This window comes from Pedobacter sp. AC402 (genome assembly GCF_979252805.1).
The window spans coordinates 57,672-168,185 of record NZ_CEEDAI010000004.1; the positions used below are offsets into that span (position 1 = coordinate 57,672).

The following is a 110,514-nucleotide window of genomic DNA, read 5'->3' on the forward strand; positions in this document are numbered from 1 at the left end:
TTTTAGGAACATAGTGTTCTATAAAAGTTAGATAATTTAGAAATACTTTTTGGCCTTAAAAACCATATGGTTATACCATTCACCCATAAAGTATTTTTCATTCTCGATAACGAAGCCCATTTTTTGATATAGCTTCAATGCATTCGCATTATTTTGTTCTACCAGCAGGCCTATAGTATCGTAACCAAGTTTTTTGCCCCAATTTATACCAGCTTCGATCAGTAGTGTACCAATTCCTCTTCCCTGGGCGATAGGGTGAACACTAATGCTGTCAAGGTAAAACTCTCCATCTTGAGTTTCTGCATCCTGATCGAGGCTATTTGCACTGTAATGTTCTGCAATATATGCTAAAAAAGGTTTTCGAAGCTTTTCCAGATTTCCACCATCATAGGCATTTAATGAGCCGATGACTTTGCCATCCTCTTCATAAACCAAAATGTTTTCATAACTGTATTGGTTGTTTAACTGCTGAAAAAAGTGTTTAAAAATCTTATCGATAGTAGTCTGATCTTCTACATAAGTTAATTTTTTAGCCAACGTACCCATTGCCTGAATAATTAATGGCACCACTTGTTCAACATCGTGAGGACTGGCTGGTCTGATCATTAAATATCGCTTAGGTTAAAAGTTTCGGCTACACGGATTCCTTTTTCAGTTCTTTGCAGGGTGCAACATTCATTAATAGGATCATGTTCTAAATACAATATGTAATTATTGTTTACGGCTTCTTCTAAAAAAGCTTGTTTTTCTGTAAGGGTTTTTAAAGGAAACATGTCATAAGCCATAACATAGGGTAGGGGAAGGTGTACAACTGATGGCAAAAGGTCGGCCATATACACAATGGTTTTTCCCTTGTAATTGATTTTGGGTAACATCATGGCATCGGTATGCCCATAAGCAAAACTGATATTAATATCTTTTTGCCATTCGATATTTTCTTGCTCGGTTATAAATTTTAGCTGACCGCTTTCTTGAATTGGGAGGATATTTTCTTTTAGAAAAGAAGCTTTTTCTCTTGCGTTAGGTTCTACCGCCCACTGCCAATGTTTTTGGTTACTCCAATAAGTCGCATTTTTAAAGGAGGGCGTTAGTTTTTCATTTTCTCTTATCACTGCTCCGCCAACATGATCGAAATGTAGGTGTGTAAGAAAAACATCTGTAATATCAGTTTTTCCGAAGCCTAGTTGTGCTAGCGATTTCTCCAATGAGTCATTACCATGCAGATGGTAGTGACTGAAAAACTTTTCATCTTGTTTATTTCCTATTCCTGTATCAACCAAAATCAACTGGTTCCCTTCTTCGATCAATAAACAGCGCATGGCCCATGTACAAAGGTTATTGCTATCGGCCGGATTGGTTTTTTGCCAGATGGCCTTAGGTACAACGCCGAACATGGCACCGCCATCTAATTTAAAAAATCCTGTATTTATGGTGTGAAGTTTCATTAGTGTCAAAGTTTAGAAAAAATAATCTCTAAAAATACAAAACCCTTTAGGATTAGCTAAAGGGTTTTTGTAATAATATTGGTTTTATTTATGGTTTTAGCCTTATGCTTTCTACCTTTTAAACCTTATACCTCTATAAGTGGATCACTTCACCGTAAGCATCAGCAGCTGCCTCCATAATGGCTTCGCTCATGGTAGGGTGAGGGTGAACAGATTTAATCATTTCATGTCCGGTAGTTTCTAATTTACGGGCCACTACAATTTCAGCTATCATTTCGGTAACGTTTGTTCCGATCATGTGTGCGCCTAATAATTCTCCGTATTTAGCGTCGAAAATTAATTTTACGAAACCATCTTTAGCTCCGGCAGCACTTGCTTTACCTGAAGCTGAAAACGGAAATTTACCAATTTTTAGTTCGTAACCAGCTGCTTTTGCGGCTTTTTCGGTATAACCTACTGAAGCGATTTCTGGCGTGCAATAGGTACAACCCGGGATATTGTTATAATCCAATGGCTCAACGTGTTGACCAGCAATTTTTTCAACACAGATAATACCTTCTGCTGAAGCAACGTGAGCAAGCGCTTGTCCGCCAACTACGTCACCGATTGCATAGTAACCTTTAACCGATGTATTGTAAAACTCATCAGTAACAATTTTACCCTTTTCAGTTTTAATTCCGGTTTCTTCTAAACCAATGTTTTCGATATTGGCAACAATACCAGCTGCAGAAAGTACAATGTCAGCTTCGATGGTTTGCATACCTGAAGCCGTTTTAACAGAAACTTTACATCCTGCTCCGCTGGTATCAACTGCTTCAACACTTGCTGAAGTCATTACATCAATACCTACTTTTTTCAAGCTGCGCAATAATTGTTTAGAAACGTCTTCATCCTCAACAGGAACTACATTATCCATAAACTCTACGATGGTTACTTTGGTACCCATTGTAGCATAGAAATATGCAAACTCTACACCTATAGCACCAGAACCTACTACAACCATACTTTTTGGCAATTCAGGAAGTACCATGGCCTGGCGGTAACCGATAATTTTTTTACCATCTTGTTTCAGGTTTGGTAATTCTCTTGAACGTGCACCTGTAGCAATGATGATATTTTTTGCACTCAGTTCTTGTTGCGAACCATCTGCACCTTTAACTTCTAGTTTGTTTCCTGGCTTTACTTTACCAGTACCCATGATTACGTCAATTTTATTTTTTTTCATCAAAAACTGAACGCCTTTGCTCATGCCGTCTGCCACACCACGACTACGCTTTACCACAGCTGCAAAATCTGCAGTTGCACCAGCAGTAGTAATTCCGTAATCAGCTGCATGATTAATATATTCGAAAACCTGTGCGCTTTTTAAAAGTGCTTTAGTAGGGATACAGCCCCAGTTTAAACAAATACCACCTAATGATTCGCGCTCAACGATTGCAACTTTTAGTCCCAATTGAGAAGCTCTGATTGCAGCTACGTAACCACCTGGGCCGCTGCCTAAAACAATAACATCGTAATTCATCTGTTTTTTCTAGTTTATTTTTATCTCATAAAAAGCGCTTGAATAATGAATAGCATTATTTAAGTTTCATTCTATTTAAAGAGATTTATCTTTCATTTTTTTTATAAACCGTAATCTTCTGGTGAAGGAGTCTCTGTTGAACAGATTAGTCTCGTGTTTCTAGTTGCCTACATCCACATTACAAATGTTAGCGGAAGTTAATCCTCAAACAATCGCTCAAAACTAAAAAAAAAATGTCAATTGGCTAGACCTATATTAAGATAGCTGGTAAAATTTACAATAAGTGAATATTGGTTGAGCAAATTTACGTTTGGATGTTAATCATAATAAGGTGTGATTTTATGAAAAACATAATGAATATTCTTTTACAGGGTAAATTATGCTTGAGTTTTTGCTTAAAAGCTTATTGTTAATAGGCATTATTGGAAAAATACCAACATTAAGAGGAGTTTAATGTGTAAATTATAATCAACTGTGTGTTTCGTTATTAAAAATTTGGATTTTTTATCAATGTATTGATAAAGTGAAAGTTATAAAGGCGCTAATATGTGTTAAATGTTGAAAAGTTTTGCCGGACTTAATAATTATTTAACATTGAATGTTAAAATGTGTTAAATTTTATTGGGTACATTTGCGGCATAATATCCCTATTAGATTATTATTCAACAACAAAAAACATTTAAAAAACAAAGTATGAAGAAATCTTTACTTTTAAGATTAGTGCTTGTTATTGTTGCATTTGTAGGTCTTACCTTAAGTGTTAATGCACAGGTTAACCACATCGTCGATAACAGGAACAGTTAAAGATGCCAAAGGCGCTTTACCTGGTGCAAGTGTTAAAGCAACGCATACCCCAACTGGTACTGTTTATTCAGTATCTACAAACAGTGACGGCCGTTTTACAATTGGTGGTACTCGTGTAGGCGGACCATATTTAATTGAAATAAGCTTTGTTGGTTACAATCCACAAAAATTAAGTGATGTTTACCTAAAATTAGGTGAGCCTTATTTGTTGAATGTCGTTTTAACTGATAATAGCTCTACTTTATCCGAAGTTAAAGTTGTAGGTCAAAGTACTAACAGTATCATGAACTCAAGCAGAAATGGTACATCTACCGTTATTACAAAACAACAAATTCAAAACCTACCTACTATTACCCGTAGTGTTAACGATTTAACCCGTTTAACGCCACAAGCTAATGGTACTTCGATTGGTGGCGGTAACTACCGTTCAAATAATTTTACTGTAGATGGTGCCAATTTTAACAACCAGTTTGGTATTGGACAGAACATTCCTGCTGGTGGTTCTCCAATTTCGATTGATGCGTTGAAGAGCAGATTTCGATAACGTAACTCCTTTTGATGTTCGTCAAACAGGTTTTACAGGAGGTTCTGTAACTGCAGTTACACGCTCTGGTACGAATAATTTCACAGGTAATGCTTTTTACACGATGCGAGGTGAAGAGCAGCAAGGAAAAAGAATTGGTGAAGAATTTAGATTAAGTACGCTTCAAAAGCTAGATGAGAAAAATTACGGTGCCAGTTTTGGTGGTCCGATCATTAAAGATAAGTTGTTCTTCTTTGTGAATTATGAAAAAAAACATACCATTCAGCCAGGAACAAATAAAATTGCATCTACTTCACAACTTGCATTCGGTGGGAAAAATACACCTTCATATGTTGCTAAGCCCACTGAAGATTTTTTAAATACCGTTTCATCATATTTGAAATCTAAATATGGTTATGATGCTGGTCCTTATCAAGGATATTCTAATGTTAGTGATAACGAAAAAATGTTTGCTCGTTTAGATTGGAATATTTCGAAATCGCAACGTTTTAGTGTTCGTTACAATCAAGTTGAAAGTCAATCACCTTCGCCATTAAGTAATTCTACTACTGGTTCAGGTACGAGTTTTTCTACAGCAAATAATAGAACTGCAAGTACAGCATTATCATTTGCCAATTCAAATTACTACCAAGCAGCAAATTTATATTCTGCGGTAGCTGAGTTGACATCTTCTTTCGGTAGTAGATTTACAAATGTTGCTAGAGCCACATACTCTCATCAAAACGATCCTAGAAAATCAGATAGTAGTCCTTTTCCTTTGGTTGATATTTTGGATGGTCCTGCTGTAGCAACATCATTTGGTTATGAGCCGTTTACTTATGGAAACTTAAGGGATGTTAAAGGTTATACATATTCTGATGACTTAAGTATTGCCCTAGGTAAACATAACCTAAGTGTTGGTTTACAAGCAGAATTTAGTACAACCAAAAATGGTTTCCAACGTTTTGGAACAGGTTACTATGTATTTAATTCTTGGAATGATTTTGTAAATAATGCAAAACCATCTAACTATGCTGTAACTTATCCACTAACTGCGGATGGTTCTCAAGCTTATCCAAGCTTTAAATTCAATCAGTATTCAGCTTATTTGCAGGATGAATTTACCGTTTCTGATCGTTTGAAATTAACTGCTGGTTTACGTGTTGAACAAGCTAGCTATCCTGATGTTTCTGAAGTAAGAACACATCCATTAGTAGCTGGTTTAAGCTTTGCAGGTCAAAAAGTAGATACAGGTGTTTTACCTGAGAACAGAATTTCTTACTCACCAAGATTTGGTTTTAACTGGAATGTATTTGGTGATCGTTCATTCCAGGTACGTGGAGGTACAGGTATCTTTACGGGTCGTATACCATTTGTATGGATTGTTTCTCAATCGGGTGATGCAGGTTTATTACAATATACTCAAACATATTCTGGTCAGGCAAATACCCCGTCTTTCAACCCAAATATTGCACCGAATTTATTATCTGCTGCACCTGCCGCAGGTTCTTCAATTCCGAGTAGTATAAGTGTAATGTCACCAAATTTGAAATTACCACAAACTTGGAAATCAAGTATTGCATTTGATGTTAAATTACCTTGGGGTATTGTTGGTACTTTAGAAGGTATTTATGGCAGAGATTTAAATGTTGCTGTTGCTCAAAATATAAATTTAGTTAATCCAACAGCATTGAATATCAGTGGCTACGGTGATGCTAGATTGATGTTCCCTTCTGGGGGACAATTGCCAACAACTTCTGCCGGAGCATTTGCCAGACAAAATATTTCATTAACTTCTGGTGGAGCTGTTGCTACAACAGCCGCTACAACGAGTTCTTCTGGTTTTAACGTGATTCAAATGAGCAATGCAAAAGGCGGATACAATTGGCAAGCAACTGCTCAATTAACAAAGCAATTTCAAGGTGGTCTTAATGCCATGATTGCATATACACGTTCTGATCAACGTAATTACGGTGATGGTGGTGGCGATCAGTTGTTGAATTTGTGGTCAATCCCTGCTACTGCTGGCAATCCAAATAGCCCTAGTCTAAGTTATTCTCAAAATTTAAATCCAGACCGCATTATTGCCAATATTTCCTACAGGAAAGAGTATTTTGGAAATTTAGCGACATCTTTTTCATTATTTTATGAGGGAACTCAACAAGGAAGATTCTCTTATACGTATAGTACAGATTTTAATCGTGATGGTCAATCTGGAAACGACCTAATTTATATCCCTAAACAAGGAGAAATGCCTGCGTCTTCATTTGTTGCCATCCCTGCTGGGACAATAAACTACAAAGTTGCATATAGCGCTCAAGAACAGTCAGACATATTTGAAGCTTATATTCAACAGGATGAGTATTTAAGTAAACATAGAGGTGAATTTGCGCAACGTAATGCTGCAACTTCTCCGTGGAGAAATCAGTTTGATTTTAGGTTAACTCAGGAGGTTTTCAAAAACTTTGGCAAATCTAAAAACTCGTTTCAATTCACAGTAGATATCTTCAATGTAGGTAATTTACTGAACCGCAAATGGGGTAATGTAAACTTTGTAAATAGCTCATCTATTTTAGTTCCACAAAATGCCGGAGCAGTTAACAATACCACGAAGCCAACATTTAGATTAAATAATAGTCAAGGTGATATTACAAGAGAAACGTTTGGTACTTCTCAAACTATCTCTTCTACTTACTATATGCAATTTGGTGTTCGTTATAACTTTAACTAATACCTAACAAATTATATAATTTCAAAGCGCCGATCATCCGATCGGCGCTTTTTTGTTATTCAGCTGTTTGTAGCTTTTATAATCTCCAATACGTTATTGTTGTAAATCTAAATCAATATGAAAAACCTTATCTATTTAACAATCTTGTTTATATGCTTTACTTCTTGTGAAAAGCTTACGGTAAAAGAAGAAAAAACATTTTATGAAATTAATGTACCCAAGCCTGATGGGTACCTTACAAGCGCAATACGCGTTACACTCATGGTAGACGGCAAGGCAGATATTGTGCCAGGTGGCGATGTAGCATATAGAGGTACTTACAAAATCAAAGGTAAAAAGCTTACTGTTACTTCAGGAAAAGAATATGAATTTGAAATCACCTAGGAACAGAAATTAAGTATGGTGAACGGATTTTGAGGTTACAATAGTTTATCTATACTTATTATTTTTTACAAATCCCCGGTCATTAAAACCGGGGATCTTTTATTTATATCAACTTCTAAAGTATTCATTATTTCAGATTACTCAATATATTGTTTTTTTAACCTTCGCAGGTAGCCCTGCTACCATCACATTTTCTGGAACATTATGGGTAACGCAAGCTCCGGCTGCAATATATGCTCCTTTACCAATGGTTATCCCTGGAATTACAGTTGCACCCGCGCCAATAAAAGCACCTTCATTAATCATTACGTTACCGGCAATAGTAACACCCGGAGAAATGGTTACATAGTTTTCAAGTATGCAATCATGACTGATATTGGAGTTGGAATTTACAATGCAATGGTTGCCTATACGCACATTTGCATTAATTACACAACCAGGAGCAATACAGTTTCCATAGCCGATCTTAATTGATGAACTGATGTAATTGTGTTGATGGATGATATTAATAAACTGATATCCTTTATTTTCTAATTGCTCAATAATGATTTTCCTTTCATAATTACCAATTGCACCGATAAGAGTGATATTTGAAGAAGCAGGCTTGTTTTTTTAAAAAATAGGATAGGGAAATTATTGGTTTGGCCAGGTTTGGATGGTTAACAGCATCAGCAACATTGGTAATGTATCCCGCTAATTCGTACTCTTTACTGCTATTAAAATACTCACTCAGCTCTGCAGCATGTTTGCCTGCACCCAGAAGATACACTTTAATCATGTGGTTAAAATTTGAAATCGCATATACTAATAACAAACAAATTTAGATGATGTGCTGAAAAAATATTAAAATGTATCGATAAAAATATAATTGTGAACGATTTTTATACTTATTGGATAACATTTGTATAGAATATTTCACAATTATTAAAACCATTTTTAGCTGAATGTGATTCTTATAATAGATCTATCCATTAATTATAAATACGATATACAATGAGGCAGTTCGAAACAAACCCATGATCATGCTACTATAAAAGCATGGGCAGAAAAACACGATGGTGTGCCAGCAATTGTTGGTGATACCGCTAAACTGATAACGGTGGCGTTTTGAGAATACATTTTCCAAAACACAGCGAGAGTTCTTCTGATTTAAAGGAAACAGACTGGGATACTTTTTTAAAACCTTTGACGATCATAAACTGGATTTTTTGTACCAGGATAAAAAAGCGGATGGGGAAGATAGTACTTTCCACAAATTTGTAACACGTGACTAGTCAATAAAAAAAGGCTGCTGAAATTTACGCTCAGCAGCCTTATATAAATCATTATGTTGTTTCTTAATTATAAACAAAAGTTCCTTGGTCACTTTCTATGGTTACCTGTTTTTGGCTACCTTTTTCTACCCGACCGATAATCTTCGCGTCAATATTAAAGCTTTTTGAAATTTCTATAATGTTTTCTGCAATTTCTTGAGGAACATAAAGTTCCATTCGATGGCCCATATTAAATACTTTGTACATTTCCTTCCAGTCGGTACCAGATTGTTCCTGTATTAGCTTAAATAGTGGTGGAATAGGGAATAAGTTGTCTTTAATAACATGAATATCATCATTAATGAAATGTAATACCTTGGTTTGTGCGCCACCACTGCAATGTACAATTCCATTAATTTGATTTCGGTAACTGGCTAAAATCTGTTTAATTACCGGTGCATAAGTACGGGTTGGCGATAGTACCAATTTGCCTACAGTGGATTTGCCAAATCCTTCAATTTCGATTTCCTCTGTTAGCTGTTTTTTTCCTGAAAATACAAGATCAAATGGTACTGCGGGGTCAAAACTTTCAGGGTAGCTGTTGGCTACTGTTTTATCAAAAACATCATGCCGGGCAGAGGTTAAACCGTTCGATCCCATTCCGCCATTGTATTCAGTTTCGTATGTTGCCTGACCATAAGAAGCGAGGGCCACAATTACATCTCCAGGCTTAATGTTGTCGTTGCTAATAATGTCTTCACGTTTTAACCTGCAGGTTACTGTAGAATCAACAATTATTGTCCGCACTAAATCGCCCACATCGGCAGTTTCACCACCTGTAGAATATATGGAGATGCCTTGTTCTCTTAAGTCGGATAAAATTTCTTCAGTTCCGTTAATTACGGCAGCAATTACTTCACCAGGGATTAGGTTTTTGTTCCGTCCTATGGTTGAGGATAGTAAGATATTGTCAGTAGCACCCACACAGATTAAATCGTCGATGTTCATAATGATGGCATCTTGTGCAATGCCTTTCCATACCGAAATATCGCCGGTTTCTTTCCAGTAAACATAAGCTAAAGATGATTTGGTACCTGCACCATCAGCATGCATGATATTACAATATGCTTCATCAGCACCTAAAATATCGGGGATGATTTTGCAGAATGCTTTAGGGAAAATTCCTTTATCGATGTTTTTGATGGCATTGTGCACATCTTCTTTTGAGGCAGAAACGCCACGTTGATTGTACCTGTTATCACTCATGTTGGCGCAAAGATAAGGTTTTAACAGGAAGAACTAAAGCTAAATACTTAACGTTTTTTCAGGTAAAATGGTAAGGGTTTTTTGATATTTTACAGCTGAGTTTGTTTACCACGAAGGCACGAAGTGTGAATTTAGGATGGTGGGTTTTCTTTTTGAATGAATGTTTGTTGTAGACCTTTCGGTTAGATCCTGAAACAAGTTCAGGAGGACGATATGGAGGAGGATTCCTTTCTAAATGATTACAAAGCTGAGCTTATTAAGGTTGTTTTACCACGAAGGCATGAAGTGTGAATTTAGGATGGTTGGTTTTCTTTTTGAATGAATGTTTGTTGTAGACCTTTCGGTTAGACCCTGAAACAAGTTCAGGAGGACGATATGGAGAGAGATTCCTTTCTAAATGATTACAAAGCTGAGCTTAATAAGGTTGTTTCACCACGAAGGCACGAAGTGTGAATTAAGGATGGTGGATTTTTCTTTTTGAATGAATGTTTGTTGTAGACCTTTCGGTTAGATCCTGAAACGAGTTCAGGAGGACGATATGGAGGGAGATTGCTTTCTAAATGATTACAATTAAACGATTAACCAGTTTACAATTTTCAGGTTTTAAATGACCGGACAAATTGAGCCAATAAACCAACAAAAAGGGCGTAAAGTTAAACCTTACGCCCTATACCTTATACCTTACGGCTTAAAATCTATTTCATGAATAATAATTCTCTGAATTTTGGTAAAGGCCAAACGCTATCGTCAACAATTTGCTCTAATTTATCAGCATGGTAACGGATAATGTCGAAGTAAGATTTAACTTTCTCATCGTAAGCAATCGCTTTTTCGCGGGTATCTTCGATTTTGTTGGTTACTTTACGTTCTTCTAACATGGCATCGATATTGGTTTTCACAATTTCTAAATGCTGTGATAATTTTTTTACGATATCGATAGAAACTTTGCTATCTACACCAATTGCTTTTAATCCTTGTACGTTTTCGATTAAAGAGTTTTGGTAAGCAATTGCAGCTGGAATGATTGCAGTGTTAGCCACTTCACCCATAACACGTGCTTCGATCTGTAATTTTTTGTAGAAGTTTTCCAACATGATTTCATGGCGGGCATGAATTTCACGTGCACTGTAAATACCTGTTGTAGCAAATAACTCAGCAGATTTTTCAGTTAAATATGCATCTAAAGCTTTTGGAGTAGTTTTGATGTTTGATAAACCGCGTGTTGCAGCTTCATCTTCCCACTCCTGGCTGTAACCATTACCTTCAAAACGGATACCTTTAGATTCTTTGATGTATTTTTTGATCACTGTTAATAAAGCGATGTCTTTTTTGTCGCCTTTTTTGATCAATTTATCAACCTCAACTTTAAATTTAACCAATTGCTCAGCCATAATTGCGTTTAAGATCGTCATTGGGGCAGAAGAGTTTGCTGAAGATCCAACAGCTCTAAGCTCGAATTTATTACCTGTAAATGCGAATGGCGAAGTACGGTTACGGTCGGTATTATCCAATAAAATCTGAGGGATTTTAGGAATACCTAACCAAAGTGCGTTGTCTTCTTTAATTTTTTTGCTGATGCGTGAGTGCTCAATCTCGTCTAATACATCGTTCAATTGAGAACCTAAGAAGATTGAGATAATTGCAGGTGGCGCTTCGTTTGCTCCTAAACGGTGATCGTTGCTTACCGATGCAATACTTGCACGTAATAAATCGGCATGCTCGCTAACGGCTTTAATTGTGTTAACAAAGAAAGCAAGGAACATTAAGTTGTTTTTAGGCGTTTTCCCTGGTGCCAATAAGTTTTTACCAGTATCGGTAATTAGCGACCAGTTGTTGTGTTTACCTGATCCATTGATACCTGCATATGGTTTTTCGTGTAACAATACACGGAAATGGTGACGACGGGCAACTTTTTCCATCAAATCCATCAACAATTGATTGTGATCGATAGCCAAGTTGATTTCTTCATAAATCGGTGCACACTCAAATTGTGATGGTGCAACCTCATTGTGACGGGTTTTTAATGGAATACCTAATTTTAAGGCTTCGTTTTCGAAATCTACCATGTAGCTGAATACGCGCTCAGGGATAGAACCGAAATAATGATCTTCTAATTGCTGACCTTTAGCAGACATGTGTCCGAACAAAGCACGGCCTGTTAATAATAAATCGGGACGAGCATTAAATAATGACTCATCAACCAGGAAATATTCTTGTTCGATACCTAAAGAAGCATTTACTTTAGTAATGCTTTTATCGAAATATTGGCAAACATCAACAGCAGCTTTATCAAGCGCAGCTAATGCTTTTAATAAAGGTGCTTTATAATCCAAGGCTTCACCGGTATAGGATACAAATACAGTAGGGATACAAAGTGTTTTACCTGCTTTACTTTCCATGATAAAAGCTGGAGAAGAAGGATCCCAGGCAGTATAACCACGCGCTTCGAAAGTATTACGGATACCACCGTTAGGGAAACTTGATGCATCTGGTTCTTGTTGAACTAGTGCACTACCAGCGAATTTCTCGATAGCTCCATCGCCACTTGGTTCAAAAAATGAATCGTGTTTTTCTGCAGTTGTACCAGTTAATGGCTGGAACCAGTGCGTATAGTGCGTTGCGCCAGCGCTCATTGCCCACGCTTTCATAGCGGTTGCAATTTGGTTGGCATCGTCAGAATTAATTAACTCACCTTGGTTGATAGATGATATTAATTTTTCATACACGTCCTTAGATAAGAAATCTCTCATTTTTCTCTTATCAAATACATTAGCGCCAAAAAAGTCAGAAATTTTTGCTGATGGTGCTTTAACTTCTGGTGAAATTCTGTTTTGAGCCTCTTTTAATGCGATGGTTCTTAAGCTTTTCATTAATTTGTTATGTTTTTTGTCAAAAATAGTATATTTTATTAATTTTCGTAAAACAATCGTATTTTTTATGATAATTTTATTGAAAATGAAATAAAAAAATGTTTTTCAGATGAAAAATTTCATTTTTTGTAAAGAAAATAGATTTTTTAACGTTTTTATGGAATTGATGTTTTAGCTGCATCATGCTATAAAAACAAAAGCTATGTTCAACTCTTTAATTAACGTATACAAAACCGAGTGGCTCGATCTTGTATTTGCAAACCGCAACAAAAACTATGGTGCTTATCAATTAAGGTCTAAATCTTCATCGATCATGACCAGGGCATTATTCGCATCTGGAAGCCTGTTTATCTTGCTGTGTTTTTCGCCATTAATTTATGCTAAACTTTTTCCAAAAGAAATTATTGTAGATGTTCTTCCTCAGAACGGTGGTTGATTTGAAAAATGTGATCCATCAGATGAAACCAAAAACTCCTGAACCAGAGAAAAAGGTTGAGCCTGCTAAAGCGGATCTGGTAAAGGTTAAAACTATAGCGGTTCCATCACAAGTGGTGGTGGTTAACAAAACAGAGCTTCCGCCTCCGCCAACGGTTGATGATATTAAATTGGCAGTAATCGGTCCTAAAACACAGGATGGTGTTGTAGCGCCTAATGCTACCATTGCTGATGGTAAAGGAAGTGGCGATGGTACTGGAACAGCTAAAGAAGGTACTGGTGCGGGGGAAGATAAAGAGATTTATTTAGGAGCCGATGAATATCCGGAGTTTACTGGTGGTGCCAAAGCCTGGTCTAAATATATGGAGCGTAATTTAAGGTATCCTTACAAAGCGCAAGAGGAAAATGTTCAGGGTAAAGTGTTTGTGAGCTTTGTGGTAGAGAAAGATGGTTCTATTACGGATGTAACGGTAGTTAAAGGAATCGGTTTTGGATGTGATGAAGAAGCGATTAAAGTAATTAAAAAATCACCGCTATGGAAACCAGGGAAAAATAAAGGTACAGCAGTACGGGTGAGGTATAATATGGCCATCAATTTTCAGATTTCTAATTAAAATACCTCTCCATGAAAAAATCCTTTTTGATTTTGCTCTTTGCTTGTTTTACAAAGCTCAATTTGAGTGCGCAAGTTGTAAAACCTATTGATAGTGCGGAAATACACAGTACTAAACTTGCTCATGCAGATTTGAAAAACGGATGTGTTAAATTTTTAATCCGTGGGGGCATTGTATCTTCATATACCAAAGGCCAGGAAGTGTTTGAAAAGAAGTATGGTATTGCCTATTATAGTTATGGCTGCGTAATGCCTGTTAATATTTCTATCAATGATTATAACAAAGTGGTTGCTTCTTTTATGGACCTTAAATATGGAATTGAGTGGAGGAAAGAAGTGAGGAGTGATATTCAGGGGATTTAGAGGGTATGGAAGAGCTAGGAGAAAGTTCATGCTTGAGGGAAATCAATTTTATGATCTGTAGGATAGACTGAATCAAGTTCAGCAGGGCGACTTAAAGATTGGTATTAATCCTCAGGATGCCATTTCTTTTAAATTTAAAAAATGATTTTTCTATTAATGCTCTTATAGATAAATGTGAGGTTGGGTAAATTGAAACGGTTTGGGCAAAAGCTCAGGCCGTTTTTTGTTTTCGCGGCTCGCCACCCCGAACTTGTTTTATTAGTAATTTTTATAATTTCAAAGGTCTAATGGCCACTTCGTAGTTAGGATCTGATTAGAATGATAGATGCTGAATCAAGTTAAGCATGACGATTTTAATAAACAAACTGCTCGAAATGGTGAATCCTTGTAAATAAAAAAATGGATGATGGTTTTTAATTCCGTCATCCATTTACTTTATTTAAATTTTAGTGATTTATCCTTTGTTTTCAATCCACTTGCGTGCATTGACAAAGGCTTCCATCCATGGCGACACTTCATCTTTACGGCCTTGTGGGTAATTTGCCCAGTGCCATTGGAACAATGAACGCTCAATATGTGGCATCATTACCAAATGGCGGCCAGTTTCATCGCATAACATTGCGGTGTTGTAATCAGATCCGTTCGGGCTGGCCGGGTAACCTTCATATGCATATTTTGCTACGATTTTGTATTGATCTTCAGCATATGGTAATGAGAATCTTCCTTCTCCATGCGATACCCAAACACCTAAAGTGCTTCCGGCCAGTGTAGATAACATTACCGAATTGTTTTCTTGCAGGGTTAATGAAGTAAAAATACTTTCGTGTTTGCCGCTTTTGTTGTGCAGCATCTTAGGTTTTTCTTCGTGGTTTTTATTAATTAAGCCCAACTCTACAAATAACTGGCAACCGTTACAAACACCAACAGATAAGGTATCAGGGCGGGCAAAGAATTTCTCTAAAGCTACTCTTGCTTTTTCATTATATAAAAATGCACCAGCCCAACCTTTGGCAGATCCTAATACATCAGAGTTAGAAAAACCGCCAACAGCACCTATAAATTGAATATCTTCCAAAGTCTCTCTGCCTGTAATTAAATCGGTCATGTGTACATCTTTCACATCAAAACCGGCTAAATACATGGCATTTGCAAGTTCGCGTTCCGAATTACTTCCCTTTTCTCGGATAATTGCCGCTTTCGGGCGTGGTTTGGTTGTATCGATAACAGGTTTCTTGCCATCAAATTGTGATGGGAAATTGTACTTTAATACCTGATTTTTATAATTGTTGTAACGTTCTTTCGCTAAACCGTTGCCCGTTTGTTTACTGTCAAGCAAGTATGAAGTTTTGAACCAAACATCACGTAAATGATCAATATCAAAACTGAAATTATCTGTTGCATTTTTAACTTCCAGTTTAGCTGCAGAGTTTACTTCACCAATTTTATGGAAAACAACTCCTGCTTGTGTTAAAGTTTCTTCAGCCGAAGCATCAGCCTGGAAAACACTACCAATATTTTCAGCAAATAATACTTTAATGCTATCAGTTTCTGCCAATGAAGATAAATCGATCGAAGCCCCTAAATCACGATCTGCAAAACACATTTCCAACAGGGTTGTAATTAAACCACCGCTACCAATGTCGTGTCCAGCCTGAATTTTATCTGCTTTAATTAATTGTTGTAGGGTGTTAAATGCTGTTTTAAATTGATCAGCACCTTTAACATCTGGAGTTTCTGTACCAATTTTGTTTAAAATCTGTGCAAAAGATGAACCGCCTAATTTATAATTGTCGTTAGATAAGTTGATGTAATAAATTGATCCGCCGTTTTTTTGCAATACCGGTTCAACTACCTTAGTAATGTCATCACAATTGGCTCCTGCAGAAATAATTACGGTACCTGGCGCAATTACATCACCATCTTTATACTTCTGTTTCATCGATAATGAATCTTTTCCGGTTGGGATGTTGATTCCTAAATTGATAGCGAAATCAGAACAAGCTTTTACTGCTGCATATAAACGGGCATCTTCTCCTTCATTTTTGCAGGCCCACATCCAATTGGCAGAAAGTGAAACACTTTTTAAGCCATCTTTTAGCGGTGCCCAAACAATATTCGAAAGCGATTCTGCAATGGCATTGCGGCTACCGGCAGCAGGATCTATTAAGGCAGAAAGTGGTGCATGGCCAACTGAAGTGGCAATACCTTCTTTTCCTTGAAAATCTAACGCCATTACACCACAGTTGTTCAAAGGCAATTGTAATGGTCCTGCGGTTTGTTGTTTGGCAACGCGGCCACCCACACAGCGGTCTACTTTGTTGGTTAACCAATCTTTAGCTGCAACTGCTTCTAATTGAAGAACTTGCTCAAGGTAAGTATTTAATTCTGCTTGATTATATTTTATTGCATCGTACTTACGATCGATGGTTTGATCGTCCATTACGATTTTTGGTGAACTGCCAAACATCGCAGCCAGTTCAAAATCCATAGGCTTTAAACCTGTTGTTGCAGATTTAAATGTAAAACGATGATCACCAGTTACCTTACCTACGGTATACATAGGTGAACGTTCTCGATCGGCAATTTTTTGTAAAGTTTCGATATGGTCGTTGCCGATTACCAATCCCATTCTTTCCTGAGATTCGTTACCGATAATTTCTTTAGCCGAAAGGGTAGGATCGCCAACTGGCAATTTATCCAGGTCGATTAAACCACCTGTTTCTTCCACCAATTCTGATAAACAGTTTAAGTGGCCACCGAAGCTCCATGATCGTGGATAGAGATAATTGAATTGTGATCGCTTTCTACCATGCCACGCACCGCATTTGCTGCACGTTTTTGCATTTCAGGGTTTGAACGCTGAATCGCATTTAATTCGATGCCGCTTCCATGTTGGCCGGTATCTGCAGATGAAACAGCTGCACCACCCATTCCGATTCTGTAATTTTCTCCACCAAGAATAACGATGTTATCGCCTTCTTTTGGTTTAAGTTTTTGTGCCTGGCTGGCTTTACCGTAACCGATACCACCTGCAAGCATGATCACTTTATCGAAACCAAGTTTCCTGCTGTTTTCTTCGTGCTCGAAGGTCAAAACCGAACCAGTAATGAGGGGTTGGCCGAATTTATTTCCAAAATCTGTAGCACCGTTTGATGCTTTGATCAGGATATCCATCGGAGTTTGATATAACCATGCTCTTTCTTCAACACCTTTTTCCCATGGGCGGTTATCTTCCAAACGCGAAAGCGCGGTCATGTAAACTGCCGTTCCTGCTAAAGGCAACGAACCTTGTCCGCCTGCTAATCGGTCTCTTATTTCGCCACCCGAACCGGTTGCTGCGCCATTAAAAGGCTCTACTGTGGTTGGGAAATTATGGGTTTCTGCTTTTAATGAAATTACAGAGTCAAAATCACTTGTAGTATAATAATCAGGTAGATCGGCACGTTTAGGTGCAAATTGCTGCACTTTAGGGCCTTTAATAAAAGCTACGTTATCTTTATAAGCAGAAACAATATCGTTAGGGTTTTCTTCTGATGTTTTGCGGATTAATTTGAATAAAGAGGTAGGTTGTTCTACACCGTCGATTACAAATTTACCATTGAAAATTTTATGGCGGCAATGTTCTGAATTTACCTGAGAGAAGCCAAAAACCTCAGAATCGGTTAAAGGTCTTTCCAATTTTTGCGCCAGGGTATTTAGGTATTCAACTTCTTCATCACTTAAAGAAAGCCCTTCCTGTTTGTTGTAAGCGGCAATATCGGTAATTTCTAAAATCGGCTCTGGATTGATGTTTATGGTATAAACCTCTTGATCAAGCTTGCCGTATTTTTGAGAAAGCATTGGGTCGTATTCAGCAAAGTTTTCATCAACCTGCTTAAATTCTTCGATCCTGATGATGCCCTGCATGTCCATGTTTTGGGTAATCTCTACGGCGTTGGTACTCCAGGGAGTAATCATTGCTGCTCTTGGCCCAACGAAAAAGCCTGTTAGCGCTGTTTCTAGGGAGATTTTGGCACCGCCAAATAACCATTCAAGTTTAGTAATATCAGTGGTAGAAAGCGCTTTGTCTGTTTGTAAAACAAAAATCGCCTGCGATTGACTAAGGAAGAAATGAATCATGCTTTTTTTTTGAAGTTGCAAAAATAGCTTTTTTATATGAAAAAACTGGTGTGATTACAGGATTGAATGAGAGAATTTGAATGATTGAATGTCAAAATATAATGATCGAATTAGAGAATTATTAAATGAGAGAATGGCTGATGAGAGAATGATTGAATTTTGAATGAGAGAATGTTGAAATAATTATTGGTTAATTCAACTAGAGAATGCGCATTTTTGTTGAACGCAAACTCACTCATTTACTCATTCAAAATTCAATCATTATTTATGCTTCGCATCCACCACATTGCCATTATCTGTTCAGATTATGAAAAATCAAAAGATTTTTATGTGAATAAATTGGGTTTTACCGTTTTGGCAGAGGTTTACCGGGCTGAAAGAAAGTCGTATAAATTAGATCTTGCCGTTAATGGCGTATATCAGATCGAGTTGTTTTCTTTTGAAAACCCTCCTGCAAGGCCATCACGACCAGAAGCGCTGGGTTTGCGCCATCTGGCTTTTGAAGTTGATGACATTGAAAAGGAGATTGCACGTTTAAATGCGCAGGAATTGTAACCGAACCGATTCGAATTGATGAATTTACGGATAAACGCTTTACTTTTTTTGCCGATCCGGATGGATTACCTTTAGAATTGTATGAAAAATAGATGAGTATTTTCAAGTTCAAACAGTTCGAAGTCGACCAAACAGGTTGCGCCATGAAAATTAATACCGATGGTGTATTACTTGGTGCAACTGTTAACCATCCGGCTCCAAAAAACATACTCGATATTGGTACAGGCACTGGCGTAATCGCCTTAATGCTGGCGCAACGTTTTCCTGATGCAAATGTACATGCTGTAGAAATTGATGGACAGGCTGCGGAAACTGCCGGAAAAAATTTTGAGTTTTCAGCCTTCAGTAATCGTTTAACGGTTAGCCATATAGCCATTGAACAATTTGAGTGCAAACAGAAATTTGATCTTATCATTTCCAATCCGCCTTTTTTTGTAAATGATTTAAAAAACGAAGAGATTAGAAAAGGAATCGCCAGGCATGCTGATGAAGACTTTTTTGCCGTGTTAATTGAAAAAGCTGCTCATTTATTGAATGATACTGGCATGATTTGGTTGATTTTGCCTATAAAGCAGGCTAATGAAGTGATTGTTATGGCTGCTCAATATGGTTTATCGCTAACGGAAAGAGTTAATATTCATTCAGATAAAAATAAACCCACTTTTAGACAAATTATCTGTTTAAAAAAAGGAGAAATGATTTTAAATGAACGGGATTTTTATATTTATCAATCTTTAAAAGCACATACAGCTGAATATAAGCTTTTGCTAAAGGATTTTTTTCTCGCTTACTAAAGAAATAGTTCAATTTAATCATTTTCTGATATTATCCTCATAATCATTTGTAATTTAGGGCAAATTATCTCACCTGAATTAAAATGAAACGTACCCTAAATGTATTCTTGCTGTGCTTTATGGCACTGTCTGCTCTTGCTCAATCAAAAAAACAAAAAAAAGTTGATCCTTTAAAAGGCATTGATACTTTATTAAACCGCATATTAAAAGATCAGAAAGTGGCCGGTTTTGCGGTAGCGGTGGTAAAAGGGGATCAGGTAATTTATAGCAAAGGTTTCGGTTATCGCGATCTCGAAAATAAAAAACCGGTAACACCAAATACACTTTTCGCCATAGGCTCGAGTACGAAAGCATTTACCTCTTCACTTATTGGTTTATTGCAAAAAGAGGGGAAACTGGCTTATGATGGTATTGCAACTTCTTATTTGCCACAATTGAAATTTTATAACGACAATATGAACAACCAGATTACGGTGCGGGATATGATGTGCCACCGCACAGGTTTATCCCGTTACGATTTGTCGTGGTATATATTTAATACCGCTAACCGTGATAGCATCATCCAAAGGGTGCGTTACATGGAGCCAACTGCTGGTATCCGTGAAAAATGGCAATATAACAACTTTATGTTTTTGGCGCAGGGTATGATTGTTGAAAAGCTGACCGGAAAAACCTGGGAACAGAATATTAAAGAGAAATTTTTTGATCCTTTGGAAATGAGCCATTCCAATACTAATATTTTCGAATTCGAGAAAGATAGCGAAGCCTCCTTGCCTTATACTGTAAATAATAAAGGTGCTATAGAAAAGACTGATTATTTTAATATTGATGGAATGGGGCCAGCGGGAAGTATCAATAGCAGTGTAACTGACATGACGCATTGGCTAAAGGTTTGGATTAGCGGCGGTACTTATAATGGTAAAGAAATTTTACCTTCATCGTATATCGGGGAAGCAGCAAGTTCTCAAATGGTTAGGAGTGGAGGTTTGCCTTCAGATGATAAAGATATATACCTGGCTACTTATGGTTTTGGTTGGATGATCAACTCTTATCGTGGTCATTACATGGTAGAGCATGGTGGCAATATTAATGGATTTTCGGCTAGTGTATCCTTTTTTCCAACCGATGAATTAGGCATTGTGGTATTAACCAATCAAAATACTTCAAGCGTTCCGGAAATTGTATACAGCAGTATTGCCGACAGGGTTTTGGGGTTGAAAAATATTGATTGGAATGGTAGAGCCAACAAAGAAAAGGCAAAGGCTAAGGAGAGAGAGAAGGCAGTAAAGAAAACGGCAGAAAATGCCCGTGTTTTAAATACAAAACCTTCGCATCCACTTAAAGATTATGATGGTTTGTTTGATAATCCTGCCTATGGTGTAATTGATATAACTTTCAAAAATGATTCGCTTTTTGTTAGGATGGGGAAGGAGAAACTATTGTTAAGGCACTATCATTACGATGTTTTTAGTATTAGTGACATTGATAAGAACGGTAAGATTGACACTGCAGAAAGTGATTTGCGTTTTAATTTTAGCAGCGGACAGGATGGTAAAATTGAAAGTGTGAATATTCCGCTGGAAAGGGGAATGAAACCTATTGTGTTTGCGTACAAAACCAAAACAGTTGATTTAAATGCTAATGCCTTAATGAGTTATACAGGCAGTTATGGAGAAAAAGGCATGAGTAAAGTATATTTAAAAGGAAAAGTTTTATTTGTTTCGGTACCCGGGCAACCGGAGTATGAAACCATATCGATAGGAAACGACACTTTTAACTTTAAAAATTTAAAGGGATTTAGTCTCAAATTTGAAAAGAAAGAGGGGATGGAGAAGGCTTCATCAGTTTCTTTTATTCAGCCTAATGGAACGTTTAAGCAATTAAGATACGATTAAATAAACGCACTGAATGTTGAATAATCAACTAATCGCTTAGCTGGATTCAATTGAGGGATTAGAAATAGATAGGTTTAATCAATGATAATATCCTACAATTTAAAAAAGGAGCCTGATTTAAGTTTGCGTAAAATTTAGATTTATAAAAGTTAGCTTTCCGAATTTTATAACTCCAAATAAATAATTTTTAGCTCAGGTAAATGTGTGAAAGGTGCTGGGTGTTAACTTTACAAAATGAAAAAAATAGGATTAATTTCTGATACACATGGTTTTTTAGATGATGCGGTTTTTAAGCACTTCGATGGTGTAGATGAGATTTGGCATGCGGGCGATTTTGGCCCTGGTGTAGCAGCGCCCCTGGCTGCGTTTAAACCATTGCGTGGCGTGTTTGGAAACATAGATGATGCCTGTATTAGAAATGAATTTCCTGAACAAAATCGATTTAGTTGTGAATCTGTTGATATTTGGATGACGCATATTGGTGGTTACCCTGGCCGATACTCTTCTTTTGTAAAGCCAGAAATATACACTAACCCTCCAAAATTATTCATCACCGGGCATTCCCATATTTTAAAGGTGATGTTTGATGAAAAAATAAAATGTTTGCATATAAACCCTGGTGCAGCCGGAAAACAAGGCTGGCACAAAGTGAGAACCTTGATTAGATTTTGCATAACTGATGAAAATATTCATACCTTAGAAGTTATAGAGTTATCGGGTAGATAATGTAAAATATACACTAAGTATGGTTTGTGGCGTTAAAACACTAGGACAATTTATTATAGAAAAACAAGCAGATTTTCCATATGCAAAAGGTGAACTTTCGAGGTTACTGAGAGATATTGGCATAGCTGCAAAAATTGTAAACCGCGAAATTAACAAAGCCGGTTTAGTTGATATTCTTGGCGATATGGGAACCACCAATATTCAGGGTGAGGAACAAAAAAAACTTGATGTATATGCAGATGAGCAGTTTATTGCTGCCTTAACCAGTGGTGGCGAATGCTGTATTGTGGCTACCGAGGAGGAAGATGAAATTATCCATATTGAATCGCCTGTATCTCAAAACGCCAAATATATTGTGTGTATCGATCCGTTGGATGGCTCTTCCAACACAGATGTAAACGTTGCGGTAGGTACAATATTTTCAATTTACAGAAGGAAATCGGTTGAGGGCAGGGCCAGTATGGAAGATGTGCTTCAAAAAGGTACAGAACAGGTTGCCGCCGGGTATATAATTTATGGTTCATCTACCATGTTGGTGTATACAACTGGTAAAGGTGTTAACGGATTTACGCTCGATCCATCAATCGGGGAGTTTTGCCTTTCACATCCACAAATGAAAATACCTGAAACAGGGTATATGTATTCGGTAAACGAGGGTAATTACGTTCATTTTCCTGATGGGGTTAAAAAGTACATTAAATATTGTCAGGTAGAAGATGAAGCCACAAAACGTCCATATACATCACGCTATATCGGTTCAATGGTAGGCGATATCCATAGAAATTTAATAAAAGGCGGGATTTATATTTACCCAACCACTTCGCGTTCTCCAAATGGAAAATTAAGGTTATTATATGAGTGTAACCCGATGGCTTATATTATTGAGCAGGCTGGGGGAAAGGCGAGTACAGGTTTTGATCGTATACTGGATATCATTCCTACTGAATTGCACCAAAGGGTTCCGATTTTTATAGGCTCAAAAAAAATGGTCGAAAAAGCAGAGGAGATGATGATGCTTTATACGGCAAAATCAATTTCAGTTGATGCCAATGTAAACGCTAAACTCGAAGATTTAAATGTAATCGGTGGAGTTGATTAAAGTTGTGCTTTACTTCTTTCCACTTCAAAAAAGTTATCAATAGCTAAATTTTGCTTGTCTTGCGAGGCAAAAACCGCTAAACGGTCGCAACGTTCATTCTCAGGGTGGTCGTTGTGGCCTTTTATCCAAATAAACTTTACTTTGTGGAGTTTGTATAATTCAAGGAATCTTAACCAAAGATCTTTATTTTTTTTGTCTTTAAAATTTTTAATCACCCACCCGAACACCCATTTTTTTTCTACGGCATCTACCACATATTTCGAATCAGAATAAACGGTTACCTGTTGGTTTAGGCTTTTTAATGCTTCCAATCCTTTAATTACAGCAAGCAGTTCCATGCGGTTGTTTGTAGTCATCCTAAATCCGCCACTTAATTCTTTATAGTGCTGTCCTGCCCTTAAAATAGTGCCCCAACCTCCTGGTCCAGGGTTTCCGCTAGCTGCTCCGTCTGTATAAATTTCGATCATAAACGTTGTAAAGTTATGTTTTTAGCTTCAAAATAGCTTATTTTATCTGTTAGGGAAAAAATTTTTCAATTTCAAATAATTGAATGTTAAGGAATTAAAAATTTGTAGTAAAAACTTTGAAAAAAATATTTGCAAGAGATATTAAAAGTCGTACTTTTGTGACATCAAAAAACGGTGGCTGTAGCTCAGTTGGTTAGAGTATTGGTTTGTGGTGCCGAGGGTCGTGGGTTCGAGCCCCATCAGCCACCCGTAAATTTTAAAGCAGTTCTGAAAAGAGCTGCTTTTTTGTTTTTGGTGTAAATTCGGTTACATTTTTCACCTAAAAAAGGGCTATGGTTCGAGTTACGGATCAAGCGGTTCCACGATGTGCCGCATTTGCTTTGGGACCGGTATCCAAGAAAACGGATCCGGATAAAAGTTTACGAAAACTTAAACCGCTACAAAGGAAAGGAGCGCGAAGACTATGCTCAGCAGCTGGTGGCCAAATACAGGCTCTTATTAAATACCCTTAAATATAATCCGTTTGAAGAAGAGCTCGGACTCGTAACCGAAGTTGTGATCAAGGAAACGGTATCCGTGGATGAAAAGATCGCAGTTAGAGAAAAACAGATATCCGAAAACCAAAAGGGAAATACCAACATTACTACAGCGCTTGCAGATTACCTGCAGAGTAGGATTGAACGTACCGATAATACCAATTCGCATTCGACACACCGGGGCGTTATAAAATGGTTTACCAAATACCTGACTAATTACGATCCTTTGAATTTTAGCGTTTCGGATATAACCAGGCAGCACATTGCAGATGCTCTTCTTTACGCTAAGAAAAATAATTCATGGAACCCAACTACCTATAACAGCAATATAAACCTGATCATGACCGCATTCAATTGGTTTGAGATGGATGAATATATTTTAAAGAACCCGGCAAAAGGAAAAATACAAAAGGTCAAAGCAACAGTTGGCAGGCACATCTGGTACAAAAGAGATATCGCAGAGAAAATTAAAAAATTCATGATCAACCATGAGCAACGGATGATTTACAATGCGTGTGCCTTTACTTATCACCTATGCGTGAGAAGTCAGCAGGAACTATTGAAGTTAAAAGTTGAAGATATTGATTTCCGTTTAAAAAGAATCCGCTTTAGAAAAGAGGTTTCAAAGAATGGGATGGAAGCTTACCGGGATTTTTCCCCAGAATTTGAGAAGATTGCATTTTCCATGAAGCTGGATAAAAAGCTTCAGCACTTTTATATTTTGGCTCAGGTGGTGAGCCATCAGAAAAAATGGCCGGGAAAAATTCACTATCTATGCCTTACAAAAAAGTAAAGGACAATCCAAAGGTAAAGCTGAATGATGACTATACCATATATGGCTGGAAGCATACCAGAGTTATACATGGAATGATGAAAGGAACCGATGTTTACCAGATACAGCATTTGTGCCGGCACAGTAGTATTGAAGAAACACAAAAGTATATGCGGATTTTTGATATCAGTTTGAGAAACGTATACGAGCCTGAAGATCTTTGTTTCTAGACTGAATTTGTATCTATATAGGTATATAAATTCCGAATTTTGATGATGTATTCTACTTTACAACTTTACATTTTGAAATATATTTTGTAAAAAATTTCATGAATAACTTTTGAAACAGTATAATTGCATTAAACAATTGCTAAATTTGTTGCTCTCAATGTTAAACCCATTCACCCAAACCGTACTTAACCATGTCTAACTGGAATCAAAAATCAGTGGCAAGTATGGATGCTGCGACTTACCTATTAGATAATAATTTACATAATGAGAGCGTTCATTGCTCATATTACAGTTGTGTTCAATACGTTTTTCACGTCATGTACAGTTTTTGGAATATGCAGGTAAATGAGATTGATCATCAAAGTAAGAGCAACATTAATGGTGTTGGTACTCATGTATGGTTAAGGAATGAAATTTTTAAAAGCATTTACCAGCAAAACAAGGAGGACGCTAATCTGTTTAATACAAAGATGGGCGAACTTGTCAAAGTGCGAGTTAAAGCTGATTACAAATACAAAATTGTTAGTGATGAAGAAGCGAGGCAAGTGCAAGAGGAAGCGAGCTCTGTTTTAGATTTACTTAAAAACGTTTACAACATATGATTAGTCAGAAAGACTTTATTCAAAGCAGGTTGAGAAAACTTGCCGATTCATTTAAAACAATAAGAAGTGATTTTTTCTACGATAATCACACAGAGACTTTTTATGTGCAACTACTACCCAAAAGCCAGTTCAATAATAAAAAGGGCTTGATGGATTGTTCTGCTGATATCGTATTTGATTTTATTAATGCCTACCCAAATAATTCACTGGTATTTTTTACTGAAGGAAGCTTAGTTCAAACTGATGATTTGGAATTGATTCAGTCCAACATTATTTCGAAAGAGCCTTTGACTGATATAATGTCTTTCATTCAAAAGCCATTTGCTACTTATGAACTTGACTTACAAAAGCCACTCAAAGAATTTAATTCAGAAAATACATATGCATTAGCAGCATAACCATGTCGAACATAAAAAAATCACCATTTAAATTAGAGTCATTTACAGTTGTAAATTTTTCAATCGAGCGTCAACCTATTAAGCAGTCAGAAGGAGAAATTGATATTACTCCTTCAGGTGTTGTTGATAAGAACAAAAAAACATTTTCCCTTATTCTTGACGTAAAAGTTAAGGATAAAAATGAAAGCTTTGTGATAGATATGTTATGTATAGGTTTATTCAAATTTAAATCATCTATTGATCCACAAGAACTTTCCGGTTTTTTTCTGGTGAACGCTCCAGCAATCATTTTCCCATACGTAAGATCTTATATATCTGCTGTAAGTGCGTTGTCAGGATTAGAAGCTGTGAATCTGCCTGTGATGAATATGAGTGGACTAAAAGAGCAACTTTCGCAAAACATTAATACTTTGGAAGATTAGTTCTTATTTTTACCAATGACAATATCAATAAGCTTCTGAATATCATTTTCACTGAGTTTGCTACGATCGTTCAGATTTGTCAGCCATTTTCCATTACGGGTAAACAGCATGCCTTGGAAAAAATTATCTATGTAAATTTGATAACTTTCGACTGCACCATATGGTGCAAGCAATCTGACTTTGCCATATGAGGACTGAAACGAAATGTCTTTTTTGAGTATATCCAAAAATAACAAAAGCAATTTATTAAAAGATATATTGTATAGATTTTATTCCTTTTGTAAACTCACGACATAATAATGCACTAACATCATTCGATGGCATATGTGGGCATTTCGGCAAAAATGGCCAGCCGTTCCGCATTTAAACTGTCACCCCATTTCGCTTTAAAGTGACCACCTGTTTCGGAGCAAACTGGCCGTTCTGATCTTTTGATCAGCTTTTTTTCGCAACTGGCTTTCGGGAATAATTTTTCAATTTCTGCATAAATAAAGGCTCCTGGGAGCATATCTACTATTCGGGATGGACTACGGTCACTTCGCTGTTTTGAAGGGGGTATGGCGTTTTTTTTACGCGTTCCAGTACCTGCGAATGGATTTTGATCACTAGAAAGGTCTGAATTGAGGATAAATCCGGCAGTAAGATGAATTAAACCGAAAAGTCCTGAGGAAAATGGATTTGGATCCGAAGTGTATATTTGTTCAGAGGGAAAGGAACTTAGATGTGCATCATCCGGTAATCAAATTGGTGGCCAGTTAGGCCCGAAACATAGGGGTCACTTTCACCGAAATACCCCACAATCCCTAAGTCGGATAAGAAAGAACATACGTTAACGCTTTTTACCATTTGGTAAAGGTAATCATGTAAATTCAGTGCAATTTTGTGTTTATAAATTAAAAAACAATCATGAAGACAGCATTATTTACAGGTGCCAATAAAGGCATAGGATATAGTCTTTTCGTAAAGGCTGAGTTTATTGCTCGCTTTTTTTAATTAGAACTGATTACGCTATATACTATCTTTACATCATGGAAGCGATGATAAATCTTATCCTGCAATTTGGCGACCTGAACAAACAGCAGATCGAATTCTTACTAAGCAAGGCAGAAATGCTCGAATTAAAAAAGCACGAATACCTGTCGGAAGCCGGAAAGATTCCCCGTTATGTGGCGTTCGTGGTTGAAGGTGTGTTCCGCTTTTGTTATTATAACAACAAGAGTGAAGAGATCACCAATTATTTTGTAGACGAATGCAATTTTGTAGTTGACAACGAAAAGTTCGAATCGCAAATCGCAGCTTCTGAATATGTGCAGGCCGTTACCGACTGCAAAGTTCTTGTTTTTAATAAAAAAGAATTGGGATGAGATATCCAATACCATTGTGGGATGGGAAATGATGAAGGCAAAGATGGTCAAAAAATGCCTTACCCTGGCCATGGAGCGGCGCAGTCCACTAATATCAGAAGATGCCACTACCCGTTACCTAACTTTTATTAAAGCTTTTCCCAACATCATCAACCGCATCCCACTTTCTTACGTGGCCTCTTACCTGGGCGTCACCCAGCAATCATTAAGCAGAATACGCCGTAGTATTCATTAACTGCTTTTTTTACCATTTGGTAAATGTTCTTGTAGTGCTATTTTCAATATTTGCATAGTCATTAAATAATATAAAGATGAGCAAAAAAATTGTATTGATAACAGGAACAAATAGTGGTTTTGGCTGGCTTACCGCACACAGCGTAGCTGCCTTAGGACATCAAGTGTACGCTACGATGCGCGACACAAAAGGCCGTAATGCCGATAAAGCGGCTGCCCTTTCGGCCTTAGAGAACGTAACGGTTTTGGATGTTACCCTGACTGATGATGAAAGCGTGAAGCATGCCGTTGACCTTATTCTCGAGAAAGAAGGAACCATTGATGTGCTGGTAAACAATGCCGGTTATAGCATGAGCGGTGTAGCAGAGAGCTTTACCACGGCCGATGTGCATACTACATTTGATATTAATGTTTATGCCCCGTGGCGATTGATGAAACAGGTGCTGCCCGCTATGCGTACGCAGGCTGATGGACTGATTATTAACGTAACCAGCGGCTTTGGAAGGGTATCGTTTCCATTCGCCACTATATATGCAGCCTCCAAATTTGCGCTGGAGGGAATAAGCGAAGGCCTGCATTACGAGGTAAAGCGTTTAGGCATTGATGTGGTTGTTGTAGAGCCGGGTGCTTTCCCTACCGAAATGCAGCAAAAAAACAACCCTGCATCTGATCAGGGTGTATTTGAGGGATATGGCGCTATTGCTGATATTCCCAACAAAATGTTTGCCGCATTAGGAGGAGAAATGCACGCTAAGAATCCTAACCCGCAGGATGTTGCTGATGCCATTGTAAAACTTATTGGCACTTCAAAAGGTTCCAGGCCGTTACGCACAGTGGTTGATCCCATAACCGGTCAACACATTGAAGCTGCCAACAAAAGCATAGCCGAACAGTTTGCCAAAGGGCTAACAGTATTCGGAATGGGCGAACTATTGTAGTTTTAACAGCATTAACCGGAACGGCAGTGGCATAAAGCTACTGCCGTTTTTGTTTGTAGCTATTTCAGCATTGTAGGCAATACTTATAAAAAGCCTTCACCAAAACACCTTTCCAAAGCACAGCGCGGTATACGGGTAAAACCCTTTTGCTGATAAAATTCCAGCCTTCGCAGTATAGTCAGCACAGTTCCCCCTTCTGCAATGCTTGTTTACAATAATTTGATAACAAAATGGAAATTTCTTTCAAATTGAAAACTTAAGGCAGATTTTCACAGTTGTTATATAAACAATATTTATGAACATTGGAATAATTGCGCATCTTAAACATCCGATAAAAAAGCCCTTTATGGGAGGCCTGGAGGCTTTTACTTATGATATTACCCAACGATTGATTGCCAAAGGACATACCGTCACTTTATATGCCAGTGAGCTGTCAGACCCAGAATTGAACGTTCATGTTATTTTTAGCGATATGGATTACGATCGCGAAACATTCAGCAGATTTCGTTCGCACGAGTTAAGCGAAGATTTCATATCTACCCACCATGCCTATCTGGAGCTGATGCAGGATATCGATAGTAAAGATCATGACATTATATTCAATAATAGTTTAAACTACGTTCCCATAACCATGAGTACTATTATTAATACGCCCATGGTTACCGTTCTGCACACTCCGCCAATATTTGAGTTAAAAAGGGCAATGTCGCATGAGCGGAAGAGTGGCAAAATGCGCTACGTAAGTGTATCATATTCAAATGAAATAGCCTGGCGTCCATACTTAAATTATTGTGATGTAATTACTAATGGGGTTGATTTGCAGGCTTGGAAATATGTTGAGCAGCCTTTAGGTAAATATGTAATTTGGTTTGGACGGATTCATCCTGATAAAGGTACGCATATTGCTATTCAGGCGGCCAAAATAGCCGGTTACAAAATCAAAATAGCAGGAAGTATAGCAGATCACCACTATTATAATACTTACGTGTTGCCCTTACTGGATGAGGGGGTAGAACTTTTAAAAAACCGTTCTCATAAGGAGTTGAGTGATTTGGTTGGAAATGCGCTATGCGCGGTTATCACACCCTGTTGGGAAGAGCCTTTTGGTTTAGTAGTTGCTGAAAGCCTTGCCTGTGGAACGCCCATAGCAGGAATATCAAAAGGTGCATTGCCTTTTTTAGTCAATAACGAAACTGGAAGCCTGACCAGCAGTGCCGACCCTATTGAATTGGCTAAATGCATTGAAAATGCCGTAGGCTTAAATAGAAGAAAATGCAGGGAACATGCAGAAAGGTCTCTTAACATCGATCATATGGTAAATGCATATGAGCGTATTTTGATGGATACAATTGATCAGAAAAAGAATGTCCCAGCCATGTAATATTGCTTTTTATGTCCATCATCATGGTTCAGGTCACATCATGCGGACCCTTGCCATAGCAAAGGCATTATCCAACTGCATGGTAACTTTGTTAGGAAGCGACCTGGAAAATTATATGCACATAATTCCATCACATTATAAAGTGATACACTTACCTATGGATACCCCAAGTAGCAATGATTTATATGTGGGTAACAATCTTCCTGCAGGGTTGCATTATGCTCCATTGAATATTGAGGGGCAGCGAAAAAGGGTAAATATCATGACACATTTTTTTTCTACGGTTTTTCCGCTGCTTCTGGTAGTGGATGTTTCAGTGGAAATTGCTATGCTAGCCACGCTCTCAAGTGTTCCGTTCATTGTTGTAAAACAACATGGAGACCGGATAGATTTGCCTCATATCCATGCCTATAGCAATGCTGTAGGTGTACTTGCACCATATCCCAAAACGATGAGTGGGAACGACATTAAATGGATTATGGAAAAGACTTTTTTTGCCGGCGGCATATCGCGCTTTAAGGTACGGGAAGATGCCGCTGACCCAAGGGAAAAGCAAGTATCAATAGTTGTGGGCCAGGGTGGTACGAGCATCAGCATTCAGTTAATTGAGCATATCGCAAATTGCTGCCCAGATTGGTGCTTACAAGTACTCGGTGAGGTAAAAAACCCAAATAACACATATGAAAATATTTGTTACCACGGTAAAGTATCGCATCCCGACGGTATTATGGAAAAGTGCTGCATCGTTATTGGCAATGCCGGACATAACACGGTTATGGAGGTAGCTGCTTTAGGGAAAAGGTTTATCACAATTCCTGAGGATCGTCCATTTAATGAGCAAGTGGTAAAAGCCCGTGTACTGCATGAGCTGGATTAGCCAGAATAATACCCCCCCAGGATTTATACATTACGAGCTGGCGGGAAATTTTTGAAAATATGGTTACGGTAAAACCGGTTTGGAAAGGAATGATCTCAGATAAAGCCACCACACTTGCCGCTGAATACTTAAAAAGTATCTACAACACTGTTTTTAAAACATCAAGTGTGCTTTAGCGCATCCTCTATCTGCTCGCCTGTGGGATATTTTAAAATTTGCAATTTTCCATTTTCAAATTCAGTAAAGCCCATGGCACAAAATTTATCAAGCCAACCCTGCATTGGCCACATTCCCCATTTAACGTTAAAAAGACTGGCATTTTTTACTACATCGTTTAAATGATTTAAAGGTGGATCGTAGCTGGGATGATATTGATGATAAGCTGTAGCATTAATAGTATGGTGGTTAATTCCTGTGCTTTTGCAGAAAATGCAAAGTCAGTATCTTCGGCACCATAACCAACGAAATTTTCATCAAAACCACCAATTTTGGAGTAAACATTTTTTGAACAACCAAAATTTATAGACCAGAATAAATGGTACGGGTATTGATCAAGATTACCACGAATAGGATCAATGGTAGATACCTCATGCATTCGATCTAATAAATCAGGCCGGTCCATAGCAGACCTTGAAAGATATTCTTATCCTTCCCGATAGTAGCGAATCTTGCTCGGAAAATGAATTTTCATATACCTGAACAAAATTAGTGGAAGGGATACAGTCTGCATCCAAAAATATCATTTGATCATATACTGCTTTTGACGCAGAAAAGTTTCTTGCAGAAGCTAAAGGTATTGGTTCTTCAGAAGAATATTTATATTCTTTAATGGGAAAAGGGAATCCGCTAAACCATAAATTTCTTCATTCATATGAACAATTATAAGCTCACCAGGGAGTTTGATTCCATTACACAACCCATCAATCAGATTCAATATAGCAGTTTTGCGATTGCGCACAATGGTAAGAATGGAAATGTTCATAGTTTGCTAACCTTTTTTATTGTAAATAGTTTTAAAGCCAAAACAGAAACAGAATTTGTACGCTATTAAGGCTCGGTCGTTATCATGTTTGATTCCACAACCTTGAGAATTAATGAGAATCGAAAAATGCTTGATTATTAAATCCTTTCAATCTTCTTGCCCACATCCTTTCAGAAAGATTTTGCATAATAAATTATTCGTCCATCAAAAAGGCTTTGTAATTCAGGTGTTGTTCCAAATCAATTCTTAATTAAAATTATTTAAGTTTCACACTTGCATTAAGTAACGTTAATTTGATTGCATGTTTTTTCAGCTTTTGTATTGTTTTTTGCTGTGTATTTAATACGTAAATCGATTTATGTTTATTGAAAATTACTACATTAGTATTTAATAATTTAAAATACTAACCAGATAGAGGAGATGAAAAATACCGGTTTACCTTTTATATGCCTAATAATCCTGATTCAGTTGATTTATTGTAAACCTGTGTTTTCTCAAACAGGGAAGCTGCCCACTAAATGGACAGAGGAAGCAATGAAGGCATCAAATCCATTTCCTGATTATCCACGTCCACAGTTGGTACGCACAGAATGGAAATCTTTGAACGGCAAATGGGATTATATTGGTGGAAAGGATAAACCGCGGGCTTTAAATCCGCAAATACCAGCGTCATTTGCCTCAAAACATGAACAGATTCTTGTTCCTTATTGCCCAGAATCAGTTATCTCCGGTATTGAACGGAATCAGGAGATCAATATGTGGTACCGGAAACGTTTTGACATCCCGCAGAATTGGAAGGGGAAAAATGTTCGGATCAATTTCGAGGCGGTCGATCATGACGCGACTGTTTTTGTAAACGGAAAAAAGGCTGGTTCACATTCGGGTGGTTACGATTCCTTTTCATTTGATGTTACTTCATTTTTGAAAGCAGGAACAAATGAGGTGATTGTTGCGGCCCACGATTTAAATGACGGCAGGATGCCTTCAGGAAAAAACGGGCCAAGAGGTGATTATACCTTCAGCTCCGGGATTTGGCAGGGAGTTTGGCTCGAGCCGGTTGGTGCAAATTTTATTAAAAACATCAGGTTATTGCCAGATCTGGAGAATAGCAGGTTAAAAATAACCGTAGATGGAGGTTCCTCTCTCATCTCCGCTGTAGCACTTGATGGCAATAAGGTCGTATCAAAAGTAGAGGCAAGCGCTGCAAAGGAATTTTATCTTCCCATAACTTCTCCCAAACTTTGGAGCCCGGATTATCCTTTTTTATACGATCTGAAAATTACGCTTAAGGATTCCAAAGGAAAAATTGTTGATGAAGTTAGCAGCTACTTCGGAATGCGCGAAATCAGTTTGGGCAAGGTAGAAGGAGTAGTACGGCCGTTGCTGAACGGGAAATTTATTATGCAGGTTGGTCTTCTGGATCAGGGGTATTGGCCTGACGGGATTCTGACGGCACCGGGCGAGGATGCGCTGAAATCTGATATCGAATTTACAAAGAAAGCTGGCTTTAATCTCATCCGCAAACACATGAAAACGGAGCCCAAGCGCTTTTATTATTGGGCGGATAAGCTGGGGATGCTATTGTGGCAGGATATGCCGGCAATCTGGTACCAGAACGAAGATACGGCAAGGGTACGGCCTGCTTTCAGGCGTGAGCTAAAGGCCATCATGGACGATCATTATAATTCACCTTCAGTAATTACCTGGGTTCCATTTAATGAAAACTGGGGTGCTTTTGATGTACGGGAAATTACAGATTGGGTAAAAAAATATGATCCTTCAAGATTGGTGAATGGAAATTCTGGCTTTAACAACAATCCCGGTTATCAAAAGGCGGCCGGTGATCCGGGTAACGGAGATTTTGTAGACACACATATCTATGTAGGTCCTTACGAGGCTTCGATGCCTGATGGGAAAAGAGCAGCTTCTCTTGGTGAGTTTGGGGGGGTGGGCCTTTTTGTAAGGGATCATATGTGGCCTGTAGAAAATAATGCTTACGCTTATGAACCGACTGTTTCTGCGCTGACTGATAGGTATCTACTTTTACTGAGCCAGGTAGAGCAGCTGATGAAGTACAAAGGGCTCAGTGTTGCAGTTTACACCCAAACCACTGATGTGGAGCATGAAGTGAACGGGTTGTTGACCTATGACCGGGCTGTTGAAAAAATGGATGTTAAAAAGATAAGTGAAATCAATAAGGCGGTGATTGCTGAAGGGCTAAAAATAGGTAATCAACTTAAGAAAAAATAGCCTTGTAATGTTTGGTTTAATTATTTGTATTTGAAGATAATATGAAAACTCAAACCAGTAAAACAACCGATGGCGCAAATTAAGTTTTTAGCCTTATTTTGCGCCAACAGTTGATAGATTGATTATGGCAGTAGGGTATCTTTTATGTTCTCAATCAATCCTTTATCAGCACCAGTCATTTGCTGCTGCTGTGCATAACCTTTCACATCCGGAATACCCAAATCCGGAATGGGGGCACCAGGCTGTGCCGTAATTACATGAAACTCACCTTTTCCATCAATTGATGGCCCGCTTGCCCCATCGGCCTTGTGATGCTCCCGGATTTTCAATATTTGTTCATACAAAAGCATAGTCAAAACCAGGAACATGGTTTTCTCTTGGGAAAGTATTCGGAATAGGCAAATTTTCACCTACACCACCTAAATCTTCCAGTACAGCAAGCCATTGATTTTGGTGCATAGCGTCTCTGGTAATCAGAAAAGACAGCATATCTTTCATTCCTGAATCGTCGGTCAACTCATAGAGTCTGGTTGCTAAAACTCTTCCTGTTGATTCGGCCATCACATTAGCATACATATCTGCTGCAATATTTCCGCTTCCTACCACCCATGATCCGTTGAAAGGTACACCGTTGCTATCTACAGCCATTGCGGCTAAGCCTGAAGATAATACCTGCCTTGGATCCATACCGCCCAGGATGTTGCTAACAAGAGGATTTTCTCCCGCAATTTTATCTTTCAGCTCATTGGTAGCACCATCCAGATTCAATGCTACAGCGGTGCAGAGCATTTCGATGTGAGAGATTTCCTCTGTACCGGTATCTAAAAGCATGTCTCTGTATTTATTTGGTCCGCGGTTTCCCCATGCCTGAAACAGGTATTGCAGGCAAACCCTGATTTCTCCCTCAATGCCGCCGATAGCTTGCTGTAGTAATTTCGCAAATGCAGGATTGGGTTTATCTACCCTAACTTTGTACTGCAGGTTGTTGTCGTGATAAAACATAGATTTTAAAATTTAGTTATAATTATTTAGTGATTTTAACTTGTTTTACTGCTGCATTACATCATTTAACCGGTAACAAGTAGGCATTTTGGGGCATGGTACAATAAAATTATCCGCTTGCTTTTGATTAATTGCGTAAGCAACTAAAATTTAAACCCTATAAAAGCATGAAAAGTTGCCGGCGTAAATACCTGTTTTGCAAAGCGATCTACGTGTTTATGCTGAAAAAAACACTGGATGTTTCTTTGGTATTGATCATCAGAAATGGACTTAATCAATCTTAATTGTGTAGAATACCTGGTGCATGTGCTAACTACCTGATTTATATTCTTTTGAAAACAAAGTCGTATGGCTGTTGTCATATGAGAAAAGCACAAGTCATGAAAAATTATATTAAACTGTATTTGATTCCAATAACGGTATTGCTAACCAACTGCACTTCAGGGCAGAATAGTCCTGCTGATTCTCATCCCGGAAGCGGATCAGTAAAAGCTGGCCGTAATGATGGAGCAACAGAAAAGAAAGATACCAGCAAAACAGATTCGACTGGTAATGATAATAATAAGGTGCAATAAGAGCTATATCTATGATAAAGTATGTGGACGGTTAAGTTATTGCGTTCTGCTTAAATTCTACCGGAATAATACTGGTTGTTGCTAAAGCCTTTGCGATTCATTTTCTAATCCAGTTCTGCGGCTGTCGTTTGATTTAATTTTGGTATTTCCAAAACGATAGGAGAAATTTAATCTAATCTGCCGGGTTTCGCCCATATAGGTGGTGTGAAGTAGTAAATTATTAAGCTGGGCATCAGTAATAATTTTATTAGTCCTGAATATGTCAGAAGCTGCTAAGCTCAAAGTTGCTTTATCATGCATTAAACGTCTTTGCAGGCCAATGTCAAACTGCGAATTACCTCTTATATAGCTATTTAATCCGCTTATGCTTTTTGATTTAATTACGCCTGTAGCCTCTGCAGTAATGCGGGCAGGTAGTTTAAAGGTTTGTTGAACATTAATTGTACCCGCAAAACGGCTTCGGTTGTAATTTCCATAGGCTGTAGTTCCCACTTTATTTTCCAGCAGATAACCCATGCCCGTCAGGCTCATATTCCACCATTTTGCGAGGGTGAGCTGTTGTGTTACGGTTAAATTTAAATTGTTTTGAAATCCAATATTCCGGGGTATCATATCAATAATGTTCCGATCCGAAACTTCCGTAATGGTGCTGCTTATATCACTTGTATGCGTATAACTTGTAGAGATAGTTGTTTTTTTGTAGCTGTATTGGAGTGCTAAAGTATTCGCATACTGCGCTTTCAGGAACGGATTTCCTTTCCAATAAGAAAGCTCATCTATAGGGTATGCAAATGGGTTCAGGTTGTTGTAGGCAGGGCGGTCGATGCGACGGGCAAAACTTAGATTGTAGGTGCCTTCTTTTCCGGTTTTATAAGTTATTGCAGCTGTTGGAAAAATGTTAAGGTAATTTCTGACTACAGAAATTTCGGATAGGCCACTACCTTCGGTTGGCTGTAAGTCTCCTTTAGAATGGGTGTGTTCCAGTCTCACTCCGATATCGAAACTTAATTTATCATTCACAGGTGCCTCATATTTTAAGTATGCAGCATTTATCCGTTCATTGTAACTGAAAGTATTGGAGCGGTTAAAATCAATAGCTTTTACGTTGCTGTTAACATTGTACTGGTTAAAAACATTTTCAGCGTCTACGTCAGAAAATTTAGCACCTGTGAACATTTTTCCTTTACCAATTGGAAAGCTGTAATCAGCCTTAACCGCATAGAGTTTAATTTTCCGGCTATTGGAAATAAGGAAGTTATTGGAAGACAGAAATATTCCTTCAGGTGAATAATAGGCGTTAGTGCTCAGGTTATCTATAGCGGCATCAAAAACACCGTAATCTGCATCTATGTCCAAACTGGTTCGATTACGGCCTTTAAACCTGTAGTTTAAATTTGCATTATAACGGCTCGCCAATTGTTCGGGATAGCTGCTCTCACTGATAAGTTTTTGTAAAAGTGCCCCTGTAGTTTGATCAAATATATTTGTTGTCGGCGTAATCAGGCCGCCACCACTTGAAGAATTGGCCTTCAACAACACTCCGATTGTTTTATTGGTATCTATTGCGTAATCCAAACCCACGGTAGATCCAATATTATGTTTTTTATCAACGTCATGATTGGAGTTTAAATATATTTTTCCATTTGTTGTACGGTCATAGTCGTAGTCCATTGTATAATGGCCAAAATTATGGTTGTAACTACCAAACGCACTCAGTTTACCTTTTCTGTAATTAATGCTCAAATTGGTACTTTGCTTTAAGGTATTACCGTAGGCCACACCATTATTAATTCTACCGTTAAACCCTTCGGCAATTGATTTTTGAAGCACCAGGTTAACAATGCCACCCGTTCCTGCGGCATCGTACTCAGCCGAAGGGTTTTTAATAACTTCTATAGCTTTTAATTCAGCTGCAGACATTGATTTGAGCAGTTGCGCCAGCTCCTCAGCCTGAAGATACGTTTGTCTGCCATTGATCATTACCAAGGCACTACTTGCTCCGTTAAGCGTAATTGTATTATCCTGGTTTACGATTACTCCTGGTGTTTTTTTTAATGCTTCCAGGCCGTTTAAACCCTGAGCGGTTATGCTGTTTTCAATGTTGTAAATCATTTTCCGGCCTTCTATTTTAACAAGCGGCTTACTCCCTGAACTTTGAATAACAACATCTTTTAAACTACGGGTGGTAGTTCCAATCTTTATACTACCCAGATCCATGTTGCCTGATACTTTTAATCGGTCGCTTTGGTAAGCCAGTGTGCCCAAATAACTGATCGAAATCATATAAGTACCAGCCTTTACTGCAAAAGAGAATTCCCCATTCTTATCGGTAAAGGTTTGTTTAATTGCCTCACCATCAGTGCCATTTTTTAAAAATAAGGTTGCACCTGCTAAAACTTCATTGTTCGTATTCCTGATGATACCTTTTAACCTATAACCCGGAGTATTTTGTGCAAATGATTTCGAACAAAAACAGGTCAAGATGAAGAATAAATAACAGATATTTCTTAAATTGTTGTTTATTATAATGCCCAATTGGATCAAATTTTATTGTTAATTTCTTTAAACTGCCTTAACATTTCCATTGCCTGCTAAACTATACTTAGCCTTTTCCCTGTAAAAACAGCGTTAATTCTTATTTTGAACTGTATTGAGCAGTAATATATATGGCTTTGATTATTATTTCGCATCATAAGCAAAGGAGGCTTAGGCGAAATCGGTTAATTAGGTTAATGGTAAATGATTTTTGAAGGTAAACATTTTTGCAACCGCGTTTAAATTAAACTGTTCTTTTCTTTTTATATCACTTGGTGGCGTTAATGCTCATTTGAAATTGGTTGCGCTCTTAAACATTTAAAGTTGTGTAGATAGGAGATCGTTAAGCACAATTTATTTCTTATTATTAACGAAATATTATTCCATATGCCTGCTGAACAAGATATTTCGCTTTTATTTAACCTTATAAATAGCTTTGTACCGCTCACACAGCAAGATAAGGAACACTTGATTCCGCATTTAAGTTATAGAAATGTGAAAAAGGGAGATTACTGGTTAGCCGAGGGCGAAAAGGAACAGCAGGTTGGTTTTATCCTTGAAGGAAGTATGAGGCACTTTTATCTCCATGATGGAGAAGAAAAAACAACATACTTTTATTTCGAAAACAATCTGGTTAGCTCATATTTCAGTGCATTAACAGGAACTCCTTCAAAATTATCCATACAGGCCCTGTCTAACTGTCGCTTAGTATCTTTTCCATATAAAGTGCTGGTGCTTATGTATGAGCTATCGCCAAAATGGGAACGTTTTGGGAGAAAACTGGCAGAATATTTAGTAATCGGACTTGAAGAAAGGATGGTTGAGCTTTTGGTGCTTTCACCTGAAGAGCGGTATAACAGGCTTTTTAACAGCAATAAGAAAAAGATTCTTGAAAGAATGCCCCAACACCTCATTGCCAATTATCTTGGTATCACTCCGGTAAGCCTAAGTCGCATCCGAAAGCGAGCCGGTACAAAAAAGTAAATCCTGCGTATTTATTATCTTTTGTTAACGTTTCAGGCTTAAACTATTATTGAAATTTGAGGCTTAAACTAAAAGAAAATGAAAAAACTTATCAGGGCAGAAGCCATCGTACCATTTTTAATCATTTTACCCCTCATCTACGCTTTACCCATTCACTTTGCCTGGTGGATGTGGGTACTGCTATTTTTAGCTCCCGACATTAGCATGCTTGGCTATTTGTTCGGCAATAGGGTAGGAGCGCTTTCTTATAATCTTTTCCATCATCAACTTTTGGCTGCCGCTATAGCAGTTATTGGTTTCATTCTTCATCACAATTATATAGAACTGGCAGGGTTGATGCTTTTGGGGCATAGTAGTATTGATCGGGCGATGGGTTATGGCCTTAAGTTTTCAACCGGATTTAAATTTACACACCTCGGAAGTATGGGGGGTGGCGAGTTAACGAATAATGAGGCAGTTTAGCGCATGAAATACACACTTATAAAAGCAAATATTTACCAAGAAAAGCAATGGCGAAACTTCCAAAGGATATTTTCCAGACTCCAGAAGGCAACTGAAGCAAATAATGATTATTATCGCATTTAATTATCGAATAAAGTGCTAAGCACAAAAAACACAAATCCAATTTCTAGTTTATGGAAATTTTCGAGCCACCCTGTATTCTCACAGCCCGCATTGACGATAAAAGCAAGGTGTTTTTTGATGAAATGAGGTCACGTTATTTTCCTCCAGAGCGAAATTTGCTAAGTGTTCATCTTACGTTGTTCCATAAGCTCCCTGATACAATGCAGACACTACAGATAGTAGCAGATGTAGCTCAGCAGCCTTTCGAATGCTGGGTAACAGCTTTAAAGAGTATTGGTAATGGTGTGGCTTATTTTATAGAAAGCAATGAACTTTCACAACTCCACCGAAATTTAGAGAATCAATTCCATCCGCACTTAAGTGCCCAGGATCGGCAAACAATTAGGCCGCACATCACCGTACAAAATAAGGTGAAACCTGAAGCGGCAAAAGAACTATTACAGCTACTTCAGCCCAACTTTGAGCCATTTAAAATAACTGTACATGGCCTCGATCTCTGGCATTACCTCAATGGCCCCTGGAAACATTACAGGTATTTTAACTTTGAAGCTTTGTAGTTCATTTTATTACTTTGCTCCATTGCTAATGAGATGATAAAGAAATTAATCCTGATTTACTCGACTAGATTTGATGCCCTGATTGCAAGTATTCTATTGTATTTATCAATCCGCCTTTTATTTTGTTGTTGCAGCAATGTTGGGTAAAGGTTCAATAATATATTTACAATCATAATTGTTAAAGCAAATAAATACTGACCCTTAACTATTTTTACTATGGCAAAAGCCGTTACAAATGCAAAACCGATCAAATGACTGATTTCTGCAATAGTCATTTCATGGCGGAGGTTGGGTAATTCAGATGGCTGAATTTTTTTCTTCATGGATAGCTTTGGGTTAAAATATTTAAAGAAAGAATGTATAATGATCCATTTAAATATTCCTATGCCAATGTAACCGTTCATCCGCTCATTTTTGAGGAAATTGAGGTTAGTCAGGTTCTGATTATAATATGTTGATTTGATCAGGATTGCATGCACAACCATTCCTATAATCCATGAAATAACCGAGATGGAAAAGCTAAACGTGAGGTACTTTATCATTAATTTGTTGTTGAGCGAAATTTTTATAAAAATATAGGATTTATTGGCATTCTGTGATAAAAATATTTTCTTTCTTAAAGATTACTGGGCTTTTTTTTTGCGCTGCTAAACTTCTAAAAGGTGTTTAATGCCAAGAAAGATATAAATTTGAAGCATGGCCTACATTTTTTGTACTATTTTAAATAGTGGTATATTTCTGCCAATTATTATTTTCTCTGGAATGGCCTACGCTATCCTGGCAAAAAAACTTACCGTTCAGGCTGCGGTTACAGGTGGGATATTGGCCTGCCTTATTTATTTAGCTTCTGGTTATATTGGTGTTGCAATGATGACAGCTTTTTTTATTTCCGGTTCAGCTGCCACATCTTGGCAACGCATTAAAAAGCAGGCATTTTTGGTTGAAGAAGAAACAGACAAAGGTCGTACATCATCTCAGGTATTGGCCAATGCAGGCGTTTCAGCACTGGCTGCAGTAATTATCATGTTTTTTCCTGGGGTTGCGTAGTACAATGTTACTGGTAATTGCGGCCGCTTTTGCTTCTGCCACGGCAGATACATTATCGTCCGAACTGGGTATGCTTTATGGAAAACGTTTTTTTAATATAACAAACATTTAAAACAGACCGCTGCGGAATGGATGGGGTAATTAGTTTAGAAGGTACCTTAATTGGTGTTGCTGGCAGTTGTATTATTGCTACGCTTTACGGCTTAGGGTTTGGCTGGAATATCAATATTGCCTTTATCGTAATTGCTGGTACAATCGGTAACCTAACCGATTCTGTGTTGGGCGCTTTGTTGGAAAGAAAGGGAATAATGGGAAACGATATAGTCAATTTTTTAAGTACTTTGTCGGCAGGAGTTGCTGTAGGTCTTCTTCAGGTTTTATTTTAGCATAACTTATGGTTAATTATCTGCTGATCGTACAATCCCTTTAGTGAGTTTTGTAAGTCGGCTAATAAATATTAATTAAAGTTCCGGTTCCTATATTCAAGTGGTGTTAATCCGGTTTTCTGCTTAAATAGTCTGGTAAAATGTTGCTGATATTTGAAACCCAGTTCGTCAGAAACTTCACTAACCGATTTGCTTAATTCCATGAGTTTTTCTTTTCCTTCATCAATCAATTTTCGCTGAATGTAATCTGTAGCCGTATGGCCTGTTTCCTTTTTAATCAGGTCTCCAAAGTAATTGGCCGAAAGGTGCAATTGATCGGCACAATAGGCCACACTCGGAATGCCAGATGCAATTCCTTTATTTGAGCTTAAATAGTTGTCCAATACTTTCTCAAACCGTATCAGTATATCCTTGTTGATATGATTGCGGGTAATGAACTGTCGATCGTAAAAACGCATGCAGTAATTTAATAATAATTCAATATTCGAAACGATTAACGTGCGACTGTGCTGATCGATATTCTGGTTAATTTCGGCTGAAATTTTTTCCAGACATTCTATAATCGTTATCCTTTCTTTTTTGGATAGGTGGAGTGCTTCGCTTACCTCATAAAGAAAAAAGGAGTAGGATTTGATATTCTTTCCCAATTGAGTTCCTTTAATAAGGGTCGGGATGAAAAACCAAAGCATATCCCGACGGTTTCATTGCCACACCTTCACTATCTATTCCATAAACCTGGCCAGGAGATACAAAAACAAGCGTACCATCATCATAATCGTAAGGCTGGCATCCATAGGTTATGTTGCCACATTTAATATTTTTAAGAAACATGGCATATACGCCCATATAATTCCGGAAGTGGTTAATGCTGGCAATCTCATTAAAATTTATAACGCTCACCAGTGGATTCAGCGTATCTACCCCTATATAGACATTATATTGTTTAACCGTTTCAATGCGTGTTACCTGTTCCATATTCTGCTGTTTAAACAAATTTAGCAAAGGAATTTTACGCTGACAACCATTCAATCCCCAATCTGTAAAAATGGTAAATTAAACCGTATCCTGTATAAAGCATTTGCCCCTTACATCTGCGAACTTTGTTTCATTAAATTATATGGTTAAGAAAATAAGTTGTGGCTTGCATCATTAAATGAATCTTCCTAGCCCATTACTTCAAAAAGATTAAAGCACATAAAAATGAGAACAAACATAAAATTATTAACGTTTATACTTTGCATGGGTATCTTTATATTAATCACGTCATGTAATCAAGAACAAAACACTATGAAAACACAAACAGAAGATCTTATTTTTCCAAAAGGCGATAAATTAGAAAATGGGTATTTTACAGGAAATGCTTTTCTAAAGCCATTATTGGCGAAAGATAAAAACAATGATTTTGCGCTTGGAAGTGTAACTTTTGAGCCTGGAGCAAGAACAAACTGGCATACGCACCCTAAAGGGCAGGTATTGATTGTAATTGAGGGACAAGGGTTTTACCAGGAAAGAAACAAGCCGGCGCAACTGATAAGAAAAGGCGATGTGGTAAATATTCCTGAAAACGTAGAGCACTGGCATGGCGCAACTGCAGGTGCCAAAATGATCCATATTGCAATCAGCAATTATAAGGGTGAAGAAAACGTTACCTGGCTTAAACCGGTAAGCGAAGAAGAATATAAAGAAGCAAATAAATAACAACATTAGTATGAACAAATTAAAGTTTTTTAAATGGGCAATTTGTTTCATTCTAATTTTAGGTGAAAAAAACATGAACGCACAGACGAAGTTGGATACCAAAAACCTAACTCAAGAGCAAAGTAGCTTAGTTATCATTTCTGCACTTACCGCAACAGGAAACCTGGCTGCCCTTAAGCCAGCATTAAATACGGCACTCTATGCTGGGCTGAGTATCAACAAAATTAAAGAAGAATTGGTGCAATTGTATGCCTACTGTGGTTTCCCCAGGAGCCTAAATGCGATAAATACCTTGATGGCAGTGGTTGAGGAACGGAAAGCAAAAGGCATTACCGATAAGCAAGGTGAAGAAATCATCACTAAAACGGGTTCTGATGATAAATATGAACAGGGTAGAAAGGTACTCGAAAAACTAACAGGTGCAGTACAGGTTAAACCTGCTCCTGGTTTTGGAGAGTTTGCACCCCGGATTGATGCTTTTTTAAAAGAGCATCTGTTTGCTGATGTTTTCGAAAGTGATGTGCTATCCTACAAAGAAAGGGAACTTATTACAATATCGGCATTAGCTGCAATGTACGGTGTGGAGGCACAACTCCAGGCGCATATAAAAATGGGAATCGTTACCGGCGTAACGGAAACGCAGCTGAACCAAATTGCGGGGTTAATTGAAAAACATGTTAGCAAAGTACAGGCGAACACTCTTAATAACCTTCTAGGGCAACCATTGCTTCCACTAACAGCTGCTGATATGATGGTTCGCATTTCGGAAATAGAGATCTTTCCTCAACATTTGGAAGAATATAAAGCCATACTTAAAGAAGAATCGGCAGTTTCGGTGAATATAGAACCTGGGGTAATTGCGCTATTTGCAATGTACCAAAAGGAAAATCCGGCTCAGGTAAGAATAGTAGAAATTTATGCTGGTAAAGATGCGTATCAATCGCACCTTAAAACGCCGCATTTCCAGCATTATAAAACCTCAACGGTAAAAATGGTTAAATCTTTAAAGCTGGTAGATATGAACGATGTTGATACCCAGGCGATGGTAAAAATGTTTAAGAAATTAAATTAGTAGGTTAAGTTATTGCGCACGACAGTAGCGATCGTTGTAAGATTGCTTCGTCGGCTGAAAAAGCCTTCTCGCAATGACGATTTGGTGATAAGCTTTTAAACGATAAGCTCTTAAAACGCCCGTTAGAAACGAGCGTTATCATCAAAAAAAATTTATCATTTTGAGTTACGAAGCAATCTTAATGCGCATGCCAATGGCGCTCGTTTTAAGATTGCTTCGTCGGCTGAAAAAGCCTTCTCGCAATGACGATTTGGTGATCGGATTCATATATGTTTGCGCTCGTTTTAAGATTGCTTCGTCGGCTGAAAAAGCCTTCTCAGCAATGACGATTTGATGCCCGGATTCATATATGTTTGCGCTCTTTTCTAACGCCTACATAATAGCTTTAATCTAAATTGAGTGGTGTAGTTAACACCACCTCACGGGCTTGTAATAACGGCAAAATCTGTTCTACCACCAGCGTTTGAAAATGCGTTGAGCTGCGGTGCGCATCCAGAGCGTTTTTATCGGCATAACCTTCAAACAGAATTAACGTATTTGCATCGGTATGGCTTTGGTGTACATCATAAAACAAGTTTCCTTCTTCAGCAATACTTTGTTTCCTTACTTCAGTGAGTAAGTTAAGTACGTTTTGCAATTGTCCGTCTTTGATCTGCCAGGTGGCAAATACATGAATAGCTTCGTTTTTCATTTTTTATGCATTTACATTGTTTAAAATCACTACAATTTTTTCTCCTACTGCTTTGGCCGAAGCTGGGTTTTGGCCAGTTACCAGGTTGCCATCTGCAATACTATTATCGGCCCATGGTGCTGCGGTATGGAAAATTGCCCCCTGTGCAGTAAGTGCAGTTTGCAAATCGAAAGGAACATCTGCTTTTGCATAATGATCTTCCTCTTCGGTAGTAAATGAAGTTATATTTTTACCGTTTACTAAAAATGAACCATCGCTTAATTTTACATTAAGTAACGATACCGGGCCGTGGCACACCGCACCTACAACGGCATTTCGCTCGTAGGTTTCGGCAATAACCTTTTTAAGTAGTGGAGCTTCTGGCATATCAACCATAGGGGCTAAACCACCAGGAATAAAAATAGCATCGTAAATATTTGCATCTACTGCTGAAAGTTGTGTGGCCTGTTGCATATCTTCCCAACCTTTTCCGGTTAAAAAATTAAGGTTATCTGGATCAGAAGCCAAATTCAAGGCATCAAGATAGGGGGTTTCTCCTGTTAAACTGGCAAAATCGATCTGGTAACCTGCCTTTTCAAATTCAGCGTAAGGGTGTGCTATCTCTGGAAGAAATGTTCCTGTTCTTCTATTTTTTGGACCTATGGCATTGGCATTGGAAACAATGATTAAAATTTTCTTTTTCATGACTTTATCATTTAAAATGTTGGTTGTTTTTACATTTCAAATGTCTTCAATATCCTAATGCTGTACGAGGAGGCAAGTCACTAAAAAAGTGTGATCGTAATCACATTCCTGTTAGCTGTTTTTATTTGCCGAGTAAAGCCTGCTTAAAGTTTCGCGACTTACACCGAGGTATTCGGCGATATATTTTTTGGGTATCTGTTGGATTAAATGCGGATAAAGCTGTGCAAACTCCTCATACCGTTGCTGCGGATTGCCTGAGAGCAGCGAAATAATCCGTCGTTGCTGGGCTATATAACCATTGGTAAGTTTTGCCCTGAAAAAGTGTTCCATTTTATGCATTTCGGCCGCTAATGTTTCTCTGCCTTGTAAGGTGAGGCAGAGTATTTCGGCATCTTCCATACAGGTGATGTGAAGTGTGGCTTTTCGCTCCTTAAAATAGGCCTGGTAATCGGCCATCCACCAGTTTTCACCAGCAAATTGAACTATATGCTCCTTTCCATCACTGTCTAAATAAAACATTCTGAAAATGCCTGTTAAGATTAAGTACTCAAAATTGGCCTGGTCGCCATCCTGTATCAGGTACTGGTGTTTTTTTACTCTTTTTGTGGTAAAAAAAGTACGTATGTAAGCAAATTCTTCATCAGTTACTGCAACTATTTCTTCTATATGTTTCCTTAATTTTTCCATTTGCAATTCAGCGGATGAAAGTAGAAAAAATAAAGCCCTGTTCAAAACGGTCTGTTGCACCAATCAGGAAAAACAGTCCAATTGATTGTAACTGCCAATAGCAGGGATTTTCGAAATAATTTGTTTCTATTTATTGATTAACCTTTAACCAATGCTTAATCAAATCGTAAAACGTAATTAAACATATACCAATGCCATTGAGTTAAAGATGCTTTTATTCAGTCGTAATAATTTGCTTGCTTTATTTTATCTTTGCCGCTAATTTAATACCCCAGATTGTGATTAATGTAAATAACATCTCCGTTTCATTTGGCGGAACTACCCTTTTTAGCGACGTAACTTTTTCTATAAATGAGAATGATAAAATCGCGCTGATGGGAAAAAATGGTGCAGGTAAATCAACCATGTTAAAAATTATAGCAGATGTGGCCAAACCTACCACTGGTAGTGTAACCGGACCCAAAGACGCTGTAATTGCCTACTTGCCTCAGCATTTATTAACTCAGGACAAACTCACCGTTTTTGAGGAAACGATGAAAGCTTTTGAAGAAGTAAATAAAATGCAAAAAGAGCTTGATGAGTTGAATGAACAGCTTACCATCCGTACGGATTATGAAAGTGATGATTACATGAAACTCATTGAAAGGGTATCGGAGCTGAGCGAGACATTTTATTCGATAGAGGAAACCAATTACGACGCTGAAGTAGAGAAAGTATTAAAAGGCCTTGGTTTTGAACGTAAAGATTTTACGCGCCAAACTTCGGAGTTTTCGGGCGGCTGGCGTATGCGTATTGAACTGGCAAAAATTTTATTGAAGAAACCTGATCTTATTTTGCTCGATGAGCCCACCAACCACATGGATATTGAAAGCATTCAGTGGCTGGAAGATTTCCTGATTAACTCGGCAAAAGCAGTGATGGTTATTTCTCACGATCGTACTTTTGTGGATAACATTACCAACCGGACCATTGAGGTTACGATGGGTAGGATATACGATTATAAAGCAAAATATACGCACTACCTTCAATTGCGGGCCGATCGCCGCATACACCAATTAAAGGCTTACGAGGAGCAGCAACGTTTTATTGCCGATAATCAAGAATTTATTGATCGGTTTAGAGGCACTTATTCGAAAACCCTGCAGGTACAATCGCGTGTAAAAATGCTCGAGAAACTTGAGGTAATCGAAATCGATGAAGTGGATACATCTGCATTGCGCTTAAAGTTTCCACCTTCACCACGTTCGGGTCAATATCCGGTAATGGTAGAAGAGTTAACCAAAACCTATGGCGACCATGTTGTTTTCGAAAAAGCATCGATGGTGATCGAAAGGGGAGAGAAGGTGGCTTTTGTTGGTAAAAATGGCGAAGGTAAATCTACAATGATCAAAGCCATTATGGGTGAGATTGATTTTGAAGGAAGTTTAAAAGTTGGGCACAATGCCAAAATTGGATATTTTGCACAAAACCAGGCGGCCTTGCTTGATGAAAGCTTAACAGTATTCGAAACCATTGATCAGATTCCGTTAACGGATGGCACGATCAAAATAAAAAGATCTTTTGGGTGCTTTTATGTTCAGTGGCGATGATACCACGAAAAAGGTTAAGGTACTTTCTGGCGGAGAGAAAAACTCGCCTTGCCATGATTAAGTTGCTTTTAGAGCCTGTAAACGTGCTGATATTGGATGAGCCTTACCAACCATTTGGATATGAAAACGAAGGATATTATTAAAGATGCACTGAAAGATTTTGATGGTACTTTAATACTGGTATCCCACGACCGCGATTTCTTGGATGGATTGGCTGCTAAGGTATTTGAGTTTGGGAATAAGCGTGTGCGCGAACATTTTGAAGATATTAAAGGTTTCCTGGCCTATAAGAAAATGAACAGCTTGAAAGAAATTGAGCAAAGCTAAAATAATGTTATTAAGGTATTTCGGGTTCAGTTCGATAAGGGCTGAACCTTTTTTTTGCTTTTAATTTTCGGTTTCTGTCGGTAACACATTTTTCAGTAATGTTTTAAACCGTATTGCATTGGTTTGTTGAACTGTAATGGTAATGTGGCCGGTTTTACTGGTGTGTATATCGCTTATCCTGCCCGATTTTCCTTTATGGGTTCTGCGATAACTGTGCATTGATCGCCATCTTTTAAAACTGATTGATCTGCGTTACTCATATTAATTAAACTGAGGGATGATTGATGTAATAAAGCTATGAAATAATTTTGGTGGCAGGTAATGGAGTGTTATAATATTGTTTATGGGTTTTTGATTCCATCTTTTTTACCATTAAGGAATTAAGTAAATTAAGGGGCTTTTGTGGTAATAAATGCAGACTATGAACCATCGACCATAAACCATCACCCTTAAAGATTTAAGTAAATTAAGAGGCTTTTGTAGTATTAAATGCAGCTATGATCTATGGACAATTAACCATCAACCATCAACTATTGACCATCAACTGAAAACCATCAACTATTAACCATTAACAAAACTATTCATGAAGCACTAAAATAGCTTTCACTGATTTGTTCATTACCTGGTTAACCGTACTGCTGGTAAATAAGCGGTAAATGATGTTGTGGTGGTGTTTAACCAAACAAAGTATATCGGTATGGTTGCTTTTAATAAAATCCATAATGCCATTTGGCGCACTGTTGTGCATCATGTAATTAAATTCTATCTCGGTATCGGGAAGCAGTTCTCTGATTCTTTTTTCGCCGGTTTGTATGTGCGCTTCGTCTGATTTTTCTGCAACGTAAAGCACCTGCATTCTTTTTGTTCCCGATGCTTTTAACAGCTCACTTAATGCGGTTATATCTTTTGGAGATAAAACCGTTTCATAATCGGTGGCCAATGTAATGATGGGGAAATTTGTAAAACTACTTTCCAAAGGCACAATTAAGGTTGCTGGATTCTCATTTTTGTAACCGCCATACTGGCATTGCTGCCCACTATTCCGCTAATTCCTGTTGCCCCGGTTATACCCATCACCAGCAGTTCTACAGGGTTGTTCTCGGTATGTTTTGTAATTACTGTTTTTAAAAACCCCACGTCGCATTTGGTTTCCAGTTTAACATCGCCCAGGTTTTCTCTCTCACTGATGTTTTCTGCCCATTCTTTTAATGCTGCTTTTTTATTTGCGTAGTATGATTCGATAAAAATGGCATTGTAGGTGCTGTTATTTATGCCTTCGGTAGGGTGTATGGCATGAATGGCTATAACTTCCATTTTCAATGTTTTTGCCATTGCCAGCGCATAGGCCAGGGCATTGCCAGCGCTTCTTGAAAAATCTGTTGCTACAAGTATCTGCTTCATTTTTGGGAGAATATATAGAGATTGTAATACTGTTTTATATAAACAGGTGAAAAAGCATAAATAATAAAATAGATAATATAATTGATGCCGGTAAGGTGAGTATCCAGGCCAAACCAATGTTTTTCAGCGTATTGTTATTAAGGTTTTTTCTTCCTCCCGAGGCCACCATCGCACCCGCAATACCGCTTGAAAGTACATGTGTGGTACTTACAGGAAGGCCGAAGGCTGTGCTTAAGCCAATGGTAGAAGCTGCAACAATTTCGGAAGCAGCACCCTGGGCATAATTTAAATGTTCATTCCCTATTTTTTCACCAATGGTAACAGCTATGCGTTTCCAGCCAATCATTGTACCCAGGCCAAGTGAGATGGATATCATCAGTATAACCCAAAGCGGTGCAAATTCTACCAGTTTTGATAATTCAGAAACATTATCAGCAAGAATCTGATCGTCGTTTGCATTAATAATAAGTGTTTTATCTGCGCTCACCAGTTTTACTGAAGCAACTACATCTTCAATCTGCTTACGGAAAAGATAGGTATTTTTCTTATCAGTTTCGTTCTTTAAGGAAAGGTGAAATTTAGCTTTGTCTATTTTTGCAATCAAATTGCTGATGTTTAACTTATTGCCCTGGTTAAGCATTGCTGTTTTTTAAGCACCTGCTCGGTTTGGTTCAGTTGATACAAAACTTTAGTATTCGGGATATGGTGGTTTACAGCAAATTTAGCGGGTAAAAAAGCAATTAAAATCAGCATCAGTAAACCCACACCTTTTTGTCCGTCGTTACTGCCATGAAAAAAGCTTACCAGGGTACAGGTGGTGATGAGTAAACCCCTTATCAACAATGGTGGTCGATCGTTTTCGCCATGTGGAATGTGGAAAAGGGCATGGTATTTAATTACATGTTTTAAAAAATACATCAATAAAACTGCTAGTCCGAAGCCAATAATTGGTGATAATATTAACGACAATCCTATTTCTTCAGCCTTGCCCCAGTTTACACCGTTGCCCCCATAATACCAGGTAAAAGCCAAACCGGCACCAATCATGGCTCCGATCATGGTGTGTGAGCTTCTGCAGCACGGAATCCCTAAGTACCATGTACCCAGGTTCCAGGCAATTGAGGCGAGTAAAACAGCCAGTACCATCGCTGCGCCAACGCCAACAGGCAGGTTCATCAGCGCATCCAATGGTACAAGTTTTAAAATGCCCATGGCAACGGCTATTCCCCCGGTAAATACGCCCATAAAGTTCCAAAAGCCCGACCACGGAATGGCAATAACTGGTTTAAGTGCTTTAGTGTAAATTACTGTTGCCACTGCATTGGCCGTATCGTGAAAGCCATTTACAAACTCAAAACCCACAACAGCAAGCAGGCAAAGCATAAAAACAACAGTAAGGGGAGTACTTAAATCGGTGTTGCCTAAAAAGGGTATGATGGTGGAGAACGACGGCATAAAATCTGTTAGATTATTCATTCGGCAGATCACTTATCTGCTCAGTTCAAATAAATGAATTAGTAACTGATTTAAATCGTTCGGGATGTTAAATGATTGTTATCAAAAGGTTAAAGCGCTTGTTCATTGCCGACATAAATTTGCTGGATCCAAATGAAATTTATGAATGGATCCTTGCTGGAATTTCGGCTGTTTTAATCTATATAAATGGCAAAAGGCTGTTATCAGGATTTGGAATTTAGAGGAATAAGTAATGGTGATAGATTACCAATAATAAGCAGCAGAATTAATTTATCTTTAACAGTAATAGCTTTTAAAATAAAGCGTTAACTAAATAAATGTGAAAAAATGTTAAACCAAGCCAGCATTTAAAACCTTTTAAGGGTTACGCATGTTGATGCTCTTTACTACTTTGATATGATAAGAAAAGGCCGCGTACAAACTTTTAATAAGTTTGATGGAATAGGGACAATTATTGACGAAAATGATCAGGAAATTTCCTTTTCAGTCGAAAGCCTGATTGAATGGCCTAGAGCAAACGAGGAAGTTACATTCGACATTGCGCTAACTGCATTGGGCTTAATGGCTACAGATATTGTACCGCTTTACCAAAGAATCGTATTTGAAGAAAAAGCAGAGGTAATACCAGGAGATTTACCAAACTCTTTATTCGAAACTGCATTTATCGGGCCAGGAGGGAATTAACGAAACAAAAAGTTAAGTCGCTTCAAAATATTATCCTTAAAGTTCCTTTCTCCATTCAGTCGTAATCTGCTCTTCCACGCTTAATTTTCTCCTTAAGTTTAATACCCATTATATATTTATAAACATCCTGATGCTTTAAAGGCTTATTTATTTACTTTTGACGTCCCCGAATTTGATGGGATTTAACTGTACGGATATTTGACATGGCGACAACAACAAATGAACAGGTAGCGGTAAAAGCAACTTATTTTAGCATCATCGGCAATACCATGTTAGCCATAATAAAGGGTGCAGCCGGTATTTTTGGAAATTCTTACGCCTTAATTGCTGATGCCATCGAATCTACTGCCGATATTTTTTCTTCTTGTTTGGTACTGTTCGGCATTAAATATTCTAATCGCCCTGCGGATGAAAATCATCCCTATGGGCACGGTAGGGCCGAACCTTTAATTACATTTTTGGTAGTCGGTTTTTTAATTACCTCTGCAACAATTATTGCCTACGAAAGTATTCAGAACATTAAAACCCCGCATGGTCTGCCAAAGCCATTTACCTTATTTATTCTGGGCGCAATAATCATCTGGAAAGAGATTTCATTCAGGTTGGTAATGAAACGGAGTAAAGAAACCAACAGCTCATCATTAAAGGCCGACGCATGGCACCACAGGAGTGATGCCATTACTTCAGTGGCCGCTTTTATCGGTATTTCGATCGCCTTGTTTATGGGCAAGGGCTATGAAGCAGCAGATGATTGGTCGGCATTGTTTGCCGCTGGTTTTATTCTACATAACTGTTACCATATTTTCAGACCTGCGCTCGGCGAAATCATGGATGAGAACCTGTACGAAGATATTATTGCAGAAATTAGAAAAGTAGCTGCCACCGTACAGGGAATTGCAGGTACCGAAAAATGTTTTATCCGTAAATCGGGCATGAAATACCATGTAGATCTCCACGCACTTGTTGATGGTGAACTTTCGGTTAGAGCCGGTCACGAACTTGCACATAGATTACAAGATACTTTGCATAAAGTGATTCCAGAGCTTGGTAATATTTTAATTCACATTGAACCTTACGAGTAAGTGTAATTAAGGCGTGTTTTAGATTCGTAATTATTTGGCTGGGGAAGAGTAAGGGGAAGTAATCTTTTTAGGTTTCTAACACGGTCGTCATTCCCGCGCATGCGGGAATCGTAATGCGGTTGCAATTTTTGCCCTTGGCTCGGGCTTGCCTCGGTTCACCGCCACCGAGGGGGCTCTTACCTTTTTCTTGATAAAAAGGTAACCAAAAATCAAGGCTTGGAACTGATGTCGGATAAATTCGTTAAAGCTTTTTGGTCGTCAGCACAAGTTCCGCCGAAGGGGGCGGAAAGTGTGTGCTGCCTCAATGCAGCGATGGAAGGAAAGATAATGATAAAGCTTTAACGTTTTCTCCTTCCATCATTTCCTATGCCGGAAGCAGGGAGCATAGCGAGGTTCAAATAGCGAGGCGCAGATTAAGGCATCCGTAAATTGATTCTTTTCAAACTATGAGGGAACATATTCATCCGTCATCTCGACCGTAGTGGAGAGATCTTTGGATTTACTATCTATATAAATTCGTCATTGCGAGGCTGGGAAAGAGCGAGCCGAAGCAATCTTTTTAGTCGTGTTTCTAATACTGTCGTCATTCCCGCGCATGCGGGAATCGTAATGCTTTCGCTCCGCTCGGGCTTGCCTCGGTTACCGATATGAAATCGGTACAGGTCAGCCACCGAGGGGGCTCTTACTTTTGGCTTGGCCCAAAAGTAACAAACCTGAGCGCAGCGAAAGCATGACTACCTATAAAAACAACAAACACAAAGGCATAACTGAAAGGCTTGGAACTGATGTCGGATAAATTCGTTAAAGCTTTTTGGTCGTCAGCACAAGTTCCGCCGAAGGGGACGGAAAGTGTGTGCTGCCTCAATGCAACGATGGAAGGAATGGTAACGATAAAGCTTTAACGTTTTCTCCTTCCATCATTTCCTATGCCGGAAGCAAGGAGGAGATAGCAAAATTCAAATACCATGATGCAGGGAATGCGTTAAATCCGTCATTGCGAGGCAGGGAGAGAGCGAGCCGAAGCAATCTTTTTAGTAATGTTTCTAACACGGTAGTCATTACCGCACATGCAGAAACCAGGCAATTAGGCGTATTTGTTTTAGCAGCCAGAATTTTTAAATATATTTGGATATGGAAACCTCTGAAAAAACAAAAAACATTCACATTGGCCGTAAAATTAGCCGCATCCGCGAGTTACGTGGAATGAAGCAAGAAGCGCTTGCTACCGCATTGGGCATTAGCCAGCAGGCCATTAGCAAATTAGAGCAGAGCGAAGAAATTGAGGATACCACGCTCGAAAAAGTTGCAAATGCCTTAGGAGTTACTGCTGATGCCATTAAAAACTATCCTGATGAAACAGTTTTAAATATCATTTCTAATACGTTTACTAGTAATGACAATTCTACTATTAACGCTATAAATATTCAGCCAACCTTCAATCCTTTAGATAAATTAATGGAAGCATTAGAAGCTAACAAAGAACTTTACGAAAGGTTATTGGCAAGTGAGCGTGAAAAGGTAGAGTTATTGAAGAATAAATAGATTAATTAATTACTAAATTTTAAGTAGTGTTTCTAACACGGCCGTCATTCCCGCGCATGCGGGAATCTTAATGCTTTTGCTTCGCTTGGGCTTGCCTCGGTTCACCGCCACCGAGGGGCTCTTACCTTTTTTCTTGATAAAAAGGTAACCAAAAATCAAGGCTTGGAACTGATGTCGGATAAATTCGTTAAAGCTTTTTGGTCGTCAGCACAAGTTCCGCCGAAGGGGGCGGAAAGTGTGTGCTGCCTCAATGCAGCGATGGAAGGAAAGATAATGATAAAGCTTTAACGTTTTCTCCTTCCATCATTTCCTATGCCGGAAGCAGGGAGCATATAGCGAGGTTCAAATGGCGAGGTACAAATAGCATGATGCAGGGAATGCGTTAAATTCGTCATTGCGAGGCTGGGAAAGAGCGAGCCGAAGCAATCTTTCTAATAAGTTTTTAACACCGTCGTCATTCTCGCGCATGCGGGAATCGTAATGCGGTTGCTGTTTTTCGCTCCGCTCGGGCTTGCCTCGGTTACCGATATGAAATCGGTACAGGTCAGCCACCGAATGGCTCTTACCTTTTTCTTGATAAAAAGGTAACCAACCTGAGCGCAGCGAAAGCATGACTACCTATAAAAACAACAAACACAAAGTCATAACTGAAAGGCTTGGAACTGATGTCGGATAAATTCGTTAAAGCTTTTTGGTCGTCAGCACAAGTTCCGCCGAAGGGGGCGGAAAGTGTGTGCTGCCTCAATGCAACGATGGAAGGAAAGGTAATGATAAAGATTTAACGTTTTCTCCTTCCATCATTTCCTATGCCGGAAGCAGGGAGCATGTAGCGAGGTTCAAATAGCGAGGTACAAATAGCATGATGCAGGGAATGCGTTAAATTCGTCATTGCGAGGCTGGGGGAGAGCTGAGCCGAAGCAATCTTTCTAATAAGTTTTTAACACCGTCGTCATTCTCGCGTATGCGGGAATCGTAATGCGGTCGCTATGTTTTGCCTTCGCTCGGGCTTGCCTCGGTTACCGATATGAAATCGGTACAGGTCAGCCACCGAACGGCTTTTACTTTTGGCTTGGCCCAAAAGTAACAAACCTGAGCGCAGCGAAAGCATGACTACCTATAAAAACAACAAACACAAAGGCATAACTGAAAGGCTTGGAACTGATGTCGGATAAATTCGTTAAAGCTTTTGGTCGTCAGCACAAGTTCCGCCGAAGGGGGCGGAAAGTGTGTGCTGCCTCAATGCAACGATGGAAGGAAAAGGTAACGATAAAGCTTTAACGTTTTCTCCTTCCATCATTTCCTAAGCTGGCGCAAGATACCACTGTAGTTAAAGCACCATAGCCAACAATAGCAGATAAGTTACTTTTAGGTAGCGAGTCGGAGCTTTTAGGTAGCGAGTCGGAGCTTTTAGGTAGTGAGTCGGAGCTTTTAAGTAGTGAGTCGGAGCTTTTAGGTCAAACGATTAGGGTCAGAGGGCAAACGATTAGGGTCAGAGGGCAAACGATTGGGGTCAGAGGGCAAACGATTGGGGTCAGAGGGCAAACGATTAAGGTCGGAGGTCAAACGATTGAGGTCAAAGGGCAAACGATTAGGGTCAGAGGTCAAACGATTGGGGTCGGAGGGCAAACGATTAGGGTCGGAGGTCAAACGATTGGGGTCAGAGGGCAAACGATTAGGGTCAGAGGTCAAACGATTAGGGTCAGAGGGCAAACGATTAGGGTCATAGGTCAAACGATTGGGGTCAGAGGGCAAACGATTAAGGTCGGAGGTCAAACGATTGGGGTCAGAGGGCAAACGATTGGGGTCAGAGGTCAAACGATTAGGGTCAGAGGGCAAACGATTGAGGTCAGAGGGCAAACGATTGGGGTCAGAGGTCAAACGATTAGGGTGACGCAGTAGCTTGCATTTGGTCAAGCCGATAATTTTTAGCTATCTTATCCCCATTCTAACAAATATTTTTTCTTAAAGGTAAAACGGTTTATCCCTACCGGAATTATGAAAACAACATTCAAAACATTGTTGGCCTTTAGTGCCCTATTGGTTAATTTTCAGTTCGTAAATGCGGCTGATGTGGTGATCAAAATAAACAAACGATACCTTAATTTACCCGTCTCACAAAAACAGAACAGGGCAGATATGAAGTTTGAAATTGCGGGCAAGCAGGAACGTGTTTTTAAAATCAGACTGGCAAAGGAGGAAGCCGAATATTGGGTTTTCTGCGATGTAAGTGCGTTAAAAGGGAAAACAATCAAAATCAGTTACGACGGCGATGGCACAGGGTTGAATAAGATATATCAAAATGATGAAATTGAAGGGCAGAAAAACCTTTACAAAGAAAAGAACCGCCCTCAATTTCATTTTACCTCGAAAAGGGGATGGATAAATGATCCGAACGGACTTATTTTTTATGAAGGTGAATACCATCTTTTTTATCAGCATAATCCTTACGAAAGAGAATGGGAGAATATGTCGTGGGGCCATGCCGTTAGTAAAGATCTGATTCATTGGGAAGAGCTTCCAACCGCATTGAGTCCTGATGGTACTGGAACCATGTTTTCAGGGTCGACGGTAATTGATTACAACAATACCGCTGGTTTTAACAAAGGCAAAACCCCTGCCATGGTGGCTACTTATACTGCATTTACCAACGAAAAACAGGTTCAGTGTATGGCTTATAGCTTAGATAAGGGGCGCACTTGGACAAAATACAGCAAAAATCCAATTATCGATTCGAAAGCCAAATGGAACAGTAATGATACCAGAGATCCCAGGGTTTTCTGGTATGAACCGGGTAAACATTGGGTTTTGGTATTGAATGAAAGAGATGGCCATTCGATTTACAACGGTAAAAATTTAAAAGAATGGACTTTTGAAAGCCATATTACTGGTTTTTGGGAATGCCCTGATTTGTTTGAACTGCCTGTTGATGGTGATAAAAGTAAAAGCAAATGGGTAATTTACGGTGCTTCTAATACCTATATGATAGGTAACTTTGATGGTAAGAAGTTTACGCCAGAAACTGGCAAACATTATTATGTAACCGGAACCATTTATGCTGCTCAAACATTTACCAATATCCCAGAGCATGATGGACGCAGAATCCAGATTGGGTGGGGCAAGGTAACTCACCCCGATATGCCTTTTAATGGTATGATGCTTCTGCCAACAACACTTACACTTAAAGCCACCAAAAATGGTGTGCGTTTGTTTAGCGAGCCGGTAAAAGAAGCCGGTCAGCTTTTTGAAAATGTAGGCGAATGGAAAAACCTTAACACTACAGCGGCCACAGAGAATTTAAAACCATATAACAGTAACGACAGGATCCGGATTAAAACAAAACTTAAACTTTCTCATGCCACAAGTGCTGGTTTAAATCTTTTCGGGCAAAAAGTACTGGACTATGATATGAATTACAATTTGGTAAACGGCGTTTTCTATTCACCGGAGGATATGACCAGTATGGAAATTTCCGCTGATATTTATATCGATAAAACTTCAATTGAGGTATTTATTGATGGCGGAGCCTATTCGTATTCGATGGAACGGAAGCCAGATTCCAAAAACACCGAAGGCTTTCATTTTTTTGGTAATAATATCGAAGTTGAAGAATTGCAGGTGTATTCGGTAAAGTCGATTTGGTAATAAATTAGTTATAAACCATTTAAAAGAATCTTTCAGCGATCGTTTTCCAATCTTCAAGGGAATTTGCTCGCTTTAAATACTTAAATTGCTATTTAAATAAGGGTAATAATGAGAAACAGGTTTTTATTTCTTTTGGCTTGCACTGTTGTGCTGTCTTTTTCTGGTTTCGTATCAAATAAGCCTGCCTACCCGCAATTGGGTATTGTAGCTGGTTTGGCGCAGGATAGTTTGGCTTATTCTGCTGGTTTTAAATTAATCGGCGAATCAGTACCTAAAATACTGGCACCTGCATTAAGTGATGAGGAGTTTCGTGCAAACCTAAAAAAAATTAAAGCTGCAAAATGTAAGGTATTAAGCTGCAACCTGTTTTTTCCTGGCACCTTAAAAATTGCCGGGCCCAATGTAGATGAAGCAAAGGTGTTGGCTTATACCGAAACCGTACTCTCACGGGCCAATGAAGCTGGTGTAAAGTACATTGTTTTAGGAAGTTCGGGTGCGCGCAGCATTCCTGCGGGTTATGATATCGATAAAGCTAAATCAGATTTTGTGGCCTTATGCAAAAAACTTGGTCAGCTTGCCAAGAAAAACAACGTAACCATTCTACTCGAAAACTTAGAAACTACCGAAACAAACTTTATAACCTCATTAAAAGCGGCTGCAGAAATTGTAACTCAAGTAAATGAACCCAACTTCAGGTTAAATGTTGATATTTTTCACATGTTGCGCGAAGGAGAATCCCCCGACGAAATAATTGCAGCCGGCGCAGTTGTTGGTTTCTGTGAAATTGCTGAAAAAGAAAAACGCACTCTTCCTGGTGTAGCTGGTGATGATTTTAGGCCTTACTTAAGTGCCCTAAAGAAAATTAACTACAAAGGATTTATTTTTATCGAAGCAAGTAGCAGTAATCCTGCTGCTGAATATCCAATCGCTTTTAAATACCTTTCCAATCAGTTAGCCGCCGTATATTCAGAAAAATAATTATTAAAAGTCATTCTGCTAAACGGTTTGATTGCTTCTGATTATATTGTTGTAGCCAACAACCTTTATCAAATCGAAGTTTTGCTTTTGCTTCTGCTTATTTGCAGATAATAGCAACTATCGCTTTCTATCTAACAATTTTTCTTAATTGATAAAGGTTTGCCGTTGTTATGCAAACGTTTGTGCAGAGAAAATTTTAAATGGCAATTTGCTTATCATTATCTTGGATTTTCAATAACGTTTACCATCTTCAATATGATAAAAAGAAATGCATTAATACTTTTTTCCTGCCTGTTTACCCTTAATACTTTGGCGCAGCAACCAAAGGTAAAACCCAATATTGTTTACATCTTAGCTGATGATTTGGGTTATGGTGAATTGGGTAGCTATGGGCAGCAGAAAATAGAAACCCCTAATTTGGATGAACTGGCCAGGCATGGCAAGCGGTTTACACAGCATTATGCTTATCCGGTTTGTGCACCTTCGCGTTTTGGTTTAATGACGGGAATAAATTCGGGCAAAGCATTTATCCGCGGCAACCATGAGTGGGGAGCGCGTGGCGATGTTTGGAATTTTAAAGCCATGGAAGAAAATCCTTTTCTCGAAGGACAATATCCCATCCCTGACTCTACCATTACCATAGCTAAAGTATTAAAAACTGTAGGTTACAACACTGCATTGGTTGGTAAATGGGGGTTGGGCAGCCCAATGACGGCTGGAACACCGAACCGCCAGGGTTTTGATTACTTTTATGGTTTTATCTGCCAGCGACAGGATCATACCTACTATGGCGGGCATTTATGGGAAAACGAAACACGGGTTCCGCTTGATAATAAAATTGTTGATCCCGATGTTAAATTCCCCGCAGATCTTGATCCCCTTAACGAAAAAAACTACGAACAATACCAGCAGAACGATTATGCGCCGGATTTTTTAATTAAAGCAGCGCTAAACTTTATCGGACAGAATAAGCAAAAACCATTCTTTTTGTATTATGCTAGTCCATTGCCCCACGTATCCTTACAGGCACCAAAAAAACTGGTCGATTATTATCATCAGAAATTCGGTGATGAAAAACCATTTTTAGGTGGTTCCTATTTTCCTTGTCGTTACCCCCGCGCAACCTATGCAGCAATGATTACTTTACTCGATCAGCAGGTTGGGCAGTTGATTAAAAAACTTAAAGATGAAGGGGTATACAACAATACCATTATTATGTTCTGTGCAGATAATGGAACGGCCTTCAATGCAGGTGCCGATCCGGTGTTTTTTAACAGCAATGGCCCCTTTAAAGGAGAATATGGCTGGGGCAAAGGTTTTGTACGCGAGGGCGGTATCAGAGAGCCATTCATTGTATCCTGGCCCGGTAAGGTAAAAGAAGGATCAACCAGCGAACTCATTTCGTCGACCCTTGATATGATGCCTACTTTTTGCGAATTGTTAAATATAAAAGCACCATCAGAAATAGATGGATTAAGCATACTGCCAACCATTTTAGATAAAGGCAAACAGACCCAGCACAATTACCTGTACTTCGAGTTTCCTGAGTATGGCGGGCAACAGGCAATACGCATTGGCAATTGGAAAGGCGTTAGGCTAAATATGCTTAAAGGAAACGATAAATGGACTTTGTACGATCTTAAAACCGATTTGAAAGAGCAAAATGATGTTGCCGCAGATCATCCTGATGTGGTAAAACAAATGATGGCCATTTCGAAAAAAGAACACCATACACCATTGATAAAAAGATTTGAAATACCGGTTTTGGAGAAAGAAAAGCTATAGTTTTTATTGCTCATCTTTTATTTATATGGCTTGCAGTTGCCCAAGGTCATTTTTAAAGTAAATTCTTTCGTTTGCGCCTTGGTATGGAGGTAATATTTTAAATTTGGCCAATAAAAATTCTTGCTGAACATGACTTATGTAGAAAGATTAAATGCCCTGCGGCAGTTAATGGCCCAACAAAATATTGATGCTTATGTAATTACCGCCGCAGATCCGCACATTAGCGAATACCTGCCTGCACATTATAAAGCCATTCCATTTGCGAGTGGTTTTACCGGTTCTGCCGGAACACTTGTTATTACGCAAACTTTTGCTGGCCTTTGGACGGATTCAAGATATTTTACACAGGCAGAGAGCGAGCTAAATGGTACAGGTTATGAGTTGGTAAAGTTAAAAGTGCCTCACACACCCGAATATATAAGTTGGTTGCTCGAAGTTTTGCCAGATGGTGCCAAAGTAGCCTTTAACCACCAATTAATTACCCTTGCATTGGCACTGGAAATGGACCAACAGTTGCTTACTAAAGCAATTGAAGTGACGGATTTGGATTTCGTAAGCACCATTTGGACCGATAGGGTAGGGCTGCCACAAGAAAAAGCTTATTTAATTGGAGAGGAAGCCGCTGGCATGAGCATTTCTGCCAAGGTTGCTGAAGTTAGGGCTGTTTTGCAAACGAATAATACAACACACCATTTTATTTCTACTCTTGATGATATTGCCTGGTTATTTAATCTTCGTGGAACCGATGTAGCTTATAATCCGGTTGCTTTGAGTTTCGCTTTGCTTACACCTGATGAAGTGAAACTCTTTATCGATCAGCAAAAGTTATCTCAAACTGATATTGATGTTTTAAATAACCAGGGTGTAACAGTGTACCCTTATAATGATATTGAGAAAGCGTTGCAGGCGATACCTTTAGTGGCTTCAATTTTTATCGATCCTAAACGTACCTGTTACGGCCTTTATCTATGTTTGCCAAAAACGGTTCAGGTTATTTTTGGAATTAACCCCACTACGCATTTAAAAAGTATTAAAAACGATACTGAAATTAATCACATCCGTAAAGCGATGCTGCAGGATGGAGTAGCCCTTACCAAATTTTTTAAATGGCTTGAGGATGGGCTTGGTAAAGAGCGTATTACAGAGTGGTCTGCGGCAAAACAACTGGCAAAGTTTCGTGCCGAACAGCAATCATTCGTTGATTTAAGTTTTAATACCATTGCGGGTTACAATGCCAATGGCGCGCTTCCACATTATAGCGTAAATGCAGAAAGCGATCAGGAAATAGCTGGCGATGGTTTGTTTCTTGTTGATTCGGGAGGGCAGTACCGGTATGGCACAACTGATATTACCAGGGTAATGCCCATTGGTGAAGCTTCGCAACGCCAGGCCGATGATTATACTTTAGTGCTTAAAGGACTTATTGAAGGTGCTAAGCTTATTTTTCCGGAAGGTACAAAAGGGTATCAGATCGATGCCATTTGCAGGAAACCACTGTGGGAATATAGCATCAATTTTGGTCATGGAACGGGGCATGGCATAGGCTTTTTTCTTAATGTACATGAAGGTCCTCAGAATATTAGTCCTGCCAATGTAGATGTTGCCTTTAAGCCTGGTATGGTAACTTCAATAGAGCCTGGTATTTATCGGCCGGGCAAACATGGCGTACGGATTGAGAATCTTGTTTTATGTACTCAATACGGTGCTAGTGAATTCGGTAACTTTCTCTCCTTCGAAACCTTGACACTCTGTTTTATTGATACCACAATTTTAAATAAAGCACTTTTAGAACCGCATCAATTAACCTGGTTAAATCAATACAATCAAATGGTATTCGAAAAGCTTCAACCCTTTTTGGCAGTAGAGGAGGCCGCGTGGCTAAAGGTAAAATGTGAGCCGATTTAATTTGAATTTAAATATCGTCATTTCGATTGTAGCGGAGAAATCTTTGGATATGCTTGTAGCATCTTTAAAAGATTTCTCGGCTACGCTGTGCTTCGCTCGAAATGACGACCGAGGGGGATGACGGCATGAGGGTTAAACTACCCGTCTAATCGTCATTTCGACCGTAGTGGAGAAATCTTTGGACTTTGTTCAATAGCGCATCTTTAAAAGATTTCTCGGCTACGATGTGCTTCATTCGAAATGACGGCCAAGGGGGATATTTCGTCATTTCCAACCCGATAGCTATCGGGTTGATTGGAAATTTTAATGCTTTATAAAGCTTGTGTTGTAAGATCCCCGCCTGCGCGAGGATGACGGCAAGGAGTAAAATACCCGTTTCCATCGTCATTTCGACCGTAGTGGAGAAATCTTTGTACTTTGTCAATAGCATCTTTAAAAGATTTCTCGGCTACGCTGTGCTTCGCTCGAAATGACGACCGCGGGGATACTTCGTCATTCCCAACCCGATAGCTATCGGGTTGATTGGGAATCTTAATGGTTTATAATGTTGGTGTTTTAAGATCCCCGCCTGCGCGAGGATGACGGCACGGCGTAAATTAATGCAATCGTTATAATCCGCCATACACTTTACAACTTCCTATAAATACACCAATCCTTTACCGATTTTGCGCTATTTTTGAGATGACTATCCGCTTTATATTTTAAACTATATTTTTGAATATCCCTAAACCATTTTGCTCACTCAACATGACTATTAAATCAAAAAAAATATCATTAATTACTTTAAAGGCAATATTTTGCTGCGTTTTGGCTTTAGTAAACGTTAAGCTAAGCGTTGCTCAATCGCCATGGATTGCATTAAGTAAAAAGCCTTCAACATTAGGTCTCGAAAAGGGTTTTTCAACTTTTGATGCAGGAGCTTTTACGCTGAAACTGGTTAAGTCATCACAAACCGTGGCTGCTCTCCAACCTAAAATGATCAAAGATTTTGATTTCGTTCCGAGTGACAGTTTAAAGGTGCGTAGTGCAGATGGCTTATATCATTTAGGAGATATTAATTTAAAACTCCGCAGTACAGGAGAAGAAGTTTGGAAAAGCTACAGTACAGCGGCAAAAAGGAGTTCTGTTAAAAACATTCCAACAGGTAAAAATGGCTTTGCAGCAGCCGATCTTGCAGCAACATTACCAACTGATATCCCTTTGCAGATAAAGCGGATTTGGGAAATGCAGAACGGTAAACTGGTGCTTCGCTTCGAGCTGAAAAATAAAACCGACAAAAATGTAGAAATTGGTGCATTGGGAATTCCAATGATTTTTGATAACATTTTAGAGGGAAGAACACTGGAGCAAACCCACGCTAAAAATGTGTTTTACGATCCTTACATTGGTAAAGATGCAGGTTACCTTCAGGTAACCAGGTTAAGCGGGCATGCACCGTCTTTATTGGTGGTTCCGGTAGGGCAAACCCCATTCGAAGCTTACAATCCATTAAATGACGATAAAACACCAAGAGGAATTGCCTTTGAGGGTTTTTACGAATGGATGGTGTACAGTAAAGCCTATGCAGAAAACGAATGGAAAAATGCCGAACAATGGAACAGCCCAACATCGATCTGTTTTAAAGCCGGGCGAAACCCGTAATTATGCCCTTCAGTTTATACTTTCAGGTTCAGCTAAGGAAACTGAAAGTAAACTGATCGAAAATAAAAGACCTGTGGCCATTTCGGTTCCTGGTTATGTACTGCCGCGAGATGTAGATGCGAAATTGTTTATCAGTTATCCCAAAAAGATAAAATCAATACAGGTTCAGCCAGAAAATGCATTAAAAGTAAAAGTGCTGGGCACAACTAAAAATGGTTGGAAAAGTTATGCAGTTACAGGTAACACCTGGGGTAGGGCAAGGTTATCAATCACTTATGAGGATGGATTGGAACAGACCATAAATTATAAAGTGATTGAGCCAGAAAGTGATGTAATAGCCAGTTATGGTCATTTTTTAACAACTAAGCAATGGTTTAACCAGCCTGATCCCATTTTTAAAAGAAGCCCTTCTGCCATTACTTACGATGAGGAGAAACAACAGCAGGTTACACAAGATAATAGGGCTTGGATTGCAGGCTTGAGCGATGAGGGTGGGGCAGGCTCCTGGTTGGGCGCAATAATGAAACAGTTGGTTCATCCGGAAAAGGAAGAGGTTGATAAGTTAAAACAATTTGTTGATACCGTGATGTTTGGACGCATTCAGCTAAAGGATGGCCCTCAGAAGTATGGAGTTAAAAAGAGTTTATTTTATTATGCGCCAGATTCATTGCCGAAAGATACCTATGCGGCAAACATTAATTTCAAAACATGGTCTGCATGGCCAAAAAAGGAGGCCGATAATTTAGGCAGATCATATAACTACCCACATGTTGCCGCAGCACATTGGTTGATGTATCGGTTAGCACGGAATTATAAAGGACTTGTTGATGAGCAAAGCTGGAAACAGCACCTGATTGATGCGGCGGAAACCGGGATGGCCATGGTGAACATTGCGCCTTATTATGCGCAGTTCGGCCAGATGGAAGGCACCATTTTTTACCTCATCTTAACCGATCTTAAAAATGAAGGATTAACAGCAGAAGCAGGCAGGCTGGAAACCGAAATGAAAAAACGTGCCAACCATTGGCGGTCGCTGCAATATCCGTTTGGCAGTGAGATGCCTTGGGATTCTACAGGTCAAGAAGAAGTTTATGTATGGTCGGATTATTTTGGCTACCAGGATAAAGCAAATGTAACGCTTGATGCCATACTCGCTTATATGCCTGTGGTGCCACATTGGGCTTACAATGGCAACGCACGCCGCTACTGGGATTTTCTTTATGGTGGTAAACTTTCGCGTATTGAAAGGATGATTCATCATTATGGTTCAGCATTGAATGCCATTCCAGTTTTAATGGATTACCGAAAACATCCTAGCGATTTTTATCTATTGCGTACAGGTTACGGAGGTTTGTTAGGGTCGATTTCAAATATTACCAAAGAAGGTTTTGCACCAACTGCCTTTCATGCCTATCCATCAACCTTAAAAAACGATGGCATAACCGGCGATTATGGCTCTGGCTTTTTTGGCTATGCGGTTAATACTTCATCGTACATATTGCAGCATCCGGAGTTTGGTTGGCTGGCTTTTGGGGGAAACCTAAATAAAGCGGGAAACACAATCAGTGTTAAATTAACAACAGCAGCAAAATCGTCAGTGTATGTTGCACCTGCCGGACTTTGGATTACGCTTGATGCCGGAACGATTGAAGAGGTTAATTACAATACCACTAATGGAGAAATCGGTTTAAAACTAAGCAAGGCAAACGAGTACACGCCAGTTGCAATATTAAGATTATCTCAGCCAGCAAAAGTTAATGGTGTGGGTAATTATTCAGTTAAAAATAATAAAACCGGTAATAGGGGAGCATATGAATTGCCGTTAGCAAATGAACGCGTAACCAATATCATTCTACAGAAATAGCATCAATTTATAAACTTAGTAAGCCTCGTGAAATAAAATTTTACGAGGCTTTTTTTTGTTAATGTATTTTGATAATCAGATGGGTAAGTGTTTTAATGATGATTTGTATTTAATTGATCTGTTATTATAGTTTGAATTCCAATTGATTAAATTAACTATTCTATGATTTTTAATGGAATGGTGAGTAATTAGGTGATCGAAATGAAGCCTGATTGTAGGAGTATGATTACTTTAAATAAAAACCTTTAATTTTTTGTTTAACAATACGCTATTGATTTTGAAAGTAATATTGTCCATTAAATAATTAGATCGTTATCATTTTTTAACGAGGATGGAAGATTAGGAGTTGAATTTCATGGAGTGAATATCCTTCTAGTGGCGTCATTTCGAGAGAAGTGAAACGTAGTCGAGAAATTTAATTAATAGATATATTTCCCTATTTAACATCGGTGCTGCGCTTCAATCGAAAGCACGCATGAGTTTTTGCCACGGAAGCACAGATTAACACAATCAGGCGAATTTCCTTTCTGTGACTTCCGTGTTTCCGTGGCTAAAAATTAAAAAATTGATTCCTTGTCAAAAGAATTTACAAACTTTCCTTAATTACCCTAACCCCATAAATAGGCCCTGCGCTGTTTTTCACCTTAGGAAACAGCTTTACGGTAACTTTGCTTTTTCCTTTTGTTAATTCCGTAGGGATTTTATAAGAGATGTCGTAAAAACGGCTTTCCTTGTATTTGTTCAAATCTTCTGTGGCAACATTAACACCATCAACCAGTACATCAAAATTGCGGCCGCGATTATCCATACCCCAATATGATGCTATTATGGTATTCTGCATAGCTGGATCTACCTTCACATCGAACTGTAAAAAACCGTTTTCACCTGCTACACGCCATTTGCTGCCATGATCTTCACCCATATATTCTTTAGCTGCGGTCAAATTATGATCACGTTCAGGCTGCATTTCTCCAAACCTGAATACATCGGTGGTTTTATCTTCCAACTCTTTCCTTTTGCGCTTCTGCTCGTCGTATATCTTTTGCTGCACCGTCCATTTTTCAGGGGTAAATACATCCCAATATACACTGTAGTATTGGTTTTTGGTTTGATAGAAAGGAATAAGGGTTACATCCTGTGGCTGAGCAATTTTATTGGTTTCAAATTGTAATTCCTGTTTGTTCACTACGCTCAGCCATTCTTTAGGGTCGTTATTTGCGCTTACAAATACTGGTACACCTTTAACCGGATCGGGTTCTGTTGTGCCTAAAACACCCGCCAAAAGCACCGGACCATAAAACACCGCTCTACGGTCGGCATTATCAGGCATAGCCTCAGTATATAATTTTTCTGGGGTTACATAAGTAATTTTATCATTGTTTTTCCAGGTGCGGGTAATCACATAATAACCGGTTTCATCTGGCGTGATTTTTTGTAGCTGTCCATTTACCGAAATGGTAGTTTCTGTAGACCATTTAGGCTTCCTTACCCGGATGGAAAAATTAGATGCTTTGTTTAAACTGAGCGTTAAAGTAGTTTGGTCGCCTTGTGGTAATGCAGTTTGCTGAGTAATTTTCAAACCTTTTTCTTTCCAATCTAAAACTGAAGGAATAAAAAGATTCACATATAAACTTCCATCGCCACCTCTAAAATAAATGCTTTCGTTGTATTTTACATGGTTCTCCATGCCTGTGCCCACGCAGCAGGTAAAAGTGTTAAACTTATCGCTGTATTCTTTTTTACCACCCATGCGCAAAGGCACGAAATAGCAAGTCATGCCATCATCGTGGTTTTGCGAAGCAAGGATATGATTATAAAGTGCCTTTTCATAATAATCGAACAGCTCGGCCGAAGGGTTTTCGGCAAAAAGATGTCCGGTTAATTTTAGCATGTTGTAAGTATTGCAGGTTTCGGTAGTGTTTTCGGTAAGCTTATCATTCAGTTTATCGGGTTCACTCAAATACTCATAATTGCTGTTTCCACCTGTAACATAAGAGTGGTGATAAACGATCGTTTTCCAGAAGAAATCGGCTATTGTTTTATCATTTTTGTCGCCGGTAATTTCATGTCTTCTAGCACTGGCAATAATTTTCGGTATTTGTGTATTGGAATGTTTCCCTGGAAGGATATCGGTTTCTTTGGCTAAAGGATCAAGGATCCGTTTATCGTAAAACTTATAAGATAAATCGAGGTATTTCTTTTCCCCGGTGATAGCATATAGGTTAACCAGCGTTTCGGCCATGCCACCGTATTCGCAGAACAGCATTTTCTGCAATAGTTCTTCATTTAAGCCTCCAATGGTTGTTCCAGTCCAATCGGCCAGGGCAATACAGCTTGTTAAAGCTTTTTTATTGTTGGTATAAAGATAGGCATCCAGTAAACCTGCCATAATTTTATGAACGGTATACCAGGGTGCCCAACCCCCGTTAAGGTCGAAACCTCCGGTTTTAACATTGCCTTTTGCCAGCTCGCCCCATATTTTGTCTTCATTGGTAAATGCACCTAAATAGCCGTTTTTTCTGGCCTTTTGGCATTCTGCAAGTTCATCAACAATATAATTTGCTTTTTGTAAAAATACAGGGCTTTTGCTCGATGCATATTGCATGGAAACAGCCGAAAGGTAATGCCCAAGCGAATGCCCTGCTAATCCATCTCCTTCCCAGCCACCATAAATTTTGGCTTTTGGCGTTAAACCTGCATTTTTTCTGAAACCCGATAATAACCTATCAGGATCTATAATGGTTAAATAAGCTTCGTCGGCTTTCATTGCCGTTTTAAAAGTGCTTTCCAATAAATTTACTTCCGAAAGGTCGAAAGCATAAGCTTTAATTGGTGTGGTATTTTTAACCTTTATGCGTTTATCGTTAAAGTGTGGTACATAGTTTTGGGCATTTACATTCAGCGCAAAAAACAGTGCACAGCCAAGTAAGCTTTTACCAATGTTTGGGTTCATCGTATTAATGGTTTAGGGATGTTTTTACAGGAATAAAATTATGCAATTGGCAATAGCATAAAAACGCCATAATTTGCCGCTATTGTGCAGATTTTACCCATATTATTCGCTAACATAAAATTAATTGTGATTTTTGTACCATAATTTAACTTATAATTCGCAGATACAACCCATATTTTAGCCATTTGGCCAGATCTTTATCGAATGAAGATTGCTTTTGGGATATTTGCTTAACGCATAAAAAATATGTTCGAAAAGAAAGTTTATCTCCAAAGGAGAGCAGCACTAAAATCAACAATAACATCGGGTATTTTACTGTTTTTAGGTAATGAAGATAGTCCGATGAATTATAAAGACAATACTTATCATTTTAGGCAAGACAGTACCTTTTTATATTATTTCGGAATCAGTGAACCACTATTGGCGGCTATTATTGATTTGGATAATGACGAAACCATCCTGTTTGGAAACGAAATGGGTATTGATGATATCGTGTGGATGGGCCGACAAAAAACACTTGAGGAAAAAAGCCAGGATGCCGGACTTACAAAAGTACTTCCGTTAAATCAGCTTGATGTTTACCTCAAACAGTACCAGGAAAAGAAACGAACCGTTCAGTTTTTACCACCATACCGATCAGAGAATAAAATAAAACTTTCACACTGGTTTAATATTCCTGTTGATCAGCTTAAAGAGAAAGCATCTCCAGAATTTATTAAAGCGGTGGTAGCGCAGCGGTCGGTTAAATCAGCAGAAGAAATTGAAGAGTTGGATCGTGCTGCGGCAATATCTGCCGATATCCATTTAATGGTAATGCAACAGGCAAAACCCGGTATGTACGAGCGCGAACTTGCCGCAAAAATACAGGGCGCAGCATTGGCATCTGGAGGTAACCTGGCTTATCCTGTTATTTTAACCGTACGTGGCGAAATTCTGCACAACCATTATCATGGCAATCAATTGCAGGAAGGGCAGTTGGTTTTAAACGATTCTGGCGTAGAAACCGCTTTAGGTTATGCCGGCGATCTTACCCGTACTTTTCCGGTAGGGAAAAAATTCAGTGCTGAGCAGAAAGACATTTATGATATTGTACTTAATGCCTATACCCATGCTAAAAATTTATTGGCACCCGGTGTAAGGTATTTGGATGTGCATTTGGCATCGTGTAAAATGCTGGCGCAAGGATTAAAGGATGTGGGTTTAATGAAAGGAAACGTAGACGATGCTGTACAAGCAGGCGCGCATGCCATGTTTTTTCAATGTGGAACTGGCCACATGATGGGAATGGACGTGCATGATATGGAAGATTTGGGCGAGCAATATGTAGGCTATACGGATGAACTGACTAAAAATACCACACAATTTGGATTAAAATCGTTAAGGTTGGGTAAAGCACTGGAAGCGGGTTATGTATTAACAGTTGAACCTGGTGTTTATATTATTCCAGAGTTGATAGACCGTTGGAAAGCCGCCAATCAGTTTACAGAATTTATAAATTACGATAAATTAGAACAGTTCAGAAATTTTAGTGGAATCAGGGTTGAAGACGACTTCCTGGTGACGGCGAACGGAAGCAGAATGCTGGGCAAACATTTGGCGTTAACCACTGAAGAAATCGAATCGATTAGGGGTGAAGCATTTTAACGTGAACACAATGTTATGCAGAATTTATTTGTGCCAACAATTAGGCCCTGAAATAAAACAATATTATAACCAGTAAAATAAATGAAAAAACTAACCTCCCTAACCGTACTCTTTTTAGCATTTACTACAATGCTTTTCGCACAGGCTCCTAAAAAGGTTTATACTTTGGCCGATACCTTAAGGGGAAGCCTAAACGCCGAGCGTACGTGGTGGGATGTGCAACGTTATGAACTTGCTGTTAAGCCCGATTATAATGATAAAAGCATTACCGGCTCAAACAAAATTGTTTACAAAGTTGTAGGCAATAACAATGGCCGTACGCGGATGCAAATCGATCTTCAGGAGCCATTGATTATCGATAGTGTGCGCTATAATGCTGGTTCTAAGTTAAAGTTTGAGCATGTTGGTAGTGTTTGGTATATACATGTACCGGCACAGAAGTTATCGGCTTTAAACAGTGTCAACATATTTTACCATGGCAAGGTACACCAGGCAAAAAGAGCACCCTGGGATGGTGGTTTCATTTTTACTACCGATTCACTTTCGCGCCCTTGGATGACGGTGGCCTGCCAGGGTTTAGGTGCTTCAGTTTGGTATCCAAATAAAGATCATCAAAGCGATGAACCTAATTTGGGTGCTTCGTTAACCATGACGGTGCCTGATAGCCTGGTTGCTATTGGAAATGGCCGGTTGGTGTTTAAAAAAAGATAACCGTAATGGTACCACCACTTATCAATACAATGTTAAAAACCCGATCAGCAATTATTGCATCATTCCATACATTGGTAAGTACGTTAATTTTAAAGAAAAATATGCCGGTGAAAAAGGTGCACTGGATGTAAATTATTGGGTGCTCGATTACAATTACGCAAAGGCGAAAACCTATATGCCCGATCAGGTACATAAGATGATGAAGAGCATGGAACATTGGTTTGGCCCTTATCCATTTTATGAAGATGGTTACCAGCTGATTGACGCTTCGCATACCGGAATGGAACATCAATCGGCAGTTTCTTACGGCAATGGATACAAGTTTGGTTATAGGGGCAGAGACATGTCTGGCGATGGATGGGGATTGAAATGGGATTTTATCATCATTCACGAAAGCGGGCACGAGTGGTTTGGCAATAACATTACCACTAACGATTTGGCCGATATGTGGGTACACGAAGGTTTTACCAATTACAGCGAAACCCTATTTGTTGATTATATTTTTGGCAATAAAGCTGGTAACGAATACAATTTTGGCATCAGAAAAGGGATCAGGAACGATACACCCATTATTCCCGCTTATGGGGTTAATGCACAGGGCAGTGGCGATATGTACCCAAAAGGTGGCAATATGCTACACGCCATCAGGCATAGTTTAAACAACGATGAACTGTTTAGGGCAATATTGCGTGGCTTAAACAAAACCTTTTACCATCAAACCGTAACTACCAGGCAAATTGAAAATTACATTTCTAAAAAGGCTGGTTTCGATTTTTCGAAAGTTTTTGATCAATACCTTCGTACGGTACAAGTGCCTGCATTCGAATATTATTTAAAAGGTGGTAAAGCTTTTTATCGGTACCGCGATTGTGTAAAAGGTTTCAACCTGCCTTTAAGTTTAAAAAAAGATGGCATTAAAACACTTAAAATTTTTCCTTCGCAAAACTGGCAGCAGGTAGCATTGGCCAAAGGGCAGGCTGCTTTGTTTACTAAGCAGGATATAGAATTTATGTATTACTTGCAGGTGAAGAATACCCAATAATTATCTTAAATAGTTTGTTGGGCAAATAAAATTTCCCTAAGGGTCGTTATTTCGAGCCTACATCGTCCTCGTTTGTAACGAGGATGTACGAGTAAAGCGATTTTATCGCTCTTGATGGAATTATTTTCGCATTGTAAATGCGTACCTCAGAAATCCTCGTTACAAACGAGGACTATTTTAGCTTTAACCACAGATTTACACAGAGAGCAGTTTTTGCCACAGAAACTCTATCGTCCTCGTTTGTAACGAGGATGTACGAGTGAAGCGATTTTATCGCTCTTGAAGGAATTATTTTCGCATTGCAAATGCGTACCTCAGAAATCCTCGTTACAAACGAGGACTATTTAAGCTTTAACTACAGATTTACACAGAGATCAGTTTTTGCCACGGAAAGACAGAAAGCACGGAGAATTTATAGATGATCATCCCTTAGTTGTGTTATTTACATCGTCCTCGTTTGTAACGAGGATGTACGAGTGAAGCGATTTTATCGCTCTTGAAGGAATTATTTTCGCATTGCAAATGCGTACCTCAAAAATCCTCGTTACAAACGAGGACTATTTAAGCTCAACATGACATATCTAATGTAGAATTGTTTTTAATGATACAACCTCTTCTTTCTCATAGGATACCTTTTTTTGTATCTCATTACTTTACAAAATATTAGGTTTTCTTCCATCCATTTCTGTATTATTCAAATGGCATATTTATAACCATTATCGGTTAAAATCCAACAATACAACCTTTCTCCGATCAAGTACCTTTGGATATAGTGAAGTTTATGATTTAAAACTAATGCTTTGGGTTTAAATCATCTTGTTCCAATTTACAAATCATATATATTAAAACATAACATCAGAATGAGTATTAAATGGACTGGGGTTTTCCCTGCTGTAACCACAAAATTTACGGCAAACGATGAATTGGATTTTCCGGCTTTTGATTTAAATATCGAAGCACAATTAGAAGCAGGAGCCGAGGGAATTATTTTAGGTGGATCACTTGGAGAAGCCAGTGTATTAACCGACGAAGAAAAGTTTGGTTTGTTATCGCATACCTTAACCGTGGTAAACGGCCGGGTTCCGGTGCTGTTGAATATTGCCGAATCTACCACCAAAAAAGCAATTGAAGTAGCTAAAAAGGCTGAATCGCTTGGTGCGCAAGGCTTAATGTTATTGCCACCAATGCGTTATAATGCTGCGCCTGATGAAACTTTGGCCTTTTTTGGTGCCATTGCAGAAAGTACCAGCCTGCCGATTATGATTTACAACAATCCGGTTGATTATAAAATTGAAGTAACGCTGGATATGTTTGAGGCTTTAACCAAATACGATAACATCCAGGCCATTAAAGAATCAACCCGTGACGTTTCAAATGTAACCCGATTGATTAACCGCTTTGGTGATCGTTTTAAAATCTTTACCGGGGTAGATCCATTGGCAATGGAAAGTATTGTAATGGGCGCACATGGTTGGGTAGCTGGTTTGGTTGATGCTTTCCCTAGAGAAACAGTAGCCATTTTCAGGTTGATTAAAGAAAACCGCATTGCAGAAGCTTTAACCATTTACCGTTGGTTTTTACCTGTGCTGGAGCTTGATATCCACGCCAAACTGGTGCAGTACATTAAACTGGCAGAAGTGGCAACCGGGTTAGGTACTGAAGCCGTACGCGCACCACGTTTACCAATAAGCGGAGCAGAAAGAGAAAAAGTGTTGAAAATTATTAACGATGCATTAGCTGTTCGTCCACAATTACCTGCAGGTAGCTGGGGCAAATAGTTTAAATACCAAATATGAACGGAAAAAATATTGTAGCCAGTACTTATGTAGAAGTTAATGAAAAAAGCCTTAAAGCTGTTAATCCCGCAACGGGGTTAACGCTTAATGGTGAATTTTTTAAAGCGAATGAAAGCCTTGTTCATGATGCGCTAACAGCTGCAACAGCAGCTTTCCAAAGCTATAGAAGTTTAAATAAGGACCTTAAAGCCGCTTTTTTAAATGCCATTGCCGATGAAATTGCCAGTTTAGGTGATATCCTGGTAAACCGTGCAGTTGATGAAAGCGGTTTACCTTTAGGGCGTTTACAAGGAGAATTGGGCAGAACCACAGGTCAGTTAAGGTTGTTCGCCAATCTGGTAGCAGAAGGTTCGTGGGTAGATGCCATAATTGATACCGCATTGCCTGAAAGGCAACCCTTGCCCCGCCCTGATATCAGGCGCATGCTCATCCCAATCGGGCCTGTTGTGGTTTTCGGTGCAAGTAATTTCCCATTGGCTTTTTCAGTAGCAGGTGGCGATACTGCATCAGCACTCGCATCTGGTTGCTCTGTAGTGGTAAAAGCACACCCCGCACATTACGGAACCAGTGCGCTGGTAGGTGGTGCCATTATTAAAGCTGCCGAAAAAACAGGCATGCCAAAAGGCGTTTTCTCAATGTTGTACGATGATGGTTATACTATCGGAGCAAGTTTAGTTCAACATCCGCAAACCAAAGCCGTAACATTTACAGGTTCGTTTAAAGGCGGTATGGCACTGATCAATCTTGCGCAGCAACGCGAACAGCCTATCCCGGTTTTTGCCGAAATGGGCAGTATTAACCCTGTAGTTCTTCTTCCAAAGGCCCTCGAAAATCAATCAGCAGAGCTGGCTAAAAAATATGCTGCATCAATTACCTTAGGCGCAGGCCAGTTTTGTACCAACCCTGGTTTATTGCTTGCCGTTCAATCGCCGGGTTTAGAAAACTTTAAAACGGTTTTAAAAGAAAGTATTTCCACAGTTCCATCTGCTACAATGCTTACCGAAGGTATTGCACAAAATTATGGCAAACTATCTGCCGAGGTGGTTAGCGAAGGTGGGGTTGAACTTTTATCGGCTTCAACAGTTAAAAATAACGACCTTAAAAATCAGTCGGAAGCCAGAATTGCACAAGTAAGTGCAGCCGATTTTATTAAAAACCCAAAACTCCGCGAAGAAATTTTCGGTCCATATTCATTATTGGTAGTTGCGCAGGATATTACAGAATTAGAAGCTGCAATTGAGGTACTGGAAGGACAGCTTACCGTAACCCTGATGGCCGATAAGCAAGAGCTTCAGCAATACCAAACCTTGGTAAATAAACTCACCGATAAAACAGGAAGAATAATTTTAAATGGTGTACCTACAGGTGTGGAGGTTTGTGCAGCCATGCAACATGGCGGACCATTCCCGGCTACCAACGACAGTCGTTTTACTTCGGTAGGTGCTACAGCGATAAACCGTTTTGCCCGTCCGTTGGCTTACCAGGATTGGGAACAAGAGTTATTGCCTGATGAATTGAAAGATGGAAATCCTTTGGGGATTTTTAGAATGGTGAACCAAAAATTAACGAAATCTCATGAGTAAAACTTTTTTTTGTGTAGATGCACATACCTGTGGAAATCCGGTTAGATTGGTAGCTGGTGGGGGTCCTCAGCTTGTAGGCGCGAATATGAGCGAAAAACGCCAGCACTTTTTACGTGAATTCGACTGGATCAGAACAGGTTTAATGTTCGAACCACGTGGGCACGATATGATGTCGGGCAGTATCCTTTATCCGCCACATGATCCTGCCAATGATGTTGCCGTATTGTTTATCGAAACCAGTGGTTGCCTGCCCATGTGCGGTCACGGTACAATCGGTACCATTACCATTGCCATTGAAGAAGGATTGATCCAACCTAAAATCCCGGGGGTAATAAGAATGGAAGCACCGGCCGGATTGGTGTTAATCGAATACAAACAGGAAGGAAAAAAAGTTAAATCTGTTAAACTCAAAAATGTAGCTTCGTACCTCGCCGCAGAAAACCTTCAGGTAGAATGCCCTGATTTGGGTACCCTTACCTTTGATGTGGCCTATGGTGGTAACTTTTACGCCATTGTAGATCCTCAGGAGAATTTTCCGGGATTGGAGAACTATACCGCTTCACAACTTATAACCTGGAGCCAAACCATCAGAAAACTCATTAACGAACTATATACTTTTGTACATCCGCAGGATGCAACGATAAATGGTTGTAGCCATGTATTGTGGACCGGGAAAACAATCGATCCTACATCAACGGCCAGAAATGCTGTTTTTTATGGTGATAAAGCCATAGATCGATCGCCATGCGGCACCGGAACTTCGGCGCGTTTGGCCCAATGGTACGCTAAAGGAAAACTTAAACAAGGGGAGGATTTTATCCACGAAAGTTTTATTGGTAGTAAGTTTATAGGCAGGGTAGAAGAGGTGGTAGATTTAAATGGCATAAAAGCAATAATACCAAGTGTAGAGGGCTGGGCAAAAATTTATGGATACAATACCATTAAAATTGATGCTGAGGATGATCCTTATGCTTATGGATTTCAGGTGATTTAGTAATAATAAAAAGAATGACGAAAGTATTAATTATAGGCGGCGGAATTGTAGGCTTAACTTCAGCATATTATTTGCAGAAAAAGGGCTACGAGATAACCATTTTAGATAAGGGAGAAATTACCGATAACTGTTCTTTCGGTAATGCAGGGATGATTGTGCCAAGTCATTTTGTGCCATTGGCCGCTCCAGGTATGATTAAACAGGGTATTAGATGGATGTTTAACAGCAAAAGTCCGTTTTATGTGCGCCCATCGTTAAACGGGAATCTCATTAACTGGGGATTAAAGTTTATGAAACACGCCACGGCAAAGCATGTAAGTCAATCGGCAGAACCCTTGCGCGATCTTTCATTGTTGAGCAAAAAGTTGTATGAAGGTTTGGCTAAAGAACCCGATTTTAACTTCGAACTCACCAATAAAGGCATTCTTGCATTTTATAAAACCGAAAAGGCAGGCGAAGAAGAAGCACATTTGGCCGAAAAAGCAATTGAACTCGGTTTGGATATGGCTGTGCTCACCGCAGATGAATGTAGCGCTTTACAACCTGATTTAAAATTAGATGTGTTGGGTGCAGTACATTACCGTTGTGATGCACACCTTTACCCCACCAAGTTGATGAATGCCCTGTTGAAGTATTTAATTGATAACGGTGTGAACATTGAACGTGGAAAAGAGGTTGATAAAATTGAAACTTCGGGCAACCGCATTACTAAGGTTTTTACCGGTAACCAGGCCTGGGAGGCCGATCAGTATGTAATTGCTACAGGATCGTGGTCGCCGGCGGTAGCTAAAATGGCCGATCTTAATATCTCATTAATGCCAGGTAAAGGATATTCCTTTATGGAAGCAGAACCTCAAAACCGTTTAACAATCCCTGCATTATTATGTGAAGCCAGGGTAGCCATTACGCCAATGAACGGGCAGATCAGGTATGGTGGGACAATGGAATTGGATAAAATTAATAACAGAATTAATATGCAAAGGGTTAAAGGTATTGTAGAATCTGTACCTAAATATTTCCCTGACTTAAAACCTGCAATTCCTGCCGAAAAAGATATCTGGTATGGCTTCCGTCCGTCATCACCAGATGGATTACCTTATATTGGCAGAAGTGAAAAACGGGAAAATTTAATTGTAGCCACCGGGCATGGTATGATGGGATTGAGTTTAGGGCCTGCTACAGGTTTATTGGTAAGTCAGATTGTTGCTGGTATGGATACCGATCTAAAATTGGAGCCATATGCCGTAGTTCGGTAACGGGCTTTGGTTGTTTCAGCTTGTATGTAGTCATTCCCAGAGAAGTCAAGTTTTAAAAACTTGACTTCTCTTTTTTTTGCGATTTAGTTTTGTAAACAAATAGAACTTATGTAGTTTAATTGCCTTAAATCCGCATTAAGATTCCCGCATGCGCGGGAATGACGGCCGTGTTAAAAAACTTGCTAAAAGGATTGCTTCTGATCGCTCTTCTATGTTACTGCTTCTAAGGTTTGTACGCAGTCGTCATTGCGAAGCCAATTTTTCATTGGATGAAGCGATCTTTTATACTCAGCAATTGCTTCCTATCTCGCAATGCCGATATTATTTAGCACACTTAGCGTTTTATACTTTCATCCCCAGAGAAGTCAAATTTTATCGGCTTAACTTAATGATATTGAGACGCAAAGACCAAAAAATTAGAAATAACCCTAATTGATGTCTATTGATTTATTTGTTTCTCTCCATTTGTTAACGACTATATTTCCAATAACGATGAATAGAATTAAAATGAAAAGGTCGGCAATGAAATATTTAGTTGAAAAACCAAAATCAGATTTAATAGAAGGGTTAGAAAATTTTCCTCCAGAGTAGAGATAAAAATTAAAGGGAAAACCAATTTTAGTAAAACCGTCGGGATGCTGCATTGTCCTGATAAGAAATAGCAGTAAACAATGCAAAAATCAGCAACATAATTATTGTGGGAATTAGTTTTAGCTTCATGTTAATTTAAATTTAGCTTTCCATTTCGATATGCATTTATTAGCAGGTTAATCTGATCTCCTACCACTGTAGTAGAAGTTAAATCCGTATTATACTTGCTTCCACCAGAAAACATAATATTTGTGCTATCTTTTGTATTTTGTTTAGCATGTGTCCAATATTGTCTTGAATCAGATCTTAATGTACTTTGATCATCTACATGTAACAACGATAATGTATGTCCAAGTTCATGTGGAATGGTATTGTTATCTAACCCTTGAATGATATTGTTTATATAGAAAACGTTCAAACTTCCTGTACTTCCACCAATATTATGCGCAAAGCCATACAAATTTTTCATTTCACCAATGTTATCCATTATTTGTATTAGGTGCTCTTTGTTCATTTTTTGATCAGGATTTCTAACTATTCTATACTTCATAAAAAAGAAACGTTCACTGTTTTCTTTATCGGTGAAAATAATGTTTTGTAATCAAAGGCATCTAAACCGCTATTTATAATTCGATTATGGTTATTGAATTTACTGATTGGAAATTAATATACGTTTGGTAACTGATCTGATAAGACCTCTTTAATTGTGTTTCCATTACTGAAGCCAGCCTAAATAAATTTGTTACCTTATCTTTTGTCCTATCAAGGATAGCAACCTTAAGTTTTAGCCTCCAGAGAAGTCAAGTTTTAAAAACTTGACTTCTCTTTTTTGCGATTTATTTTTGTAAAAAATAGAACTTACCTAGTTTATTTGCCTTAAAGCCTTACATCCGCATTAAGATTCCCGCATGCGCGGGAATGACGGCCGTGTTAAAAAACTTGCTCAAAGGATTGCTTCTGATCGCTCTTCCATTTTACTGCTCCTATGGTTTGTGGGCGGCCGTCATTGCGAAGCCAATTTTTCATTGGATGAAGCAATCTTTTATAATTGGCAATTACTTCCTATCTCACAATGCCGATATTATATAGCACACTTAGCGTTTTATACTTTCAGTTCCAGAGAAGTCAAGTTTTAAAAACTTGACTTCTCTATTTTGCGATTTAGTTTTGTAAACATGTAGAACTTATGTAGTTCAATTGCCTTAAAGCCTTACATCCGCATTAAGATTCCCGCATGCGCGGGAATGACGGCCGTGTTAAACGATTTGCTAAAAAGATTGCTTCTGATCGCTCTTCTATTTTACTGCTCCTAATGTTTGAGGGCGGTCGTCATTGCGAAGCCAATTTTTCATTGGATGAAGCAATCTTTTATATTCAGCAATTACTTCTTACAGCAATGCCGATATTATTTAGCACATTTAGCGTTTTATACTTTCAGCCCCAGAAAAGTCAAGTTTTTAAAACTTGACTTCTCTATTTTTGCGATTTATTTTTGTAAACAAATAAAACTTATGTAGTTTAATTGCCTTAAAGCCTTACATCAGCATTAAGATTCACGCATGCGCGGGAATGACGGCAGTGTTATAAAACTTGCTAAAAGGATTGCTTCTGATCGCTCTTATTTAATGCTCCTAAGGTTTGTGGGCGGTCGTCATTGCGAAGCCAATTTTTCATTGGATGAAGCAATCTTTTATATTCAGCAATCAGTTCTTCATTTCGTAACCTCTGTGCCGCCCAATGACGATTTTTTATCAGAATCAGTTAATTTACTTTGAAACCTTCCTGCTGTTGGCAGCGACTAATCAAAGTTACTTTGAAACCTCCCTGCCGTGGGCAGCGGTAAATCAAAGTTACTTTGAAACCTTCCTGCCGTGGGCAGCGGCAAATCAAAGTTACTTTGAAACCTTCCTGCCGTGGGCAGCGGCAAAACAAAGTAAAATCTTACATTTTTACCTTAAAGTATCATTCCCAAAAAAACAATTTATGAATAACTGGGTGTTTGCCATTCCTTTAATCAGTTATAATTGTGTTGAAACCATCGCTATACGTTGTAAACTAGGTTTTTAGTAGCCTTCTTGCTTTAAATTGAGGATAAAATCCGTCATATATTATCAAATTGTAGCAGGATTTTAACCTTATCTTTCTTTTATTGGTTTTTTAGGGTTAATATCCTTACATTCAATTCGTAATCAACAAACCAACCTAACTAAACTAAATCATGAAAGTATTACCATTTACCATGCTTGTTCCCGATGACAAGAGTGTGATATCGGAACATATTGAACTGCCTTATTTTTATCAGTACCTGCACCGCCACGATGAATGGCAGATCACTTACATAGAAAAGGGGAGGGCACATTAATCGCCGGTAACGATATGCACGCCTTCCGATCGGGAGATGTTTTCGTAATTGGTGCAAAGCTTCCTCATTTATTTAAAAGTAACCCCGAGTATTTTTCTGCAGATAACCACAAAACCATTAAAGCCTGTTCAGTTTACTTCAATCCCAATGGTATTCTGGCTGCACTCTTTAACCTTCCTGAAATGAAAATGGCCAGTGCTTTTTTGGCGAAGAACAAACACGGCTTCAAAATTTCAAACGGTTTTACCAAAGATATCATCGCTAAAATTTTTAATGTGCACCATGCATCCGGTGTAGATGTACTGTTTAATTTTTTAAAATTGGTTAATGGCCTTCAAGATTTAAACGAGAATGTAGAATCGCTTTGCTCAGATATGTACTCATCTAACGTAACCGAAAATGAAGGGATGCGCTTGAGTAAAATCATCAATTTTATTACCGAAAATTACAACAACCAAATTTCTTTAGAGGATGTTGCAAATGCTGCTTTTATGACTCCACAAGCCTTTTGCCGATATTTTAAGAAACATACTGGGCATACTTTCGTTTCGTTTTTAAATGAAGTAAGAATTAACGATGCCTGTAAAAGTCTGATTTCCGGAAGTAAAAAGCCGATTGCATATCTGGTGTAGCGTACAAAGCAGGTTTTCAAACAGCATCACCAATTTCAACCGGGTATTTAAAAGCATTATCGGCGAATCACCACGGGCATATATCGATACTTACAACAGCGTAAGCAGGGTAAGTTACGTGGGCGCCTAAGTCACAATTTTAATTTTATAACTAAAATAGCAAGCCGTTTTTTCAAATGGAGGCAACTCACTATTCGCCAAAATTTAACCGATCTCAAATGCAAAACAAGTCCCGTTTTTTTGCCCTTTTGTTAACCATAAGCCTATTATCAAGCACCCTTGCAATTGCCCAGCTGCCAATGCAACCCTTCACGAACAAACCAGCGAAATGGGTACGCTCATTTTGGGTTACCAGAAGGACGTAGATGCCATTAACGATTTTTATTATCCATACGCTACGGGTGGCTTTTATGCCTATCCAATGACAACCTTTAAAAGCCCGGAACAACGGAAAAGACTCCAGGATATTAATAACGACTATTTACAAAAGTTAAAGGCAGCCCAGTTTGATACATTTAGTATTTATGGCAAGGTAGATTACATTTTGCTTAAAAAGGAGATCGAATCATCAGTTTGGTTACTCAATAAAGAAGAAACAGATTATAATGCACTGGCTAAGTATTTTACCTTTGCCGATTCCATTTATGCCCTCGAAAAACTAAGGCGCAGAGGAACCTATAAAGAAGGATCATTACTGGCTGCACAGATGAGTGAAACAGCAAAGCAAATTGATACGCTGAGTTTAAGTTTTAAAAAAGTGAGCAAGCTTAAGCCAGATCAACTTAAAATGGCTGCGGCAGTAACATTCAGTTTAAAACAACGCTTAAAAGGGTTTTATCAGTTTTATATGGATTACGAACCTGGTTTTACCTGGTGGGCACCCAAACCATACGAAAAGCTCGACCTTGCCTTAAACAACTACGCCAGGTTATTTGCTGATGGGCGTGATTCCATTCCGGCTGTAAAAACAGATAAACCTGAAATAAAAGGCACACCGATAGGCCGCCAAGAACTGATGCGTCAGTTAAATGCCGAACTGATTCCTTATACCCCTGAACAACTGATTCAGCTTGCCGAAAAGGAGTTTAAGTATTGTGATGAAGAACTCTTAAAGGCATCAACCGCAATGGGCTATGGGAAAGACTGGAAAAAAGCGCAGGAAAAAATCAAAAACAGTTATGTTCCGCTAGGTAAACAAGCTGAGCTGATTGTGAAACTGCAGGATGATGCTTTAACCTTTATAAAAGCCAACGACCTCATAAGTATTCCTGCTTTGGCAGAAGAAACCTGGGGTATGGTAATGATGTCGGCCGAACGCCAGCTGGTGAATCCATTTTTTACCGGAGGTCGCGAAATCAGTATTTCTTACCCCACCAACGGTATGGGAGAAGATGATAAACTGATGAGTATGCGGGGAAACAATCCTTATTTTTCGAGAGGAACCGTACAGCACGAGTTATTGCCAGGGCACCATTATCAATATTTTATCAATAACCGCTATAAAAGCTACCGTGAATCGTTTAAAACTCCATTTAGTGTAGAGGGATGGCCTTTATATTGGGAGCTTTTGCTTTACGATAAAGGTTTTGCCAAAACACCCGAAGAAAAAATGGGAATGCTGTTCTGGAGGATGCACCGCTGCGCCAGGATTCTGTTTTCGTTAAACTTTCACCTTGGCAAATGGACCCCGCAAGAATGTGTAGATTTCTTGGTAAACCGTGTCGGACACGAACGTGCCAATGCCGAAGGAGAGGTACGAAGATCTTTTAAAGGCGATTATAGCCCCTTATACCAGGTAGCCTACCTTACAGGTGGTTTGCAGCTTTTTGCACTCAAAAAAGAAATGGTTGATAGTGGTAAAATGAGCTTTAAAGCCTTTCATGATGCCGTGATCAAAGAAAATTTAATCCCTGTAGAAATGATCAGAGCGAACATTAACCAACCAGCCTTTAACCCGCGACTTTACCACCACCTGGCATTTTTACGATCAACTTAAATAAACCAACCCAGATACAAACAAACCAACAACAAACCAACCAGATGAAAAACCAGGAAACCACCCAGTTTAAACCCTCACTTAAATTGATGGATGCAACCATGCTTGTAGCCGGCAGTATGATCGGATCGGGTATTTTTATAGTAAGTGCAGATATTACCCGTAACGTTGGTAGCTCAGGCTGGCTTCTGGTAGTTTGGCTTATAACAGGTTTTATGACGCTTACCGCCGCGCTAAGTTATGGCGAATTAAGTGCCATGTTCCCTAAAGCAGGCGGGCAATACATTTATTTAAAAGAAGCATACAATCCGCTCATTAGCTTTTTATACGGATGGAGTTTTTTTACAGTGATTCAAACAGCAACAATAGCAGCTGTAGGCGTAGCTTTTGCCAAATTTACAGCCTACCTGGTGCCGGCATTAAATGAAGATCTTGTTGCAATTGATTTAGGTTTTTTTACCGTTTCTCCGGCACAATTATTAGCAATAGCAGTAATTATATTGCTTACCTACATCAACAACAGGGGGGTAAATGGAGGTAAATTAATTCAAACCACCTTTACAGTTGCCAAATTGCTGAGTTTATTCGGTTTAATTATGTTCGGGCTTTTCTTTCTTGATAAAGGAATCTGGAAAAGCAACTGGGAAAACATGTGGTCTTTAGGTCCCTTATCAGTTAATGGCAGTATTGGTTCTTATACCACGTTGGCAGCTTTCGGAGCCATTGCTGCGGCAATGGTAGGTTCTATTTTCAGTAGCGATTCATGGCACAATGTAACCTTTATCGCCGGGGAAATTAAAAATCCGGCACGCAACATCGGGTTAAGTTTAGCATTGGGAACAATTATAGTAACTTTACTTTACATCCTAACCAATGTAATGTATACCGGCGTACTTTCGCTGCACGATATAGCTTACGCCGATAAAGATCGTGTTGCGGTTTCTGCAGCCAACCATATTTTTGGCACAGCAGGCACCATTATCATTGCGCTGATGATTATGGTTTCTACCTTCGGCTGTAACAATGGCTTAATTATGGCCGGTGCAAGGGTGTATTATTCCATGGCTAAGGATGGCCTGTTCTTTAAAAAAGTAGGCACATTAAATAAAAACGCTGTTCCGGGTTTTGGCCTGTGGATTCAGTGTGTTTTCGCCTCTTTGTGGTGCATTAGCGGTAAATACGGCGATCTGCTGGATATGATTTCTTTTGTGGTTGTGATGTTTTATATGCTTACCATATTTGGAATTTTTATCCTCCGTAAAAAACGGCCAGATGCCGAAAGGCCCTACAAAGCATTCGGATACCCTGTGCTGCCAATAATCTATATTGTTATGGGTTTAGCCTTTTGTACCCTGCTGATTATTTTTAAACCTAAGTTTACCTGGCCGGGCCTGATTATTACCTTAATCGGTATTCCTGTTTATTACCTGATAAAAGGAAGCATTGCACGGCAGGATTCGAAAGTTAAAGCCGGTATCAGCGGTTAAAATATTAATGTTATCCATCAATATCTAAAAGGAATCTGCAAAAGCGTAGCACTATATTTACTGTAAAAATCCATCATAATGATTCATCCCATCGTTAGAAAATCGTTTGTTTTCTTACTCTCGAGCTTAGCCTTTCTTCAGGCCAAAGCACAGCAGCAAACATTACGCCCCTATGCACCGGGTGCAGCCGAAGTAGTCAATGCTTATCAGCAATCAAATAAATTAGATACGGCACTGCGCAACATTCCAACCAATAACGATATTATCCCATTTTGGAAAAAAGATGGAACAGCCTTCTGGTATAAAAAGAACCTGCCAAACCGCACCTGGGAGTACAATTATGTAGATGCAGCAACAGGAAAAAGGAAAATGGCATTCGATCACGATAAACTGGCGCAAAGCATCGAAAAAACAACCGGTAAAAAACAAAATCCATTAAAACTTCAGTTCACTGAGCTCTATTTTGGCGATGATGTTAACAAGGCCACGATTAAAATGCAGGATAAATGGTATCAGCTGAATTTAAATAATTACACCTTAACCGATACAAAAGATACCAGTATTTACCGTTACAATGCGAAAAGACCTTTACAGCAAAGGCGCTCGCGTTGGCAAAGAAACCGCGAAGCAAGGAAATCGCCAGATGGTAAAAGTGAGATAATGATCCGTGGTGGCAATCTATTTGTGGTTGATCTGGCTACAAAAGTCGAAACGCAACTCAGCACTGATGGCAATGCCGATAAACCTTATGGCGAATATGCATGGGCACCTGATGGTAAAAATATTGTAGCTTATAAAATCGATCCTAAAGAAATCAAAAAAGTACATTACATCTTAAGTTCTGTTCCGGGTACCACCCGTGGCGAATTAAAATCGAGAGAATATGCACAACCGGGTGATGACTTTACGGCTTATCAACCCTATGTATTTAATGTAGCAAGCAAAAAATCAACTAAGGTAGATGCAGATCCGATTGATTTTTTTGGCGCACCAGAGTTGCACTGGCGTAATGGCAACAGCAGGTATTACAGTTACGAAAAAGTAGATCGCGGCCACCAGCGTTTCAGGGTTATCGAAGTAGATGTATTAACAGGGAAAACCAAAAATATTATCGACGAGAAAACAAAAACTTTTATTTATGAAAGCCGCATTTATACCCGTTACCTGCCTAAAACCAACGAAATGTTATACACCAGTGAGCAGGATGGCTGGCAACACCTTTACCTGGTAAATACCCTTAGTGGTAAGCAATCGTTAATTACCAAAGGAAATTATGTAGTAAGGGATATAGATAGTATAGATGTGGCAAAACGCCAGGTTTGGTTTAAAGCAAGTGGTGTCAACACAGGTGAAGATCCTTATTTTATCCATTATTACCGTATTGGTTTTGATGGGAAGGGTTTGGTAAATCTTACACCAGAAAAAGGAAACCATAGCCTGAGTTTTTCTCCTGACCGTAAATATTATTTAGATACCTATTCGCAGGTTAATGTGCCTCCGGTTACCGAATTAAGGTTAACTGCCACTACCAAAAAAGTAATTGAAATAGAACATGGGCAAAAGGATATTTACCTGGCAACAGGGGTTAAACTGCCCGAAGTTTTTGTAGCCAAAGCAAGGGATGGCGTAACTGATATCTGGGGCGTTGTGTGTTTCCCTTCAAAAATGGATATGAACAAAACTTATCCCGTTATCGAAAATATTTATGCCGGACCACAAGATAGCTTTGTACCTAAAAACTTTTTGCCGGCAAGCGAAATGCAAAGCATGGCCGAACTCGGCTTTATCGTGGTGCAAATAGATGGAATGGGTACGGCCAACCGATCAAAAGCTTTTCATGATGTATGTTGGAAAAATTTAGCCGATGCCGGATTGCCCGATCGGATACTATGGATGAAAGCGATGGCAAAAAAATATCCAAATGCAGATATTACCCGTGTTGGAGTTTATGGTACATCTGCAGGCGGACAAAACTCTACCGGAGCCTTGTTGTTTCACCCTGAGTTTTATAAAGCCGCCGTTTCTGCCTGTGGTTGTCACGATAACCGCATAGATAAACAATGGTGGAACGAACAATGGATGGGTTACCCCGTGGGGCCGCACTATGGAGAACAATCAAACATAACCAATGCAGCGAAATTGCAGGGTGATCTATTCCTGATTGTTGGCGAAGCTGATGAAAACGTACCGCCAGAATCTACCTACCGCCTGGCAGATGCATTGATTAAAGCCAATAAGGATTTCGATATCTTGAGTATTCCTGGCATGGGCCATAGCGATGGCGGAGTATACGGGCGTAGGCGAAAACGCGATTTCTTTGTGAAACATTTATTAAATGCCGAACCACCAAACCCTAATGTTTCAAAATAAACTGCCAACTGAAAGCTTTGTAACCGCAAATTGAAAACCGCATAGTGAGAACTGCGAACTAAAAACTGCAAAGGTTTATAAAATCATGAAGAAACTTGGTCAAACAATCATGTATGCAGTAAGTAATTGGCCATTTAAGCCATTAAAATACTTTTTGTTGTTCAGTATACAAATTGTAGCCAATTGCTTTCTCTTCGCACAAGATTATCGCCAACCAAGTAATGGCAATCCAATTATACCGGGTTATTTTGCAGATCCTACGGTAAAAAAATTTGGAGATACCTATTATATTTATGCCACAACCGATGGCAATGGCGGCGGTTTTGGTCCGTCGCAGGTATGGATATCTAAAGATTTTGTGAACTGGCAATTACAGGATATGAACTGGCCCACAACCCATCACTATTGGGCACCAGATGTTACACAAGGTAACGATGGCCGGTATTACCTCTACTACTGCCAGCCGGTAGAAATTTTTGGTGCTTCTTCCAAAACACCTGTTGGTCCGTGGGTTTCGCTATTACCAAAAGGTAAGCCCATTGTTCCCAATTTTTTAGTGCCTAACGTAATTACGCTCGATGGGCAGACTTTTAAAGATGATGATGGCAAATATTATATGTATTGGGGCACATGGGGCATCTATCCCAATCATGGGTGTGGTGTAGGGCTGCTAAATCCCGACATGAAATCGTTTAGTAAACTTGCTCAAATACCCAATACTGTAGCAAAAGATTTTTTTGAAGCACCCTTTATGTTTAAAAGGAAAGGGATTTATTATTTAACCTATTCTTCTGGCTATTGCGAAGATGGTTCTTACCGCGTTCAGTATGTAATGAGCAAAACCGGGCCTATGGGGCCGTTTCTATTTGGAGAAAATAATCCTATACTTTCTACCAGTGCAGATGGTACTGTGCATGGCCCGGGGCACGAATCTGTTTTGCAGCAAGGTGATGATTTTTACATGGTTTACCACCGCCATAATAACCCACATGCAGGAGGCGGATACCACAGGCAAATTGCAGCAGATAAAATGGAATTTGATGAAGCGGGCAACATTAAAGCACTTGTACCTGGCCATACTGGAGTTGGTTTTTTAAGTAAAAATGTGAATCCGCATCCAAACCTGGCATTGGGCGCAAAAGTAAAAGGCTCTTCATTTTATAGTGATGATTTTAAAGTAGCTTATGCAGTTGATGATAACAATGGTACACTTTGGAAAGCCAAAAACAATATTGGTCCCGCTACATTGGAAATAGACCTCGGAAGTGTAAAATCGGTTAAAAGTATTCATACACAATTTGAATATGCAACCTGGTATTACCAGTATCAGATTGATTACTCCATTGATCATAAAACATGGCAGAGTTATGCCGATAGAAGTAAAAACACCCGGCACGGCAGTCCGATGGTTGATTTTAAGTCGGTAAAAGCCCGTTACATCAAATTAAAAATATTAGAAACCGAATACCCAGGTTTAAATAAAGCACTGTGGAACATTAAAATTTTCGATAACGACGATTACAAACCTGCCGCTGTTACTGTTGTTAAAAAGCCTGAGGATTTAAATCGCTACCATCCACAAGGTTTATTGGTTGATGTAGATGCAAATAACTTTAAAACTGGAGAAACTGTTTACCAATGGCAAAATAAGGGAAAGTTAAAAGGCAGTTTTTCAGCTTTGCTTCGCAATCCGGTAACCGCCATTATGGCGGGTAAAAAAGCGGTTTTATTTGAATCTAAGTCCGGAATGAAATCAAGCTTTGTTGCACCACCGTCATTAAAAGGAAACAGTAGTTTTAGTGTGGCCATGTGGGTATACAACCCTGATATTGCTCCTGAAGAACCTGTTTTAGCCTGGACAGCCCGAGGTGGGGTAGATCTTACAAATGCTGCAATAGGCTATGGCTCACATCCAAAGTGGGGGGCTGCTTCACATTGGGGCTGGCCAGATATGAAGTACAATAACCTGCCTCCATCGGGCAAATGGCACCATATTGCACTCACCTTTGATGGTACAATGGAACGTTTGTTTGTAGATGGAAAGTTAGACCACGAAGAAAGAAAAATGCTCTTTATCGATCGGTTAAGTAATTTTTTCCTTGGGGTAAATGAAGATAATAGTGCTGGTTTTTCTGGAGCACTGGCCAATTTGAAGTTGTATGATATACCTTTGGGTGCAGGAGAGATAGCGCGCATGGCCAAAGCAGAAACCAATAGCCATGCTGCCGTTTATTTAAATGCTGCAAGGCTAGAAGATGGACCTATAACCGGTTGGAAAAATGAAGGATATGCACTTGGTAACTTAATAAGCAATGGCACAAAGTCGGTTGTAGGGGTTACAGAAGGTTTAATGAGTGTTACTTTGCAAAAAGATAATCAACTACAGTTTGATCGAAGCAGCACATTACCCCTCAATTTTTCTAAGCCATTCTCATTTGTGCTGCAAACCTTTGCAAATCGAACAGGCCATATTTATTTAAACTTAGGCCAAAACTCCGGTATGATAAAACTCATCGGGCAAGAAAAATGGAGCAATGTAACGGGTGTTTATGACGGAAAATCTTTCAAACTTTACATAGACGGATCTGCTCAGAAGAAAATCAACCTTATTAAAAATCCAAATAACCAATGCTACATTAAAGCCGAAGGAACTGATATTGCAATAGGCGGTTTTTATGTATACGAATACGCATTTGCGCCCCTGGAGGTAAAAAAGCAATATGATGATTGGAGCTTAAATTTTAACCACCGTAGCAAAGCCAGCTTTAGTGAGCAGCCTCAGGCCGTTTCGCCTACAATGATCAGTATGGCAGCTGCACCTGTTACATTACCTGGCAGCCGGATTCAATACCAGTTTACCGAAAACCAAAGTAAACGTAAAAGTAGCTGGTTAAATGAAACCGACTATATCGATTATGAGGTTGCCAAGGATGGCAAATATAGCTATACCCTGCAGGCCAGAGATCATTTAGGTAACGTGAGCGAAAGCACGCTTTCGGGGCAGGTGAGTACCGATATTAATTTGTTCGAGATCAATAAAGATGAATCGGTATTAGCTTATGATTTTAAAAATAAAACAATTTCATCAACCTTTTGGGATGGACTGATGGGTGAGGTTGATCAGGCCGTAAAAGAAAATGAAACCATTAAAATTTCCTCTACCAAAACCTTTTGGGATGGAGCTAAACCAATGGGGCCGTTTTTGTTCAAAAATGTTCAGGGTAATTTTATTGCTGAAGTAAAAATTGAAGACATGATCGGCCTGAAAGAAAAAAAGGCAAATGGACCCAATGATGTTGGGTTAATGGTTAAATTAGATAAGGATAATACCTTAATCCAAAATAGCGTAATGTTGGGTTGGAATATCGGTAATATAACTACGAATTTAAATCAAAATGGCCGCAAACAGGAAAACAATGCATCAGGCTTTAACTTTTTTCCATATTTACAGATCCAAAGAAAAGGAAATGTGTTTTACCTTCGGGCAAGCAATGATGGTAAAAACTGGAAAGAATTACCGGGTAGCCCCATTAATTGGCATGGTATAAATAATGGTACCGTTCAGGTTGGCCTTTACCAGGCTACTTATGGAGAAAATAGTGGTTATGGTACGTTTAGTAATTTTAGCGTGATAAAGCAGAAATAAGGAATACATTGTAAATTTTACCTTATTTTTTTTCTATTTTTCGCTTCTAATCATATATCCCATTTATCATCATGTTGCGAAAAACTAAATTTACCTGTCTGTTTTTTCTGATTTTATTGTCAAACGTATTTGCTGCAAATGCTGCTAAGTTAGATTTCTACCAGATTAAAATTTACAATTTAAAAACCGATGCACAAGAGCAAACTGTAGATAATTATTTACAAAATGCCTACTTGCCTGCCTTGCACCGAGCCGGAATAGCAAAAGTAGGGGTGTTTAAACCAGTTATAACTGATCCTGCTGCGGTTACAGAAAAGCTGATTTATGTATTTATTCCTTTAAAATCATTTAATGGGATTTTAGATCTTGATAAAAAACTTGCCAAAGATCAGCAGTTTGCCACTGATGGTAAAACTTATCTGGATGCCGCCTATTCCGATGTTCCTTACGAAAGGTTAGAATCAATCATTTTAAAAGCTTTTGAAAACGCACCTAATTTTATGTTGCCAAAGCTAAAATCTCCGATGAAAGAGCGGGTATATGAATTAAGAAGTTACGAAGCCCCAACTGAAAAATACTTTCAGAATAAAGTCCAGATGTTTAATAAGGGAGATGAAATAGGACTGTTTAAACGACTTAATTTTAATGCAGTATTTTATGGCGAAGTATTGTCTGGCAGCCACATGCCAAATCTGATGTACTTAACCACTTTCGAAAATAAAGCAGATAGAGATGCCCATTGGAAAGCTTTCTCAGCCGATGATTATTGGAAAAAACTGTCTGCAATGCCAGAGTACCAACACAATGTGTCAAAAAACGATACGAAATTTGTTTACCCAACCGATTATTCTGATATATAGCCAAAACTTTATCATCAGCGGAAAAGTTCCTCTTTCACAACCATAAGTAAAAATCTTTAACGGTAAAGTTGAGTAGCCTAACAATCTCTATACTTAAATACCGTTAAAGATTTCTCTTCATTCGTTTTTTGGCAGCTTGTTCAGTTTCATTCATTGATTTTTTTTAAAAAGCATTTTCTGAATTTTGTATATCAATTTGTCAGATATGTGGAAGGCTTTTTTTTCTTTGTTTTTACTGCTCATCCTATCGTTCGAACGTTTAAAGGCACAGCAGGGATGTTTAATCGGTACTACAACCGGAGGTACATTTTACATCGATACTTTTTTAGGTTACTATCAAGTTAGCGGACGCCAATATCAAACCTCAGCACCAGCGTGCCCAAGAGTTCAGTTACTAAGCAGAGTGGGATCGTGTCAGTTTGTACTGTTTGGACCAGAACATGATTTGTATACCTATACTTTTGTTACCGCAACATCGTCGCCTATTGCTTGTCCGCTTACCGAATACATATTATTGTTTTCGGGCTTTTATGGTGCATACAGGTTAAGAAAATATAAAATTGATATGGCAGCACAGCGTTACGATTAATTAATAAAATCAAAACAGCAAGGTAATTAGCTGCTTCAACAAGCAGGTATTAAAAAACCTCCTTGTTGTTTTTGCCCAATAGCACCAACTGATTAACAGCATCTTCAAACTTGCTAAAATCAAGCGGCTTGGGTAAGAATTTACAGTTTTCAGCAAAAACATCAATGGCATCATTAGTCGCATCCCCTAAAATAACCACGAACTCGAAACTGTTTTTTAACATCCGGGCCACATCAATTCCTGATAAATCCATCTGGATATCTAAAAAAAGAAAATCTACTTTTCCATAGCTCCAAAAAGCGGCCATTGCATCTACCAAATCTGTAAAACTGGCTTTTAATTCGAGGTTATTTATTTTAGAAATAAACTGCTCTAATAACGGCTTGCTCATTCGGCTATCATCTATAACTACACAGCTATAGGACTGGGGTACTGAAAGTTTCATTAATAGTTGTTTTGTTAAACTTATGCAAAATGCTTGCCACTTGAATAAACTTCGGCGTTTTAATAGCGTTAAATTGCCTGGCTAGGCCTTTTGGTTAATTTTATACTATACAAAGGCTTAAAGTATTTGCTTGCTTCTCTTCTAAATTTTCTAATATGTAGGAGTTAAACCTAGCTGATTGCATTGTTTGAGCGTTATTTCCACATTTTAACTACATCTTATAGCTTAAATCGAGTATAGCCTTAACTTAAACTGTGTTAAAATTTTTACATAGGGTTGGTACAATATGCCGCTCGCTGATGTATTGGATACAGTATACAGCAGGACATTTAATGGGGATAGATCGTCATTTCGACCGCAGGTGGAGAAATCTTTGAACATGGTTTAGTAGGCTAACGCTCGTTTCAACGAGCGTTGAATAACAAATCGTTTACAACGATATAATCGTAGAGCTATTTATGCACTTTTGAGAAACGAGCGCAAGCATATTTTTTTACGCTAATAATCTACTATAGATCGTCATTTCGACCGCAGGTGGAGAAATCTTTGAACATGGTTTTGTAGGCTAACCCTCGTTTCAACGAGCGTTGAATAACAAATCGTTTACAACGATATAATCATAGAGCTATTTATGCACTTTTGAGAAACGAGCGCAAGCATATTTTTTGCGGTAATAATCTACTATAGATCGTCATTTCGACCGTAGTGGAGAAATCTTTGAACATAGTTTAGTAGGCTAACGCTCAATTCTTACGATCAGACAAAAAACATACCCTTTTCTGGTAAAAAATTAGATAGGCAAACGATTGCGCGGTTTTTGTCATTACAAATAAACCATTTCCATTCAGGTGTTTGTTAACTTTATCCTACAGCAGCTAAATTAGTTGCTCAACTGAAAACACATAACCAAATTTTAACTGTAAATGACCCTATATCCCTTTTACAAACGCTTGAATACTATAAATCCCTCTAAACTTGTTTTGATTTTTGTATTTTTTCTAAATGCCGCTCCATTGTTTGTTTCGGCTCAGAAAACTAAGCAGGAAGCTCAAAAAAATACAACAGTACTCGGTGCAAAAAAGATCAATACCACAACAGTAGAGCTGTTGCTTTCAGATAACCAGCGTTTAACGTTAGATTTTTACGGAGAAAATATTTTTCGCCTATTTCAAGACCCCGAGGGTGGCTTTATCCGCGATCCTGAAGCAAAGCCCGAAGCAAAAATTTTGGTCGAAAAACCACGTAAACCCGTTTCAAAACTTGTTATTAAGGATGAAAACAATCAGCTGTTTATAACTACGGCGAAGATTACTGTGCTTATTGATAAAAATACTTTACTGATTAAAATTATTAACCTGGCAACACAAACTGTGGCGGTAGAAGAACTGAGTCCAATCCAATTTGAAAAAGGACAGGTTACGCTTAGCTTGAAAGAAAATCCGGAGGAATATTTTTATGGAGGCGGCGTACAAAACGGACGTTTTTCGCATAAAGGTAAAGCGATTGCTATCGAAAATCAAAACAGTTGGACAGATGGGGGAGTTGCTTCCCCAACACCTTATTACTGGTCTACCAATGGATACGCTGTAATGTGGCATACTTTCAGCAAAGGGAATTACAACTTTGGCGCAAAAGAAAAAGGATTGGTAAAATTAGTTCATAACATGGATTATCTTGATGCCTTTTTTATGGTAAGCGATGGCGCTGCAGATTTATTGAACGACTTTTACCAGCTTACAGGAAACCCGATTTTACTTCCCAAATTCGGGTTTTACCAAGGACATTTAAATGCATATAACCGCGATTTTTGGAAAGAAGATGAAAAAGGAACCTTATTTGAGGACGGCAAACGGTATAAAGAAAGCCAAAAAGATAATGGAGGAATAAAAGAATCGCTTAATGGCGAAAAAAATAACTACCAGTTCTCCGCCCGTGCAGTAATTGATCGCTATAAAAAAAATGATATGCCATTGGGTTGGGTATTGCCAAATGATGGTTACGGTGCTGGTTATGGCCAAACAGAAACATTAGATGGTAACATTCAGAATTTAAAAAGCTTCGGCGATTACGCACGTAAAAACGGAGTAGAAATTGGACTTTGGACACAATCTGACCTTCATCCAAAATCAGAAATAAGTCCATTATTACAACGAGATATCATTAAAGAAGCCAGAGATGCAGGCGTTAGGGTTTTAAAAACAGATGTAGCCTGGGTTGGAGCAGGTTATTCATTCGGATTAAACGGTGTGGCAGATGTTGCGCAGATCATGCCTTATTATGGCAATAGCAGCAGGCCGTTCATTATATCATTAGATGGATGGGCCGGTACACAACGCTATGCAGGCGTTTGGTCTGGCGACCAAACGGGTGGGGTTTGGGAATACATCCGTTTTCATATTCCTACTTATATCGGCTCTGGCTTATCAGGTCAGCCAAATATTACTTCCGATATGGATGGCATTTTTGGTGGTAAAAATCCAACCATTAATACGCGCGATTTTCAATGGAAAACCTTTACCCCCATGGAATTAAACATGGATGGATGGGGTGCCAACGAAAAATATCCTCATGCACTGGGCGAACCTGTTGCATCCATCAACCGCAATTATTTAAAATTAAAATCAGAACTCATTCCCTATACCTATAGCATTGCCAGAGAAGCTGTTACCGGCCTTCCAATGATCAGGGCTATGTTTTTGGCGTATCCCAATACCTTTACAAAAGGCATTTCTACCCAGTACCAATACCTTTATGGTCCATCTTTCTTAGTTGCGCCGATTTACCAGGCAACCAAATCAGATGATCTTGGAAATGATATCCGCAATGGAATTTACCTGCCAGAGGGAATTTGGATCGATTATTTTACGGGTGAAAAATATACAGGAAATTGTATTTTGAACAGTTTTGCAGCCCATTTATGGAAACTCCCTGTTTTTGTTAAAAATGGTGCAATAATTCCGATGGCAAATGCAAATAACAACGTTTCTGAAATTAATAAGGCAAAAAGAACCTATGAGCTGTATCCTTTTGGTAAAACTGAATTTTCAGAATATGATGATGATGGTGCAACAGAAGCCTATAAATTAGGTAAAGGTGCATCAACTTTAATCACATCAGAATTAGGTGAAAAGAATAATGTTACAGTGACTATACAACCCACAAAAGGTGATTTTGAAGGATTTGTTAAGGAAAAAACAACCGAATTTGTTGTAAACCTGACCGAAAAACCAAAAAGGCTGACTGCAAAAATTGGAAACAATAAAATCAAATTAGCCGAAGTAAGCTCAAAAGATGAATTTTTGAAGCAAACAAATGTATATTTTTATGATGCAGCACCAAATTTAAACCGTTTTGCTACAAAAGGAAGCGAGTTCGAAAAAGTTGCCATTGTTAAAAATCCTCAATTATTGTTAAAACTTCAGTCTACCGATATAACAATTAACCCTGTTACATTATATATTGATGGCTTTAAGTTCGAACCAACAGATAAACAACGAGTTGGTTTAGGGAAATTGATTGCTCCAATAAATGCTGCTGTAAACGAGAAAAACAGGGAAGCCTACTCGTTAAGCCCAAGCTGGTCTACAGTAAACAATGCCGATTTTTATGAAATCGATTTTAATGGTATGAATTATACCACCATTCGGGATACAGTGCTATTGTTTGATGGATTATCGCCAGAAACAGCGTATACGTTTAAATTGCGTGCCGTAAATAAAGATGGTTACTCAGATTGGACCGAATTTAAAGCAAGCACCAAATCAAATCCTTTACAATTTGCCATTCAGGGTATTGTTGCCGAAACTACAGCAGAAAATCAGGGCGGTTCGGAAATTGATAAACTTTTTGATTTTGATGAAGGCAACATTTGGCATACCAAATGGGGTGCAAAGGCTGTTCCTTTTGATATGATAATCGACTTGAAATCAGTAAATCAGCTCGATAAATTTCAATACCTTCCGCGTTCAGGAAGAGGTAATGGAATATTGTTGAAAGGAAAAGTTTATTATAGCAACAATAAAGAAAACTGGATAGAGGCAGGTGCATTTGAGTGGGCAAACAATGGAGATGTGAAAATATTTAATTTTAGCACACACCCAACCGCACGTTACATTAAAATTGTTGTGGCAGATGGTGTAGGTGGTTTTGGATCGGGGCGCGAACTGTATGTATTTAAAGTTCCAGGTACTGAAAGTTATCTTCCGGGAGATATTAACAACGACCGTTTAATTGACCGAAATGACTTAAACTCTTATACCAATTATACCGGGTTAAAAAAGGGTGATGCTGATTTTGAAGGTTACATTAGCAATGGCGACATTAATAAAAACAATTTGATTGATGCTTACGATATCTCAGTTGTGGCAACTCAGCTTGATGTCGGTATAAGAAATGCCAAAATTGATAAAGTAGCGGGTAAATTAGAAATCAGTACTGCAAAACAGGCTTACAATAAAGATGAAATTATCGAAGTTAAAGTAAAAGGCATAAACCTTAAATCAGTAAATGCATTAAGTTTTGCATTGCCATATTCTGAGCAGGATTATGATTTTATAGGTGTACAAAATCTAAATGTTAAACAAATGGAAAACCTAACAAATGATCGCCTGCATACCAATGGTGGCAAGGTTTTATACCCAACTTTTGTAAACATCGGTAATAAGGATGCTTTAAATGGATCAGCAGATTTATTTACAATAAAATTAAAGGCAAAACGTAAGCTACAATTCGGATTAAAGCTTAGTGAAGGCATTTTAGTAGATAAAAACCTCAATTCTGTTAAGTTTTAATGCATAATTTATTGGTTGGAGGAGACTAAAACAGAATTAAGTACAGAAATACCTTTCGAACAATGTGAATAGAAGGAGTAGAACCAATCGTTTCTGCTCCTTTTTATGTAACAGCGATAATTGATTACAAAAACTTTGCTCTGTACCTTACTGTCTGCAAAAATTAAACGATGATTGATCACTATTTAGCCTGAAATTCATGCTACTCAGAATGATGACTGAATTATTCCAGAATCCATATCATTTAAATTCTCAAGCTAAAGAATTGTTGGTTAACAGTCAACAAATTGATTTTAATAAGGCTCCGAAAAATAAATTAAAACGTCGGCATCAAGGTTTTTTTAGCTGGCAAACCTCAATTTGCATGTTAATTCACTTATAAAAGTGTAATCTGAGCACAAAACACACTTAAATCCTTCGTTTAAATCCGAAATGCACTACTTCAGGGCTCAAAACACAAAATTGAGAATTCAAATCTGAAGATCAACTTCATTATAACTTCATAAATATGCATTTATTTCGCTTTCGAATTAAATCATTGCGTAACCAAAATTTATTGAAGTCAAATTGTATTCCGCGTTGCGGTAATATACTTTTTTCATCAAAAAATCGGTTGCCAACCGAAACTAATTAGAGAAAAAATAAATCAGATTTAACCATTCAACAAAAAAAAATGAAAAGAGTTGTCATATGCTTAGGCTTGTGTACTTTGCTTTACGTAACGGGTTGTACCTCGAAAAAAGAAGAGAAAGAAGAAGTAGCTACTTATGCGGTAACCACGCCGCTAAGAATGGATACTTCGTTTACCAAGGAATATGTTTCGCAGATTAAATCTGTCCGGAACATAGAAGTTAGGGCCCAGGAAAAGGGTACCTTCAGAATATTTATGTAGATGAAGGCCAGCATGTAAAAGCAGGTCAGATTTTATTTAAAATTATGCCTAAAGCAGCTCAATCAGAATTGTTAAAGGCACAAGCTGAAACCAAATCGGCAGAAATTGAACTGGAAAACACCAGGATGCTGTCTGATAAAAACATTGTTTCGAAAAACGAACTGGCTATGGCCAAAGCAAAACTGCAATCTGCAAATGCAGAAACCTCGCTGGCAAAATTCCATTTATCAAATACCGAAATCAGGGCACCATTTGATGGTACTATTGATCGTATTCCATTAAAGTTAGGGAGCTTGGTAGATGAAGGCGCATTGTTAACCAGCTTATCCGATAATAGTCAGGTTTTTGCATATTTCAACGTATCAGAGCCAGAATATTTAAATTATCAGCGTGCGGCAAAAGCAAAGGGGCAGCAAGAAGTTAGTTTATTATTGGCCAACAACGAATTGTTAAAATCGAAAGGTAAAGTTGAAGTAATTGAAAGTGAATTCGACAACGAAACCGGAAACATTGCTTTCAGGGCCAGATTTAATAATTCGGATAATCTATTAAGAAACGGCGAAACCGGTAAAATCCAAATGGTTGTTCCACTAAAAAATGCTTTGGTGATTCCGCAGAAAGCAACCTACGATATTCAAGACAAAACCTATGTGTTTGTGGTTGATAAAAACAACAAAGTACACTCTAAGGTAATTAGCGTTGCTGGCGAACTTCCTGATTTGTACATCATAGGAGATGGCATAACATCGGAAGATAAAATCTTGCTCGAAGGTGTGCAGAAGGTTAAAGACGATGATAAAATTGCCTTCAAATTCCAGCAGCCTCAGGAAGTGATGAAACAATTGAGATTGAAAACAGAATAATCTAAACCCTCCATACTTATTTTATGTTTAGTAAATTCATACAAAGGCCCGTCCTTTCTATAGTAATATCGCTTATCATTGTGTTTCTTGGTGTGTTGGCCATTAGCTACCTCCCGGTTACACAATTCCCCTCTATTTCTCCGCCTAAGGTTAACATAACGGCAGAGTATCCTGGGGCAAACAATGAGTTACTGATTAAATCAGTTGTTATTCCGCTCGAGCGTGCACTTAACGGTGTACCGGGCATGAAATATATTGCATCAGATGCAGGTAATGATGGTGAAGCCTCTATCCAGGTGGTATTTAACCTCGGTACCGATCCTAATCAGGCTTCACTTAACGTTCAAAACAGGGTAGCAGCAGTTACCAATAAACTCCCGCCTTTAGTGGTTCGTGAAGGGGTAAAAATTACCCGTGAAGAGTCGAACATGTTAATGTATATTAACTTGTACAGTAAAGACCCTAAAATGAACCAGAATTTCTTATATAATTATGCAGATATCAATTTGCTTGCAGAGTTAAAGAGGGTTGATGGTGTAGGTTTTGCAGATATTTTGGGCGATAGGGATTATGCAATGCGGATTTGGCTAAAACCCGACCGTATGCAGGCTTATAAAATTTCAGTTGATGAGGTGATGAAAGCGCTTGATGAGCGAAGTTTAGAAGCCTCGCCAGGCAAAACCGGTGAGAGTTCTGGTAAACGTTCACAGGCTTTCGAATATGTGTTAAAATATTCAGGTCGTTTTAGCACTAAAGAAGGTTATGAAAACATTATCCTGAGGGCAAATGCCAATGGCGAAATGCTGAGGTTAAAAGATGTGGCCGATGTAGATTTTAGTGCTTCAGCTTACAATTTATACTCTACATTAAATGGTAAAGCATCTGCTGCAATTGTTTTAAAACAATCTTATGGTAGTAATGCAAGTCAGGTAATTAAGGATGTAAAGGCTAAAATGGCCGAAATCAAGGCGAGCTCTTTCCCTAAAGGTTTAGATTACGAAGTAAGTTACGATGTATCTAAGTTCCTCGATGCCTCAATAGAAAAAGTAATCCATACGCTGGTAGAAGCTTTTATTTTAGTGGGCCTAGTGGTGTTTTTATTCCTGGGCGACTGGCGATCTACACTTATTCCAGCTATCGCCGTTCCAGTTTCGCTTATCGGAACCTTTGTGTTTATGCAGTTTTTTGGCATTACACTTAACTTAATCACGCTGTTTGCATTGGTATTGGCCATTGGCGTGGTGGTAGATGATGCGATTGTGGTAATTGAAGCGGTGCATGCCAAGATGGAACATGATCGGAAACTTTCGGTTTTAAGGGCTACACAAGAAGCGATGAAAGAAATTGGTGGGGCCATTATCGCCATTACCTTTCTTATGGCATCGGTGTTTATTCCGGTAGCTTTTATGTCGGGGCCGGTGGGTATTTTTTACCGCCAGTTTTCCATTACCATGGCAACGGCCATTATCCTTTCGGGTATTGTAGCATTAACACTTACGCCGGCTTTATGTGCCATTATGTTGAAAAACAATCATGGTTCCAATAAAAAGAAAACAATTATCGATCGTTTATTAGATGGTTTTAACAATGGCTTTGCTAAACTTTCGGGTAAATACGAATTAGTATTGACCAAAGTGGTGAGCCGTAAAATTTTAACCTTTGGAATATTGATTGCTTTCTGTTTGGGTGTTTGGGGCTTAAGCGGAAGTGTACCTTCAGGTTTTATACCGAACGAAGATCAGGGTATGGTGTATGCCATTATTCAAACGCCTCCTGGATCTACATTGGAGCGTACCGACCAGATTGCTGAGAAATTGCAGAAAATGTGTGAAGACATTGATGGTGTAAAATCTGTTTCATCTTTGGCCGGTTATGAAATTCTTACCGAAGGAACAGGATCTAACTCAGGTACCTGTTTAATTAACCTGAAAGATTGGAGCGAACGTAAACATTCGGCAGTAGAAATTATCGAAGAACTGGAGGAAAAATCGAAATCCATTCCAGGTGCTACAATCGAGTTTTTCCAGCCACCAGCAGTTCCCGGATATGGTGCCGCAGGAGGTTTTGAGCTACGTTTATTAGATAAAGCAGGAAGTGGCGATTACAAAAAAATGGAAACTGTTGCCAATGATTTTGTAAAAGAACTCAATAAACGCAAAGAGTTATCATCTGTATTTACTTTCTATAGTGCAAGTTTCCCTCAGTATATGCTGGATGTAGACAATGATATTGCACAACAAAAAGGCGTAAGTATCGATAACGCGATGAACACCCTGTCTACCTTTGTAGGTAGTAATTACGAAACCAGTTTTATTAAATACGATCACCAGTATAAAGTAATCGTTCAGGCATTGCCTCAATATCGCGCTTTACCAGAGGATATTTTAAAGCTCTCGGTTAAAAACGACCGCGATGAGATGGTTCCATTTTCGGCCTTTATTAAAATGCGTAAAGTGTATGGTTTATCGGAAATCACCAGGCACAATATGTACAATGCCTCAGAAATTAGTGGTCAATCTGCTCCAGGTTACAGTTCAGGAGAAGCCATTAGTGCCATTACAGAGGTAGCTAAGAAATCGTTGCCAAGAGGTTTCGGTATAGATTGGGCAGGTATTTCTAAAGATGAAGTATCAAGGGGTAATGAAGCAATTTACATCTTCCTGATCTGTTTAGGTTTCGTGTACCTTGTACTTGCAGCACAATACGAAAGTTTTATTCTGCCACTTTCTGTTATCCTTTCCTTACCAGCAGGTATTTTCGGTGCATTTTTGTTTTTGAAATTATTAGGATTAGAAAACAACATTTATGCGCAGGTAGCCATGGTGATGTTAATTGGTTTGCTCGGGAAGAACGCGGTACTGATTGTGGAGTTTGCTGCACAACGGCATGCCCAGGGTGCAACGGTGTTAAAGGCGGCAATGGAAGGTGCCAGTGTGCGTTTCCGTCCAATTTTAATGACCTCTTTTGCCTTTATTGCTGGTTTAATTCCATTGATGATTGCTTCCGGACCAGGTAAAATCGGTAACCGTACCATCGGATCGGCAGCTGCAGGCGGTATGCTTTTTGGAACCATTTTCGGGGTAATTGTAATCCCTGGATTGTATTACATTTTCGGATCAATAGCAGCAAAACACAAGCTGATCAAAATTGAAGAAGAACATCCATTAACTGAAGAAATTGAAGATAATGTTTAAGAAAAATATTTATAAAGGCCTTGGCTTGGTGTTGTTATGCGCCACATATACAGCATGCAAATTGCCAGAAGTGGCCCAACGCGCCGAAAATAAGGCTGTACCTGTTACCTTTAACGGTTCGCAGGATACGGTAAGCACAGCAGGCATAAAATGGCGTCAGTTTTTTACTGATCCTAACCTGATCAACCTGATCGATACCGCACTTAAAAATAACCAGGAGCTGAATATTACGCTTCAGGATATTGAAATTGCGAAAAATGAAATCAAAGCCAGAAAAGGAGAACTTTTGCCAAGTGTAACTTATGGGGTAGGCGCAGGATTGGATAAAGTTGGCCGTTACACCAGCTCTGGTGCCGGCGATGCCTCTACAGAGATTACGCCTGGTAAAGAAGTACCCGAGGTATTGCCCGATTATCATTTTGGTTTACAGGCCAATTGGGAAGCCGACATCTGGCATAAATTGCGCAATGCAAAAAAGGGTGCAGTAAACCATTATCTGGCAACTGTTGAAGGCAAAAATTTTGTGATTACCAATTTAATCGCCGAAGTAGCAAATTCTTATTATGAGTTATTGGCTGCCGATAACCAGTTGGAAACTGTGAAAAAGAACATTGAGCTACAGAAGAACGCTTTGGAACTGATGAAAATTCAAAAACAGGCCAGTAGGGTAAATGAGCTTGCTGTGCGTAAATTTGAGGCTGAAGTATTAAGTTCAAAAAGTTTAGAGTTCGATATTCTCCAGAATATTACCGAAACAGAGAATAAAATTAATTTCCTGTTAGGTCGTTTTCCTCAGCCGATTATTAGAGATAAATCGAGCTTTACAGATCTTGTTCCAGCAACGGTGCAGGCAGGATTACCATCGCAGCTATTGGCCAACCGTCCTGATATTAAGCAGGCAGAATTCGAACTTGCAGCAGCCAAATTAGATGTGAAAGTTGCTAAAGCACAGTTCTATCCATCGTTGGGTATTTCGGCAGCAATTGGTTACCAGGCCTTTAATCCTTCCTATTTGTTGAGAACGCCAGAATCTTTAATTTATTCATTAGCCGGAGATTTAGCCGGACCACTGATTAACAGAAATGCAATAAAAGCAGAATATTCTACGGCAAATGCAAAACAGTTACAGGCGGTATATGAATACGAAAAAAGCATTCTGAATGGCTACATAGAAGTTGCAAACCAAATGTCGAAAATTAATAACCTGCAAAAAAGCTACGATTTAAAGTCTAAACAAGTATTAGCCCTTACCCAATCGATTGATATTTCTAATGATTTATTCAAATCGGCAAGAGCTGATTATTTTGAAGTACTAATGACCCAACGCGATGCTTTACAATCGAAGTTAGAGCTTATCGAAACCAAAAAACAACAATTAAATGCTGTTGTAGATATCTATCATGCTTTAGGTGGCGGATGGAACTAAGCTCTTTATAATTGCATATTCGTAATATCCTTATATTTCAATCAGGCTGCTCACTTCGGGCAGCCTTTTTTGTTTTATAAATTGTCATTCCCAACCCGATAGCTATCGGGTTGATTGAGAATCTTAATGTTTTATATTACTTGAGTTGTAAGATCCCCGCCTGCGCGAGGATGACGGTATGGCGTAACGTACTAGTAGAATCGTCATTTCGACCGTAGTGGAGAAATCTTTGGATTTAATTTTTAGCTTCTTTTAAAGATTTCTCGGCTACCCTGCGCTTTGCTCGAAATGACGACCGGATAAATAAATCGTCATTCCCAACCCGAAAGCTATCGGGTCGATTCGGAATCTTAATGCTTATATATTACTTGAGTTGTAAGATCCCCGCCTGCGCGAGGATGACGGCATGGCGTAACGTACTCGTCGAATCGTCATTCCCAACCCGATTGGGAATCTTAATACTTTGTATTACTTGAGTTGTAAGATTCGCGGCTGCGCGTGGATGACGGTATGGGATAAACTAATCGTAGAATCGTCATTTCGACCGTAGCGGAGAAATCTTTGTACTTGATTGTTAGTCACTTTAAAGGATTTCTCGGCTACGCTGCGCTTTGCTCGAAATGACGACCCGATAAATAATCGTCATTCCCAACCCGATTGGGAATCTTAATGCTTTGTATTACTTGAGTTGTAAGATCCCTGCCTGCGCGAGGATGACGGTATGTTCATCCGGCCATTTTTGCATTATTCATTTATTTATCATAAAATTTATTTTGCAAACAATGACCTCCACTTAAGGTTGATTTAGTATACACATTTATCAAAATATCTAAAATAAAATGGGAAACAAAACATTTAAATTTGGAAACTTAGAAGTTAACCGTTTGGGTTATGGCGCAATGCAATTAACCGGTAATGGCGTTTTTGGCGAAGTAGAAAATCGTGAAAATGCAATAACTGTTTTGAGGGAAGCTGTTGCAAACGGTGTTAATTTTATTGATACAGCAGAAGCCTACGGACCAAAATATAACGAATCGCTAATTGCCGAAGCTTTATCCCCTTTTCAGAAAGACCTATTTATTGCAACCAAGGGTGGTTTCGATCGGCCGGGACCGAACAATTGGGTTCCTAACGGTAATCCAGAAAAAATAAGACAGGATATTGAAGGTAGTTTACAGCGTTTAAAAGTAGAATCGATTGATTTATGGCAACTGCACCGCATTGATCCTAATGTAAACGTAGCCGAAACACTTGCCCCGGTTGTAGAAGCTGTACAAGAAGGAAAAATCAAATATGTGGGCTTATCAGAAGTAACCATCGAACAGATTAAACAGGTACAGGATATTCTGCCAATCGTTTCCGTTCAAAATTTATATAATCTGGCCAACAGACAATGGGAAAGTGTGCTTGATTTTACTGCTGAACACGGTTTAGCTTTTATTCCCTGGTTTCCATTGGCTTCTGGTCCGCATAAACTGGAAGATAAAATTAAAGCCATTGCCGAAAAACATAAGGCTACAACAGCGCAGATTGCACTTGCCTGGTTATTGAAAAGATCATCAAATATTCTATTGATTCCAGGCACAAAATCAGTAGAACATTTAAAAGAGAATTTAAAAGCTATTGAGATCGATTTAACAGATGAAGAATTTGACAGTTTAGCACAATAGTTTGGTTTATTAAACCACAGATGGATACAGATAAGCACCGAGGTTTATTTGTGTCCATTTTTTTTGGTTTTAGCATTTCGCTATTAACTTTTTTTATCCAATTATTTTGCCCCGGTTAAACAGCCTCACAATTCAGTTTATCGCTGAATGCCTACCTTTTACTATCAATTGCGACCGTATCAGCATTGTTTGTGTGCCTGCCAGTATCGTTTGCGCCTCTGTCAGTATCAATTGCGGAAGTATTAGCATTGTTTGCGCCTCTGTCAGTATCAATTGCGGAAGTATCAGCATCGATTGCGTGTCTGCCAGTATCGATTGCGTGTCTGCCAGTATCAATTGCGGAAGTATCAGTATTGATTGCGCCTCTATCAGCATCGTTTGCGTGTCTGCCAGTATCGATCGCGACCTTTACAGTATCAATTGCATCTCTGCCAGCATTAACAGCAAAAAATGTATTTAAAAAGTTATTAAAATTATCACTTTATAAGTTGATATTTAAACATGAAAAAAGTATTCCTATTTACTGCTATTTTATTTTCAATTGTTTTTCAAAAAGCCATGGCGCAAACTGAACCCGAAAATGTACCGGCCGTTTTAAATCATATTGCCGTTTACGTAACCGATTTAAATAAAGCAACCACCTTTTACCAAAGTGTTTTTAACCTTAAAATAATTCCAGAGCCATTTAAAGATAACCGCCATACCTGGTTTACATTGGGGCCTGCCGGACAATTGCACTTAATACAAGGCGCAAAAGGGACTGAGGTTTTACGATAAAAATGCACATTTATGCTTTAGTGTTCCATCAGTTGATCAATTTGTGAAAAAACTCGATGCTAAAAACATCCGTTTTGAAGATTGGGCTGGCAAAGAAAAAGGAATCACTTTAAGGGTGGATGGAGTGAAAACAGGTTTATTTTAAAGATCCCCGATGGACATTGGCTCGAAGTAAATGATGCAAAGTAAATTTTTTACTACGTGTTAACTTTATTTTTGCTTACCACCTATATTTAAGGCAGATCTATCTTGCTTATGAAATTCAATTTGAAATATGCGCTCGTTGCATTTTTAATCGCCGGAAAATTTGCTCCTGCACACGCCCAAAATCAAAAAAGTGAAGCCGATTTTAAGGCCGTTATGGAAAAATATAGTGCTGTTGGTGCTTCAGTTGCTATAGTTAAAGCAGGCAAGATAATTTATACCCATTCATTCGGTCTTAAGGATTTAGAAAATATAACACCTTTTGAGTGATCAGGATATATTCAGAATTGCATCGATCTCTAAATCATTTTCGGCAACTTCCATTATGCAACTGGTAGAAGCAGGTAAAATTAACCTGGATGATGATTTTGGCGATCTTGTCGGTTTTAAAATCCGCAATCCAAAGTTTCCTGATCAGAAGATTACATTGAAAATGGCCTTGTCTCATACCTCGAGTTTAAACGATTCGCAGGGTTATTTAAATCTCGACCTGATTAATCCCGATAAAAATCCAAACTGGGCCAAATGTTATAATGATTACCAGCCAGGCTCCAAATTCGATTATTGCAATCTTAATTTTAATCTTATAGGTACAATTATCGAAAAAAAATCGGGAGAGCGTTTTGATAATTATGTAAAAAATCATGTATTAAAACCCCTCGGACTATATGCAGGCTATTGTGTTGACTCTTTAGACAGTACCCGGTTTGTTAACCTGTATGAATACCACGCAGACACTAAAACGTACACACCATCGCCAACAGCTTATGCACCAAGACGAACAGAAATTGCAAACTATGTTATGGGTTACACAACTCCGGTTTTTTCGCCAACCGGAGGAATGAAGATTTCGGCCACCGATCTTGCCAAATACATGATCATGCATATGAACTATGGTACAGCCAATGGCGTTAAAATTATAAGTAAAAAAAGTGCAAAAAAAATGCAGACAGCACTTACGCCCGAAGAAGGTTATGGCTTTGCAATCAGAACTGCAGATAACTTGATTCCCGGTGTGAAATTAAAAGGTCATACAGGATCTGCGTATGGTTTATATAGCACAATGTTTTTCAATCCGAAAGAAAAGTTCGGTTTCATTATCATCACCAACGGTATAAATGCAACATATACTGATGGGCTTCCCGATTTTAGCAGGGAAGCCATTAATGCTTTATATCAGGATTTTATAAAATAACTCCCTGTTAAAGCAAATTGGATAATCCATTTTTATGTGTAAAAGCAGTTAAAACTCTAATCGCTGCTTTGGGGTTGCTTTACATCAGCACCTTTCTCTTTACGGTTAAATGTATTAGAAATAGGGGGTAAGTCGATCAAATGAGTACAATCAGTAATTGTTTGGCTTTTGAGATTAACGCTGTTTTGACTTTCATTTTATCTTTAAACTCATATAAATTATTATTGGTTAACAAATCTTTGATAGGTGCTTCCTGATTTAACTTTTTCCATGCTTAAATAATTTTTCAGTATAGAAAATTCCATGCTTTGAATTGCTTTAACAACCGATTTAAGCTTATCTCCCGTTACGCCTAATCTGGCAGCCCAATAGTTGCGATCCTGTTCATCAGCAATCTCAATAAATTCTTTACGGGCATTCATCGAATTAATTTGATATTCCATTTCTATGATATTTTGGTTAGTATTATGATAGAAACGGATACTCCTTTCAATTTGGTTTTGGTGTTTTGTCAGCCGATATTCAAATAAATTATATCAAGAGATCTTTCGCATAAATGTTAGTTAAATAAGGTTAATATTTATCTCATAATGCAAAGGCAAAACTGCCTCTAAAATCGATTTAGAACTGTCGTTTTTTAACACTACAAGTATTTCTGAAAAAGTGTAACGTATTTCTTACAAAACATTAGGATTTGTGAAAAAGCATATTTATTATTGTAATGTAATATAATTTTTACAATGGTAAATTATTTTCTATCCAAACCAGCTGATGACTTTTCGCGTCGAAAATTTTATCAAGATAATCGCTTTGTATTATTCATCTGGGTACTGATTACACTCATATTTGTAATTGATTCATGGGCAACTCATCGGTATAACAATTACCTTATTTTTGAGAATACTTTTCAGAAACCTGATTCATGAAAGATCGTTTTATGGCTTTTACCCGGAGCTGCACGATGATGCGAACCATTATGGCCCTATTTTTAGTGTGCTTATAGCCCCATTTGCCTTAATGCACAACTGGATCGGGTTATTATTCTGGAATCTTTTTAACTGCTTTTTACTACTTTAAAGCCATTCAAACTTTGCCTTTAAGTGAAGATAAAAAGGTGATGATTGGCTACATTGCCGTGCCTTGTTTAATCGAATCCATGCTCAATCAGCGATTTAATGCCGGAGCCGGGGCTTTAATTGATTTTTAAGTTATACTCAAATCAATAAAGATGAGAAGGAATCTGGTCTGCACTCTGTATTGTGCTAGGTACGTTTATT

General features: G+C 38.7%; 93 protein-coding genes, 1 tRNA gene and 3 pseudogenes. 67 read left to right on the forward strand and 30 right to left on the reverse strand.

Annotation, left to right across the window (positions count from 1 at the left end; translation table 11 throughout):
- Nucleotides 1-36 precede the first annotated feature (36 nt).
- The 3 genes from AC0IWE_RS03180 to lpdA all read right to left on the reverse strand — a co-directional run bounded on the left by AC0IWE_RS03180 (nt 37) and on the right by lpdA (nt 2,967).
- Nucleotides 37-606, reverse strand: a complete 570-nt coding sequence (locus tag AC0IWE_RS03180) for a GNAT family N-acetyltransferase (RefSeq protein ID WP_471791888.1) — start codon at nt 604-606, stop codon at nt 37-39.
- Nucleotides 606-1,445: an MBL fold metallo-hydrolase gene (locus AC0IWE_RS03185; protein WP_471791889.1), complete on the reverse strand. Its 840-nt coding sequence runs from the start codon at nt 1,443-1,445 to the stop codon at nt 606-608. The genes AC0IWE_RS03180 and AC0IWE_RS03185 overlap by 1 nt, the downstream gene beginning before the upstream one ends.
- A gap of 133 nt (nt 1,446-1,578) precedes the next feature.
- Nucleotides 1,579-2,967: a dihydrolipoyl dehydrogenase gene (lpdA, locus tag AC0IWE_RS03190; RefSeq protein WP_055910700.1), complete on the reverse strand. Its 1,389-nt coding sequence runs from the start codon at nt 2,965-2,967 to the stop codon at nt 1,579-1,581.
- A 763-nt stretch (nt 2,968-3,730) separates the two neighbouring features.
- On the opposite strand from lpdA, the gene AC0IWE_RS03195 reads away from it, so the two are divergent.
- The 3 genes from AC0IWE_RS03195 (at nt 3,731) to AC0IWE_RS03205 (ending at nt 7,409) form a co-directional block, all read left to right on the forward strand.
- Nucleotides 3,731-4,315 (forward strand): carboxypeptidase-like regulatory domain-containing protein, encoded by a 585-nt coding sequence (locus tag AC0IWE_RS03195; RefSeq protein ID WP_471791890.1) that lies wholly within the window; start codon nt 3,731-3,733, stop codon nt 4,313-4,315.
- Between the two features lie 103 nt (nt 4,316-4,418).
- Nucleotides 4,419-7,025, forward strand: coding sequence for an outer membrane beta-barrel protein (locus tag AC0IWE_RS03200; RefSeq protein ID WP_471791891.1), 2,607 nt, complete (start codon nt 4,419-4,421; stop codon nt 7,023-7,025).
- A 117-nt stretch (nt 7,026-7,142) separates the two neighbouring features.
- Nucleotides 7,143-7,409: a hypothetical protein gene (locus AC0IWE_RS03205; protein ID WP_471791892.1), complete on the forward strand. Its 267-nt coding sequence runs from the start codon at nt 7,143-7,145 to the stop codon at nt 7,407-7,409.
- Nucleotides 7,410-7,550: 141 nt separating this feature from the next.
- Here AC0IWE_RS03205 and AC0IWE_RS03210 read toward each other — a convergent pair whose 3' ends face one another.
- From AC0IWE_RS03210 to AC0IWE_RS03225, 4 genes are all read right to left on the reverse strand, one after another.
- Nucleotides 7,551-7,997, reverse strand: a complete 447-nt coding sequence (locus AC0IWE_RS03210) for a NeuD/PglB/VioB family sugar acetyltransferase (protein WP_471791978.1) — start codon at nt 7,995-7,997, stop codon at nt 7,551-7,553.
- The gene (locus AC0IWE_RS03215; RefSeq protein ID WP_471791893.1) at nt 7,972-8,187 is read right to left on the reverse strand and encodes a hypothetical protein; all 216 of its coding nucleotides are present in this window, start codon (nt 8,185-8,187) and stop codon (nt 7,972-7,974) included. The genes AC0IWE_RS03210 and AC0IWE_RS03215 overlap by 26 nt, the downstream gene beginning before the upstream one ends.
- 559 nt (nt 8,188-8,746) lie before the next feature.
- A complete protein-coding gene (locus AC0IWE_RS03220; protein WP_471791894.1) occupies nt 8,747-9,928 on the reverse strand; it encodes an AIR synthase-related protein in 1,182 nt (393 codons plus the stop codon).
- Nucleotides 9,929-10,623: 695 nt separating this feature from the next.
- The gene (locus AC0IWE_RS03225) at nt 10,624-12,798 is read right to left on the reverse strand and encodes a glutamine synthetase III family protein (RefSeq protein ID WP_471791895.1); all 2,175 of its coding nucleotides are present in this window, start codon (nt 12,796-12,798) and stop codon (nt 10,624-10,626) included.
- A 202-nt stretch (nt 12,799-13,000) separates the two neighbouring features.
- Between AC0IWE_RS03225 and AC0IWE_RS03230 the strand changes: the two genes are divergently transcribed.
- The 3 genes from AC0IWE_RS03230 to AC0IWE_RS03240 all read left to right on the forward strand — a co-directional run bounded on the left by AC0IWE_RS03230 (nt 13,001) and on the right by AC0IWE_RS03240 (nt 14,209).
- Nucleotides 13,001-13,234, forward strand: coding sequence for a hypothetical protein (locus AC0IWE_RS03230; protein WP_471791896.1), 234 nt, complete (start codon nt 13,001-13,003; stop codon nt 13,232-13,234).
- Between the two features lie 22 nt (nt 13,235-13,256).
- Nucleotides 13,257-13,847 (forward strand): energy transducer TonB, encoded by a 591-nt coding sequence (locus AC0IWE_RS03235; protein ID WP_471791897.1) that lies wholly within the window; start codon nt 13,257-13,259, stop codon nt 13,845-13,847.
- A gap of 62 nt (nt 13,848-13,909) precedes the next feature.
- Nucleotides 13,910-14,209 carry an FEKKY domain-containing protein gene (locus AC0IWE_RS03240; RefSeq protein ID WP_471791898.1) on the forward strand — a complete coding sequence of 100 codons (300 nt, stop codon included), beginning with the start codon at nt 13,910-13,912 and terminating at the stop codon, nt 14,207-14,209.
- A 454-nt stretch (nt 14,210-14,663) separates the two neighbouring features.
- Here AC0IWE_RS03240 and purL read toward each other — a convergent pair.
- Nucleotides 14,664-18,328 (reverse strand): annotated as a pseudogene (purL, locus tag AC0IWE_RS03245) (phosphoribosylformylglycinamidine synthase).
- A gap of 267 nt (nt 18,329-18,595) precedes the next feature.
- On the opposite strand from purL, the gene gloA2 reads away from it, so the two are divergent.
- The 5 genes from gloA2 to fbp all read left to right on the forward strand — a co-directional run bounded on the left by gloA2 (nt 18,596) and on the right by fbp (nt 23,397).
- On the forward strand, nt 18,596-18,883 hold the full coding sequence (gene gloA2 / locus AC0IWE_RS03250) for an SMU1112c/YaeR family gloxylase I-like metalloprotein (RefSeq protein WP_471791899.1): 288 nt from the start codon (nt 18,596-18,598) through the stop codon (nt 18,881-18,883).
- Nucleotides 18,884-18,975: 92 nt separating this feature from the next.
- On the forward strand, nt 18,976-19,677 hold the full coding sequence (locus AC0IWE_RS03255) for a tRNA1(Val) (adenine(37)-N6)-methyltransferase (RefSeq protein WP_471791900.1): 702 nt from the start codon (nt 18,976-18,978) through the stop codon (nt 19,675-19,677).
- A gap of 83 nt (nt 19,678-19,760) precedes the next feature.
- On the forward strand, nt 19,761-21,572 hold the full coding sequence (locus tag AC0IWE_RS03260; protein WP_471791901.1) for a serine hydrolase: 1,812 nt from the start codon (nt 19,761-19,763) through the stop codon (nt 21,570-21,572).
- A gap of 234 nt (nt 21,573-21,806) precedes the next feature.
- Nucleotides 21,807-22,298 (forward strand): metallophosphoesterase family protein, encoded by a 492-nt coding sequence (locus AC0IWE_RS03265; protein ID WP_471791902.1) that lies wholly within the window; start codon nt 21,807-21,809, stop codon nt 22,296-22,298.
- A gap of 19 nt (nt 22,299-22,317) precedes the next feature.
- A complete protein-coding gene (gene fbp, locus AC0IWE_RS03270; protein WP_055910652.1) occupies nt 22,318-23,397 on the forward strand; it encodes a class 1 fructose-bisphosphatase in 1,080 nt (359 codons plus the stop codon).
- On the opposite strand, the gene rnhA is transcribed toward fbp, so the two are convergent.
- Nucleotides 23,394-23,864 carry a ribonuclease HI gene (gene rnhA, locus AC0IWE_RS03275; protein WP_471791903.1) on the reverse strand — a complete coding sequence of 157 codons (471 nt, stop codon included), beginning with the start codon at nt 23,862-23,864 and terminating at the stop codon, nt 23,394-23,396. The genes fbp and rnhA overlap by 4 nt on opposite strands.
- Before the next feature lie 174 nt (nt 23,865-24,038).
- Between rnhA and AC0IWE_RS03280 the strand changes: the two genes are divergently transcribed.
- From AC0IWE_RS03280 to AC0IWE_RS03305, 6 genes are all read left to right on the forward strand, one after another.
- Nucleotides 24,039-24,112 (forward strand) — tRNA-His (locus AC0IWE_RS03280).
- Between the two features lie 118 nt (nt 24,113-24,230).
- Nucleotides 24,231-25,193 (forward strand): hypothetical protein, encoded by a 963-nt coding sequence (locus AC0IWE_RS03285; RefSeq protein ID WP_471791904.1) that lies wholly within the window; start codon nt 24,231-24,233, stop codon nt 25,191-25,193.
- Entirely contained in the window at nt 25,175-25,402 is a 228-nt protein-coding gene (locus tag AC0IWE_RS03290; RefSeq protein WP_471791905.1) for a hypothetical protein, read from the forward strand. The genes AC0IWE_RS03285 and AC0IWE_RS03290 overlap by 19 nt, the downstream gene beginning before the upstream one ends.
- A 191-nt stretch (nt 25,403-25,593) precedes the next feature.
- Nucleotides 25,594-26,004: a hypothetical protein gene (locus tag AC0IWE_RS03295; protein WP_471791906.1), complete on the forward strand. Its 411-nt coding sequence runs from the start codon at nt 25,594-25,596 to the stop codon at nt 26,002-26,004.
- The gene (locus AC0IWE_RS03300) at nt 26,001-26,402 is read left to right on the forward strand and encodes a hypothetical protein (protein WP_471791907.1); all 402 of its coding nucleotides are present in this window, start codon (nt 26,001-26,003) and stop codon (nt 26,400-26,402) included. The genes AC0IWE_RS03295 and AC0IWE_RS03300 overlap by 4 nt, the downstream gene beginning before the upstream one ends.
- A 2-nt stretch (nt 26,403-26,404) precedes the next feature.
- The gene (locus tag AC0IWE_RS03305; protein ID WP_471791908.1) at nt 26,405-26,824 is read left to right on the forward strand and encodes a protein-export chaperone SecB; all 420 of its coding nucleotides are present in this window, start codon (nt 26,405-26,407) and stop codon (nt 26,822-26,824) included.
- A 310-nt stretch (nt 26,825-27,134) separates the two neighbouring features.
- On the opposite strand, the gene AC0IWE_RS03310 is transcribed toward AC0IWE_RS03305, so the two are convergent.
- Entirely contained in the window at nt 27,135-27,332 is a 198-nt protein-coding gene (locus AC0IWE_RS03310; RefSeq protein ID WP_471791909.1) for a hypothetical protein, read from the reverse strand.
- A gap of 520 nt (nt 27,333-27,852) precedes the next feature.
- Here AC0IWE_RS03310 and AC0IWE_RS03315 point away from each other — a divergent pair.
- The 5 genes from AC0IWE_RS03315 (at nt 27,853) to AC0IWE_RS03335 (ending at nt 31,618) form a co-directional block, all read left to right on the forward strand.
- Entirely contained in the window at nt 27,853-28,188 is a 336-nt protein-coding gene (locus AC0IWE_RS03315; RefSeq protein WP_471791910.1) for a Crp/Fnr family transcriptional regulator, read from the forward strand.
- A gap of 28 nt (nt 28,189-28,216) precedes the next feature.
- Nucleotides 28,217-28,423, forward strand: a complete 207-nt coding sequence (locus AC0IWE_RS03320; RefSeq protein WP_471791911.1) for a hypothetical protein — start codon at nt 28,217-28,219, stop codon at nt 28,421-28,423.
- Nucleotides 28,424-28,499: 76 nt separating this feature from the next.
- Entirely contained in the window at nt 28,500-29,360 is an 861-nt protein-coding gene (locus AC0IWE_RS03325) for an SDR family oxidoreductase (protein ID WP_471791912.1), read from the forward strand.
- A gap of 295 nt (nt 29,361-29,655) precedes the next feature.
- Entirely contained in the window at nt 29,656-30,741 is a 1,086-nt protein-coding gene (locus AC0IWE_RS03330) for a glycosyltransferase (protein ID WP_471791913.1), read from the forward strand.
- A gap of 79 nt (nt 30,742-30,820) precedes the next feature.
- A complete protein-coding gene (locus AC0IWE_RS03335) occupies nt 30,821-31,618 on the forward strand; it encodes a glycosyltransferase (RefSeq protein WP_471791914.1) in 798 nt (265 codons plus the stop codon).
- Nucleotides 31,619-31,961: 343 nt separating this feature from the next.
- Here the strand turns inward: AC0IWE_RS03335 and AC0IWE_RS03340 are convergent, their stop codons facing one another.
- Entirely contained in the window at nt 31,962-32,213 is a 252-nt protein-coding gene (locus tag AC0IWE_RS03340) for a galactosyltransferase-related protein (RefSeq protein ID WP_471791915.1), read from the reverse strand.
- Nucleotides 32,214-32,489: 276 nt separating this feature from the next.
- Between AC0IWE_RS03340 and AC0IWE_RS03345 the strand changes: the two genes are divergently transcribed.
- Together AC0IWE_RS03345 and AC0IWE_RS03350 are read left to right on the forward strand one after the other, a co-directional pair.
- The gene (locus AC0IWE_RS03345; RefSeq protein WP_471791916.1) at nt 32,490-32,669 is read left to right on the forward strand and encodes a hypothetical protein; all 180 of its coding nucleotides are present in this window, start codon (nt 32,490-32,492) and stop codon (nt 32,667-32,669) included.
- Between the two features lie 351 nt (nt 32,670-33,020).
- Entirely contained in the window at nt 33,021-34,850 is a 1,830-nt protein-coding gene (locus tag AC0IWE_RS03350; protein ID WP_471791917.1) for a glycoside hydrolase family 2 protein, read from the forward strand.
- Nucleotides 34,851-34,972: 122 nt separating this feature from the next.
- Here the strand turns inward: AC0IWE_RS03350 and AC0IWE_RS03355 are convergent, their stop codons facing one another.
- Both AC0IWE_RS03355 and AC0IWE_RS03360 read right to left on the reverse strand, forming a co-directional pair.
- Nucleotides 34,973-35,194 (reverse strand): hypothetical protein, encoded by a 222-nt coding sequence (locus tag AC0IWE_RS03355; RefSeq protein WP_471791918.1) that lies wholly within the window; start codon nt 35,192-35,194, stop codon nt 34,973-34,975.
- Nucleotides 35,187-35,852, reverse strand: a complete 666-nt coding sequence (locus AC0IWE_RS03360; RefSeq protein WP_471791919.1) for a manganese catalase family protein — start codon at nt 35,850-35,852, stop codon at nt 35,187-35,189. Before AC0IWE_RS03360 ends, AC0IWE_RS03355 begins: the two co-directional genes overlap by 8 nt.
- A gap of 380 nt (nt 35,853-36,232) precedes the next feature.
- On the opposite strand from AC0IWE_RS03360, the gene AC0IWE_RS03365 reads away from it, so the two are divergent.
- Nucleotides 36,233-36,427: a hypothetical protein gene (locus tag AC0IWE_RS03365; protein ID WP_471791920.1), complete on the forward strand. Its 195-nt coding sequence runs from the start codon at nt 36,233-36,235 to the stop codon at nt 36,425-36,427.
- Between the two features lie 81 nt (nt 36,428-36,508).
- Here the strand turns inward: AC0IWE_RS03365 and AC0IWE_RS03370 are convergent, their stop codons facing one another.
- Complete coding sequence (locus AC0IWE_RS03370; RefSeq protein WP_471791921.1) at nt 36,509-38,962, reverse strand: outer membrane beta-barrel protein; 2,454 nt, start codon at nt 38,960-38,962, stop codon at nt 36,509-36,511.
- Between the two features lie 387 nt (nt 38,963-39,349).
- Here AC0IWE_RS03370 and AC0IWE_RS03375 point away from each other — a divergent pair, with 387 nt between their 5' ends.
- The 3 genes from AC0IWE_RS03375 (at nt 39,350) to AC0IWE_RS03385 (ending at nt 41,088) form a co-directional block, all read left to right on the forward strand.
- Nucleotides 39,350-39,946 (forward strand): Crp/Fnr family transcriptional regulator, encoded by a 597-nt coding sequence (locus tag AC0IWE_RS03375; protein ID WP_471791922.1) that lies wholly within the window; start codon nt 39,350-39,352, stop codon nt 39,944-39,946.
- Between the two features lie 78 nt (nt 39,947-40,024).
- Nucleotides 40,025-40,408 (forward strand): DUF4260 domain-containing protein, encoded by a 384-nt coding sequence (locus AC0IWE_RS03380; protein WP_471791923.1) that lies wholly within the window; start codon nt 40,025-40,027, stop codon nt 40,406-40,408.
- Nucleotides 40,409-40,581: 173 nt separating this feature from the next.
- On the forward strand, nt 40,582-41,088 hold the full coding sequence (locus AC0IWE_RS03385) for a 2'-5' RNA ligase family protein (protein WP_471791924.1): 507 nt from the start codon (nt 40,582-40,584) through the stop codon (nt 41,086-41,088).
- 56 nt (nt 41,089-41,144) lie between these two features.
- Here AC0IWE_RS03385 and AC0IWE_RS03390 read toward each other — a convergent pair whose 3' ends face one another.
- Nucleotides 41,145-41,630 (reverse strand): glycosyl-4,4'-diaponeurosporenoate acyltransferase CrtO family protein, encoded by a 486-nt coding sequence (locus AC0IWE_RS03390; RefSeq protein ID WP_471791925.1) that lies wholly within the window; start codon nt 41,628-41,630, stop codon nt 41,145-41,147.
- 154 nt (nt 41,631-41,784) lie between these two features.
- On the opposite strand from AC0IWE_RS03390, the gene AC0IWE_RS03395 reads away from it, so the two are divergent.
- The 3 genes and pseudogenes from AC0IWE_RS03395 to AC0IWE_RS03405 all read left to right on the forward strand — a co-directional run.
- Nucleotides 41,785-42,135 carry a DUF92 domain-containing protein gene (locus AC0IWE_RS03395; protein ID WP_471791926.1) on the forward strand — a complete coding sequence of 117 codons (351 nt, stop codon included), beginning with the start codon at nt 41,785-41,787 and terminating at the stop codon, nt 42,133-42,135.
- A 4-nt stretch (nt 42,136-42,139) separates the two neighbouring features.
- Nucleotides 42,140-42,247: a DUF92 domain-containing protein gene (locus AC0IWE_RS03400; RefSeq protein ID WP_471791927.1), complete on the forward strand. Its 108-nt coding sequence runs from the start codon at nt 42,140-42,142 to the stop codon at nt 42,245-42,247.
- Nucleotides 42,248-42,251: 4 nt separating this feature from the next.
- Nucleotides 42,252-42,521, forward strand: a pseudogene (locus AC0IWE_RS03405) (DUF92 domain-containing protein); the annotation flags it as partial.
- Nucleotides 42,522-42,592: 71 nt separating this feature from the next.
- Here the strand turns inward: AC0IWE_RS03405 and AC0IWE_RS03410 are convergent.
- Together AC0IWE_RS03410 and AC0IWE_RS03415 are read right to left on the reverse strand one after the other, a co-directional pair.
- Nucleotides 42,593-43,168: a helix-turn-helix domain-containing protein gene (locus AC0IWE_RS03410; protein WP_471791928.1), complete on the reverse strand. Its 576-nt coding sequence runs from the start codon at nt 43,166-43,168 to the stop codon at nt 42,593-42,595.
- 10 nt (nt 43,169-43,178) lie between these two features.
- Nucleotides 43,179-43,496, reverse strand: coding sequence for a hypothetical protein (locus tag AC0IWE_RS03415; protein WP_471791929.1), 318 nt, complete (start codon nt 43,494-43,496; stop codon nt 43,179-43,181).
- Nucleotides 43,497-43,808: 312 nt separating this feature from the next.
- Between AC0IWE_RS03415 and AC0IWE_RS03420 the strand changes: the two genes are divergently transcribed.
- The gene (locus AC0IWE_RS03420; RefSeq protein ID WP_471791930.1) at nt 43,809-44,219 is read left to right on the forward strand and encodes a (R)-mandelonitrile lyase; all 411 of its coding nucleotides are present in this window, start codon (nt 43,809-43,811) and stop codon (nt 44,217-44,219) included.
- A gap of 73 nt (nt 44,220-44,292) precedes the next feature.
- Nucleotides 44,293-45,291 (forward strand): carboxymuconolactone decarboxylase family protein, encoded by a 999-nt coding sequence (locus AC0IWE_RS03425; RefSeq protein ID WP_471791931.1) that lies wholly within the window; start codon nt 44,293-44,295, stop codon nt 45,289-45,291.
- A 385-nt stretch (nt 45,292-45,676) separates the two neighbouring features.
- On the opposite strand, the gene AC0IWE_RS03430 is transcribed toward AC0IWE_RS03425, so the two are convergent.
- The 3 genes from AC0IWE_RS03430 to AC0IWE_RS03440 all read right to left on the reverse strand — a co-directional run bounded on the left by AC0IWE_RS03430 (nt 45,677) and on the right by AC0IWE_RS03440 (nt 47,353).
- Nucleotides 45,677-45,982 (reverse strand): putative quinol monooxygenase, encoded by a 306-nt coding sequence (locus tag AC0IWE_RS03430; protein WP_471791932.1) that lies wholly within the window; start codon nt 45,980-45,982, stop codon nt 45,677-45,679.
- A 3-nt stretch (nt 45,983-45,985) separates the two neighbouring features.
- A complete protein-coding gene (locus AC0IWE_RS03435; protein ID WP_471791933.1) occupies nt 45,986-46,666 on the reverse strand; it encodes a type 1 glutamine amidotransferase domain-containing protein in 681 nt (226 codons plus the stop codon).
- Nucleotides 46,667-46,777: 111 nt separating this feature from the next.
- The gene (locus AC0IWE_RS03440; protein ID WP_471791934.1) at nt 46,778-47,353 is read right to left on the reverse strand and encodes a Crp/Fnr family transcriptional regulator; all 576 of its coding nucleotides are present in this window, start codon (nt 47,351-47,353) and stop codon (nt 46,778-46,780) included.
- Nucleotides 47,354-47,631: 278 nt separating this feature from the next.
- Between AC0IWE_RS03440 and AC0IWE_RS03445 the strand changes: the two are divergent.
- Nucleotides 47,632-49,269 (forward strand): annotated as a pseudogene (locus AC0IWE_RS03445) (ABC-F family ATP-binding cassette domain-containing protein).
- Between the two features lie 60 nt (nt 49,270-49,329).
- On the opposite strand, the gene AC0IWE_RS03450 reads toward AC0IWE_RS03445, so the two are convergent.
- The 5 genes from AC0IWE_RS03450 to AC0IWE_RS03470 all read right to left on the reverse strand — a co-directional run bounded on the left by AC0IWE_RS03450 (nt 49,330) and on the right by AC0IWE_RS03470 (nt 52,146).
- Entirely contained in the window at nt 49,330-49,488 is a 159-nt protein-coding gene (locus AC0IWE_RS03450; RefSeq protein WP_471791935.1) for a hypothetical protein, read from the reverse strand.
- A gap of 358 nt (nt 49,489-49,846) precedes the next feature.
- Nucleotides 49,847-50,245: a hypothetical protein gene (locus AC0IWE_RS03455; protein WP_471791936.1), complete on the reverse strand. Its 399-nt coding sequence runs from the start codon at nt 50,243-50,245 to the stop codon at nt 49,847-49,849.
- A gap of 8 nt (nt 50,246-50,253) precedes the next feature.
- Complete coding sequence (locus tag AC0IWE_RS03460; RefSeq protein ID WP_471791937.1) at nt 50,254-50,670, reverse strand: universal stress protein; 417 nt, start codon at nt 50,668-50,670, stop codon at nt 50,254-50,256.
- 34 nt (nt 50,671-50,704) lie between these two features.
- The gene (locus AC0IWE_RS03465; protein ID WP_471791938.1) at nt 50,705-51,310 is read right to left on the reverse strand and encodes an inorganic phosphate transporter; all 606 of its coding nucleotides are present in this window, start codon (nt 51,308-51,310) and stop codon (nt 50,705-50,707) included.
- Nucleotides 51,286-52,146, reverse strand: coding sequence for an inorganic phosphate transporter (locus AC0IWE_RS03470; RefSeq protein WP_471791939.1), 861 nt, complete (start codon nt 52,144-52,146; stop codon nt 51,286-51,288). The genes AC0IWE_RS03465 and AC0IWE_RS03470 overlap by 25 nt, the downstream gene beginning before the upstream one ends.
- Nucleotides 52,147-52,542: 396 nt before the next feature.
- On the opposite strand from AC0IWE_RS03470, the gene AC0IWE_RS03475 reads away from it, so the two are divergent.
- From AC0IWE_RS03475 to AC0IWE_RS03485, 3 genes are all read left to right on the forward strand, one after another.
- The gene (locus AC0IWE_RS03475; RefSeq protein WP_471791940.1) at nt 52,543-52,830 is read left to right on the forward strand and encodes a hypothetical protein; all 288 of its coding nucleotides are present in this window, start codon (nt 52,543-52,545) and stop codon (nt 52,828-52,830) included.
- 203 nt (nt 52,831-53,033) lie between these two features.
- On the forward strand, nt 53,034-53,912 hold the full coding sequence (locus tag AC0IWE_RS03480; protein ID WP_471791941.1) for a cation diffusion facilitator family transporter: 879 nt from the start codon (nt 53,034-53,036) through the stop codon (nt 53,910-53,912).
- A gap of 1,131 nt (nt 53,913-55,043) precedes the next feature.
- Complete coding sequence (locus AC0IWE_RS03485; protein ID WP_471791942.1) at nt 55,044-55,454, forward strand: helix-turn-helix domain-containing protein; 411 nt, start codon at nt 55,044-55,046, stop codon at nt 55,452-55,454.
- 1,449 nt (nt 55,455-56,903) lie between these two features.
- Here the strand turns inward: AC0IWE_RS03485 and AC0IWE_RS03490 are convergent.
- Entirely contained in the window at nt 56,904-57,368 is a 465-nt protein-coding gene (locus tag AC0IWE_RS03490; RefSeq protein ID WP_471791943.1) for a hypothetical protein, read from the reverse strand.
- Between the two features lie 81 nt (nt 57,369-57,449).
- Between AC0IWE_RS03490 and AC0IWE_RS03495 the strand changes: the two genes are divergently transcribed.
- The 6 genes from AC0IWE_RS03495 to AC0IWE_RS03520 all read left to right on the forward strand — a co-directional run bounded on the left by AC0IWE_RS03495 (nt 57,450) and on the right by AC0IWE_RS03520 (nt 67,269).
- Nucleotides 57,450-59,096 (forward strand): glycoside hydrolase family 32 protein, encoded by a 1,647-nt coding sequence (locus AC0IWE_RS03495; protein ID WP_471791944.1) that lies wholly within the window; start codon nt 57,450-57,452, stop codon nt 59,094-59,096.
- Between the two features lie 108 nt (nt 59,097-59,204).
- Nucleotides 59,205-60,074 carry a sugar phosphate isomerase/epimerase family protein gene (locus AC0IWE_RS03500; RefSeq protein WP_471791945.1) on the forward strand — a complete coding sequence of 290 codons (870 nt, stop codon included), beginning with the start codon at nt 59,205-59,207 and terminating at the stop codon, nt 60,072-60,074.
- 255 nt (nt 60,075-60,329) lie between these two features.
- Nucleotides 60,330-61,859, forward strand: a complete 1,530-nt coding sequence (locus AC0IWE_RS03505; RefSeq protein WP_471791946.1) for an arylsulfatase — start codon at nt 60,330-60,332, stop codon at nt 61,857-61,859.
- A 129-nt stretch (nt 61,860-61,988) separates the two neighbouring features.
- Nucleotides 61,989-63,764 (forward strand): aminopeptidase P family protein, encoded by a 1,776-nt coding sequence (locus AC0IWE_RS03510; protein ID WP_471791947.1) that lies wholly within the window; start codon nt 61,989-61,991, stop codon nt 63,762-63,764.
- A 747-nt stretch (nt 63,765-64,511) separates the two neighbouring features.
- On the forward strand, nt 64,512-65,405 hold the full coding sequence (locus AC0IWE_RS03515) for a DUF5695 domain-containing protein (RefSeq protein ID WP_471791948.1): 894 nt from the start codon (nt 64,512-64,514) through the stop codon (nt 65,403-65,405).
- Nucleotides 65,326-67,269 (forward strand): DUF5695 domain-containing protein, encoded by a 1,944-nt coding sequence (locus AC0IWE_RS03520; protein WP_471791949.1) that lies wholly within the window; start codon nt 65,326-65,328, stop codon nt 67,267-67,269. Before AC0IWE_RS03515 ends, AC0IWE_RS03520 begins: the two co-directional genes overlap by 80 nt.
- A 586-nt stretch (nt 67,270-67,855) precedes the next feature.
- On the opposite strand, the gene AC0IWE_RS03525 is transcribed toward AC0IWE_RS03520, so the two are convergent.
- Entirely contained in the window at nt 67,856-70,222 is a 2,367-nt protein-coding gene (locus AC0IWE_RS03525; protein WP_471791950.1) for a beta-L-arabinofuranosidase domain-containing protein, read from the reverse strand.
- A 246-nt stretch (nt 70,223-70,468) separates the two neighbouring features.
- Here AC0IWE_RS03525 and AC0IWE_RS03530 point away from each other — a divergent pair, with 246 nt between their 5' ends.
- From AC0IWE_RS03530 to AC0IWE_RS03560, 7 genes are all read left to right on the forward strand, one after another.
- Nucleotides 70,469-71,866 carry an aminopeptidase P family protein gene (locus AC0IWE_RS03530; RefSeq protein WP_471791951.1) on the forward strand — a complete coding sequence of 466 codons (1,398 nt, stop codon included), beginning with the start codon at nt 70,469-70,471 and terminating at the stop codon, nt 71,864-71,866.
- Between the two features lie 81 nt (nt 71,867-71,947).
- Nucleotides 71,948-72,577, forward strand: coding sequence for a gluzincin family metallopeptidase (locus tag AC0IWE_RS03535; RefSeq protein ID WP_471791952.1), 630 nt, complete (start codon nt 71,948-71,950; stop codon nt 72,575-72,577).
- Nucleotides 72,549-73,619 carry a M1 family aminopeptidase gene (locus AC0IWE_RS03540; RefSeq protein ID WP_471791953.1) on the forward strand — a complete coding sequence of 357 codons (1,071 nt, stop codon included), beginning with the start codon at nt 72,549-72,551 and terminating at the stop codon, nt 73,617-73,619. The genes AC0IWE_RS03535 and AC0IWE_RS03540 overlap by 29 nt, the downstream gene beginning before the upstream one ends.
- Nucleotides 73,620-74,479: 860 nt before the next feature.
- Complete coding sequence (locus AC0IWE_RS03545) at nt 74,480-75,397, forward strand: dihydrodipicolinate synthase family protein (RefSeq protein WP_471791954.1); 918 nt, start codon at nt 74,480-74,482, stop codon at nt 75,395-75,397.
- 14 nt (nt 75,398-75,411) lie between these two features.
- Nucleotides 75,412-76,998, forward strand: coding sequence for an aldehyde dehydrogenase (NADP(+)) (locus tag AC0IWE_RS03550; protein ID WP_471791955.1), 1,587 nt, complete (start codon nt 75,412-75,414; stop codon nt 76,996-76,998).
- Nucleotides 76,991-77,992: a 4-hydroxyproline epimerase gene (locus tag AC0IWE_RS03555; RefSeq protein ID WP_471791956.1), complete on the forward strand. Its 1,002-nt coding sequence runs from the start codon at nt 76,991-76,993 to the stop codon at nt 77,990-77,992. Before AC0IWE_RS03550 ends, AC0IWE_RS03555 begins: the two co-directional genes overlap by 8 nt.
- A gap of 14 nt (nt 77,993-78,006) precedes the next feature.
- On the forward strand, nt 78,007-79,248 hold the full coding sequence (locus AC0IWE_RS03560) for an NAD(P)/FAD-dependent oxidoreductase (protein WP_471791957.1): 1,242 nt from the start codon (nt 78,007-78,009) through the stop codon (nt 79,246-79,248).
- 721 nt (nt 79,249-79,969) lie between these two features.
- Here AC0IWE_RS03560 and AC0IWE_RS03565 read toward each other — a convergent pair.
- Nucleotides 79,970-80,389 (reverse strand): hypothetical protein, encoded by a 420-nt coding sequence (locus AC0IWE_RS03565; protein WP_471791958.1) that lies wholly within the window; start codon nt 80,387-80,389, stop codon nt 79,970-79,972.
- A 1,187-nt stretch (nt 80,390-81,576) separates the two neighbouring features.
- Between AC0IWE_RS03565 and AC0IWE_RS03570 the strand changes: the two genes are divergently transcribed.
- The 8 genes from AC0IWE_RS03570 (at nt 81,577) to AC0IWE_RS03605 (ending at nt 93,781) form a co-directional block, all read left to right on the forward strand.
- The gene (locus AC0IWE_RS03570) at nt 81,577-81,906 is read left to right on the forward strand and encodes a hypothetical protein (RefSeq protein ID WP_471791959.1); all 330 of its coding nucleotides are present in this window, start codon (nt 81,577-81,579) and stop codon (nt 81,904-81,906) included.
- A gap of 255 nt (nt 81,907-82,161) precedes the next feature.
- A complete protein-coding gene (locus AC0IWE_RS03575; protein ID WP_471791960.1) occupies nt 82,162-82,833 on the forward strand; it encodes an AraC family transcriptional regulator in 672 nt (223 codons plus the stop codon).
- Nucleotides 82,834-83,161: 328 nt separating this feature from the next.
- The gene (locus AC0IWE_RS03580) at nt 83,162-84,829 is read left to right on the forward strand and encodes a DUF885 family protein (RefSeq protein ID WP_471791961.1); all 1,668 of its coding nucleotides are present in this window, start codon (nt 83,162-83,164) and stop codon (nt 84,827-84,829) included.
- 44 nt (nt 84,830-84,873) lie between these two features.
- Entirely contained in the window at nt 84,874-86,316 is a 1,443-nt protein-coding gene (locus AC0IWE_RS03585) for an APC family permease (protein WP_471791962.1), read from the forward strand.
- A 78-nt stretch (nt 86,317-86,394) separates the two neighbouring features.
- Nucleotides 86,395-88,686: a S9 family peptidase gene (locus AC0IWE_RS03590; protein WP_471791963.1), complete on the forward strand. Its 2,292-nt coding sequence runs from the start codon at nt 86,395-86,397 to the stop codon at nt 88,684-88,686.
- An 85-nt stretch (nt 88,687-88,771) separates the two neighbouring features.
- A complete protein-coding gene (locus tag AC0IWE_RS03595; protein WP_471791964.1) occupies nt 88,772-92,332 on the forward strand; it encodes a family 43 glycosylhydrolase in 3,561 nt (1,186 codons plus the stop codon).
- A 71-nt stretch (nt 92,333-92,403) separates the two neighbouring features.
- Entirely contained in the window at nt 92,404-93,192 is a 789-nt protein-coding gene (locus tag AC0IWE_RS03600; RefSeq protein ID WP_471791965.1) for an NIPSNAP family protein, read from the forward strand.
- Nucleotides 93,193-93,397: 205 nt separating this feature from the next.
- On the forward strand, nt 93,398-93,781 hold the full coding sequence (locus tag AC0IWE_RS03605; protein ID WP_471791966.1) for a hypothetical protein: 384 nt from the start codon (nt 93,398-93,400) through the stop codon (nt 93,779-93,781).
- A 49-nt stretch (nt 93,782-93,830) separates the two neighbouring features.
- On the opposite strand, the gene AC0IWE_RS03610 is transcribed toward AC0IWE_RS03605, so the two are convergent.
- A complete protein-coding gene (locus AC0IWE_RS03610) occupies nt 93,831-94,172 on the reverse strand; it encodes a hypothetical protein (RefSeq protein ID WP_471791967.1) in 342 nt (113 codons plus the stop codon).
- Between the two features lie 1,004 nt (nt 94,173-95,176).
- Here AC0IWE_RS03610 and AC0IWE_RS03615 point away from each other — a divergent pair.
- From AC0IWE_RS03615 to AC0IWE_RS03655, 9 genes are all read left to right on the forward strand, one after another.
- A complete protein-coding gene (locus AC0IWE_RS03615) occupies nt 95,177-99,016 on the forward strand; it encodes a TIM-barrel domain-containing protein (RefSeq protein WP_471791968.1) in 3,840 nt (1,279 codons plus the stop codon).
- 673 nt (nt 99,017-99,689) lie between these two features.
- Nucleotides 99,690-99,908, forward strand: coding sequence for a hypothetical protein (locus AC0IWE_RS03620; RefSeq protein WP_471791969.1), 219 nt, complete (start codon nt 99,690-99,692; stop codon nt 99,906-99,908).
- 29 nt (nt 99,909-99,937) lie between these two features.
- Nucleotides 99,938-100,771, forward strand: coding sequence for an efflux RND transporter periplasmic adaptor subunit (locus AC0IWE_RS03625; RefSeq protein WP_471791979.1), 834 nt, complete (start codon nt 99,938-99,940; stop codon nt 100,769-100,771).
- A 23-nt stretch (nt 100,772-100,794) separates the two neighbouring features.
- Nucleotides 100,795-103,965, forward strand: coding sequence for an efflux RND transporter permease subunit (locus AC0IWE_RS03630; protein WP_471791970.1), 3,171 nt, complete (start codon nt 100,795-100,797; stop codon nt 103,963-103,965).
- Nucleotides 103,958-105,391, forward strand: a complete 1,434-nt coding sequence (locus tag AC0IWE_RS03635; RefSeq protein WP_463493847.1) for a TolC family protein — start codon at nt 103,958-103,960, stop codon at nt 105,389-105,391. Before AC0IWE_RS03630 ends, AC0IWE_RS03635 begins: the two co-directional genes overlap by 8 nt.
- Nucleotides 105,392-106,230: 839 nt before the next feature.
- Nucleotides 106,231-107,061, forward strand: a complete 831-nt coding sequence (locus tag AC0IWE_RS03640) for an aldo/keto reductase (RefSeq protein ID WP_471791971.1) — start codon at nt 106,231-106,233, stop codon at nt 107,059-107,061.
- Nucleotides 107,062-107,562: 501 nt separating this feature from the next.
- Nucleotides 107,563-107,838, forward strand: coding sequence for a VOC family protein (locus tag AC0IWE_RS03645; protein ID WP_471791972.1), 276 nt, complete (start codon nt 107,563-107,565; stop codon nt 107,836-107,838).
- Between the two features lie 255 nt (nt 107,839-108,093).
- Nucleotides 108,094-108,312, forward strand: a complete 219-nt coding sequence (locus tag AC0IWE_RS03650) for a hypothetical protein (protein WP_471791973.1) — start codon at nt 108,094-108,096, stop codon at nt 108,310-108,312.
- A complete protein-coding gene (locus AC0IWE_RS03655; RefSeq protein WP_471791974.1) occupies nt 108,305-109,237 on the forward strand; it encodes a serine hydrolase domain-containing protein in 933 nt (310 codons plus the stop codon). Before AC0IWE_RS03650 ends, AC0IWE_RS03655 begins: the two co-directional genes overlap by 8 nt.
- A gap of 221 nt (nt 109,238-109,458) precedes the next feature.
- Here the strand turns inward: AC0IWE_RS03655 and AC0IWE_RS03660 are convergent, their stop codons facing one another.
- Complete coding sequence (locus tag AC0IWE_RS03660; RefSeq protein ID WP_471791975.1) at nt 109,459-109,680, reverse strand: DUF3606 domain-containing protein; 222 nt, start codon at nt 109,678-109,680, stop codon at nt 109,459-109,461.
- Nucleotides 109,681-110,514: the final 834 nt, after the last annotated feature.

Excerpts from the sequence above, each read along its gene's own strand:
- AC0IWE_RS03180 (WP_471791888.1), bottom strand. The coding sequence starts at position 606 with ATGATCAGACCAGCCAGTCCTCACGATGTTGAACAAGTGGTGCCATTA.
- AC0IWE_RS03185 (WP_471791889.1), bottom strand. The coding sequence starts at position 1,445 with ATGAAACTTCACACCATAAATACAGGATTTTTTAAATTAGATGGCGGT.
- lpdA (WP_055910700.1), bottom strand. The coding sequence starts at position 2,967 with ATGAATTACGATGTTATTGTTTTAGGCAGCGGCCCAGGTGGTTACGTA.
- AC0IWE_RS03195 (WP_471791890.1), top strand. The coding sequence starts at position 3,731 with ATGCACAGGTTAACCACATCGTCGATAACAGGAACAGTTAAAGATGCC.
- AC0IWE_RS03200 (WP_471791891.1), top strand. The coding sequence starts at position 4,419 with ATGCGAGGTGAAGAGCAGCAAGGAAAAAGAATTGGTGAAGAATTTAGA.
- AC0IWE_RS03205 (WP_471791892.1), top strand. The coding sequence starts at position 7,143 with ATGAAAAACCTTATCTATTTAACAATCTTGTTTATATGCTTTACTTCT.
- AC0IWE_RS03215 (WP_471791893.1), bottom strand. The coding sequence starts at position 8,187 with ATGATTAAAGTGTATCTTCTGGGTGCAGGCAAACATGCTGCAGAGCTG.
- AC0IWE_RS03220 (WP_471791894.1), bottom strand. The coding sequence starts at position 9,928 with ATGAGTGATAACAGGTACAATCAACGTGGCGTTTCTGCCTCAAAAGAA.
- AC0IWE_RS03225 (WP_471791895.1), bottom strand. The coding sequence starts at position 12,798 with ATGAAAAGCTTAAGAACCATCGCATTAAAAGAGGCTCAAAACAGAATT.
- AC0IWE_RS03230 (WP_471791896.1), top strand. The coding sequence starts at position 13,001 with ATGTTCAACTCTTTAATTAACGTATACAAAACCGAGTGGCTCGATCTT.
- AC0IWE_RS03235 (WP_471791897.1), top strand. The coding sequence starts at position 13,257 with ATGAAACCAAAAACTCCTGAACCAGAGAAAAAGGTTGAGCCTGCTAAA.
- gloA2 (WP_471791899.1), top strand. The coding sequence starts at position 18,596 with ATGCTTCGCATCCACCACATTGCCATTATCTGTTCAGATTATGAAAAA.
- AC0IWE_RS03255 (WP_471791900.1), top strand. The coding sequence starts at position 18,976 with ATGAGTATTTTCAAGTTCAAACAGTTCGAAGTCGACCAAACAGGTTGC.
- AC0IWE_RS03260 (WP_471791901.1), top strand. The coding sequence starts at position 19,761 with ATGAAACGTACCCTAAATGTATTCTTGCTGTGCTTTATGGCACTGTCT.
- AC0IWE_RS03265 (WP_471791902.1), top strand. The coding sequence starts at position 21,807 with ATGAAAAAAATAGGATTAATTTCTGATACACATGGTTTTTTAGATGAT.
- fbp (WP_055910652.1), top strand. The coding sequence starts at position 22,318 with ATGGTTTGTGGCGTTAAAACACTAGGACAATTTATTATAGAAAAACAA.
- rnhA (WP_471791903.1), bottom strand. The coding sequence starts at position 23,864 with ATGATCGAAATTTATACAGACGGAGCAGCTAGCGGAAACCCTGGACCA.
- AC0IWE_RS03290 (WP_471791905.1), top strand. The coding sequence starts at position 25,175 with ATGCCTTACAAAAAAGTAAAGGACAATCCAAAGGTAAAGCTGAATGAT.
- AC0IWE_RS03295 (WP_471791906.1), top strand. The coding sequence starts at position 25,594 with ATGTCTAACTGGAATCAAAAATCAGTGGCAAGTATGGATGCTGCGACT.
- AC0IWE_RS03300 (WP_471791907.1), top strand. The coding sequence starts at position 26,001 with ATGATTAGTCAGAAAGACTTTATTCAAAGCAGGTTGAGAAAACTTGCC.
- AC0IWE_RS03305 (WP_471791908.1), top strand. The coding sequence starts at position 26,405 with ATGTCGAACATAAAAAAATCACCATTTAAATTAGAGTCATTTACAGTT.
- AC0IWE_RS03310 (WP_471791909.1), bottom strand. The coding sequence starts at position 27,332 with ATGCTCCCAGGAGCCTTTATTTATGCAGAAATTGAAAAATTATTCCCG.
- AC0IWE_RS03315 (WP_471791910.1), top strand. The coding sequence starts at position 27,853 with ATGGAAGCGATGATAAATCTTATCCTGCAATTTGGCGACCTGAACAAA.
- AC0IWE_RS03320 (WP_471791911.1), top strand. The coding sequence starts at position 28,217 with ATGATGAAGGCAAAGATGGTCAAAAAATGCCTTACCCTGGCCATGGAG.
- AC0IWE_RS03325 (WP_471791912.1), top strand. The coding sequence starts at position 28,500 with ATGAGCAAAAAAATTGTATTGATAACAGGAACAAATAGTGGTTTTGGC.
- AC0IWE_RS03330 (WP_471791913.1), top strand. The coding sequence starts at position 29,656 with ATGAACATTGGAATAATTGCGCATCTTAAACATCCGATAAAAAAGCCC.
- AC0IWE_RS03335 (WP_471791914.1), top strand. The coding sequence starts at position 30,821 with ATGGTAACTTTGTTAGGAAGCGACCTGGAAAATTATATGCACATAATT.
- AC0IWE_RS03340 (WP_471791915.1), bottom strand. The coding sequence starts at position 32,213 with ATGCATGAGGTATCTACCATTGATCCTATTCGTGGTAATCTTGATCAA.
- AC0IWE_RS03345 (WP_471791916.1), top strand. The coding sequence starts at position 32,490 with ATGAACAATTATAAGCTCACCAGGGAGTTTGATTCCATTACACAACCC.
- AC0IWE_RS03350 (WP_471791917.1), top strand. The coding sequence starts at position 33,021 with ATGAAAAATACCGGTTTACCTTTTATATGCCTAATAATCCTGATTCAG.
- AC0IWE_RS03360 (WP_471791919.1), bottom strand. The coding sequence starts at position 35,852 with ATGTTTTATCACGACAACAACCTGCAGTACAAAGTTAGGGTAGATAAA.
- AC0IWE_RS03365 (WP_471791920.1), top strand. The coding sequence starts at position 36,233 with ATGAAAAATTATATTAAACTGTATTTGATTCCAATAACGGTATTGCTA.
- AC0IWE_RS03375 (WP_471791922.1), top strand. The coding sequence starts at position 39,350 with ATGCCTGCTGAACAAGATATTTCGCTTTTATTTAACCTTATAAATAGC.
- AC0IWE_RS03380 (WP_471791923.1), top strand. The coding sequence starts at position 40,025 with ATGAAAAAACTTATCAGGGCAGAAGCCATCGTACCATTTTTAATCATT.
- AC0IWE_RS03385 (WP_471791924.1), top strand. The coding sequence starts at position 40,582 with ATGGAAATTTTCGAGCCACCCTGTATTCTCACAGCCCGCATTGACGAT.
- AC0IWE_RS03390 (WP_471791925.1), bottom strand. The coding sequence starts at position 41,630 with ATGATAAAGTACCTCACGTTTAGCTTTTCCATCTCGGTTATTTCATGG.
- AC0IWE_RS03395 (WP_471791926.1), top strand. The coding sequence starts at position 41,785 with ATGGCCTACATTTTTTGTACTATTTTAAATAGTGGTATATTTCTGCCA.
- AC0IWE_RS03400 (WP_471791927.1), top strand. The coding sequence starts at position 42,140 with ATGTTACTGGTAATTGCGGCCGCTTTTGCTTCTGCCACGGCAGATACA.
- AC0IWE_RS03415 (WP_471791929.1), bottom strand. The coding sequence starts at position 43,496 with ATGGAACAGGTAACACGCATTGAAACGGTTAAACAATATAATGTCTAT.
- AC0IWE_RS03420 (WP_471791930.1), top strand. The coding sequence starts at position 43,809 with ATGAAAACACAAACAGAAGATCTTATTTTTCCAAAAGGCGATAAATTA.
- AC0IWE_RS03425 (WP_471791931.1), top strand. The coding sequence starts at position 44,293 with ATGAACGCACAGACGAAGTTGGATACCAAAAACCTAACTCAAGAGCAA.
- AC0IWE_RS03430 (WP_471791932.1), bottom strand. The coding sequence starts at position 45,982 with ATGAAAAACGAAGCTATTCATGTATTTGCCACCTGGCAGATCAAAGAC.
- AC0IWE_RS03435 (WP_471791933.1), bottom strand. The coding sequence starts at position 46,666 with ATGAAAAAGAAAATTTTAATCATTGTTTCCAATGCCAATGCCATAGGT.
- AC0IWE_RS03440 (WP_471791934.1), bottom strand. The coding sequence starts at position 47,353 with ATGGAAAAATTAAGGAAACATATAGAAGAAATAGTTGCAGTAACTGAT.
- AC0IWE_RS03450 (WP_471791935.1), bottom strand. The coding sequence starts at position 49,488 with ATGCACAGTTATCGCAGAACCCATAAAGGAAAATCGGGCAGGATAAGC.
- AC0IWE_RS03460 (WP_471791937.1), bottom strand. The coding sequence starts at position 50,670 with ATGAAGCAGATACTTGTAGCAACAGATTTTTCAAGAAGCGCTGGCAAT.
- AC0IWE_RS03465 (WP_471791938.1), bottom strand. The coding sequence starts at position 51,310 with ATGCTTAACCAGGGCAATAAGTTAAACATCAGCAATTTGATTGCAAAA.
- AC0IWE_RS03470 (WP_471791939.1), bottom strand. The coding sequence starts at position 52,146 with ATGAATAATCTAACAGATTTTATGCCGTCGTTCTCCACCATCATACCC.
- AC0IWE_RS03475 (WP_471791940.1), top strand. The coding sequence starts at position 52,543 with ATGATAAGAAAAGGCCGCGTACAAACTTTTAATAAGTTTGATGGAATA.
- AC0IWE_RS03480 (WP_471791941.1), top strand. The coding sequence starts at position 53,034 with ATGGCGACAACAACAAATGAACAGGTAGCGGTAAAAGCAACTTATTTT.
- AC0IWE_RS03485 (WP_471791942.1), top strand. The coding sequence starts at position 55,044 with ATGGAAACCTCTGAAAAAACAAAAAACATTCACATTGGCCGTAAAATT.
- AC0IWE_RS03495 (WP_471791944.1), top strand. The coding sequence starts at position 57,450 with ATGAAAACAACATTCAAAACATTGTTGGCCTTTAGTGCCCTATTGGTT.
- AC0IWE_RS03500 (WP_471791945.1), top strand. The coding sequence starts at position 59,205 with ATGAGAAACAGGTTTTTATTTCTTTTGGCTTGCACTGTTGTGCTGTCT.
- AC0IWE_RS03505 (WP_471791946.1), top strand. The coding sequence starts at position 60,330 with ATGATAAAAAGAAATGCATTAATACTTTTTTCCTGCCTGTTTACCCTT.
- AC0IWE_RS03510 (WP_471791947.1), top strand. The coding sequence starts at position 61,989 with ATGACTTATGTAGAAAGATTAAATGCCCTGCGGCAGTTAATGGCCCAA.
- AC0IWE_RS03515 (WP_471791948.1), top strand. The coding sequence starts at position 64,512 with ATGACTATTAAATCAAAAAAAATATCATTAATTACTTTAAAGGCAATA.
- AC0IWE_RS03520 (WP_471791949.1), top strand. The coding sequence starts at position 65,326 with ATGCAGAAAACGAATGGAAAAATGCCGAACAATGGAACAGCCCAACAT.
- AC0IWE_RS03525 (WP_471791950.1), bottom strand. The coding sequence starts at position 70,222 with ATGAACCCAAACATTGGTAAAAGCTTACTTGGCTGTGCACTGTTTTTT.
- AC0IWE_RS03530 (WP_471791951.1), top strand. The coding sequence starts at position 70,469 with ATGTTCGAAAAGAAAGTTTATCTCCAAAGGAGAGCAGCACTAAAATCA.
- AC0IWE_RS03535 (WP_471791952.1), top strand. The coding sequence starts at position 71,948 with ATGAAAAAACTAACCTCCCTAACCGTACTCTTTTTAGCATTTACTACA.
- AC0IWE_RS03540 (WP_471791953.1), top strand. The coding sequence starts at position 72,549 with ATGGCCGGTTGGTGTTTAAAAAAAGATAACCGTAATGGTACCACCACT.
- AC0IWE_RS03545 (WP_471791954.1), top strand. The coding sequence starts at position 74,480 with ATGAGTATTAAATGGACTGGGGTTTTCCCTGCTGTAACCACAAAATTT.
- AC0IWE_RS03550 (WP_471791955.1), top strand. The coding sequence starts at position 75,412 with ATGAACGGAAAAAATATTGTAGCCAGTACTTATGTAGAAGTTAATGAA.
- AC0IWE_RS03555 (WP_471791956.1), top strand. The coding sequence starts at position 76,991 with ATGAGTAAAACTTTTTTTTGTGTAGATGCACATACCTGTGGAAATCCG.
- AC0IWE_RS03560 (WP_471791957.1), top strand. The coding sequence starts at position 78,007 with ATGACGAAAGTATTAATTATAGGCGGCGGAATTGTAGGCTTAACTTCA.
- AC0IWE_RS03565 (WP_471791958.1), bottom strand. The coding sequence starts at position 80,389 with ATGAAGTATAGAATAGTTAGAAATCCTGATCAAAAAATGAACAAAGAG.
- AC0IWE_RS03570 (WP_471791959.1), top strand. The coding sequence starts at position 81,577 with ATGACGATTTTTTATCAGAATCAGTTAATTTACTTTGAAACCTTCCTG.
- AC0IWE_RS03575 (WP_471791960.1), top strand. The coding sequence starts at position 82,162 with ATGGCAGATCACTTACATAGAAAAGGGGAGGGCACATTAATCGCCGGT.
- AC0IWE_RS03580 (WP_471791961.1), top strand. The coding sequence starts at position 83,162 with ATGGGTACGCTCATTTTGGGTTACCAGAAGGACGTAGATGCCATTAAC.
- AC0IWE_RS03585 (WP_471791962.1), top strand. The coding sequence starts at position 84,874 with ATGAAAAACCAGGAAACCACCCAGTTTAAACCCTCACTTAAATTGATG.
- AC0IWE_RS03590 (WP_471791963.1), top strand. The coding sequence starts at position 86,395 with ATGATTCATCCCATCGTTAGAAAATCGTTTGTTTTCTTACTCTCGAGC.
- AC0IWE_RS03595 (WP_471791964.1), top strand. The coding sequence starts at position 88,772 with ATGAAGAAACTTGGTCAAACAATCATGTATGCAGTAAGTAATTGGCCA.
- AC0IWE_RS03600 (WP_471791965.1), top strand. The coding sequence starts at position 92,404 with ATGTTGCGAAAAACTAAATTTACCTGTCTGTTTTTTCTGATTTTATTG.
- AC0IWE_RS03605 (WP_471791966.1), top strand. The coding sequence starts at position 93,398 with ATGTGGAAGGCTTTTTTTTCTTTGTTTTTACTGCTCATCCTATCGTTC.
- AC0IWE_RS03610 (WP_471791967.1), bottom strand. The coding sequence starts at position 94,172 with ATGAGCAAGCCGTTATTAGAGCAGTTTATTTCTAAAATAAATAACCTC.
- AC0IWE_RS03620 (WP_471791969.1), top strand. The coding sequence starts at position 99,690 with ATGAAAAGAGTTGTCATATGCTTAGGCTTGTGTACTTTGCTTTACGTA.
- AC0IWE_RS03630 (WP_471791970.1), top strand. The coding sequence starts at position 100,795 with ATGTTTAGTAAATTCATACAAAGGCCCGTCCTTTCTATAGTAATATCG.
- AC0IWE_RS03635 (WP_463493847.1), top strand. The coding sequence starts at position 103,958 with ATGTTTAAGAAAAATATTTATAAAGGCCTTGGCTTGGTGTTGTTATGC.
- AC0IWE_RS03640 (WP_471791971.1), top strand. The coding sequence starts at position 106,231 with ATGGGAAACAAAACATTTAAATTTGGAAACTTAGAAGTTAACCGTTTG.
- AC0IWE_RS03645 (WP_471791972.1), top strand. The coding sequence starts at position 107,563 with ATGAAAAAAGTATTCCTATTTACTGCTATTTTATTTTCAATTGTTTTT.
- AC0IWE_RS03650 (WP_471791973.1), top strand. The coding sequence starts at position 108,094 with ATGAAATTCAATTTGAAATATGCGCTCGTTGCATTTTTAATCGCCGGA.
- AC0IWE_RS03660 (WP_471791975.1), bottom strand. The coding sequence starts at position 109,680 with ATGGAATATCAAATTAATTCGATGAATGCCCGTAAAGAATTTATTGAG.